The organism is Bradyrhizobium cosmicum, from assembly GCF_032290525.1.
Lineage (GTDB): Bacteria > Pseudomonadota > Alphaproteobacteria > Rhizobiales > Xanthobacteraceae > Bradyrhizobium > Bradyrhizobium cosmicum_A.
Map to the genome: position 1 here is coordinate 173015 of NZ_JASXTA010000011.1, position 92792 is coordinate 265806.

A 92792-nucleotide genomic window follows, 5' to 3' on the forward strand; every position below is an offset into this window, starting at 1 on the left:
TCGGCCGTTTCTTCACCGAGCTGGCGACAACCGTTGAGAGCTTGCGTGCTGCCAACGCACAGCAGAATTCCCTCGTTCTCTCATGCGAGCCTTCAGTCGCTATGCGCTGGCTTATTCCACGGCTTGCAAACTTTCAGGCCGTCCATCCCGACATCGCTCTACATCTCTCAGTCGCCGGCGGCCCCGTCGAGTTTCGCCGCGATCGGATCGACCTTGCTATACGTCGGCTCGACTTTGCGCTCCCAGAGGCGTGGCACGTCCGGCGCCTTTTTCCTGAAAGGGTAGGACCGGTCATGAGCCCTCAGCTCGCGCCGGTGTTTGCCTCAGGAAACTACATCGCCCTAGGTTCGAAGACTCGGGCGGACGCTTGGTCGCGGTGGCTTTCCACCCACCCGTCGGTGCGGCGCCCCACGGAGATACGCTTCTACGATCACCACTTCCTCATCGTTGAAGCAGCATTGGCCGGATTGGGCGTTGCCCTCAGCCCGCGGGTCCTTGCAACGGACGACGTAGATAGAGGGCGGCTCATCGCACCTGCCGGTTTCGATCCTGACGAAAGCCATTATGGCCTTATCTGGGCGGGAGAAACTGAACTGTCTGGGAAAGCGAACTATCTTGCTTTATGGCTGCAGGAGCAGTGCAATCTGATCTAATGATTCAACTTCGCTCCTCGAGGGTTCGGCGCTACCTTGCATGCAGCATCTTAGTTTTGAACGGCTCGCCCTAGAGGTAGCGTTTCATCGATAAAATCCGAGAACGGCCTTGGTCTCGAGATATTCTTCCATGCCTTCCCGGCCGTATTCCCTGCCGTTCCCTGAACGCTTGTATCCGCCAAAAGGTGCGTTCGGGTCCCAGTCGGGATAGTTGAGATGGACCTGACCGGACTGGATCTGCCCAGCTACTTTCCGCGCGGTGTCCATATCAGTGCCCTGCACATGCGCGCCAAGGCCGTAGACCGTGTCGTTGGCGATCTCGATCGCCCCGTCGACCGAATCGTATGGAATGATCGACAACACCGGGCCGAAGATCTCCTCCTGAGCTATCCTCATGTCGCGACGGACGTTAGAGAAGATCGTCGGCCGCGCATAGAAGCCGAACTGAAGATTGCCGGGCCGCCCCGTCCCGCCAATGACAAGCTTGGCGCCTTCCTCCAGGCCGACGTCGATCATGGTCTGGACACGCTCGAACTGCGGCCGGTTGGCGATCGGACCATGGGTCGTGCTTTCCGCAAGCGGATCGCCGACTACTATTTCGGAAGCAGCCGCCGCAGCGAGAGCCTCGACCTCCGCCATCTGCGAGCGGGACACAAGCATGCGCGTCGGCGCGCTGCAGGATTGGCCGAGATTGCGGAAAGCGGCGCCGACGCCGAGTGAAACGGCCCGGCTCAGCTCGGCATCCGGCAGAATGATATTCGGCGACTTGCCACCGAGTTCCTGGGCGACGCGCTTGACGGTGGGCGCAGCCGCCTGCGCAACGAGAACTCCGGCACGGGTCGAGCCCGTGATCGAGACCATGTCGACCTGCGGATGCGACGCCAGACCGGTCCCCACGACCGGGCCGGTCCCGTTGACGAGGTTGAATACGCCGGGCGGACAACCGGCATCGTCCATCACCTCAGCGAACAGCAAGGCGCTCAGGGGCGACAATTCGCTTGGCTTCAACACCACCGTGCAGCCCGCCGCGAGCGCCGGACCGACCTTGGCTGTGATCTGGTAGAGAGGCCAATTCCAAGGGGTGATGAGACCACAGACGCCGATTGCCTCGCGCATGAGGGCGGTGCTGCCGCAGCGGGTGAGGAAAGAATAGGTCGCGAGATTGTCACGTGCGACGCGGATATGTTCGGCGGCCAGCGGCACCTGGGCGCGTCGCGCATAGGTGATCGCGGCCCCCATCTCGCTCGTGACTGCCTGCGCGAACCATTCTAGCCGCTTGAGGATCAAGCCATGGATCCTGTCGAGCAGCGCTGCACGCTCGGCAGCCGGCTTGCAGGACCAGCCCGCGAAGGCTCGTCTGGCCGCGGCGACGGCGTATCCTGCGTCCTCGTCATTTCCGAGCGCGACTTCGGCGATTGGCTGCTCGGTCGCCGGATTGACGACGATCGCCGTGATCGATCTGGTCGGCTTGCGCCATCCTCCGTCGATGTACAATTTGCCGAGGAAGCCGGCTTCCGTCAGGTGTCGAACGGCCGAGGTCATTGAAAGCGATCCTTGATCCGGTAATAGGCGCCGATCAGCGGAAGGAACCAGGGAGGACCGAGATGGCCCGGAATGGCGGGCCAGGCGAAGTCCTTCCAGGGATTGAGTTCGGTGCGCCCGTCCATCACTTCCGCCATGATCGTCCCCATCCGTGGCCGCTGTAGCCCATGGAATAGCGCTGGACATGCGCAAATCGCCGCCCGATTCTGTTTCAGGTCTACCAGCCGCGCATTCGCGGCCACTGAGCTTTGATTGCGTCACTTCCCTCCGAGACGACATTGTACAGTTCGTGGTGTGATGCCATCGCGCAGGCATGATTGGGCAGAATCCTGACCTTCGCGCCAATCGGGATATGCGGGAGGGCTGCAGCCGATCCGGACCTGATGGCGAGGATGCCGTGCTCCTGGCTCGCCTGCGCGACGATCAGGTTCGGATAGAGTTGGCCGGACAGATCGCAGACGAGACCGTAACCTTGATCAACCCGCTGCGCCGCGGTGCCGCGATCGCGTGACAGGGCCATCCAGCCCGCATCGACCAAAATCCATCCCTTCTCCGGCTTCGTGCCGATCACGGTGGCGAGAACCGAGATCGCGATGTCTTCGGTCGTGCAGACACCGACGCCGTGCATCATCAGATCGAAGAACATGTAGACGCCGGCCCGCATCTCCGTAACGCCGGTCAGGTCTTCGGCGAAATGGGCGGTCGGCGTCGAACCGACGCTCACGACCGGGCATTCATGCCCCGCCGTCCGCAATGTCTCCGCGGCCGCCACGGCCACGGCCCGTTCGTTCTCTGCGGCCGCGACGAGGGCATCGGACGTGCAAAGGCTGTAGGATTCGCCGGCATGGGTGAGAATGCCGACGAGCGTGACGCCGGCCTCGGCCAGGGCTGCCGCGACGGCGATGAGCTTGGGATCAGTGGCGGTCAGCCCGCCGCGATGACCGTCGCAGTCGATCTCGATGAAGGCGGAGGGCGCCACGGCAGCGGCGCGGCCAGCCTCACCCAACATCGCCGCCTGTTCGGGCGAATCGAGCAGCATCTTGAGGTCGATGCCGGCTTTACGGAGACGCATCGCCCTCTCAGCGGTGTGCGGTGCCACACCCACGGCATAAGTCATGTCGCGGAAACCGTACTGAGCGAAGTACTCCGCCTCGGCCAAGGTGGAAACGGTGATCGGCCCCAACCCGGACGGGTAGGCACGCCGCGCGACGTCAATGGATTTCGCGGTCTTCATATGGGGACGCAGCGCAACCCCCCTCGCGCCCATGCGAGAGGACAGACGGGCGAGGTTGCGATCCAGTCGATGTTTGTCGAGCAGGAGGGCCGGCGTTGCCAACGTGCCAACCGTTGCGGCGGTCTCGCTGTTCTGGATATCCGTTCCGCGCACATCCGAGCGTTGCATCTCAAGGTCTCCTAGCCGAACGACTGGTTGGCGACCGCGAACCTGCGCGCTGGCCCGTTCGATGGCGTCTGCGCCCCCAGGACCATGGTGGTGGCGTCGCTGACCTGCTGCAGCCCGATGCTTTCGAGCCAGTCCCCGAGCTGCGAGGAGGCAGAGGTGTCGATCCGGACGAAGACACTCCCGAGGGGCGCGAGCGCGGCCTCGATCAATGCGCGCGCATCGGTCGGGCTCTCGGCGACCACAGGGCCGATGACATGCCCGCGGCCGAAGAGACGGGAAATGGAGTAGCCGCGGGGCACGCCGTCACGCAAGAGGACGTAGCCGTCGCCGAGCTCGATCAGCCGGTTCAGCATCTCGCGCCTCAGCCAGCCGGTGGCCTCGTGATCGAGACCGACTATGGCCTCAAAGTCCGACGGAACCATCGCTCGGACGTTTCCGACAGGCGGCATGTCGCGGCCCTGGCGAGGAACGCCATGATGCTGGTGCAGCATGCCGATGCTGGCGAAGCCGCGGCGTGCGTAAAGTGCAAGGCCTTCGGCCGTCGAATTCAGCGTGACGATTCGTGGTCGTGCCGCCGCGAGCAGCGCGTCCATCAGCCGGGCCCCGTAACCCCGTCCCTGAACGGCTTTCGAGACGATGATCATTCCGGCGGAAGCATGGGTGTCGCCGTAAGGCCAACACAGCGCGGTCCCCACCACAGCACCCGCACTCGTCACCACGAAACCGCGGCCAAGCTGCAGCGCAAATTCCCAATCCTTGAGCAGATACGGCCACGACATTTCCAGCGAGAGCTTCAGCGCACCTTTCAGATGCGCTCTCGCGAAAGGGATCAGGGCCACGTCTTCGTTCGCGCGATCTCCGGCCTGGGTAGCTGCGGTTGCCATGATGCGTCGACGTCTCTTGCTTGGGTTTCCGGACTAATCGTCAGTGCCTGACACGGCGAGGTTCGTCTGACGATGTTCACACGAATTGCAGCGTATCTTGGCTCCGACAGCATTACGCGATCAGACTGACGCAAAGTTCGGCAGGGTATTGCATTGATGGTACGGTAGAAGGGACGATGTGCTGTCAGCGTCTCGCGACGCCGCAGCGCGATCCGGTCCGGCATCCGATGGCCCTGAATGACGGCGGGCATGGACCACGGATCGCTTCGATAGAGCGGAATGGAGGCCGGCGGACGGAAGTCACAGCGGTGCCCGCCCCGCTCTCCAGTCCAGGACAATCTTGCCACAATTGCCGATCCGCATGGCCTCAAATCCGGTCTTGAACTCTGCGACCGGCAGACGGTGCGTTATGATTTTCCGGATGTCGAGACCGCTCTCGAGCATTGCAAGCATCTTGTGCCAGGTCTCGAACATCTCCCGACCGCAGACGCCCTTAACCGTGAGCATCTTGAACACGACCTTGGTCCAATCGACCGTGGCCGGCCGTGCGGGGATACCAAGCATCGCTATCTTGCCACCCATCACGAGGTTTTCCACCAGTTGGTCGAATGCCGCGGGAGCGCCACTCATCTCCAGCCCGACGTCGAACCCTTCCTTCATTCGTAGACGCTGCGTCACAGATCGAAGATCCTGCTTGGACACGTCGACCGGAACAACGTCGGCGACATCGGACGCCAAGGCCAAGCGGTAAGGGTTAACATCAGTGATCACGACGTGCCGCGCACCGACATGCCGGGCAACTGCTGCGCTCATGATGCCAATAGGGCCTGCTCCGGTGATGAGCACATCCTCGCCCACGAGGTCGAACGACAACGCGGTGTGGACGGCGTTGCCTAGTGGATCAAGGATGGCCCCGATCTCGTCGTCAATCGCATCAGGTAGCGGCACGACATTGAAGGCCGGCAAACGCAGATATTCGGCAAATGCCCCCGGCATGTTGACACCGATCCCCTTGGTTTCAGGATCCAAGTGAAACCGGCCTCCACGCGCGGCCCGACTGCTCGTGCCAACAACATGGCCTTCGCCCGAAACACGCTGTCCAATCACGAAGCTCTTGACGTTCGCGCCGACCTCCGCGATTTCGCCTGCATACTCGTGACCGACGACCATCGGGACAGGCACGGTACGCTGCGCCCAATCGTCCCAAGCGTAGATGTGAATATCCGTGCCGCAGATCCCGGTCTTGTTGACCTTTATGAGAACGTCATCCGGCCCGATCTGCGGGATTACGCGTTCGCCCAGCCAGAGGCCGGGTTCGGATGCTGCTTTGATGATAGCTTTCATGAGAACACCCTAACTCTCAAATCACGCCAAGCGCTTTGCCGGCGTCCGCGAACGCGTCGATGGCCAATTCAACGTCTTTCTTCGTCAGAGCGGCGGACATCTGTGTCCTGATCCGCGCCCTTCCTTTCGGCACTACGGGATAGAAGAAAGGGGCGACGTAGATGCCGCGTTCATCGAGCGCGGCCGCCATGTCCTGCGCCAGCCGCGCCTCATGCAGCATAACCGGAATGATTGGCGTCTCTCCCGCGAGCAGTTCGAATCCCGCCTTTTCCAGCCCGGAACGAAAGCGCCGAGCATGCGCAGCAAGGAGCTGCCGCCGGTCGTCGGCCGTTTCTGCGATCGCGATAGCCTTGATCGAACCCGCTGCCACGGCGGGGGCGAGACTGTTGGAGAAGAGATAGGGACGCGCTCGCTGTCGAAGCAGATCGATAATGGATTGCGGCGCCGCAACAAAACCGCCCATCGCTCCGCCCAAGCCCTTGCCGAATGTTCCTGTGACAATTTCGACCTTCCCGCTGGTGCCTGTCAGCGTGGGAGTGCCGCGTCCGGCTTCGCCCAGGTGGCCGGTCGCATGGCAGTCGTCGACCATGACGACGGCGCCGTATCTCTCGGCCAGGTTGCAGATGGCGGCGAGGTTGGCGACATACCCATCCATGGAGAACACGCCGTCCGTGGCGATCAATTTGAAACGGGCCCCCTCCCCATCCGCTTCCTTGAGCCTATCCTCGAGTTCGTTCATGTCGCCGTTGGTGAACCGGTAGCGCCTTGCCTTGCAAAGACGCACACCATCGATGATGGAGGCGTGATTGAGGGAATCGGAAATGATGGCGTCATCGGCGTCCAGGAGCGGTTCGAATACGCCGCCGTTGGCGTCGAAGCAGGCCGCGAACAGGATTGCGTCGTTCTTGCCCAAGTAACCAGCGATGGTTCGCTCGAGTTCACGGTGGAGGGCTTGCGTACCGCAGATGAATCGCACTGACGCCATCCCAAAGCCGAACTCATCCAGGCCTCGCTTGGCGGCAGTGATCACTTCCGGATGATCGGCCAAGCCGAGGTAGTTGTTAGCGCAAAGATTGATAAATTCGCGCTCCGAGGCTCGGGAAAAGACACGGATCCTGCCGGCCTGGGCGCTATTGATGACTCGCTCGCGCTTATACAGACCCTCCGCCTCGATCTGCGAAAGAAGCCCGCGTGCCCGCTGCTCTAGGGTCGGCGCCATAATACCCTCATCTTCGCTACCGCAATCTGGATGTTCATGATGACCCGATCTCTCCCCGAAGCACACGCAACATGCGCTCGAAGTGGCTGGGATCGTGGGGTTTGAGGAGCGCAGCTTGGCGAGGCAAATCCCAGAGGCGCGATAGCCAAAACCGAAATGCTCCTGCCCGCCGCATCGCAGGAAGCAGCACGTGTTCGGAGGGAATTAGCGCGCGGACGCTCTCATAAGCGCCCAGGAAAACGGCAGCTCGCGTGCCGTCTTGGCGGCCGGTTCGACTATCGACGCACCAGTCGTTGAGGCACACAGCAACGTCAAACAGAAAGGCGTCACATCCGGCGAAGTAGAAGTCGAAGACGCCTGACAGGAGACCTTTCTCAAACAACACGTTGTCGCGAAAGAGATCAGCGTGCACCGGCCCCCGGGGGAGTTGCCTGTAGGCCCAGGACAACGCGATTTGGTTCTGAAAGGCCAGTTCACTAGCGAGCAGCAAGCGCTGTCCATCAGATGCGCAGCGGCCGACCACCGGCACGACCTCGTTCCACCATTCGAGGCCCCGCGGATTGGCTTGTCGCCGTGGGTAATCGAGCCCCGTTAGGTGCAGCCGCGCCAGGAACTCTCCAAGAGAGCTACAATGTGCCGCCGTAGGTTCTGTCTCGCTTTTACCCGGAAGCCTGTTGACGACCACCGCGGGTCGCTCCTTCAGCGAGTGAAGGATTGCACCATCGGCGTTGGCAACCGGATCCGGAACGGGCATTCCCTGCGCCGCGAGATGCTTCATGAAGTGGAGGTAAAACGGCAGTTGCTCGAATGTGAGGCGCTCAAACAAGGTGAGCACATACTCTCCCCCGTCCGTATCTACGAAGTAGTTCGTGTTCTCAATTCCGGTGACGATACCACGAACGGAGCGAGGCTGGCTTAGCCCCAGCGTTAGAAAGAAGGCTGCGACCTCGTCGCATGACAACTCTGTAAATACAGCCACGGCTGAAACAGTCCTCGATCCGAAATCGGCCCTTCAGCAGGTTGCACCCTGCACGATGTCCGCAATGTAGTTCTTTACAGCTTGTGCATCCGGGGGAAGGACTTTGACTCGCCTCGGCAGCCCTTCTAGTCCATCGAACCGTTGCGGACGATCTGGCTGTCGGCCTAACGCTTCCTTGATCGTCGCAGCGAATTTGATTGGCTGTGCAGTTTCGAGCACAAGCATCGGCGTCTCGGGGCTCGCATGCATGCGCCCGACCGTCACACCATCCGCAGTGTGAGGATCGATCATTGTGTTGTAGCGGTCCCACGTGTCACGGATCGTCGCCAGTCGATCGACATGGGTGCTCCTGCCGCTGCGGAATCCAAAACGCGCCGCCGCCGTTACGAAGCTGGGATCACCGCTGAGGTCAAACGAACCGCATTCTCGAAGTTGATTCTCAAACAGCGATTTCGTCCGACTGGCGTTGCGACCGAGTAAATCGAAGATGAACCGCTCGAGATTTGATGCCTTGGAAATATCCATGGAAGGGCTCGATGTTTCAAGCGTGTCAGCTCGGCTTCTGACGCGATAAACGCCGCTGCGGAAAAACTCGTCGAGCACGTCGTTTTCGTTGGTCGCAAGGACAAGACGAGATATTGGAAGTCCCATCATGCGCGCAACATGGCCAGCGCAGATGTTTCCGAAGTTTCCTGAAGGCACGGAAAAGTCAACGCCTGCTGACCTCCCTTCGGAGACTTGAAAATAGCCGGAGAAGTAATAGACGACCTGCGCTACCAGCCTCGCCCAATTGATCGAATTCACTGCGCCGATCTTGCATCGTCGTTTGAATTCCAGATCGCTGGACACTCGTTTGACGATGTCTTGGCAGTCGTCGAACACGCCATCTATAGCTATGTTGTGGATGTTGTCGTCCTGCAGGCTGAACATCTGAGCTTGCTGGAAGGAGCTCATCCGCCCGAGGGGCGACATCATGAAGACCCGCACCCCTTTCTTCCCGCGCATTGCGTATTCTGCCGCGCTCCCGGTGTCGCCACTGGTCGCCCCAAGAATGTTCAATTCCTCATGCCGGCGCCCCAGTTCGTACTCGAGCAGATTGCCGAGCAACTGCATGGCGATGTCCTTGAACGCCAGCGTAGGACCGTTCGACAATTGCTGGACATAAAGCCCCGTCTCCAGCTTTCGAAGCGGAACGATGTTCGGGGTTCCAAAGATCTCGGGCGTGTAGGTCTTTTCGCAGATTGCCTTGAGGTCAGCGGGCGGAATATCGCTGACATAGAGCGACAGGACTTCGAAGGACAGGCTGGGGTAGGACAAGGCACGCCACGCGTCCAGCGTAGCCTCATTCACACGCGGGTAGGTCTCAGGAACGTACAGCCCGCCATCCTCAGCGAGGCCTTCAAGCAATGTCTCGCAGAACTGTCTGCCACCTGAATGTCCGCGCGTGGATACGTAGTGCATCGATGCTCTTCTTTCGAGAGGCGGCAGTGCCGCCAGGTCCATGACCTGAGTTGTACCTTTGAGAATGCCCGATGGAGCTTCCAGCCGTCAGCGGCGGTCGCGCCACAGCGCGAAACGATCCTGCATCCGATACCCCCAGATCATGGCCGGCATGAACCAGGGATCGCCACGATAGAGCGGGATGGAGTCCGGCGGACGGAAGTCAAAGGCGGTGCGCGCCCGTTCGTGATTTCCCATCAGCTTGTGGGCAGCGTGCATCCCGATCCAAGGCGCCCAGACGACGCCTGAACCGCAGAAGCCAGTGGCATAAACCACACCGTCCTCTTCGAAGATGCGCGGGAGCATGTCGCGATTCATCGCCACATTGCCGAACCAGCTGTGCGAAAGGCGAACATTCTCGAGTTCGGGGAAAAGGTTCACCAGCCCCTTGCGCAGCAGGAGCTTTGGAGCCACCGGCTTACCGACACGGGAGCTGTCGCGCCCCCCTAACAGGATACGTTTGCCGTCGGGCGATGGGCGGTAATAGAACCCGACCTGGCGGTTCTCGGTCATCATCATGCGTTTGGGCATCAGCCGCGCCATGACATCAGGTGCGAGCTCCTCGGTTGCAATGATCCGGCTGCGAACCGGGACCAGCCTACGGCGCAGGAAGGGAACGGCGCTATCGGTATAGCCATTCGTGCAAACCAGCACCTGACGCGCCTGCACCGAACCGGCCGAGGTCACGATGCGGAATCCGGAGCCGTCCCTCTCAATTGAGATAATGGGCGTGTCCGCATGAACCGCGACGCCCGAAGCGAGCGCCACGCGAAGCAGTTCAGCGTGAAATTTCGCCGGTTGTAGTCCACCGATATCCATCCGGAATGTTCCACCCCGGTAGACATCGGTGCCGATGTAACTGCGCTGCTCGGCATAGGGTACGGCGTGAGACTCGATCCGCAGCCTCTTCGCTAATACTTCCGCGCTACGCGCCATCGTGTCGTACTGCTCATATCCGAACGCGCCCTTGAACTGCCCGACCAGCTGGAAATCACAGGCGAGCCCTTCAGTCTTGATGAAATCATAAAGGAATTCGCGGGCGATCTTGCCTTCCGCCTCAATTGCCAACGCCTTGTCTTCGCCGAAGCGTCGGGAGATCGCCGCGTAATCCGGCCGTATGCTCGCGCTGGTTATTCCACCGTTGCGCGTCGAGGCTCCCTCGCCCGGAGTCATCGCGTCAAAGGCCGCAACCGAGCGTCCCTCGCGCGCCAGCACCAGCCCGGCCGAAAGAGAGGCATAGCCAGCGCCCACGATCAGCACGTCAAGTTTCTTGGGAAGGGTCTGTTGAGGCAGCGACCTAAGTGGTGCGGCCTCCCACCAATAGGGCGTGTCCTTCTCTGCGGCTCTGGGCTCGTGCATATAGCTGACTTCTCGTGTGTTAAAGGTGTCCTGGGATTACTGACGAGACGGATTGTGATCAGCCAACGCGATGCTTGCGACGTCTACGCTATCAAGAGGTTCTGCTGGATAGCCTTCAACGCTGTCCGCTGCCTGCCACCTGCGCTCAAGCCGTCAAATGTGGTCATCTCTAACGTCAAGCGCATCGCGCAGCCCGTCGCCGATGAAGTTGAAGCTGGTCACTGCGATCGTAATCGCAGCGCCTGGAATGATGGCAAGCCAGGGAGCGCTGGCCAGATATTGCTGGGCGCCGTTCAGCAGATTGCCCCAGCTGGGCAGCGGTGGTTGGATGCCGTAACCGAGGAAACTGATATAGGCTTCCAGGAGAATCGCACGGGCGACGGTCAGGCTAGCGGCAACGATGATCGGACCCGTGGCGTTGGGCAGAATCTCACGGAACATGATATGCCTGCCGCTCAGACCGACCATGCGCGCAGCCTGGACAAACTCGCGCTCGCGCAACGAGCGGACCTCGGCCTCGACGATTCTGGCAACCTCCATCCAGCTCGTGACAGCGATGATAACAGTGATCATCATCGGGCTAGGCCGGAGCGTCGCGGCCAACGCCAGCACGAGGAAAATCGAGGGAAAGGAAAGAAAGCCATCCACCGTGCGCATCAGCGCCGCTCCCATCCAGCCGCCGCGATAGCCTGCGGTCACGCCGACAAGCGTTCCGATCAGTGTCGACAACAACATCGCGGAGAATCCCACCAGCAGTGAGACGCGCCCAGCCATCAACAGCCGTACAGCCAAGTCTCGCCCCAACGGGTCGGTGCCGAAATAATGATGACCGCTCAACGGAGGAGCAAAACGGGCGCGCATATCTATGTGGAGCGAGTCGTAAGGCAAGGCATAGGGGCCGAAGCCGCACGCCAACACGAGCAAGGCGATCATCGCGAATCCGAGCAGCGCCAGATGGTGGCGCATGAAGCGGCGCACCCCGCGGCTTTGCCACCAGCGAATTGGAGGGAGGTGGGCGGCGATGTCGGTCATAACTGGGACTCCTGTTAACGGCACGAACCTGCGTCTTCAGCTGAGACGAATGCGCGGATCGACGAGTGCGACAAGGATGTCTGCGACCAGATTGCCCAACACGACCAGGATGGCTGAGAATATCAACAGCCCCATGACCATCGGATAGTCACTGTAGCCGAGGCTGTCGAGGAACAGCCGCCCCATGCCCGGCCAGGTAAAGATGGTCTCAGTGACCAACGCGCCGGTCAGAATGCTGGGCAGTTGCACCCCAGCCAGGGTAATCATCGGCAAAAGTGCATTGCCGACGACATGCTTGAGCAGGATGCGGCGCTCACTTAGACCCTTGGCGCGAGCTGTCTTGACGAAATCCTGGCTCAGCGCATCGAGTGTCGCGGTGCGCATATATCGGCTCCAGACCGCGACATGGACCAGTGACAGCACCAAGCTTGGTAGGATCAGATGATGCAAGTAGTCCAGCACCGATCCGTCGCCGATCGTGTACATGTTGCCTGCAGGCACCCAACCGAGCTTCAGCGTGAAGATATAGATGCCGATGAGGCCGAACCAGAAGGTCGGGACTGACAGCGCGACCATGGCGCCGACCGTCGCGCAATAGTCGAAGAGCGAATAGCGGTGGGTGGCGCCGCGGATTCCAATCCAGGAACCAATGGCGATGGCGAGTGCCGTGGAGGTACCCATGAGCAACAACGTAGCGAAGAGATGGCGCCCAATCACCGCCAGCACCGGCGCGCTGTCGCGGAAAGAGTGTCCCCAGTCACCCCGAACCAGCCGCCAAGCCCAGTCAAAATACTGAATCCACAGCGGCCGGTTCAGCCCTAGCTGCTCTGCTAGTCGCTCAATGTCCTTCTGGGTCATGCCAGGATCGAGCCCGAACTGCGCGAGAGGACCGCCCGGCATGAAGTTCAGGACCGTGAAGCCGATGATCGAGACGATCACCAGCAGCACGATGCTCTGCGCAAAGCGATTAAGCAGGAACCCGGACATTCGAGTCTCCAGTTGAGCTTGATAGTGCTAGTTCAACGCCGTCCACTGGCCATGGAAGCCTCGTGCGGCACTACATCAGCTCGCCCAATACCAAGCCAGCGCGTTCCAGGACTCCGTGCGTGTGTTGCCGTTCGGCACGACGCCCGAGATGCCTTTCTTGTTACCCTGGACCGCATTGCTCTGGTACAGCGGAAGGAAGGGCAGGTCGCGACGGACGAGCTCTTGCACCCGCTGGTAGATCGAGCGGCGCGCTTCGGGATCGAAAGTGCGAGCCCCCTTGTCGAGCAAGGCGTCGACCTCTGGATTTGAATACTGCGCATTGTTCGAACCACGGCCGCCCTTGGCTGCGATCGAACGCGAGTGCAGGCGATTGGTAACATCCGGGTCGGCGCCGATCAGATACGTGCTTCCGACTATCACCGAATCGAATTGCGATTGCTGCCAGAACTCGCCCCACATCACGGCGGCGGGCAAGTTCGATATCTTCATCTCGACGCCCAGCTGAGCAAAAGTCTGCTGCAAGAACTGCTGCGCTTGCTCGCGAAGTGGATCGCCTGACGTGGTCGAGTTGGCGAAGGACAGACGGACGCCGCCTTTGGCACGAATGCCATCCCGTCCGGGCAACCAGCTGGCCTGATCGAGGATCTTGCGCGCTCGATCCAGATTGTATTCGTGTGCCGGCAGATTGGCGTTATGGTACAAGGACTGCTTCGGCATGAAGGTCTCTGTCGGGGTCGGTACTCCGTAATAGAGCCCCTGGATGATCGCCTCCTTGTCGATCGCCGCATAGAGCGCTTCGCGAACAACAACTTCCTTGAATTGCGGACGTTCGAGGTTCAGGTAAAAGGACTCGAATGCGGTCCTTGGGACCAGTGTCACCACGCGGTTCGGCAGCGTCTTGGCTTCCCCGTAGTGGTCGGGGGTGATGTACGGCTGACCCACGAGATCGATGTCGCCGCTCTTGAACTGGGTGTAGAGAACGGTGAGATCGGGAATGTATTTGAAGATTAGTCTCTCGATCTGAGGGCCTTCTCCGAAATAATCGGGATTAGCCACGAGCACGAGATGATCGCCGGCGACTCGCTGGCCCCACTTGAAGGGGCCGGTGCCGACCGGCGCCTGGTTGAAGGCGGCGTTGTTCGGATTGGCCTCCTTCTCCAGAATATGCTTGGGCACGATGAAGGTTTCGGTCAGGAACGACAGATATGGCGCAAAGGCCTCCTCCATTCGCCACGTGATCTCGGTGGGCGAGACCACCGTGATGTCGCGCACAAGCGCATGGCCGGCCGTGCGCCAGCTGCGGAAGCTGGGGTTCGTGATCAGTTCGAGAGTGAACTTCACGTCCTCGGCGCTAAAGGGTTTGCCGTCGTGCCAGCGGACATTGTCACGCAGACGGATGCGCCATTTGAGACCGTCCTCCGAAATGCCGCCGTTCTTTTGGTTTGGCACTTCGATGGCAAGGTTGGGCTTAATTACGCCTTGAGGATCGATGCGGAAGAGCGCATCGAAAACCGAAAAATGCACACCGTCATCGACCTCAATGTGCACCATCAGCGGATTGAAGACGGTCGGCTCCTGTCCAAGTCCGACGATGACGCGACCTGTCGGTTTGGCGGGAGCCTTCTGAGCGAAGGCGGGCTTACCGAACAGACCTGGTGCAGCGAGGCCGGCAGCCCCGGCCACCATCAATCGAAGTGCATTGCGCCGCGAATAGCTCGATCCACAATAAGCTTCCGTCATAGCCGCTCCTCGTTCTCGGGTACGTCCCGCCAGTATTCATTGACTCCCGCGAGCGCGCGCGCACCTTTTGGCTGCTCGCCGGGGATGGCAGCGACGAGTTCGCGCGTGTAGGCGGATTTCGGGTCCAGGAAGATCTGCGACGGCGGTCCGCGCTCGACGATCTTTCCTCGATGCATGACGGCGATCTCATCGCAGATCTGGCTGGCAACGCGCAGGTCATGCGTGATGAAGATCATCGATACGCCGGTCTCCCGCTGAATCTGATCCAGCAGCTTCAGGATTTGGGCCTGGATCGAGACATCAAGCGCGGACACGGCTTCGTCGGCGATCAGCAGTTGTGGTTTGAACATCAGCGCCCGGGCGATGCCGACGCGCTGGCGCTGCCCACCGGAGAATTCGTGCGGATAGCGGTCAAAGGCGCCTGAATCCAGGCCAACATGGGACAGAAGCTCCCGCGCCCGCTCACCAGCCTCTCTGTGCGGCACGCCATGCGCGACCGGCCCGACTGTGAGAATTTGCCCGACCGTCGAGCGCGGGTTGAGCGACGCAAAAGGATCCTGGAAGATCATCTGGATTTTTGGCCGCAGCGGCCGAAACTCGGCCTCGGTAAGCCGGGCGACGTCACGGCCTTCGAAGAGAATCGAGCCACCGTCGCTCTCCATGAGCTTGATCAGCAGCCGGCCGAGCGACGATTTGCCCGAACCGCTTTCTCCGACAACACCTAGCGTGCGGCCCTGCGTGAGATCGAACGAGACACCATTGACCGCAGGCACGATGCGCTGCGTACGGAAAAGCGAACTACCGCTGCGATAGGTCTTGACCAGACACTCGACCTTCAGGATTGACGCCCTGTCGGCGGCTTCCAGGGGATTGCGGTCCTTGCCGGTCAAGTGCGGCACGGCCGCGATCAGGCGGCGCGTATAGAGGTGACTGGGCGACTTGAGCACCTGCTCGGCACTGCCTTGCTCCACGCAATGACCCTTCTCCATCACCACAACGGAATCGGCAATCTCCGCCACGACTCCAAAGTCATGGGTGATGAACATCACGCTCATGCCCTTGCGGCGCTGAATGTCGCGGATCAGTTTGAGGATCTGCGCCTGCGTCGTCACGTCGAGTGCGGTCGTCGGCTCATCCGCAATCAGGATCGCGGGCTCAAGAGCCAGAGCCATGGCGATCATCACCCGCTGCCGCTGCCCGCCCGAAAGCCGGAATGGATACTGAAGATACATGAGTTGCGGGTCGGGAAGGCCGACCTCAACCAACAAGTCTATGGCGCGGCTGCGACGGGATTTCGGCGTCCCAACGTCGTGCGCCGCCATGACCTCCTCGATCTGCGCGCCCACGGTCATCAGCGGATTGAGCGCTGAGAGCGGGTCTTGAAAGATCATGGACACGACGCGGCCGCGAAGGCTGCGGAGCTTATCGGGCGAAATGGCTACGATGTTGGTCCCATTCAGTTCGATCGAACCCGAGGCAACACGTATCGCCTTGGGCAGAAGCCCCATGATCGCATTGGCTGTGACCGACTTGCCCGATCCGGACTCTCCAATGATGCACAGGATCTGACCGCGCTTCAAATCAAAGGAGACGTTCTCGACGGCATGCGCCCGCTCCATCCCGGCCGGCAAGCTCACGGTCAGGTCGCGCACCGAGAGTGCCACATCTTCCGAAGCTACAGCCTGAGAGGCAGAGGCCATTTGAACAGTCTCCCCTTTCAACAGCATTGGGTCGTTCTGCTGCGGATTGGCTCTTCGGCCATTGTTGCCGCCGCGACGCTCGGACGGGTCGAAAATTCGCCGCTCATTTTGCCATTCCCTGATCGGAGACTGCGACTGATTTTGAGCTTTGTGCTCAACGGGAAAAGCGGTCACGGCCAAAGCATCGGACGAGTGGCCAACTCGATCACTGAATCGAAGTTCGTGGAGCTATCAGTGCCGTTCAGCTTGATTGCTCTTGTGAAGGTCTGCTCACGGACAAGGCTCATCCAGCTTCCCTTAGAACTTCTGCCATTGATCGGCATTGATCCGGCATGTAACGAGTTTGACTGCTTCAATGGCCCCGGAGTCGCCGAAACGCGCCTTGCGGGCAGCACGAAGTTCTGAAAACGAAGTGCCATTTGGCATTTCAGTCTGCGCCGCCAACGTCGGAGATCAATTGCCCGAACTGGACCAGATTGAGATTGCCGCCGCGACGAGAGAACTCTCAGGCGGCCTGCCTTTTACGCACAAGAGCACTGTCGTTGTGCACGGCACGTCTAACACACGCGCTCGAAGCGCTTGTGAACTTTGTACATTGGCGAGTGAGGTGGGCGCGCGCAACGTGCTCTCGCAATAATAGCTTGAACAGAAGTCGGCAAACCGCAGAATATTCCGTCCAATCACAAATTCCCGCAGAGCACCTGCCGCGAATGCTCAGCTACGATAGGTCAAACGCCGGGAGTCCTCGCCCCATGAGTGCGCCGCTCATCCATATTGAATCAAGCCCGTCTCTGCCTCAAGAGGCCGACGTCGTCGTGATTGGCGGCGGCGTGGTGGGCGTGTTCACGGCTTACTATCTCGCCCGCCGCGGCGTTAAGGTCGCCTTGCTCGAAAAGGGGGCGTGTCGCCGCCGAGCAGTCCAGTCGCAATTGGGGATGGTGTCGTCAACAGAATCGCGACGCGCGCGAGCTGCCGATCGCCACCAAGAGTCTCGATCTTTGGGAGAGAGTAACACAGGAGACCGGGGAAGACACGGGTTTCCGCCGCTGCGGGCTTCTCTATCTCTCGAACGACGAGAGCGAGCTGACCGGCTGGGCGAGGTGGCGCGATTTTGCAAAGACGGTCGGCGTTACGACACACATGTTGAGCACGAACGAAGCGAGCGAGAGAGGCAAAGCGACCGGCCGCAAATGGAAAGGCGGCGTATTCTCTCCAACCGACGGAACGGCAGACCCTTCGAAGGCTGTGCCCGTGATCGCGCGTGCGATGATGGCGACGGGCGGCACGGTGCACCAGCACTGCGCCGCTCGCGGCATAGAGCTCTGTGCCGGCCGGGTGAGCGGCGTCGTGACCGAAACGGGCACAATCCGGACCAACACGGTGGTCATGGCAGGAGGGGCCTGGGCCTCCTCGTTCTGCAACCAACTCGGCATTCGCTTCCCGCAGGCGTCCGTGCGCCAGTCCATTTTCGCCGTGGCTCCTGGCGCGGCGGGTCTGCCCGACGCCCTGCACACTGCAGCCGTGTCGCTCACGCGGCGTAGCAGCGGCGGGTACACGCTGGCAATAAGCGGGCGCGCGCGAGTCGATCCAACGCCGCAGCAATTCAGGTTCGCCCGTGAATTCGTGCCGATGTTTGCTCGCCGCTGGCGCAGTCTCGCCCCTGGAGCCTTCGAGGGCATGCGCCAAGGTCATGAATCCTTTGTAAAGTGGGCGCTCGATGAGACGACCCCGATGGAGCTGAACCGGACACTCAATCCCCGTCCCGACATGCGGCAGATTCGGTTGACACATCAACGAGCTTGCGAATTGCTGCCTGAACTCCGTCGCGTCGCAATCTCCAATGTCTGGGCCGGCTATATTGACAGCACACCGGATGGCGTTCCCGCAATCGGTGAGGTGGGGGCGATTCCGGGCTTTATCCTTGCGGCCGGTTTCAGCGGCCACGGTTTCGGGATTGGCCCCGGCGCGGGGCACCTGATCGCCGACATCATTGCTGGTACCGCGCCGATCGTCGACCCGCATCCATACAGGCCGGAGCGGCTGAAAACGGGTGCCTGGGGCAAGGTCGCCGAGTTCTGAAGAGCAATCTTTCCGCCCGGTGGGAAAGGATGCTGGTTGGTGCTATGACAGTACGTATGACTCTGAAGCCTCCAAGCCTTGACGCCGCTATGGCTCCCATCTCATGGCATTGCCTATGAAGCTCGATAAGATCGACATCAGGATTTTATGCGAACTGCAGAAGAACGGGCGGACTTCCAACGTCGAGCTCGCGGAGCTGATAAACCTTTCCCCGAGCCCGTGCCTGATGCGCGTCAAGAGGCTCCAGACGGAGGGCTTCATCACCGGCTATTCCGCCCAGATCGACGTTTCCAAGCTCGGACAAACTCTGACTGTGTTCGCCGAGATCACGCTCAAAAATCATCGCCAGATCGATTTCGCGCGCTTTCTCACGACTATCGAAAAGATAGATTCGGTCGTCGAATGCCATCTGGTTTCGGGCGGATATGACTACCTGGTGAAGTTTATCACAGCGGGAATCAGCGAATATCAGGCACTGATGGAACGTCTCGTCGAGATGGATATCGGAATCGACAAATACTTCAGCTTTGTCGTGCTGAAGTCCCCGATCGTGAAATCCCATCTGCCTCTCGAAAGCATATTCAATAGCTGAAGAACAATCCTCTACCTCGGTGGGCACGGGCAGATCGCCGGGCCGCGCTGCGGCTCAGGCTTTTTGCTGGTCTCGGAACGACAGGCGCAGTGATCATCCTTTCATCGCCGCGCGGACGAGCGTCATGCGAGTCCGTTCGATGATGCCGTCGATGTCCGCATCCGTGCAGCAGAGCGGCGGCGCAAAACCCAGCACGCCCTGGGCAAAGGCGCGGATGACGAGACCGTTGTCCCATGCGCGGTCGAAGATGCGGCGCGCGGCGTCAGCTTCCGCCGGCAGGGGCGTCTTGCGCTCCTTGTCCGTGACGAGCTCGATTGCGGCCAGCATGCCGCGACCACGGACATCGCCGACAAGTGGATGATCGGCAAGCGCGCGAAGGCCCTCCATCAGGCGGTGCCCGGCCTTCCGGCCGTTTGCCAACAACCCATTTTCGTAAAGATCCAGGCACGCGAGCCCGACCGCTGCACTGACGGGATGTGCGGAATAGGTGTAGCCGTGGCCGACGGCCGTCTTGCCGGCTCCGTCCGCAATCGTGTTGTAGACGCGGTCGGACATGAAAACGGCTCCCATCGGCACATAGCCCGACGTCAACCCTTTTGCGGTGGTCATGAAATCCGGCACGACGTCGTCTTCTTCGCAGGCGAAAAATGGGCCGACACGACCAAACCCAGTGATGACCTCATCGGCAACGAACAAAATATCGTTCTCCTTGCAAACAGCGTGCATGGCTTTCAACCAAGACGGCGGTGGCACGAGGACGCCCCCTGATCCCTGAATTGGCTCGACGTAAAAAGCCGCAATGCGATCTGCGCCAAGTTCGGCGATCTTGGCTCGCAGGGCCGCGACCGACGCAGCAATTATAGCCTGAGGATGGGAACCGACAGGATTCCGATAGGCATAGTGCGACGGAATCTTGTGCTGCCAGCTATAAGGTACCCCAAAGCCCGCATGAAAGGCGGGGATCGCGGTCAAGCCGGACCCTGCGGTCGACGATCCATGGTAGCCATGCTCGACGGAAATGAACTGATCCTTCTGCGGCGTACCCTTGGCATGATAATAGTACCGAATAAATCGGATCGTGCTGTCGACGGCGTCGGAGCCACCTAGCGTGAAGTAAACATGGTTCAGATCGCCAGGCGCCAATTCGGCCAACCTGGCGGCCAGCCGGATGGCCGGATCGGAGCCCAACCCGAAATAGCCCGTCGCGTAAGGCAGCTCGCGCAACTGCCTCGTGGCAGCTTCAACGATGCTGTCTTGTCCGTACCCGACGTTGACACACCACAGACCAGCAAACCCGTCGAGCAATTGATGTCCCGATGCATCGGTCAGGGTTGCGCCCTTCGCTGATCTTAACACCCGCACACCCAGGGCCTCGTGACCGCGATAGGATGAGACCGGGTGAACCAGATGTGCGCGGTCCAGCTCGATCAGCGAATTGCTCAACATTTCGTCCTCCATCTCAACCCGCAGGCAGATTAGGATATCCTGGACGGCAGTTCCTCCCAAGCCGCGGCTGGATCGGAGGAGTTTTGACTTACGTTGGTGATCGATGCCGCAGCTTATGCCGGAGCAGATCCGGCGCTTGACGATGCTGCTCAACGCGAGAGGTTGCTTGGCGCAACTCTCTGCCAAAGCTTCGATCCGATACAACACAATCTGCTTCGGCTGCAGCGAAAGCGGCGCTTTATCTTACGAGATGCTCATTATGATGCTTGTCGTACCGGCGCGCGGTGCCGAGAAGATTGGAGGATTCCACGTCATGACCAAGTTCCGACCGAAATATATCACTTTCGATTGCTACGGCACGCTGACGAATTTCGACATGGCCGGTGCGGCAAGGCGAGTCTACGGCGCCCAGCTTTCCCCCACGGCGATGGCAAGCTTCATCAAGGATTTTGCCGCCTATCGCCTGGACGAAGTTCTTGGCGCGTGGAAGCCATACGTCGAGGTCGTGCACAATTCGGTAGAGCGCGCGTGCAAGCGCAACGGTGTCGTATTTCGGCCGGAGGATGCCCAGCGCATCAATGAAGAGATCCACACATGGGGTCCGCACCCCGACGTCCCAGCGGGTCTGGCCAAAGTTGCCAGGGAGATTCCGCTGGTCATCCTGTCGAATTCCATGAAGAACCTCATCATGTCAAACGTCGAGAAGCTTGGCGCGCCCTTCCACACGGTCATCACGGCCGAGGAAACCGGCGCCTACAAGCCGCACATGAAAGGCTTTGAATACATGCTGGACAAGCTTGGCTGCGGTCCGGAAGATATCACCCACGTCTCATCCTCCTTCCGCTACGACCTGATGACAGCCTACGACCTGGGCATCAAGAGCAAGGTGTGGGTGAACCGCGGTCATGAGCCCGCGAATCCCTTCTATGAATACACTGAGGTCGCTGACATCGGCGGGCTCGCCGCCGCAGTCGGCTTGGAGCCCCTTCGAAGAAGTGCGTGAAGGCGTATGCTTTTCGGGCTGTTTCGCGGCGCGTAGACCTTCGAAAATTTCAGTAGAGACTGCTGCGTGATGAATAAAGGGGGCGATTCAACCGTCCCCTTTTCTGTGTTCGAACTATTGATCCGGCAGAATTGCGTTACTTCGCTGTTGAAGCATCATGCTGTTTATCGCGCGGACGCGGTCCGCCGCAAAATCGAAGAACTCTTCGATTCCTCTCCTGAAACCAGAAATCGTCCCCTTATTCCAACCCGCCGACATGAAGCGTTTTGATCTCGAGATATTCATCTATCCCGAGCTGGGATCCTTCGCGCCCCAGCCCCGACTGCTTTACGCCGCCGAACGGCGCGACCTCGGTCGAGATCAGGCCGGTGTTCAGGCCTACCATGCCGAATTCCAGCGCCTCGGCAACGCGCCATGAGCGCTTGAGGTTTTCCGTGTAGAAATAGGCAGCAAGACCGAACGGCGTGCCGTTTGCGATCGCGACCGCTTCGTCCTCGGTCTCGAAGCGGAAAAGCGGCGCGACTGGTCCGAACGTCTCTTCTGAGGCCAAGAGCATTTCAGTCGTTGCCTCGCCGAGCACGACGGGGCGGGCATACTGCCTACCTTCCGGCATACGTTCGCTCTGCGAGATGATCCTCGCGCCTTTGTCCAAGGCGTCTGTGATGTGCCGCTTGATCTTTTCTATCGCCGGACCATTGATCATCGGTCCGATGTCGACGCCTTCTTCAGTGCCGGCCCCGACCTTCATTTTCGCAACCCGTCTGGCCAGCTTTTCTGCAAAGGCATCGTAAATGCCTGATTGTACCAGAATGCGATTGCAGCAAACGCAGGTCTGTCCACCATTACGAAACTTCGACGCAATCGCGCCCTCGACGGCCCGGTCGACATCGGCATCATCAAAGACGATGAACGGCGCGTTGCCGCCGAGCTCGAGGCTGAGCTTCTTGATGTTGTCGGCGGCGCCTTTCATCAGCAATGCGCCGACGCGAGTCGACCCGGTAAACGAGATTTTGCGGACCGTTTCATTCGCCATCAGCTCCGTGCCGATTTCCGCGGGCATGCCCGTCACGATATTAATGACGCCCGCCGGGATCCCTGCCCGCTCCGCCAGAACGCCGATCGCGAGCGCCGAAAACGGCGTAAATTCAGATGGCTTGATGACCACAGTGCAGCCCGCAGCAAGCGCAGGTGCCACCTTGCGCGTGATCATGGCGTTAGGAAAGTTCCAGGGAGTGATGATCCCACAGACGCCTACCGGCTCTTTCAGCACCAGAATGCGGCGATCGGCAGTGGGTGAAGGGATGGTCGATCCGTTGACCCGGCGCGCCTCTTCCGCAAACCATTTTACGAAGGATGCCCCATAACGGATTTCTCCGAGCGATTCAGCAAACGGTTTGCCCTGTTCCAAAGTCAGCAAGAGCGCCAGATCCTGCTTATGCTGCCGCATGAGCTCATACCAACGCTCTAAGAGTGCCGCGCGTTCTGCATGAGTAGTCTTCTTCCAACGTTTGAACGCATCAGCTGCAGCGTTGATTGCAGCGGCAGTCTCGTCACGCCCCATGTCGGGGATAGTGCCAAGGACGTTCTGGCTGGCAGGATCGATGACATCAACGGTGGCTTTCCCAATCGCATCTCGCCAATCGCCGCCGATCAGCGCTTGCTGGCGAAGCAGATCCCTGTCCTTCAATGCAATCATCTACTTGCTCCTTTGCCTTCAGGCCAAACTTCGCCATTGCTGCTTGTGGAATCGCTTTGTGTACCTTGCCCACGAGCGCGCCTGCTCGAGGAGAGTTCAGCGAGCCTGTTCTTGGATTTGCGATCCGTAAGATAAAAGCCGTCTCATCCGAGCGATATAGGACCGCACACCGCATTTTTCATCGAAAATGAATCGCGTTACGGCGTTGAATCGGCTCAGATGCGGCCTGGAAAGTCGATTGTTCGGGCGGGTCGCATATTGGGGCAGCCTAACCATCGTGCTCAGTCATAAGCGCAGACGTAGATCTTTCGCACGGTCTCGATGGTGCGCCAGATGCCGACAAAGCCGGGTTTCATTACAAAGCTGTCCCCGGCGCGGTACGTCTTCGTCTCGCCACCCTTTTCCTCAATTTCGATAAGACCCGAAATGATGTGGCAGAACTCGTAGGTGGTGCCCTTGATGGAATGGGTTTCGCCGGGCGTTGCCTCCCAGACACCGGTTAGCAACTTCTCGCCTTTCGAAGCGTCCTGCGTCCAGGTCTTGAATGACGGATTGCCGGAAATGAGCCGTTCTGGGGCAGGCAAGGCGTTCTTTGGTGCGAAGTCCGGATTGGGATCGATAGAAATCAGAAGCGACATGACATTATCCCTGGTTAGTAGCCGAGTTTTCGATCGACAAGGCCGATCGGATTTTTCCCGGCGCGGTGGCGCCGGATGTTTTCTATGACGGATAGTGCTGCCGTATGCGGTTGCGTCACGGAGGCGATATGCGGCGTTATCATCACCTTCGGGTGCGACCAGAGTGCATGGCCTTCCGGCAGCGGCTCGGGGTCAGTGACGTCGAGCATAGCTGCCGCGAGGCGGCCGCCGTCGAGCGCCTCGATGAGTGCGGCCTGGTCGAGCTGCGGGCCGCGGCCGACATGCAGCAGTCGCGCTCCCATCGGCAAAAACGAGAAGAGTTTTGCGTTCAGGAGGCCGCGGGTTTGTTCCGTCAGGGGCAGAAGACAGACGAGAATATCCGTTCCTCTCAGGAAACTGCCCAGCTGATCGTCGCCATGAAAGCAGGTGACACCCTCGACCACCTTTTTGCTGCGGCCCCATGCGGCAAGGGGAAATCCAAAGGGCTTGAGGCGATCGATTGCCGCTTGCGCCAGCATCCCAACGCCCAGGAAACCCACGCGGCGTTCGGTCGCCAGTGGGGTGACAAGACCTTGCCACCCGCCCCTTCTCTGCTGCTCCCGATATGCGAGCATCTCGCGATGGAGCGCCAGCACGCCAAGCAGGACGTATTCCTGCATCATGCGTATGATGCCATCCTCGACCATACGCACCAGCATCACATGGTCGGGTATGATCTCGGGCACGAACTGATCGACTCCGGCCCCAATGGAAAAGAGCACCTCCAAATTGCGATAACGCGAGACGTCGTCCGACACGTTCCAGGTCAGCAGATACCGCACCTTTTCCGGGTCGATGCTTTCCCTACCCTGGTAGAATTCCAGATCGGGGAGCTCGCGCGCAAATATCTGGCGGAAAATTGCGCCCCGAGCGGCATCGGAATTGAAAAGAAACCCCATCCAGGGACCCTTCGTGTCACGCGGCGAGATGCTCGATGACTTGTTGGCGCGCAGCGAACTCGCCGGACATCTACAGCCTAGCGGCAAGCAGAAGCTTTCTCTGCCGAATATCGGTGCGCCATATGCCGAACATTTCGAACACTTGTACCAAAACAGGTGAAACCTGCTGGCTTTCCGTGCAATGCTGCGGCAAACACGTCTGCTGTCGCAACTGGGCAGCAGGTTCATAAAGCACGACAAGCCATAGACTTTGGCATTCCGCGAAGGAATGAACTGAGATGGGACGATCCGTACGCCTGAAGTCCTTCGAATTGGTCGCGCGCGACATTCGAGACGTTGATGTGAAGCTGCTCCACGCTCTATCGATTGCGGTTGGCTGGTCACATCGGCCCAAGGACTGGGATTTCTTGCGCCGCGCCGGTCAGGGCATCGTCGCTGTCGACGGCATCGGACGCGTTTTCGGAAGCGCGATGTGGTTCCCACACGGGCGCGAATTCGCCACCGTCGGCCTGGTAATCACATCGCCCCGCACCCAAGCACAAGGTACCGGCCGTTGGCTTATGGAACAGATATTCGAAAGGTGTGGGGATCGGAATCTTGCCCTGAACTCGACCGATGCTGCCTATCATCTTTATCTGTCGCTGGGCTTCACCAAGGAAGCGGTCGTGTATCAGTGGCAGGGAGAGGTCGTATCACCCCTTCCACCGATATCAATTCTGGATGGCGAATTGAGTTCGGTGTCAGCCGAAACTCTCAATGAGATTGCAGCGCTGGATGAGCGCGCGTTCGGCACGAGCCGCCGGGAGCTGCTTGCTCTGCTTTCGGAAGGTGCGTCAATCTGTGTACTGCGCCGCGACGGCAAGACCGTCGGCTACTCCATGAAGCGCGAATTCGGGCGTGGTCACGTGATCGGTCCCATTGTCGCCAGCAATGATTATGACGCGATCCATCTCACGGCCGTGCATCTTAAGGATCTCACCGGCCGTTTCGCCCGCGTCGATACCCGGGAACAGACGGGCCTGTTTGCTGATTATCTTCAGCAGAGCCGCCTCGCCATAAGCGAGACGGTCACAACCATGTCCAAGGGGCGGCGATTCCTCAACCGAAAGGAAAACGAGCCGTGGGTCTACGGATTGGCCGCTCACGCATTGAGCTGAGCTGTGAAGCAAATCGTCGATCGCGCTGGGTCCCGACGCCGGTGCGCGCCCTTATTCTACGGGGCAACGGCTTGGCGCCGATTCACAGAAATGGTTGAGGTCACTAATATGCTCTCGCCAATTTGGCCATATGAGCTCAACAAAATAGCCGTCGTGTTTGCCGATGTCGCCTCGACCTGAAGAAGCTGACGAGGGTCTCCGCCGGAAAGAGACTCGCTGGCAACGGCCTTAAGCGCGCGAACGTACAAAATTGTAGCTTTGCCCTCAATAATGGATATGGCATTTTCGGGCTTCGTAAGTAGAGCAAAACCCACTGTTTGAGCTACGGCAGGAAATAGGCCAAAGCCTCGGCGGACCACCGGACCGTGGAGAGTCGCGAAGCGCCGCGATAGATTCAAATCGGGGAAGCGCAACAACCGATACCGACCTTTGCTTCAGGTGACGATCTGAGGAGAGCCACCACTGCGTCTCGAACGCAGTGAATATCTTCTAAGTTGTTGATTTTTCTTGTGGTGCCAGATGTTTTCGTCGCGTTTTGTTCACGGTCGTTTCACCCAATTCGTTGCGATTTCGTTGCGGAGCTCTGAGAGAGAACGGCCGTCACTGTTGCATTCCGCGTCTCGTGGAGGCTGGCGTTCTCTCGATGCCTGCGGATCCAACGGCAAAGATTGACAAGTGGCGTCCGAAACCTGTCCGACGGTGCATCAGCGAAGGCGCGTTCGGCGAACATGGCAAAACTCTTCAGACGTCTTCCGTCCAACTTGCGAACGATCGCTTTGCGGCCATAAGCAGCCGTTCACGAGCAACTACACGACGGATCTGGGCTTGGACTTCGATTGGCGGATGACGGTACAGATTTGCGTTTGATATTCACTAAAGTAAGCATTTCGCCCATTCCGCTTCGCTTCCAAATGCTCGGGATGGACTCCCCACGCGTGCAGGGCCTCTTCACTTTCGAATTCGATATGCGTGAGATATTCCCCGTCCTCGGCTACGAACACCTTGTGCGCAATATACCCGGGCATGCGGGAGGCGAGTTCGTTCATTCGCTTAGTCGCCTGGAAAAATTCGCTTCTTGCGTCGCTTGCAACGCGAAACCGGAACACCGTGACAATTATAATTCAGAACTCTCCAACCTGTGAGAATAGGGAAACCATCCGCCGTTGCGCGAACCGACGTTTAAGTCCAATGGAGCGGATCCCGATCGGCGGTAGCCAAAGCTCCGGTAAAAAAGGGCCTGGCGAGTTACTGCCAGGCCCGAGTTTGGGCGCCCCAATCAACAGGACCGTCCAGGGAGACATTAGAAACAACGCTACATCGCTCTTGTTGGAACGCTATTCATTTTGGCGCCATGCGGATGCCAGTTTTTCGCTCGTTTATCGCGGACGCTTACTTCAGCAAGTGCGCTCGTTCAACCTGACGAGCACGCAGGGCTGACGAGCGTACTTGGCAAAACCCCGCTGACAAACAATACTGCATGCCCGTGTTTCGTTGTCTCTACGTGCTCGCAAGATGCGTACGCCAGGTTACTAATGCGTCCTCCGACGCAAAGCGGAAACAGCTATTTATTCACCGTCATCTGATCTGAACGATTTAATGGATGAGAAGCCCGGGCGGTTGGCTCGCAATAGCATACATGCGCTCCCGAGCCGGTTATGCTCGTCGATAGACGCATCATGGCGCAGTTTCAGATCGCCAATCACTATCACCTCGACGTCTTCGTTTCCTGAGAACGAAAACGACTGCTCTTCTAACAGAAGGGGGGATCTAGAAACCCGCTAATTGGAGACGATGCCAGTTGGCGATTGGCGCCTGCGAAGGTTGCGTGTTACAGTTCCTGATAAGCCATCGATTTCGGCGCCAATTCAGCCGATCACCATGCACCAGTGCTGGCGGCGTCTCCTCGATTTGATTCCGTGTGGTGGCACGTCCGAGAGCTGCGTGTTAGTTACGAATGAAATACCGGGCGTGGCAGCGACTCGACTGCCGGCTCCGGTGCACGCGCAGACCCGGTCTCGCCTGCTCGCGGCAGCTGGATTCGAACTGTCAAGCCAACCGGAAGCCGCTGGAGCAGGCTGATCTCACCGCGGTGCCCGCTTACAACGTCGCGCGCGATAGAAAGCCCAAGGCCGAAACCATCACCCGCGAGCGCGCGCGCGTCATCGCCCTTGAAAAAGGGTTCGAAGACCTTGGTTCGGAGAGCATCTGGGATGCCAGGGCCGTCGTCAGATATGTCGATCTGTGCCGTCGCGTCGCCATCAGTTTTCAAACTCACAGCGACGAACGAGCCGTGCTTCACGCCATTTGCGACGACATTGCTGATCGCGCGCGTGAGAGCGGTCGGCCTGCACGTCCAAGTGAGGCGCCCCGGCCCCTCATAGGAAACATTTTGGCCGACATCGGCAAAATCGGCACAGACCGTTTGCAGAATACTGGGCAGATCGACGCGCGACATCCCCTCGGATCTTGCGTCATGGCGGAGATAATCCAACGTTTCGTTCAGCATGTGACTGATCTGCTCGATCTCATGCTGCATGTTTTCGCGCAAGCTTTGATCGGCAACCTTCTCTGCTCGCAACCTCAGACGCGTGAGAGGCGTTCTGAGGTCATGACTGATGGCGGCGAGCATGCGCGTTCGATCATCAAGAAGGCTACGAATGCGTATCCGCATTTCATTGAGCGCGTCCGCGACCTGGGCGATCTCACGAGGAGCGCGGCGGTTGACCGCATGATTATTGTCAGGGGAGCGCCCAAATGAATTCGCTGCCGCAGCGACGGCGGAGAGCGGCGCAATGATCCAACGGACTGCATAGATTGATAGGAGCAGGACGAAGACTAGAACAGTTGTTAGCGTCAAAGTGGTCGGCGCCAGAAGGAAGCGCCACATCAAGCTGGATACGCTTGTCCCCGCGGATGCTTCAAAGATCAGGGCGGCGCGGTCATCCATTTTTACGATCAGTTGATGAACGGGACCGGCCGGATATCGAGCGTCGTCGATGACCTCTATGTTCTGACTGAATTCCAATTGGTGTACGACCAGTCCGGACAGAAGAGGCAGCCTGGCGTTGCGAGGCGATGCTTCCAGATCGGTTAAGGCCACGTATCTCACGTCGATGCCAGAACGCTGGGCGGCGGCTATGATGACGCCTACCTCTGCTGGACTGGCCGCTGAGCGCACAAGCCGGGTAATGTTGGCAATCCGTTCGGCCACAGCAGACGCGCCGTCTCTGTTAACCACGCCAAAGGACAGCAACATTGTGACGGTGAGCACGAGCCCGAGCACCACGGAAACCGCGACGATGCTGGTGATCTGTGTCGTGATGCTGCGAGGGATCAGGCGATCCGGAAGCCGCATCAGGTTTCCCCTATGTCAGGGGTGAACAAATAGCCCCCCAGGCGCACCGTCTTGATCAGCGTCGGATCGCGCGGATCGATCTCAATCTTCTGGCGGATGCGGCTGACGTGAACATCGATGCTGCGCTCGACCGGTCCTGCCAAGCCACCATGGACCAGTTCCAGCAGTTGCTCGCGCGAGAGAACGCGGCCCGGATTTCTACAGAAGGCCAGGAGCAGGTCGAACTCCACGCTCGTCATCGCGACCCTAACCCCTTCAGGGTCTTGTAACTGCCGCGTCGTGGGATTGATCTGCCATCCCGCGAACGTCAACTGCCGCGCTCGAATGCGCCCTGTCTCCTGCCCGCCTTGCGCGCGGCGCAGGAGCGCACGGATGCGCGCCACCAACTCTCGCGAATTAAACGGCTTGGCGACATAGTCGTCAGCACCGATTTCAAGGCCGACGATTCGATCGACATCCTCGCCGCGCGCGGTCAACATGATGATGGGAATCGCGGACGCCGCCCTGAGCCTGCGGCAGATGCTGAGACCGTCCTCACCCGGCAGCATTATATCCAGTACGACTAGATCGACCGTTTCCCGCGCAAGGAGCGCATCCATGTCCACGGCCGAACCGACGGACGAGGCGACGAACCCACTCTCCGATAGCACGTCCGTCAGCATCCGTGAGATCTCCGGATCATCCTCGACGAGCAGGATATGGGGTCTTGTATAGGGGTGAGCGGTATAGACCGGTGACACGACTTCGCCGCGCTCCAAGACCGACATTTCAGCAGGCTCCACATTCTGCCCAGTATCCCAGCGACAATGTACGACGTCACGGGCTCAAATATTTAGTTTTGTTGCGGTATCCGCACAAAGGACCTCCGTGGGCAAACATCTATTAACATAACTTAAGCCTGGATGCCTCCGATGAAGCCTATGTACGCGTCGTAACGTCACGCTTGGAGGCTCCTGATCATGAGACGAATTCCGCTCTTCCTTATTATTGCTGTCCTTATTCCCAATGCGGCTCGGGCTCAACCGAAGCAGAGTCCGCAGGCCGCGATGAGCGAAGAAGTCAGACAAATGTGTCGGCAGGAAATCAAAAAACTCTGCCGACCGGGATTCGCGCCGAACCGGGATGCGATCCAACGTTGCGTGGCCGAAAACACCGACAGGTTCCCAAAGCAATGCCTGCCCATGTTCCAGAACAATTGATGCCGACCGCGGGATTACAGCCTACTCGACCGATTGAGCGGAAGGCTATGGTCTTCCTTGCCCTCAAGATGCTCACCGGCGATCGGGGTAAGTATCTGGGCATGGTACTGGGGCTTGTCTTCACGACCTTCATTATGACTCAGCAGCCGGCAATGTTCTTCGGGCTCGTGAAGAGAAGTTACGGCTTCGTGTCCGACGCCGCACTCGCCGACATCTGGGTGATGGACCCGATGGTGCGGTATATTGATGATGTTAAACCTCTGTCGGACACCGCCGTCTCGCGTGTTCGCGGCGTCGAAGGCGTTGGCTGGGCCGTGCCGATCTACAAGGGTACAACAAGGGTACGACTTTCCGACGGCAATTTCCAGAATTCCGTCCTGATTGGTCTCGACGATACGACATTGATCGGTGGGCCGCCCATCATACTGTCCGGCAAACTCGCCGACCTTCGGCGAGCGGACGGAGTGATCGTGAGCGCTGACGGGGCGAACAACCGCTTTGCCCGCCCCAATCCACGCTCCGGTGAACCACCAGTTCCACTCATGATCGGCGATGTCATTGAGATGAACGAGCGTCGTGCGGTGGTCGTCGGCATCAGCGAAGCCACCACGACCAACACCGGCGTGCCGACTATCTACACGACGTACTCTCGCGCCAAGTCCTACGTACCGAGCGAGAGGAAAACACTGTCCTTCGTGTTGGTGAAGGCGAAGACCGGAACTGAAGTGGGCTCGGTGATCTCGAACATCCGCGGTTGGACGGGACTTGCTGCCGTTACCCGGGAGCAATTCGAGCAAATGACGCTCTGGTATCTCATCCAGAACACGCCGGCGTTCACTCTGTTCGGACTCTCCGCCATCATCGGCTTTGCTGTCGGCGGGCTCATTGCCGGGCAGACCTTCTACAACTTCACGCTCGAGAATCTACGCTATTTCGGTGTCATGAAGGCGATGGGCGCGACGAACCGAATACTCCTCACGATGATCATGGCGCAGGCGCTCGTTGCGGGGGCGATCGGTTACGGTCTCGGTGTGGGTCTCATTTCGCTGTTCAGCCTTGTGATCGGACCCCGATTTCCGTTCGAGCTGAGTTGGTCGCTGTTTCTCGTCAGTGCCTGCGGAATCGTTCTTCTATGCGTCATCGCTTCGGGCCTGAGCATGCACAAGGCCATCCGTCTGGATCCGGCCTCCGTGTTCAAGACATGACCGCCGCAGCCGCAAAACAACATCTCGATGCTGGAACAAGCGTCATCTGCAGCAGCCTCACCAAAGTTTATGGGCAAGGCGCGCAGCAAGTGACCGCGCTACGCGGTGTCGATCTGGAGGTCGCCCGAGGCGAACTCATCATGCTCGTCGGCCCCTCCGGCTGCGGAAAGACCTCGTTGATCTCGATTATTGCCGGCCTTCTCGCTCATGACAGTGGGCGATGTGTTGTGCTCGGCGAGGATATTGAGCGCATGGATCAAACGACCAAGGCTGCATTCAGGCGGCGATCGCTTGGCTTTGTATTCCAGGCTTTCAACCTGATTCCTCAACTGACGACTGCTGAGAACGTCATGATTCCGCTCCTTCTGAACGGGATGAGTGAGAGGGAGGGCATCGTCAAAGCGCGTCAGGCATTGGAGCGAGTCGGGCTTGCAGAACGTTCCGAGCATTTCCCTTCCCACCTGTCTGGCGGCCAGCAGCAAAGGGTCGCAATCGCTCGCGCGCTTGTCCACGAGCCGGAGCTGGTCGTTTGTGACGAGCCGACAAGCGCGCTCGATCATGCGACCGGGCAACACGTGCTCGATATCCTGCGCGGCATCGCCACGGGCGACGGCCGCACCCTCATCGTCGTCACTCACGATCAGCGCATCCTCCGCTTTGCCGATCGGATCGCGCACATGGATGACGGCCGCATTACCCATTTCGAGGAGCCAAGGAACGCAGCGGGAGTGACTTCTTGATGAAAAGTCGGCTTACCTTACCGGTTCTAGCTGTGCTTGGCATTCTGGGCGGTCTCTGGCTCGTCCTCCAGGCAGGTACACCGCGCCCCGTCGCTCAGCCGATCGGGCAGCCGGCAGCAGCACCGTATCAAAGCTATGTTGCCGGAGGCGGCATGATCGAGGCCAGCACCCGCAACGTCTCCATCAGCACACCAACCAGCGGGGTGGTTGGGAAAGTTAACGAGAAGGTTGGCGACCGGGTGAAGCAGGGCCAGGCGCTATTCCACATCAATGGGTGTGATCTCGAGACCCAGCTTGCCACGCGCCAAGCGGCTACAACGCTCGCGAAGCTGCAGATTCGCGAGGCCGAATTGTCGCTCGCAAATGCGCGTCGCCGGCTGGATCAAGCGAAGCCTCTGCACGACAGGAACGTGATTAGCCCCGATGAGTTCGCCGGCCGCGGATACGACGCGGCGCTTTCGGATGCCAGAGCCGCCTCTGCTCGGGCCAATGCAGATTTGGCGGCCGCTCAATTGCAGGAAGCTGAAGCCGCGGTCGAACGCCTCACGGTCCGTGCTCCCATTGCCGGAGATATCCTTCAGGTAAACGTCGCACCGGGCGAATATGCCCAGACTGGAGCGCTCTCCAAACCTCTCATCTTGATGGGTGACACGCAGACCCTTCATGTCAGAATTGATATCGATGAAAATGATGCATGGCGTTTCACTCCGGGCACGCCAGCCAAGGGCTTTCTTCGGGGCAACAGCGCGATCAGCTTCGATCTACGCTTCGCCTATGTCGAGCCCTTTGTCGTACCAAAAAGTTCGTTAACGGGTCTCAGTGCCGAGCGCGTCGACACGCGCGTACTCCAAGTCATCTACAGCGTCAGTAAAGGCAATCTGCCGCTCTATGTCGGTCAGCAGGTCGATGTCTATGTGAAGGCGGATGACAGTGCCGTGGCGCCCCGGCGGTCGGATCTACAAGCGGTCGAAAGTCACGATCGGCCGGCCGTCACGGTTCGATGACCTGGCCAAAGGAGAACGCCTCTCGGAGGCGAAGTGATTCAGCGGGCGCATCGAACGTCGAAGCGAGTTCATCAACGAATGGCGCCGTCCGGCTTTGAGTGCCGGCCATGTTGGCTTTATGGGAACAAGCGGCGACTCGCGTCGATATCGCGAATTCAGATCAGAGACCGTGTATACAATATTTCCAGCGGAGAAGCACACGACGCGAAGAGCGATTTCGAGTGGTGCGAGATATTTGCCCCACATAAACCAGTCGAGCCAGCCATCCTTGGTCCAAGCGGACCTCGTGCGCGCGGCGGAGGAAATCAACAAACGAATTTCTTGGGACCGGCAATTGGATAGTCTTGCTCTGTCGGATGGCGTTTGAAGACCCTTGTTCCGATAAGCCTGCTATTGAGCGCCCGCTCGACGATGCCCCTCCGATGCGAATTCACGGAGCGAGAGCAACAATTCTTGCCATACCGGGCGTGTGTGCGGATGTGAGCCAGCATTACGCGCTCGTTCCGCCAGTCATGGTCGACGTCGAGGCAATTAAGCGACATTTCAAATTGAGATGCATTTCGATGGAGGCATAACCGTGCAGCTGTTCACGGTCCCTGACGCGGTTCTCCTTGGCGCCCTCCCCGATCCCCGGGTCCTCATCATCTAGAACTCCGAGTCCTACTCAACAGCCGCCTCGTTCGAGATTTCAAGGTAGGTCAGTTTTGGCGCACCTCGCGAAATGCGATCAGGTGCCCCGCTTCCCTGCGGAAACATCCCAAAGCTCACTGCCCTGAACCGATCGCGGGAGGAGCAACAGCACGAGAATCGCGGCCAGGATCGGCACGGCCGCCGCCAAGACGATGGATTTCGGAGACCAGCCAAGCGAGAACAGCAGACCAACGAAAGCAGGCCCGACGATCGAACCGATCCGCCCCGCTGCCGCAGAGAAGCCGACGCCGTTGGTTCGCAACGGCGCGGGATAGATTGAGACGGCCAGCGCCGACTGGCCGACCGAACAGGCGATAAGCCCGGCGCCGGCACCTAGAATCAGCGCCCAGACCCACGACGTCGTCGCCCAAAGCGCGATTCCAGTCACGCATAGCCCAGCCGTCGACGCGGCAATCCTCATCACGCTGGTGACGGCGAAGCGGCCCACCAGCGGCACGACAATCAAATTGGCGATCAGGCCGCCGGCGCTGAAGAAGCCGACCGCGAACTGGCCGTCCGCGGCCGGAAAGCCGAACCCGATCAGCAGCGGGGGCAGCCAGAAGATGAGTGCATAGGCGTCGGCGAAGATGAGAAATGAAAAGACCCAGAGACCTGCGGTTCGACCGCCGAGCGAACCGGCAAATATGCTTGAGATGAGCTTCAGATTTCCCGCCATACGCTTGTCGCCCGCCGCCGTTGCCGCAGCATCGGCTTCATCTGACGCAGGCAGCCAGCGCAACAGTACAAGTGACAGCAACAATGGAAGCGCGCCTCCGAAGTAGAACAGTGACTCCCAGCCATACTTTCTGGTCAGAAGGCCGCCAAGCGCACCGCCTAGGGCCCCACCCGCAGCAAGTCCCGTTCCGACCACGATCGTGGCGGCAGCTCGCAGCGTGACGGGCGCCTGCAAGACCGCGATCGCCACGGCCGAGGGAAGTGCAGCGCCAAGTCCTATGGCCGTGACAAGGCGGAGGATGGACAGGACAATAATCGAACTCGCAAAGGGTGTTGCCAAGGTGAGCACCCCGAATCCAATCACGCTGAAAATCAACACACGTCGGGCCCGCCATCGGGCCACCAGATAGCCGGAAGCCAGATATCCTAACACGGCTCCGATGCTTGTCATGATAAATGGCAGTGTCAAGGACGCTGTCGACACGCCGAAGTGAGCCGCGATTGCCGGACCGGCGACTCCGATGGAGCCCGTATCAAGGCCGTCGAGCAATATCGCTAGGAAACACAACAGCAAGGTTTTGAGAAGGGACGGCTGAAGACTTTCGGAAACAGCAGGAGAGGCGCTTGCGACGCTTGCCGCATCGCCCCTTCCAATCACATTTATCTTGTTCGTCAAGCTCATCCCCCGATGACTACGTTGTCTCGCGCATTCGTTTGTTAAAAGATTTCGTTCGGGGCTTGTCGAGACCCAGGAATGGGACCGTGCATTCCGAATCCGGGACAGGCGGCTCTCAGCGGGATGGAGGACGCAACGGGCAGCTCGCATAGCCGCGGGAGTTCCCAACCCCTTGTCCGTTCATCGCCAGCCGAAGCAATAAGCGACACGTTGCAAGCCGCGTTCCCAGGATGATTGCGGATCAGGTCTCGTTGGCCGCGGGCTGTTCGCCACGACTCGGTTAGGCTGCCGGCATCCTGTCCTGCAAATGACGAGCCAATCCGGCCACAAACAGGCGGCCGGCAAGCGTTAATGACCGCCGCGAAGGGTAAAGAGCATAAACGGTAACAGAAGGCGGCGCCCAATCGGACAGCGGAAGCACCAGACGTCCTTCCACGAGGTCGGCTTCGCACATCGTTAGCGGCAACCGTGCCAAGCCGGCGCCGCTCAACGCCGCCTGCCTGATCACGTTGAGGTTGTTCGCGCTGAACTTCAGATTGACGTTCAATTCGGTCGTGTTTGCGTTTCGGTTGACGAGCGTCCAGCGTGCCAGATGGCCGTCTGCCGCCCAGCCAATTCCGTTCCGGTCCTGAAGCTCCGATGGATCGTTGATCATTCCGAGTGGCTTCATGAAGCCAGGCGAGGCAACGAGCCGGTAGCTTGCGGCGGCAAGCTTTTGCCGGACCAGCTCGGAGTCGGCCATGGTGTCCCCGCGCGCCGGGTGAATCATCAGGTCATAGTCGCCGATCGCGGTATCGAAAGCACCGACCGCGCTATCCAGGGTGATGCGAACGTCGGTATGCACGATCGAGAATCCGATCGCGAATTCGGAAACCAGACTTTCGGCCAGCACGGCCGGGCAAGAGATGCGGAGCTTGCCTGACGGGTGATTTGAAAAGCTCTCCGCCAGCGCCTTAATGGCATCTAACTCCTCCTTGATCCGCTCACTCCGTTCATAGATCGAAATTCCGACTTCGGTTGCGGAGAAATTTCTCGGCCCTCGGTAGAGCAGGTGCACGCCAAGCTGGCTCTCGAGATCGCCGATACGACGGCTCAGGCTGGACTTCGGAATGCCGGTCTTACGGCTTGCGGCAGAAAGGCTGCCGGCCCTGACCGTCTCCACGAAAAGCGTAAGGTCGTCGACGATCCCCATTTTGATCACCTCGGCCGCCATGGCGTCTGGTCAGCGTGCCTTGCCGGCGGCGGCCTTGACCATATTCCCAGCCGAAGGCAGGCGCCAGCAGTCCTATTGTCGAGCAAGGGGAAGCGAAGGCTCATTTCACCAAGGGACACCCACCGGCTTCCAAAGGACGAAATGCCCGTTCCGAAGGGATGGTCGAGAGATGCTTGTAATAGTCGTACGGATATCTCGATTCTTCCGGACGCTTCACCTCGAACAAGTGCATCGGATGGCCGTCATAGATCAAGTCGCCAACTGCCAACCTACGCCAAGCGCACCGGCAAGCAATTGATCGCGGCCACACAAAAGCGTCGCGGGGAGCGAACAAGATCACTCCTGATTCGACTAAATGCCGATGGCCCAGCGGAATAGGGGTACGTCACTGAGCTGCAGCACCCAACATATGCGCTGGAACGATCGCTATCTTCCTGACCAGACCGGCTTCCGCTTCTCGCCAAACGCCTTCAGGCCTTCCCTGGCGTCCTGGTCATCGCGAGCAGCGCGATCTGGCTTTCGTAGTAGGCGATGCTTCGTCGAACGACATCGAGGCGATGGCGCGCACGGCGTATTTGCCGCGGCGGATCGCTGTCGGGGATTTGTCGACGATGCGGCCGATCAGCCAGTCGACCTTAGCATCGAGCTCGGCGGCGGGCACGACGTAGTGAGCAGGCCGGCGCCCAGCGCCACCTTGGCGTCGAACGGCTCGCCCGTGAGCGCCCATTCGTTGACGAGGCGCGGCGGCGCGATGTTCTGCAACAGGCTGAGGACCTGCATCGGGAGTATGCCGAGCTTCATCTCCGGAAGGCCGAAGATGACGTGATCGGCAGCAACCGCCATGTCGGTCTTGCAGAGCAGGCCTATGCCCCCGGCCATGCAGACGCCACCGGGGCACGCAATCGCCGGCTTGGTCGCGACAAGAGAAGCAGAAAGGCCAACGCGGGGTAAGTCCCGCAGCCCCGATGGAGGTCCCGTAGGGTATAGGGTGGTTAGTTAGCCCGGCGGCTGCGCGAAGCGCAGTCCGCTAGGCCTAACCCACCTCTTCTGCATCCGCGGCAAAACACAGCGGTGGGTTACGCTTCGCTACCCACCCTACGAAACCGCGGGCTACAAGAGCTTGTGTTGCCCGACGGGCAAAACACCCAACGGCTCGGTCAACTAGGCACGGGCGGAGCGCTGCACCCGCCGTGCGACAACCCCGCATCCCGCCATATCGTCTCAGCTTGCCCGTTTTTCGTTGATTTCCGCGAGCGTCTGGCTGAGCATCGGTCGAGGTTCTTGCAAAGGGGCAATGGCGTCTGTGACCAACCATTCGACAAGCCGTGCCGGTCCGGACGCCTTGCTGACGACGGCCAGACCTCTTGTCACGATTATCGTCGTTAATTGCAATTACGGCAGGTTCATCGAACAGTGTCTGGTCTCGGTCGCACAGCAGGATTACCCGAACATCGAATGCATCGTCGTCGATTGCGCATCTAGCGACGACTCGCGCGCGGTGATCGAGGCGACGCTTTCCCGTATGCCCTCGTCGCGGTTTCGCGTGCGCCATCGCGACGTCAATTACGGCCATCTACCCAATACGCTCTCGGCCCTGCCCGAGGTCAATGGCACGTTCCTCACTTGTCTCGATTCCGACGACTTGTTGTTTCCCTCGTTTGTTTCGGCGCACGTCGCCGCCCATCTGGCGAGCCCCATTCCGGCGGCACTGAGTGTTACAGACCAAATACAGATCGATGCCGAAGGTCACGTCCTGGCGGGAACCTGCCACTGGCATCAGAAATGGCACGAGTTCGCAAGCCGGGGCGCAGCTTCTGGTGCTGTCCGACACATCGCTCCCGACTGGAACGGCTGGACGATCGCGCATTGGATCTGGGGCAGCACGAGCGCGATCATGTTTCCCACACACGTCGTCAAAACCTTGGCGCCGACGATGAGGGCGGGCGAGGTTTTTCCGGCGCATGTCGGCATCGATTCCTACTATGCGCGCCTTGCCCATTGCCTCGGCGGCACGCTGCTGATCGACGCTGCGCACGGCGCGTATCGGCGGCATGGCGGCAATACCTGGAGCAACAATGCCGTGCTCGGCGGACAGGCCGCAAGCGGACGATTCGATAGAGCCGATCTCTTCAAGGCGACGCTGTCCGCCGCGCGCAAGACTCTGGCCGAGAGAGGCGACGACATCGCGCGAGACTTTGGCGCCCCGCGCTGCACAGCCGCCGAGCGACAGCTTGACGACGCCCTTGTTCTCCTCGCCGCCTCGCCATGCTCAGCCCGATTGGAATTGCAGGAATGAACGAGCTTGTCCCGACGACCGTGCTCCAGCACGCCACGACAGCCGTCAAATCGCCGCTGGTTTCGGTCGTGATCATCAATCACAATTACGGTAATTTCATCGAGCAATGCATTCGCTCGGTGGCCGAACAGAATTATAACAGCATTGACTGCGTTATCGTCGACTGTGCGTCGACCGACGATTCACGTGCCATTATCGAAGCGACGCTGGCACGCCAACACCGCGGATCGTTCCGGTTGGTTTGCCGGAGCACAAATCGCGGCCAGGTGCTGAACGCGCTCGACGTTCTCGACGAGATCAAGGGCGCGTTCGTCACCTATCTCGATGCCGACGACTTTCTCTTTCCGCAATTTATATCCACTCATGTCAAAGCCCATCTCAACGACCTGAATTCGGCCGCGTTGAGCGTCAGCGATCAGGTCCAGATCGATGCGGCGGGCCAGCTGCTGGCCGGGACCTGTCACTGGCATCAGAAGTGGCGCGAATCCGAAGCGGAGACCAACTGGACTGACGTGTCCCGCGCACGAAGCTGGGATCCCGGCACACCGTTGCAGATGGGCACCCTGGACTTTCGGCTGCATTACGTTCCTGCATGGTGGAGTAGCTGGCTGCTCGATCGCTGGATTTGGAGCGCGACAAGCGGTATCATGTTCCGCACCAGCATTATCCACGCGCTCGCGCCGACGATGGCGCCGATCGACGACTTGCGCCTTCAGAGCATCGACAGCTACTACGGCCGCCTCGCCCATTCGGTCGGCGGCACCCTCGTGATCGACGGGTCCCACGGCGCACACCGCCGCCACGGCAAGAACAATTTCAGCAATCGCGCGATCCTCGGCGGTCAGACGCCGAATGCAGTGCGCGATCAGGCCGAGCGTTTCCGGATCCTGCGCGGGATCGCAGGGCAGGTGCTGACCAGCAGACGCGACGAACTTGCCGGCATGTTCGGCCTCGAGCTGTATTATTCGATCGCCTGGCAGTTGATGTCCAACGACCAATTCTTCGCGTTTGCCAAGCATCGCGAGACGGACCGGACGGCCTGGGAAGCAACCATTCGATCGGCCAATGTGGTGCTGCCACCAAGCTTGGCGCAGGCCCACAGCAGCGGCAGTCCGGCGCGGCTAGGAGGGATCCGGCATCGCCTCCGCCGCGCCGCGCAGCGGATTTGGCAATAAGAAATTTCGAGGTTCGGACGAGCACATCGCGCACACCGACTCGTCTTCCTGCGCGAGGAATTGATCCAGCTCCCCATTCGTCGCAGACGGATCGAGCGGCGCATAGTTGAGATAGGGATTCCACTTTGCCGAGATGTCGTATTTCGCTTTCTGCAGCCCGAGATAAGCCAGCGGTGCGCACTTCCAGATCTTGCCGTCGTGCAGCTGCTTGCAGTGCCTCGCCGGACAGATCTCCCAGCTTCGGCGCGGATTTCCGTCCTCGAACGGCAGCATGTCGACGCCCGATCCTGTATAGCGGCGGGTCCACACGCCGTGCGACAGCCAGGTGTGCACGACCGTGCCATACTCGCTTTGCCAATGGTCGAGCAGATCCATGCTCGGCTGCAGGCGCTCCCGGTAGGAGCTCGCGTCATGATGAACCGAAAGCGCGATGTCGCAATTGCCGGCGGCCATCATTTTGATCGGAAGTTCGGGGTGGCGGCGCAGCAAAAAGCCATTGGTGACGATGCGGATTCGCGTCTTGGGCCAATGCCGCCTGACCAGCGGCACGAAGTCGGCGAGGAGCGGATGAACGGTCGGCTCGCCGCCGAGCAAGCAGAATTCCTCCATCTCGAGGCGGTTGCTCCATCCCGTCATCCAGCGGTCCGCGGCCGCGAGATCCAGATTGCCGGCATGCCCATGATTGGAATAGTGGGAGCAGCTCTCGCAGGTCAGATTGCAGGCATGGGTGACATGCAACTCGAGCCGATTGATGCAGCGGAGCTTTTCGGGCGGCGAGCGTGGACCGTTCAGCCTCCGAAATATTTGCGCAAGGAAGCTCATGGCGTCGGCCTCTCACCGTCCCGTCCAGACCGGTTTGCGCTTCTCGCCGAACGCCTTCAGGCCCTCCTTGGCGTCCTCGGTCATCGCGAGCAGCGCGATCTGGCTTTCGGTATAGGCGATGCTCTCGTCGAACGACATCGAGGCGATGGCGCGCATGGCGTATTTGCCGCGGCGGATCGCTGTCGGGGATTTGTCGACGATGCGGCCGATCAGCCAGTCGACCTTGGCATCGAGCTCGGCGGCGGGCACGACGTAGTTGAGCAGGTCGGCGCCCAGCGCCACCTTGGCGTCGAACGGCTCGCCCGTGAGCGCCCATTCGTTGACGAGGCGCGGCGGCGCGATGTTCTGCAACAGGCTCAGGACCTGCATCGGGAATACGCCGACCTTCACCTCCGGCAGGCCGAAGACGACGTGATCGGCAGCAACCGCCATGTCGGTCATGCAGAGCAGGCCCATGCCGCCGGCCATGCAGACGCCGCCGACGCGCGCAATCGCCGGCTTGGTCGCGTTCTGCGACAAACGCAGGAGATCGGCATAGTCGACATTCGGCCTGGAATAGTCCATCGCGAACGCCGCGCCGGAATTCTGCAGATCGGCGCCGGCGCAGAACGCCTTGTCGCCCGCGCCCGTCAGCACGATGACGCGGACGTCCTTATCGTCATGTGCGTCGCGATAACCCTTGGTGATGCCGGCGATGACGTCGCCGTTCAGCGCGTTGCGCTTCTCCGGCCGGTTGATGGTGATCCAGAACGCCTGCCCGCGCTTTTCGGTGATGACGGCCGTGGTGTCGGTCATGGTACGCTCGCTTCCTTGCTCCCGTTTGGCAGCCATTAGCGGCAGCCCGGGCGGCAGGCGCAAGGGCAATCTGCGACGATCTTCGCTTTAGCGCCTCGACACAAATTGGGACTAGCGAAGCGCGCACGCTTCAATCCGAAACCGCTTTCCTGATCCAGACCTTGTTATCGTGGAATGCAGCCCCGCCGATCGGCGCGATCGCATCCGCGCCGGTCAGCACGTTGATGCCGCGGCCACCGATATGATTCTTGTTCGGGTGAACGGATTCCGCGATCAGCACGCCGCGCCGCACGCCGTCGAACAGCGTCGCGACCAGGGTGGTCTCGCCGCGGGTGTTGCCGAGCGTCACGGCGTCACCGTCGGCGATGTCGAGTGCAGCTGCATCTGAGGGGTGAATCATCACGCTCGCCTTGCCTTCGCGGGCCTGCGAGGACGGCGTCTCGTTGAAGGTGGTGTTAAGGAAGCTGCGCGAGGGACTGGTCGCGAGCCGGAACGGATGAACCTGATCGCTATGCTCGATCACCGCCCAGTGGTCCGGCAGCGACGGCATGTTGTCGACATCGCCCATCGTCTGGCCGAACGGCGGATGCGCCCAATCGGCCTTGAAATGGAATTTCTTGTCGGCATGGGCAAAGCCGTCGAGATAATGCGACGTGCGGAAGTCCGGCTGCAGGTCGCGCCAGAGGTCGGCTTCGAGGCCGGCAATGTCGCCGTGGTTGCTGAGCTTCAGCGTCGCGTCGATCAATTCGCGCGGCGTCAGCTCGAACCCCGGATGCCTGGCGTCGAGCCGCGGCGCCAGCGCCTGCAAGACCTCATGGTTGGAGCGGCATTCGCCGGGCGGGTCGATCAGCTTGGGCCCGACCGAGATGTGCTGGTGGCCGCCGCCGTAATAGAGATCGTCATGCTCCATGAACATGGTCGCCGGCAGCACGATATCGGCCATCAGCGCCGTCTCGGTCATGAACTGCTCGTGCACCGCGACGAACAGGTCCTCGCGCGCAAAGCCCTGACGGACCAGCGCCTGCTCCGGGGCCACCGTCATCGGGTTGGTGTTCTGGATCAGCATCGCCTTGACCGGTCCCTTGCCGAGCAGGGCCTCGGCATCGCCGGTGAGGATGCGGCCGATCTGCGACTGGTCGAGCGCGCGCGTGGTCGCGTCGATCGCGTCGTGGCCCTCGATGACGGATTCATTGAAGTGCCACAGCGCGTAATTGTTGAAGAAGGCACCGCCGCCTTCATATTGCCAGGCACCGGTCACCGCGGGGATGCAAAGTGCCGCGTGCATCTGTGTCGCGCCGTTGCGCGAACGGGTGAAGCCGTAACCGAGGCGGAAGAAGGTCCGCTGGGTCTCGCCAACGGCCTTGGCAAAGGCCTCGATCTCGGGGACCGGCACGCCGCAGATTGCGGAGGCCCATTCAGGCGTGCGCGTCTTCAGATGCGCCTCGAGCTCGGCGGGGCAATCGGTGTATTTGTCCATGTAGGCGCGGTCGGCATGACCGTCGCGGAACAGGACATGCATGACGCCGCAGGCAAAGGCGCCGTCCGTGCCGGGCCGCAGGAGGATCTTGATGTCAGCCTGCTTCATGGTCTCGTTGTCGTAGATGTCGACCGCCGCGATCCTGGCGCCGCGCTCCTTGCGGGCACGGGCGGCGTGCGTCATCACGTTGACCTGGGTGTTGACGGGATTGGTGCCCCAGATCACCACGAGGTCGGACAGCGCCATCTCGCGCGGATCGACGCCGGCGATCTTGCCGGTGCCGATCGCGAAGCCGATGCGCCCGACATTGGCGCAGATGGTCTGATAGAAGCGCGAATATTTCTTCACATGCGTGAGACGGTTGAGACCGTCGCGCATCACCAGCCCCATCGTGCCGGCGTAGTAATAGGGCCAGATCGATTCCGCACCGAACTCGCGCTCGGCCTGATTGAAGCGATGCCCGATCTCGTCCAGCGCCTCGTCCCAGGAGATCCGCGCGAACTGCCCGGAGCCCTTCGGCCCGGTGCGGCGCATCGGATACATCAGCCGCTCAGGGTGATGGATTCGCTCGGCATAGCGCGCGACCTTGGCGCAGACGACGCCGGCCGTATAGGTCTGCTTTTTCGAACCACGGACGCGGCCAATGCTGCGGCCTTCGACCACCTCGATATCAAGCGCGCAGGCCGACGGGCAATCGTGCGGACAGGTCGAGTGGCGGATTTCGATCTTGGCGTGCTGGTTCATGTCCCGGTTGGTAACACCAAAACACCGGCCAGCCGAGGGCATTTATCCGGCAACGCCCATGCGATTTGCTCAAACCACGTGCGCCGACGGTTCCTGCCGCGGCTGCGAAATGCGGCACGGTCACACCGGAAATGACACGATATTCCCGGCACGATCGGCTTTGTGAGGCGTCGACAGTCCGCATCCCCTGCCGCTACAGTGCCGGCCAATAAAAACGACATCAGGGAGATGGGCGTGATGGCCCGACGACTTATGCCGGCGCTAGCCGCCGGCCTGCTCACCACGTTCTCCGCAGCCCCGTCCCTCGCGCAAGAATATCCCACCCATGCGGTGCGGATCGTCGTGCCCTTCGGCGCCGGCGGGCCGGCTGATGTCGCGGCCCGGCTGATCGGGAACGTGCTCCAGGAGAGTCTTGGCCAGCCCTTCGTGATCGAGAACCGCACCGGCGCGGGCGGCGTCATCGGCACGGTGGAAGCGGCGAAGTCGCCCGCAGACGGCTACACACTGCTCATGATGTCCAACACCCAGACCGCGAACGAATCGCTGCTGGCGCCGGACAAGCGCAAATACGAGCTGATGCGCGACCTCGCGCCGATCGCGCCGGTGAACTATTCCGACCTCGTCATCGTGGTGAACCCGCAAGTCCCAGCGAAGACGCTGCAGGAACTCGTTGCGCTCGCCAAATCGCAGCCAGGCAAGCTGAACTACGCCTCCTCCGGCCAGGGCACGCCCTACCACATGGCCGGCGAGCTGTTCAAGGCGATGGCCGGCGTCGACCTCGTCCACGTACCTTATCGCAATAGCGGCGAGGCGCGTAGCGGCGTGATCGGCGGGCAGGTGCAGATGATGATCGATGCGGTGCCGGCGATGGCGCCGAACATCGGTGAGAACCAGGTCCGCGCCCTCGCGACCACCGGCAAGCAGCGGTCCGCCGTGCTGCCGACCGTTCCGACCGCCGGCGAAGCTGGCGTAGCAGGCTATGAGGCCACGATCTGGCTCGGTCTGATGGCTCCGGTGGGCACGCCGAAGCCGATCATCGACAAGCTCAATGCGGCCGTGAACGCAATGGTGAAGCGCGCCGACATCATCAAGCTCTGGACCGAACAAGGCGCCGTGCCCATGTCGATGACGCCGGAGGAGTTCGACAGGTTCCTGCGCGGCGACATCGCCAAATGGGCCGACGTCGTCAAGAAATTCGACAAATCCTGAGGCCGCAGAGTGACAATGTCCGCCATTCAATTCCAGCTCAACGGCACTGCAACAACCGTCGATGCCGACCCGGATCAGACGCTGCTCGACGTGCTGCGCGGCCGGCTCGGCGTCACAGGTGCGCATTTCGGCTGCGGCGCCGGTGAGTGCGGTGCCTGCCATGTCATGATCGACGATCGCGCGATGGCGTCCTGCGACATGCCAATGTGGTCGGTCGCCGGCAAGGACGTCGTCACGGTCGAGGGCCTCGGCACGGCGGAACAGCCGCATCCGCTGCAACGGGCCTTCATTTCCGAACAGGCGATGCAATGCGGCTATTGCGTATCGGGAATCCTGATCAGCGCGGCGGCGCTGCTGAAGCGCAATCCGTCGCCGACGGAGGCGGAGGTCAGAACGGCGCTTGACCGCAATCTGTGCCGCTGCGGATCACATAACCGCATGGTCCGCGCCGTATTGCGAGCGGCTTCGGAGATGGCGACCTCATGAGTGTGCCCTCCCCTGCCCCGAAGCTGCCAGTCAGCCTGGCGGCCAATCCAAGACTGTCGTCCTGGGTGACATTCACCGCCGACGGCCGCATCGCGATCTCGCCCGGCAAGGTCGAGATCGGCCAGGGCATCGTCACGGCACTGGCGCAGATCGCCGCCGACGAGCTCGACGTCGATATCCTCAGGATCGAGATGGTCCGCGCCTCGACGGCGACCAGCCCGAACGAAGGCGTCACCTCGGGCAGCCTTTCAATCCAGCAATCCGGCCGCGCGCTGCGCCACGCCTGTGCCGAGGTGCGCCAGCGCTTCCTCGCCGCGGCCTCGGAACGCTTCGGCGTCGATCCGCCTTTGCTCAGCATCGAAGACGGCACGATCTCGGGTCCCGGCAATGTCAGGACCAGCTATTGGGAGCTGGCCGCCGAGGTCTCGCTCGACCACGATGCCACCACCGGCGCGACGGCCAAGAGCGCCGCCGAGCGCGCCGTCGCCGGCCATTCCGTCCAGCGCGTCGACATTCCCGACAAGGTGTTCGCGCGGCCGCGCTTCATACATGACTACGCGCTGCCGAACCTGCTGCATGGCCGCATGCTGCGGCCGGACCGCTCGGGCGCAAAGTTGATCGCGCTCGACGAAACGATGGGGCGAAGTGTTCCCGGCTCCGTTGCGATCGTCCGCGACGGCGGATTTGCCGGCGTGGTCGCCGACAGCGAGGCAGCGGCGGAAGCCGCATTGAAGACCTTGCGCAAGGGTGCAACGTGGTCGGCGGGCGAGCCGTTGCCTGATGAGGATGATCTAGCTGGCTTTCTGAAGAGCCAACCGGTCGAGACGACCGTCATCGACACCAGGACGGTGGTATCGACGAGGAAAACCGTGCGCACGCTCCGCCGGCAATACACCCGCCCCTACATCGCACACGCCTCGATCGCGCCGTCCTGCGCCATGGCGCGATGGGACGGCGATCGTGTCCATGTCTGGACGCACAGCCAGGGTGTCTATTTGCTGCGCGCCGATCTCGCCATCGTGCTCAAGCTGCCCGCCGAAAACATCGTCGTCGAGCATATGGAGGGCGCGGGCTGCTACGGGCACAATGCGGCCGACGACGTCGCGCTCGATGCCGTGCTGCTGGCGAAAGCCGCAGGTGGCCGCCCGGTCCGGGTGCAGTGGTCACGCCACGACGAGATGTCCCACGCGCCGTTCGGCGCCGCGATGGCCATCGAGATCCAGGCCGACCTCGACGCGGACAACGAGATCGTGGGCTGGCGCCATGCGATTTGGAGTAACGGTCATGCAGCGCGGCCCGGACGTGCGGCGCAGCCAGCTCTGCTCGCCGCATCCGAGATTGCGAACCCTTATCCCCGCATCATCTCGACGAATCCGCCGCCCGTCAATGGCGGCGGCGGCGATCGTAACTCAGTTCCGCTCTATGATCTCCCGGCCTGGACGATCACGAGCCACCGGCTGCTGACCATGCCGGTGCGGACTTCGGCGCTGCGGACGCTGGGCGGACAAGGCAATGTATTCGCCATCGAGTCCCTGCTCGACGAGATCGCCGCCCTGCGCGGCGAGGATCCTGTCGAGTTCCGCTTGCGTCACCTTCGCGACGAGCGGGCGAAAGACGTTATCCGCGCCATAGCGCGACGCGCGCAATGGAAGCCGCAGAAGCGATCCGGCATCGGTCATGGCGTCGGGTTCGCGCGCTACAAGAACACGGGGGCCTATTGCGCCGCGATCGCCGAGATCGAAGGCACTGATGACATTCGCGTGAGACGGCTGACGCTCGCGGTCGATGTCGGCGAGGCCATCAATCCCGACGGCGTCGTCAACCAGATCGAGGGCGGTGCGATCCAGGCGACGAGCTGGGTGCTGAAGGAACGCGTTCGCTTCGACCGGACGCGTATCACCTCGACCTCCTGGGCGGACTACTCGATCCTGACCTTCAGCGAAGTGCCGGCGGTGGATGTCGAGATCGTCCAGCGGCCGGAGATCGAGCCGGCCGGCGCCGGTGAGGCCGCGCACGGGCCGGTGACGGCGGCGATCGCGAATGCGGTTTTCGATTGCCTTGGCGTGCGCGTGCGCGACCTGCCGATCACGCGTGACAGGATCATTGCGGCCATGGAGCTTGCCTCGTGACGACTTTGAACATCCTCAGCGGCGGCGCCGCGCAAGGCCTGGTGCGCGGCCTCGCCGATGCCTTCAAGGCCCGGACCGGCTTCGGCATCGACGGCGAATTCGGCGCGGTCGGTGTAATGGCAGACAAGCTGCGCGCCGGTACGCCCGCCGATCTCGTCGTCCTGACGCAGGCGCTCCTCGCAAGGCTTGCCGAGGAGAAGCTCGTCATCCCCTCCTCGATCGCGGATGTCGGCCGCGTCGAAACCGCGCTGGCGGTCCGCGATCGCGATCCCAAGGTCGCGGCGAAGACTGAAGCCGAGTTGCGCGAGGTGTTGCGAGGGGCCAGCGCGATCTACGTCCCGGACATGAAAGCTTCGACCGCGGGACAGCACGTCGCAAAGGTGCTGGACCAGCTCGGCATCGCCTATAAGGTCGCTGCGCGCCTGAAGATATTCCCGAATGGTGCGACTGCCATGCGCGAGCTCGCGGCCTCCACCGCCACGAGGCCAATCGGCTGCACCCAGGCGACCGAGATCATTGCGACCGATGGCATCGCGCTATCAGGGTCGCTGCCGCCGGGATGCGAGCTCGTGACGATGTACACGGCCGGCGTGGCCGCGCGGACCGCACATCCGAACGAGGCGGCCGCGCTGATCGCGGTGCTCACCGACGCAGATCACAAGGAACTGCGCCGGCGTGTAGGCTTTGCCTAGATGCGGACGGCCGTTCTATCTGTGCAGCTGGGTGAGGCCGGTCTGCGGGCCATCGACGGCGGTCCAGCCGCCATCGACGAACAGCGTGCTGCCGCTGACATAGCTCGCGGCATCTGAGGCAAGATAGGCCACGGCTGTTGCGACCTCGTCGGCGCTGCTCCAGCGGTTGAACACGGTGTGGCCGGCGTAGAGATTGTAGATGTCGGGGCGCTGCTTGAACGGACCGGTCAGCGCCGTCTCGGCGATGCTCGGCGCGATCGCGTTGACGCGCACGCCGGCATGGCCGACCTCGGAGGCAAAACCCTTCACCAGCAGGCCGATCGCCGCCTTGGTCGAGCCGTAGACGCCAAGGCCGGGCTCGATGGTCACCGCGCGCACCGAAGAGCAGGCGATGATGCTGCCGCCCTTCTGCTCGACCATGATGCGGCCGAAGGCCTGGAAGAACCACACCGTGCCCTTGACGTTGAGGTCGAGGACGCGGTCGAGGTCCTCCTCGGTGTAGTCGAGGATGGTCTTGCGGATGTTGAGCCCGGGCGTCGTCACCGCGATGTCGAGCCGTGGAAATTTGTGCATCACGGTCTTGGCGAGCGCGTTGACGTCCGCAGCGCTTGCAGCATCGCAGCTAGCTGCTTCCGCCCAGCCGCCCTTGTCGCGAATGCCGGCGGCGGTCGCTTCCGCCGCATCAAGCGCGCGATCGGCGCAGACGACACGGGCGCCGAGCCCGGCCAGCGCCTCGGCCGACGACTTGCCGATGCCCGAGGCAGCGCCGAGCACCACAGCCGTCTTGCCGGTGAGATCGAAGAGCTTGCGATAGTCAGTCACGAACAGATTCTCCCTGTGTTGCCGCTATCCCTTGTAGCCCATCAGCAGGCGGGGCAGCCACAGCGAGAATGCGGGCACGTAGGTCACGAACATCAGAGCTGCGATCAGGGCAGCGTAGAACGGCAGGATCGTGCGCATCACCGCGCCTACCGAGATGCCGCCGATGGCGCAGCCGACGAATTGCGTCGTTCCGACCGGCGGGGTGTTGAGTCCGAGCGCGCAGTTGATCAGCATCAGCATGCCGAACTGCACCGGATCCATGCCCACCTTCATCGCGATCGGCAGGAAAATCGGCGTGCAGATCAGGATGGTCGCCGCCATGTCCATGAACGTGCCGAGCACGAACAGAATGACGTTGATGAGCAGGAAGATGACCCAGGGCTGCGATGACACCTTGCTCATCATCTCGCCGGCAAGGTCGGCGACCTCGTACAGCCCCATCAGGTACTGGAACATGGTGGAGACGCCGATCAGCAGCAGCACCACGCCTGTCGTCTTCACCGCCTTCGCCGCCGCTCGCAGAAAGTTTGGCCACGTCATGGTGCGGTAGATGAAGAAGGTCAGCAGGATGGTGTAGGTGACCGCAACCGCGGCGGATTCAGTTGCCGTGAAGACGCCGGACAGGATGCCTGTCAGGATGATCCCAACGATGAGAAGGCCGGGCAGTGCGGCCGCGAACGAGCGAAACACCTCGGCCCAGCCCGGGAACTTGCCGGCCGGATAGCCTCGCTTCACCGCGACCGCGTAAGCGGCGACCAGCATGCACACCATCAGCACGAGCGCCGGCAGGAGGCCGGCGGCGATCAGCGCGCCGATCGAGACCTTGCCGCCGGCGGCGAGCGCATAGATGATCATGTTGTGACTGGTCGGCATCAGCGCGCCCACCAGCGAAGCGTGGGTGGTGACGTTGACGGCGTAGTCGGTGTCGAACCCTTCTTTTTTCATCATCGGGATCATCACTGCGCCCATCGCCGACACGTCGGCCACGGGCGAACCGGAGACGCCGCCGAACAGCGTGCAGGCGACCACGTTCGACATGCCGAGCCCGCCGCGGATGTGGCCGACGAGATTCTTGGCGAGCTGCACGATCTTGTCGGCGACGCCGCCATGCAGCATCAGCTCACCGCTGAAGACGAAGAACGGGATGGCGAGGAACGAGAAGATGTTCATCCCCGACATCATCTGCTGGAAGATGACGGCGACCGGCAGACCTTCGTAGAGGATGGTGCAGATCGCCGAAAGGCCGATCGCGAAGGCAACCGGTACGCCGAGGATCAGGAAGCCGAAAAAGGTGGCGCCGAGGATGATCAGTTCCATGAGGGGACGACCTCTTCGCCGCGCAGGAGAGCAATGATGTGCTCGATCGAAAAGGAGACGATCAGAACGCCGGAGGCGATCAGCGGCACGTAGCGGATCACCTCAGGGAGGCCGAGATTGGGGATTTTCACGGTCCCGACCGACGCGCCGAGAATCCAGCCATTGTAGGCCATCGCAATGCCGAACATGGCCACGAGAACGTGGATCACCAGTTCGATCTTCTCGCGCATATGGTCCGACAGCATCACCAGCAAACTGTCCATGCCGATGTGCCCGGCGTCGCGCACGCCGACCGCGGCGCCGATCAGGGTGACATAGAGGATCAGGACCAGTGCGAGGTTTTCGGTCCAGGTGGGGCTGGAATTGAGCACGTAACGTCCGAACACCTGGTAGAACACGATGGTGACGATGACGAGCAGGCCGGTCACGGACAGATACATGCCCACGCGGGCGACGGGCGCATTGATCCGCGACAGCAAGCCGGTCGAGGGCCGTCCGGCGACCTCTTGCTCGTGGCTTGCGACATGTGGGTCTGTCATTCCATCGTCTCCTTGCGAGGGTCTGGCGCCGCCTCGCGGCGACGCCGGTCCGACGCTGTGGCCTTACTTCGTGTCCTGGATGCGCTTGACGAGGCCCTTCAGCTTCTCGTCGCCGGCGAACTTGTCGTAGACCGGCTTCATCGCGTCGACGAATTCCGCCTTGTTGGCGATCGTGATCACCTGAACGCCGGCCGCCTCGACGGTCTTGCGGGAGGCCTGCTCGCGCTCGTCCCAGAGCTTGCGCATGACGGGCACCGATTCCTTGGCCGCCTTGCGGACCATCGCCTGATCCTCCTTGCTCAGGGTGTCCCAGACCTTCTTGGACATCACGAGAACTTCAGGCGCCAGCGAGTGTTCGGTGATGTTGTAGAACTTGGCGGCCTCGAAGTGGCGCGAGGACTCGTAGGAAGGCCAATTGTTCTCGGCAGCGTCCACCAGACCGGTCTTGAGAGCGGTATAGACCTCGCCATAGGGCATCGGCGTCGGATTGGCCCCGAGACTCTGGATCATGCCGACCCACAGGTCGGATTGCTGGACGCGGATCTTCAGGCCCTTGAGGTCGGCGAGCGACTTGATCGGAGCCTTGACGGTGTAAATGGACCGGGCGCCGCTGTCGTAATAGGCAAGGCCGACCAGGCCTGCGGGCTCCATGGCCGCCAGGATCTCGTCGCCGATCGGCCCGTCAAGCACCGTGCGCATGTGCTGCGTGTCCCGGAAGACGAAGGGCAGGCACAACCCGATGGTTTCCGGCACGAAGTTGTTCAGCGGCGATGCGTTGATCCGCATCATGTCGAGCGCACCGATCTTGAGCTGCTCGATGGTGTCCTTTTCCGAGCCCAGGGCTCCATTGGGAAACACCTTGACGCCGAGTTTGCCGCCGCTCGCCGTCGCGAGCTGCTTGCCCATGAACTTGACGGCCTCGACGGTCGGATAATCGGCGGGGTGGATGTCGGCCGAGCGGAAGTCGCGTGCGGTTGCGAGCGGCGCTGAGACCGCCAGTGCAGCGGCTGCGATGATACCGATCAGTGTCTTCATCTGGGCTTTCCTCCTGAGTTGATTATGTCGTTGTCGGCAGGTGCTGCGGGCCGCCTTGGGTCGCTCCACTTCAGGTGTGAAGTCAAGCGTCACAACCGCACCACCTTGGTAGGATTGCGCGGCGAAGTCGAGCGGATTTGGCTGGGTGATGACGGAGCGCAGGCCGATGCTGTGGCCCGGATGACAAATGCCGGCCCCTGCATTCCCGCCTCGCCGCCGGTCAATGCCGGACGCAAGGTAACGACGCTCGTCGTATCCATGGACGTTCCTCTGGTGTTGTGCTCGACCGCTATTGGTTGCGGCTTGGAGATTTGGGCGAGACCGTCGCCCCGTTCCCGTGCGATGCGCGCTGCTTCAGCACGATGTCGCCAGTATCGTGCCTAGGGCGGGCGGAATTCTGAGTCCAAGCCAAATTTGGCATCGATCAATGCTGGAGTTGCATCGATCAATCAAGTGGACCCTGAGGCAAAGCGATCGACGGACGGCTCCGTTTTTCCGAAAGCATCCGCACCGAGGCGTTACTTGACGCGGTCAATGCAGCCCCATCAAGATACACCGAAACAGAACCGGCCATCTCGAGGGAATGCCATGCCGCGGAAGTTGATCGATATTTCCGTCCCGCTCGGAAACGATGTGACGGCCGATCCGCCGGGCAACCATCCCACGATCCAGTATATCGACCACCAGCAAGGCCTGCCGCGCATGCTGCATTTTTTTGAAGGCCTCAAGGCGCAGGATTTGCCGGACGGCCAGGGCTGGGCCGTCGAACAGGTCTCACTATCCACCCACAACGGCACGCATCTCGACGCGCCCTGGCATTTCCACCCGACCATGAACCGCGGCGAGCGGTCATGGACCATCGACGAGGTGCCGCTGGAGTGGTGCCTCCAGCCCGGCGTGAAGCTCGACTTCCGGCACCTGCCCGACGGCTATGTGGCGGGTGCCGACGATGTCGAGAAGGAGCTGAAACGCATCGGACACACGCTGTCACCGCTGGAGATCGTCGTCGTCAACACCAGCGCCGGCGCCAAATTTGGCGGCGCGGATTACGTCAATTCCGGTTGCGGCATGGGCTACGAGGCCACCATGTATCTGCTCGAACGCGGCGTGCGGCTGACCGGCACCGACGGCTGGAGCTGGGACGCGCCGTTCGTCTACACCGCGAAGAAATATGCCGAAACAAAAGATGCCGGCCTGGTCTGGGAAGGCCACAAGGCCGGGCGGCACATCGGCTACTGTCATCTCGAGAAGCTGCACAATCTCGACAAGCTGCCTTCGACCGGGTTCACGGTCTCATGTTTTCCGGTGAAGATCGCACGCGCCTCCGCGGGCTGGACCCGGGCGGTCGCCATCATCGACGATTAGGCGTGAGGCGTCACGCGCCGCCGAGGCCGCTCTCGGCGAGCTCGCGCAGCGCATCGATGTCGAGCACGACGATGGCGCCGTGCTCGAGACGAACCCAGTTGCGTCCGGCCCAAGCGCGCAATTGCTTGTTGATGCTCTCGCGCGTCATCCCCACCATCTCGCTGATCTCCTGCTGCGTGATGGCGAGCGTGCCGCTGCCGGAGTCGAACTTGCGCTCTTCGGTGAGACCGAGCAGCGCGCTTGCGAGCCGGCCGGGAAGATTTTGCAGGATCACCTGCTCGACCTGCTGGCTGGTCCAGCGCAGGCGCGCGCAGAGCAGTTCGATGAATTTCATCGCCAGCGCCGGCTGGCTCTTCACGAACGGCAGGAAGTCGCGGCGGTCGATGATGTAGAGCTCGCAATTGGTGTTGGCGGTCGCGTCGGCCGAACGCGGTGCGCCGTCGAGGACCGCGATCTCGCCAAAGATTTCTCCCGGACCGATCAGATTGAGAATGGCATTCCGGCCGTCAGGCGACGAAGAGGATATCTTTACTGTCCCCGCGATCACCGCGAATAAATTGTTGCCGGGATCGCCCTTGGCCGCAATCGTCGCACCGCGCTTCACACTGGTGTGCTTGGCATAGCGACAGAGCTGATCGAGCGCCTCGGGGTCCAGATCCGCAAAGATCGGATGCTTGCGCAGGACCGATAATTTGTTGCCCGCAGCTTGTCGGGGGTCGCCGGTCTTGTCCTGAGGCACGCCGCTGGGCTCCTAAGACTGCGAGGCAGGAGTTCCTGCGTAGTCAACGTTGCCGGCCTTTTCAACCAGAAAGCACGCGTGCGGTTTGAGGCAAATATGGCGAAAATGCTCGCACCAGTGGTGTGGTCTGCATCCGAAGGATGCGCCAATGCGCCCGGGTTGATGCAGAGTTGCGGCCACCGCACACCACATTGCGTTGAGACGCTGCCTGGCAGCCACGAGCTCACCAGGAAAGTCACCTGCGGGAACGCCGTGTCTGGCATCAGGCCGCGGCCAAGGCCTCCACCCTGGCCGGATCGAGCAGGCTGATGCCGCCATGAATGATCTCGATCACGCCGTGGCGCTCCAGCTTGGTGAAGGTGCGACTGACGGTTTCGATGGCAGGCCGAGATAATCGGCGATGTCCTGGCTGCTCATCGGCAGCGGAACCGTCTCGGATGGCCCATTGAGCGCGAACAGCGGCTCGCGCCAGCCGAGCAGAAAGGTCGCGGCCTTCTCGTCGGCCGAGCGGCGCCCCGAGCAAGATGCACACGGTCGCCCCCGGCTCAACTTGTGAATCGTTCGTAGCCGACCGCTCAGAGCTTGAGTCGGACGTCGCAGATATCGGGCTCGGTCGGATCCGCCTTGACCTCGAAGCCGAGCTGCCGACACATCTCGAGCATCACGGTGTTCTCCTGGAGCACGTCACCCGAGATAGCTTTCAGCCCTTCCGACTTCGCGTAGTCGATGATCAACTGCATCAGGGCCCATCCGAGCCCCCTGCCCTTGAGATCGGAACGCAGCAGGATCGCGTATTCGCCACTCTCGTACACCGAGTCCGAATGAAGCCGGACCACGCCCACCATCTCGCCGGTGGCCTCGTCGAACGCAATGAAGGCCATCGCGCGCGCATAGTCGAGCTGGGTCAGGCGCGCGATGAATTCGTGCGTGAACTCCTTCATCGGTGCGAAGAAGCGCAGGCGGAGGTCGTGCGCCGTGACGTGACGGAGGAACTCATGGATGGTCGGCTCGTCTTCGGGACGCAGAGGCCGAACGAAAATGCGCCAGTCGTCCTTGAGCGCCAAGCGGCGCTCCCAGTGCGACGGATAGGCGCGGACGGCGAAGTTGGCCGGGCCGGAACCTGCGAATCCGTTGCGGAGGCCCCACCGCGACACGGGCATCGACCGCGGTCACGCCGGTCTCGTCCGCCAGCAGCGGGTTGATGTCGAATTCGCGGATCTCAGGGATGTCGGCCGCCATCTGGGCGAGCTTGACCAGCACCATCGCGACGGCATCCGGCTTCACCGCGGCTACGTCCCGATAGGCCTTCAGCAGCCGTGACACGCGCGTGCGATCGATCAGGTCACGCGCCAGTTGCAGATCGAGCGGCGGCAGCGCCAGCGCCTTGTCGTTGATGATCTCGACCGCGGTCCCGCCGCGGCCGAACACGACGACAGTGCCGAAGGTGGGATCGTCGGCGAGTCCCAGAATCAGTTCGCGCGCCTTCGCCTTGACGACCATCGCCTGCACGATCACGCCCTCGATGCGGGCTTCGGGACGCAATTTTCTCGCCCGGGCGAGAATCTCGGTGGCCGCCGCACGCACGGCTTCCGGCGTGGTCAGGTTGAGAACGACGCCGCCGACGTCCGATTTGTGGACAATGTCGCGCGACATGATCTTCAGCACGACGGTGGCGCCCTGCGCGAACATTTCGTTCGCGCAGGCCATCGCCTGCTCGACATCGGTCGCAGCGCAAGTCGGCACCATCGCGATGTCATAGGCTCCGAGCAAATGCTTGATCTCGACGGGCTCGAGCCATTTGCGGCCATCCGCGATCGCAGCGGCGACGATCTGCCTTGCGGTCCGGGCGTCCGGCGCGAAGGTGTCGGGCATTGCGGGCGGAACCTGGCTCAGCTCCTCCACCACTTCGCGGTGCCTCACCAGATGCATGAAGCCGCGCACCGCGTCACCTTCGGTCGGATAGTTCGGAATGCCGGCGCTGGAGAGCGCCTGAATAATATTCTGGTCGGCTCCGACCCAGGCTGCCAGCACGGGCTTCGCCCATCGGCGCTGCTGCTCGCGGTATTTGCCGACGAGCTCCGTCACGGTTGCCGCGATGTCGGCAGCCGGGGCGATCGCGGTCTGCACGTTGAGGACCAGGACTGCGTCATTGTCGGGGTCGGCAAGCAGCACCTCCAGGGCCGCCGCGTAGCGCGATGCATCGGCATCACCGACGATGTCGACGGGATTTGCGCCGGACCAGGTCGGTGGCAGCACGTCGTCGAGCTTCTTGTGCGTTTCAGCGGAGATGGACGCTGGAATACCGCCAAGCTCGACCAATCGATCGACGGCGAGAACGCCGATGCCGCCGCCATTGGTCAGGATAGCGAGACGCTTGCCCGTCGGCGATTCGACGCGGCCGAGGGTTTCGGCGCAGTCGAACAGCTCGCGCAGATCGGAAACCCGCAGGACGCCAGCGCGGCGGAACGCCGCGTCATAGACGGAGTCGGCGCCGGCGAGCGCGCCGGTATGCGTGGCGGCAGCCTTCGCACCCTGCGCCATGCGTCCGGACTTCACGACGACGACCGGCTTCACGCGCGCTGCGGCACGTGCGGCCGACATGAATTTGCGCGCGTCCTTGATCGCCTCGATGTAGAGCAGGATCGCGCGGGTCTTGTGATCCATCGCGAAATGGTCGAGCAGATCGGCTATGTCGACATCGATCTGATCGCCGATCGTGACAATACCGGAGAAGCCGACGCCGCGCTGCGCGGCCCAATCGACCATACCGGCGGCAATCGCGCCCGACTGCGAGATCAGCGCGAGGTTGCCCGCGCCCGGCATGTGCGCGGCGAAGCTGGCGTTGAGGCTGGCGCCGGGCATCATAATGCCGAGGCAGTTCGGACCAATCAGCCGCATGCCGTATTTGCGCGCCGCAACGATGGCGGCCTCGTGCAGGGATCCCGATCCATGACCGAGCCCGGCCGAGACGATCAGCGCTCCCGCCGAGCCGCGACGCCCAGCCTGGTCGATAATGCCGGGAACCTCACGCCCGGGCGCGGTGATGACCACCAGTTCGGGCACGAACTCCAGCTTGTCCAGGCTCTTGACCGCTGCGATGCCGCCGATCTCTGCATGGCGCGGATTGACGAGGCCGAACTGTCCCTTGAATTCGGCCTTGCGGATGTTCTCCAGCACCGCACGCCCCACGGAGGCCTGACGCGCGCTGGCCCCGACGAGCGCGACCGACCGTGGCGACAGTAGGTTCTTCAGACGATAGGTGGACATGACAGAAAATGCGTCCGATCGGTCGCGGTTCCGATGGTTCAAGATCGGCCCGGAAGCTCGAGATGCGCCTAGTGCGAGATCATAACCCAGCACGGTGGCTGGCCGATGACGGTCTTTGTCACACCGCCCCAGACGATCTCGTTCAGGCGCGAATGATGGTAGGCGCCCATCACCATCGCGTCGATTGCATGGGAATTCGCCCAGCTTCCGAGCACCTTGCCGATCGAGCTGCCGCTGCCCTTCACCGTCTCGAACGAGGCGTGGACACCGTGTTCCCTGAGGTGATGGACGAGACTCATGCCCGATTGCGTGATCACGTCGGTCTTGTCCTCCGCCACCGTCACCACGCGGACAGATGTGGCAGCCTGAAGAATCGGCAACGCGTCGCCGACCGCGCGCGCGGCGCGGGCGGAGTGATCCCAGGCGATCATGACGTTATCGAACTCGGGCCGCAGCTCCTCTGCGCGATGTTCCGGACAAAGCAGCAGCGGCCGGCCAGATTCGAACAGGAGCGTTTCGACAATGTGCTCCGCCCGGCTGTCATGCGGCTTCACGGGGACCAGCGCGAGATCGCTGAAACGCGCATGATCGGCCAGGATTGCCGCGATCTGATCCGCAGGCACCTTGGCCGATTGGCTTTGGGCGCGAACGTTGGCTCGCGAAGCTGCACGGGTGAAGGCATTCAAGAACTGCTGCGCGTCGCCGGGCTCGTGCAAACCGCCGACCTCTGCAGAATCCGGATCGTCAGGGAGCATGACCTTCGGCCGCAGGAAAACGTCGTCATCGAGCGCGAGCGCGGTGATCCTGGCGCCGAGATCCGCAGCGACAGCCACGCATTTCTCAATCGCCATTAGGGCCGGCTCGCGCGGCTGGCCGACAAGCGGCAGAAAGACGTCCTTGATGGCCATCGGGATTCTCCTTGCCGGTCAAGATAGACCGCCTTCCGTCTGGATGCTTGATCCTGCTCAAGGCGGGACCACCGCGCAGCCGCCTCGACGACAGGCTTTGACTGATGTCAAGGACTGGCCGCGATCCAGCCCCAAGGGTTAACCTAATGTCTCACCGCCGACGCGTCTGGAGATGCTCGCAGAGATGATGGACGATCGTGCCACCCAGGAGCGGGTCCTCCACGCGCTGAGCGAGCAGCCCGGCGTGAAGCGGATCGACACGCACGCAGCTTCGGTGTTTCTCGACGGCACACGCGCGTTGAAGATCAAGCGGGCGGTCAGGTTTGCATTCCTCGACTATTCGGCGCTCGAAAAGCGCAAGGCGGCCTGCGAGGAGGAAATCAGGATCAACCGGCCGCTCGCGCCGCAAATCTATCGCCGTGTCGTAGCGATCACGGAGGAGTCGGATGGATCGATCGAGATCGACGGCCGCGGCCGGCCGGTCGACTATGCGATCGAGATGTCCCGCTTCGACGAAAGCCGCACGCTGGACCGTCTGGCCAAGGCCGGTCCGCTGGACGTGGAGCTGGCCGCAGCCATCGCGGATGCGATCACAGCCTCGCACGAAAAGGCGCCGATCTCGGATGGTGCTGCGTGGGTCAATTCCATTCCCGCCCTGATCGACGGTAACAGCGCCGGCCTGTGCAATGGCGACCGTCTCGCCGCGGCGGCGGTCGAGCAGCTTGGCGAAGCCTCCCACCAGGCTTTCCTGCGCGTCCGCCTCGCTCTGGAGGAACGTGCCCGCCGGGGCCTCGTGCGGCGCTGCCACGGCGATCTGCACCTTGCCAATATCGCGCTGATCGACCGGCATCCCGTCCTGTTCGACGCGATCGAGTTCGACCCGCAGATGGCGACGGTGGACGTGCTCTATGATCTTGCGTTCACGCCGATGGACCTGCTGCACTACGACCAGTCGGTTGCAGCCAACATCGTCCTGAACCGGTATCTGATCGCGGCGCCGGTCGAGACCCTCGACGCGCTGGCAGCGCTGCCGTTGTTCATGTCCATTCGCGCGGCTATCCGTGCACAGGTGGTGCTGGCGCGATTGTCGCGGCACGATGCCGACGGCCCCGGCATGCTCGACGAGGCGCGCCGCTATTTCGACCTCTCCCGGGCCCTGATCCATCCGCCGGCTCCCCGCCTGATCGCAGTCGGCGGGCTGTCGGGCACCGGCAAATCCGTGCTCGCCCGCGCACTGGCGCCCAGTGTGGCGCCGCAACCGGGCGCTGTCGTGCTGCGCAGCGACGTTATTCGCAAGCAGCTGTTTCAGGCGGGACACACCGAGCGGCTGCCGCCATCCACGTATCGGCCGGAGGTTACGGCGCAGGTCTACGACGTGCTGATGCAGCGCGCCCGGCAGGTCCTGGCGCAAGGCCATTCCGTGATCGTCGACGCCATCTTTGCACGCGAGTCCGAACGGGACGATCTGGCTGTCCTAGCGCGCGCGTGCGGCGTGCCACTCCACGGATTGTTTCTCGTTGCCGACCTCGCGACCCGGCAGGCGCGAATCGGCGGCCGCCAGGGAGATGCGTCCGACGCCACGCAAGAGGTTGCCGCGCTGCAAGAGCACTATAATATCGGCCGTGTCGGCTGGACGACCATCGATGCATCCGGCACACAAGCGCAGACGCTCCAGAGCGGCCGGGACGCGATCGCTGAGGGCAAATAAGGCAATCTGATTGGCGCGGGCTAGGATGGCGCGATCCACCACGAGTTCGACGGCGGCTGCTCGCGCCCAGCCCGCGCCGCGGCGCAATGCCCTGCCCGGCCGCCTCAGCCCCGGCATGGCCTGCGACACCGCATTTCGGATCATCGCCCGCCGTCATCTCGATGCCGTGCTCGGCCAACATGACGGCACATGCCGCGGCGACCCCGAGGCGCTGCATCAGATCCGGATCGCCCTGACGCATCTGCGTACCGCCATCCGCTTCTTCTCGCCCATGGTCGATGACGCGCGACGGCCGGAGGTCTGGACCGAACTGAAATGGCTGAACAGCCAGCTCGGCATGGTCAGGGACCTCGACGTGGCGATCGACCGGGTCATCGCCGAGAGCGGCGGCGAGCTTGACGTGATAGCGGAGCTCCAGCATTGGGACGAGAAGCGCGCCGAGAGCCATCGGCTGCTGGCGCGCGCGCTGCAATCGGCGCGGTACCGCCGTCTCGTCGAGCAGACCTCCGGTTGGATCGAGAGCGGCCCCTGGTCGACGAGACGCAGCAAGGAGGCCATCAGGTTGCGCCGCTGCTCGCTTGCCGATCATGCGACGGCGCAGCTCACCGAATGGGAAACGACGCTGCTCAAGAAGGCGCGGAAGCTCCGCAAGCTCGACGTCGAGAAGCGGCACAAGCTGCGGCTGCTCAACAAGCGGCTGACCTATTCGGTCGAGTCGCTTCAGGACCTATTTGCCGATGAATCGCTGACGAAGCAGAAGGCCATCCTCAGGCAGTTGCGCAAGGCGCAAAAGTCGCTCGGACAGTTGAACGACGATGCGCGAGGGCAGACGCTGGCGGCGTCATTGAACGAGACAGTGCCGGAGGCGGGCATTCGCTTCCTCAACCGCAAACGGGAGAAGGAGCTGCTGCGAACCGCTTCGAAAGCCTACCGAAAACTGGACAAGGCCAAGCCGTTCCGATCCTCCGACCTCGCGCCGGACGCGGAGCCCGAGGACTAGGTGCTAAGCTGCTTGACCTCGGTCAAATCACGCCCTGAGCGGAGTCTATCTGAACTCGCCCGAGGACGACGATCTCGTCAAAGCGAGCTGAGCGCTGACACAGCCGGACTTAGCGGGGAATGACGGCGGTAGCCTCGATCTCGACGCGCGCCGCCTTCTCCACGAGGCGAACGACCTGAACCAGCGCCATCGCGGGATAGTGCGCACCGAAGATGGCGCGGTAAACCTTCCCCAGTTCCTTCAGGTTCGCCAGGTATTCGTCCATATCGACGACGTACCAGGTCAGGCGCACGAGATGCTCGGGCCGGGCACCCGCCTCGGCGATGATGGCCGCGATGTTGCTCAGGGTCTGGCGCACCTGCGCCACAAAGCCGTCCGCGAGACGCTCCTCGGAATCCCAGCCGATCACGCCACCGGTCACGACGATCCGTCCCTCGGCGGCGATGCCGTTGGCATAGCCTTTCGGCACCGGCCAATTCGGCGGCTGGAGTACCTGCACCCCGGACTGGGTTTCGTCCCCGGCTGTGGTCGGCAGCACCGCAAGCTGCGGGCCTTTCGGCGTCGTCACGGACAATTCCTTATCCCTCTCTCATTCCGCCGCGACGCCCGAGGACGTCGCTGCGGCCTGGGCCAGTTGCCGCAGGGCAAAGCGCTTCAACTTGCCGGTCTCTGTCTTCGGCAGTTGCGTCACGAACTCGATTGCGCGCGGATATTTGTAAGGCGCTATCTCGCGTTTGACATGCTCCTGCAACTCGGCCGCGAGCTGAGCGTCAGGCGTCACGCCGGATGCAACGATGACATAGGCCTTCACGATCATCCCGCGCGCCTCATCCGGCGCACCGACGACACCACACTCGGCGACGGACGGATGCGTGAGCAGCGCCGCCTCCACATCCGTGCCCGCGATGTTGTAACCCGCCGACACGATCATGTCGTCGGAGCGCGACTGGTACCAGAAATAGCCGTCGCTATCCATCAGATAGGTATCGCCGGTGATGTTCCAACCGTTCTGGACGTATTTGCCCTGCCGCTCGTCGGCGAGATAGCGGCAGCCGGTCGGGCCGCGCACCGCGAGCCGTCCCATCGTGCCCGGCGGCAAATCATTGCCGGAATCATCGACGATCTTTGCCTGATAGCCCGGAACGGGCTTGCCGGTGGCCCCTGGGCGGATCTCGTCTTCGGTCGCGCTGATGAAGATGTGCAGCATCTCGGTCGCGCCGATGCCGTCCATCAGCTTGATGCCGGTGGCCTTCAGCCAGGCATCGAATGTCGGCTTGGGAAGGGTCTCGCCGGCCGAGACGCACTTTCGCAGCGAGGAAATGTCGCGGCCTGCGAGCTTGCCGATCATGGCGCGATAGGCGGTCGGCGCAGTGAAGCAGACCGTGGTCTTGTGTTGCTCGATGGCCGACAAGATGTCGTCCGGCGTCGTCTTCTCCAGGACGACGAAGGACGCGCCGATATGCATCGGGAACAGCACGCCGCCGAAACCGAAGGTGAAGGCCAGCGGCGCCGAACCGACGAAGCGATCCTTCTGCTCGGCCCGCAAGATGTTGTGCGCATAGCCGTCGCAGACCGCCAGCATATCCCGGTGGAAATGCATGGTGCCCTTGGGATCGCCGGTCGTGCCCGACGTGAAGGCGATCAGGCAGATGTCATCGGAGGCGGTATCGACCGCCCTGAACTCCGGGCTTGCGTCCGCAATCAGTGCCTCGAGCGCATCCGCTGCGCCGTTGCCCCAATAGATCACGCGCTCGAGACCCGGCGCAGCCGCTTTCGCCTTCTCCATCTCCTCGGAGAGCTTTCCGTCGCAAAGGGCCAGCGTGATCTCTGCCTTCTGGATCGGATAGGACAGCTCCTTGGCGCGCAGGAGCGGCATGGTCGCCACGACGATGCCGCCGGCCTTGATCACCGCCAGATAAGTCGCGACCATCATCGGATTGTTGGCCGAGCGCAACAGCACGCGCCCGCCGGTCACAAGGCCCAGCTTGCCGACCAGCACATTGGCAATGCGGTTCACGAGCGCTTGCAGTTCGCGATAGGTGTAGCTGGCGGCGGGGCTGATGACGCAGGGGGCGTCGCCGTGGCCCTGCTCGACCCAGCGGTCGAGGAAATAGCTGACGCAGTTCAATCGTGGTGGATACTGCAGCTCCGGCCGCGTGAAGATGAATTCGGGCCACAGCTCTCGCGGCGGCAGATGCTGCCGCGCGAACGTATCGATATGGGCCGTCGCGGCGTTGCCGTCATGCGAGCCCGAGACTTGAATCTTGGCGGCGTTGGCCATCGCACGCTCCTTTCAGCATGGAAAGCACCCGGCAGCACTGTCTGGGAAACATTTTAGGCTTAAAGCAATTCGGCGCAATAGCGGATTTTGGGCATCCCATGCATTTTCCTGCGGCAAAATGGGATTAGGCGGGCGCATCGGCCCGCGGGACTCAAGGCCGGCGGCGACCGGCCGACTTCTGCGCCGACGCTTTGGTCTTGGCGAGCAGCCGCATCAATTCGCGCACCTCCTTCGGCGTCAGGTCGGCGAAGAGATCGGCGATCCAGGTCTCGTGCTCCGCCGCCATCTTCCGGAACTCGGCCCGACCGAGCTTTGTGAGTCGGATCACCTGAACGCGGCGGTCTGTCTCCGAGGTGCGCCGGTCGAGATGGCCGGATTCCACCAGGCGCTCGACGAGCCCGGTGACGTTGCCGTTCGACACCATCATACGCTTGGAGACGTCGGACAGCGTCATTCCGTCGGGCGCCTTGTCGAGCTGCGCCATCAGGTCAAAACGCGGCAGCGTGACGTCGAAGCGCTGCCGCAGCCGGCCACGGACTTCGCCTTCAATCAAGGTGGTGCAGGTGAGCAGACGCAGCCACAACCGAAGCTCTTCGGCGTGGTCCTCCGGAGTCTCAACGGCCTTGGTCTCGGAATCGAGCATCTCGATGCAGTCACTCACGGCGGCATTGGCGCCGGCACGGATTCCCCAACGTTTTGAGCTTCAAATAAATCCGTGCCGGCTGCAAGCCCAAAGCTGCAACAATCGACCGCACCGCGAATTTGTTTAGGCTTCAAATAATTGGCGTGCCGCTTGCATGCGCGCTGCCATCGCAAGATGGCGACGCCTTGAGCTTTGCTTGCCGCGGCGGCCGTCATCGGCATAAGCTTGGATTTGAGTACGCAGCTTGCAGCGCAAGCCCGATCGACACGAGGGACAGATCATGAAGTCGCAATTGACCTTGGCCGCAGCCGCCTTGCTGCTCGGCACCGCGGTGAGCCCCGTCCTTGCCCAGGAGAAGATCAAGCTGGGCGTGATCGTGACGCTGTCGGGGCCCGCCGCCGCGCTCGGCCAGCAAGTCCGCGACGGCTTTGCGCTCGCGGTAAAGGACCTCGGCAGCAAGATGGGGAGCCGCGATGTCGAGATCGTCGTGGTCGACGACGAGCTCAAGCCGGATGCAGCGGTGACCAAGGTCAAGGGTCTGCTTGAGCGCGACAAGGTCGATTTCGTGGTCGGCCCGATCTTCTCCAACATCCTCCAGGCAATCCACCGGCCCGTGACGGAATCGAAGACCTTCCTGATCAGCCCCAATGCAGGCCCGTCGACTTTTGCCGGCAAGGACTGCAACCCGTTCTTCTATGTGACCTCATATCAGAACGACCAGGTGCACGAAATCCTCGGCAAGGTCGCGCAGGACCGCGGTTACAAGCGCATGTACCTGATGGTGCCGAACTATCAGGCCGGCAAGGATTCGGTCGCCGGCTTCAAGCTCGACTACAAGGGCGAGATCGTCGAGGAATCCTATATGCCGCTGAACACGCTGGACTTCCAGCCGGAGCTTTCCAAGATCTCCTCGCAGAAGCCTGATGCGCTGTTCACGTTCATGCCGGGTGGTCTCGGCGTCAATCTCGTCAAGCAGTACCGGCAGGCCGGTCTCGCCGACAGCATTCCGGTGCTCTCGGCTTTCACTGTGGATGAATCGACTTTGCCGGCGCAGCAGGATGCGGCCGTCGGCATGTTTGGTGGCGCGAACTGGGCGCCCAATCTCGACAATCCCCAGAACAAGAAGTTCGTCGCCGCCTACGAGGCCGCCTATAACGGCGTACCAGGCACCTACGCCTTCCAGGCGTACGATGCAGCGATGCTGATCGACAGTGCCGTCAAGGCCGTGAAGGGCGACCTCACGAACAAGGATGCAGTCGGCGCCGCGCTGAAGAAGGCCGAGTTCACCTCGCTGCGCGGCGCCTTCAAGTTCAACGCCAACGGCTATCCCATCCAGGATTTCTACCTGACCAAGGTCGCCAAGCGTCCCGACGGCAAGTTCCAGACAGAGATCGTCCAGAAGGTCTTTGAGAACTACGGCGACCGTTATGCCAAGGACTGCAAGGCGGCGAACTAAAGCCGCACGTCGAGCTATGGGAGGACATCAATGAAAAGCGAAATCACCGGCATTACGCGGGCCAATGAAGGCATCCAGGGCATTTCCTGGAACATCCTCGGCCAGACCTATGTGCCGAAGAGCTACGCCGAGCATAGCTTCTCCTGGCACGCGACGCTGCCGCCGGGGACGTTCGTGCCGCCGCACATTCATCCCGACCAGGATGAGTATCTCTACATGCTGGAGGGCAAGCTCGATTTCATGCTCGGCAATTCGGAGTCGCAGGCGACCGCGGGCGATCTGATCCGTCTCGGCATGGGCGTGCCGCACGGCATATTCAACAAGTCGGAGCAGACCGCCAAGGTGCTGTTCTGGGTCTCGCCGACCCGCAAGCTGTTCGACCTGTTCTGGGGCCTTCACAACATGAAGGAACAAAAGCCGGAGGACGTTGTGGCGATGGCCGCAGAGTTCAACATCCACTTCCTGCCGCCGCCTCCCGGCGGCTAGCTTCACGCGCGTACCGCCGCAAGGCCCGGCACTGCGGCGAAGCCGGCCTTGGTGGCATAGCCGCGCACGATCGCCTCGCGCTGCGAATAGCTCAGCACGTTGTCGACATTGTCGAAGCCATCCGGCGCAAGCTGCTCGACCGCGTCGATGACCCCCTCGGGGCCGCCACGCCGGTTGGCGCGGACGATGTCCGCGGTCAGCGGCAGGCGCTTCCTCTCATACTCGAGCAGCGCCTGACGCGGATGCTCGGCGCGTACCAGCGCGTCGGCAAGGCAGCGCGCGTCGAGGATCGCCTGCGAGGCACCATTGGAGCCGACCGGATACATCGGGTGCGCGGCATCGCCAAGCAGCGTGACGCGCCCGGACGACCAGTAAGGCAAGGGATCACGGTCGCAGGTCGGATATTCATAGAATTCGGGCGTTGCCGAGATCAGGCTCTTCACGTCGATATAGGGCACGGAGAAGCGCGCAACGTGCGGCATCAGTTCCTCGCGCCGACCGGGCCGCGACCAGTCTTCCTTTCGTGGCGGCGGCACATTGCCCTCGCCAACCTTCACCAGCACCGCCCAGTTGGTAAGCCGGCTCGCCGGGCTCGAGCCCTCGGCGATCGGATAGATCACCACCTTGGCGTTGAGGCCGCCGGCCACGATCATCGACTTGCCGGTGAGAAATAGCGGCCAGTCGCGCGCACCGCGCCACAGCATCAGGCCGTTCCAGCACGGCGGTCCCTCGTTCGGAAAAAGCGTGTCGCGAACGCGCGAATGGATGCCGTCAGCGCCGATCAGGATATCGCCGCGCGCCGTGTGGATGTGGGCGCCCGAGCGGTCGAAGAAATAAGCGGTGACCCCACCTTCGTCCTGGGTGAAGGCGCCGAGACGGCAGCCGGTGTGAATTGCCTCCGGCCCGAGCCGCTCCTCGACGGCACGATGGATGACGCCCTGAAGGCGGCCACGATGAATCGAGAATTGCGGCACATCATGGCCAGCGTCGATTCCGCGGGCTTCGCGCCAGACCTCCTGGCCGTGGCGATTGAGGTAATAGAGCTGGTCGGTACGGATCGCGACGCCGTCAAGCTGCTGGAGGAGGCCGAGGCCGGCAAGCTCCCGCATCGCATGCGGCAGCGTGTTGATACCCACGCCGAGCTCGCGGATGGTATCGGCCTGCTCGAAGATCTCGCAAGCAATGCCGCGCGAGCGCAGCATCAACGCCGTGGTGAGACCACCAATACCGCCACCGACGATAATCGCCTTCATCGCCCTCAACTCCGCTCAGAACACGCCAGGCAACGGGTTAAGTTCGCACGGGCGGTCACTCCGCCGCAAGCGGCTTTGTCGCCTCCGCCTTGAGCTCGGCCCGGGTCTTGGGCTTAGCCTTAATTCTCAGCTCCTCGAGATCCTGCCGGTCGCGGACGCTGTTGCGGAAGATCTGATCCTTTCCGGGCAGGTATTGCGGCGGGCAGAAGGCGTCGTTTGCCCCGTACCAGGCGGCTGCCCTCATCGTGAAGGACGGATCGACAAGATGCGGACGGCCGAGCGCGACGAGGTCCGCCCGGCCGGCGGCCAAAATGGTGTTGGCTTGGTCCGCCGTCGTGATATTGCCGACGCACATGGTAGCGACGCGCGCCTCGTTGCGGACCTGATCGGAAAACGGCGTCTGGAACATCCGCCCGTAGACCGGCTGCGCATCGCGCACGGTCTGACCGGTGGAGACGTCGACGAGATCGACGCCGGCCTCCGCGAAGGCGCGTGCAACGGCCACCGCGTCGTCGCCGGTGACCCCACCTTCGACCCAGTCGGTTGCGGAAATGCGCACCGACATCGGCTTGTGCGACGGCCATACCGCCCGCAGCGCCTCGAAGATTTCGAGCGGGAAACGCAGACGATTGGCGAGTGAGCCGCCATATTCGTCCGTACGGGTATTGGTCAGCGGCGAGATGAAGCTCGCGAGCAGATAGCCGTGGGCGCAGTGCAATTCGAGCATGTCGAAGCCGCAGCGCTCTCCGCGCTCGGCCGCCGCGACGAAAGCGTCCCTTACAGCGTTCATGCCGGCGCGATCGAGCTCGCGCGGCACCTGGCTGTCGGGAAAATAGGGCAGCGGCGATGCCGAACACACCTCCCAGCCGCCCTGCTCCAACGGCCGGTCCATGCCGTCCCACATCAGCTTGGTCGCGCCCTTGCGGCCGGCGTGGCCCAGCTGCAGGCAAATCTTCGCCGCCGAGTTGCCGTGGACGAAATCCACGATGCGCCGCCACGCGGTTTCCTGCTCGTCGTTCCACAATCCGGCACAGCCGGGCGTGATCCGGGCCTCGCGGCTGACGCAGATCATTTCCGTGAAGATCAGACCGGCACCACCGATCGCGCGCGATCCGTAGTGCACCAGATGGAAGTCGCTCGGCACGCCCTCCTCAGCCGAATACATGCACATCGGCGACACCACCGCACGATTGGATATCTTCATCTCGCGCAGCCGGAATGGCTGGAACAGCGGCACCATCGGCCGGTCGATATCGACATCGAAGCCGCTGCTGCGCACCTGCCTGGCGAACGACTTGTCGACCTCCGCCACGAAATCCGGGGCGCGGAGCTTCAGATTGTCATAGGTGATCGCCTTCGAGCGCGTCATCACGCCGAAGGCAAACTGCACGGGGTCAAAATCCCAGAAGCGGTCGACATGCTCGAACCAGACCAGCGAGACGTCGGCCGCGTGCTGCGTCTTCTCGACCTCCTCGCGGCGGCCATGCTCATAAAGATCGAGCGCCGCCTTGGTGCTCGGCGCGTTCTGCATGGCGTCGACCAACGCAATCGCGTCTTCCATCGCAAGCTTGGTGCCGGAGCCGATCGAGAAATGTGCGCTCGCCTTGGCATCGCCGAGCAGCACCATGTTGTCCTTGACCCAGCGCTTGCTGCGGATCATCGGGAAGTTGCGCCACATCGATCGGTTGGTGACCAGCTTATGTCCATCGAGAAACCAGCCGAAAATTTCGGCCATCCGCGCGGCGGACTGGGTCTCGTTCAGACCCGTCAGCCCTGCGCGCTCGAATGTCTCCGAATCGGTCTCAAAGATCCAGGTCGAGTGCCCGGCCTCATACTGATAAGCATGAGCAATAAACGGCCCCCAATCCGTCTCCTGGAAGATGAAGGTGAACGCATCGAGCGGCTTGGTCGAGCCCATCCAGGCGAACTTATTGGAGCGAACATCGACCTCGGGCTGGAAGTAGTCGACATATTTCTCGCGGAAACGGCTGTTGATACCGTCCGCGAGCAGGATGAGGTCTGCATCGGCGAAGCGGGACTCATCGTCGATGTCCACCTCGAAATGCAGGACGACGCCGAGCTCCCGCGCCCGCTCTTGCAGGATCAGCAGCAACTTCTGCCGCGAGCAGCCGCAGAAACCGTTGCCTCCAACCCGATGCGTCGTGCCACGGAAATGGACCGCGATGTCGTCCCAGTAGGCGAATTCCTGGGTGATGCGGCGGTAGCTCGGAAGGTCGTGCTTTTCAAAATTGTCCAGCGTGGCATCGGAGAACACCACGCCGAAGCCGAACGTATCGTCGGCCCGGTTGCGCTCGTATACGGCGATGTCGGCGCTCGGCCGCTGCTTCCTAAGCAGAATGGCTGCGTAGAGACCCGCAGGTCCGCCACCGATGATCGCAACTTTCATGGGAGCCTCGCCAATTGACCCGGCGGAAATTATTTTAACCCTAAAATAATTTCGCGCAAGTCCCGTTGGTGGGAAGGCCGCGGGAAAGTGGCCGGCTCAGTCGCCCCTGAAGACCGGCTTGACCTTGTTGGCAAACGCTTCAAAGGCGCGCTCGAAATCCGCCGTCGTCATGCACAAGGCCTGGGCAACGGCTTCCGCTTCGATCGCCTCTTCCACCGACATCGCCCATTCCATGGCCAGCATCCGCTTGGTCATGGTGTTGCCGAAGGTCGGCCCTTCCGCGACCTGCTTGGCCAATAGCTGCGCCTGGGACAGCACGTGTTCCGGCGCGACGATGCGGCTGAAGAAACCCCAGCGCTCGCCCTCCTCCGCGGTCATGAACCTGCCGGTGTAGAGCAACTCGGAGGCGCGGGACTGCCCGATGATCCGCGGCAGGATCGCGCAGGCACCCATGTCGCAGCCGCCAAGGCCGACCTTGTTGAACAGGAACGCCACCTTGGCGCCGCTCGCCGCGAACCGCATGTCAGATGCCATGGCGATGATCGCGCCGGCGCCGGCGCAGATGCCCTCGACCGCGGCTACGATTGGCTGCGGGCAGGACCGCATCGCCTTGACGAGATCGCCGGTCATCCGCGTGAAGGCGGTCAGCCCCTTGGTATTCATCTTCACGAGCGGGCCGATGATCTCGAACACGTCGCCGCCAGATGAGAAATTGCCACCGGCACCGGTGACGACGATCGCTTTCACTGCATCATCGAAAGCACAGGCGCGGAAGAAATCGGTCAATTCCCGATAACTCTCGAACGTCAGCGGATTCTTCCGCTCGGGACGGTTGAGCGTCACGGTTGCAACACCGTCGACAGCAGTCAGCAGAAAGTGTTGCGGCGAATAGTCCGCGAGCGGCACGGTCACGGGATTGGCTGGCCTGCTCATGCGATCTCCTTAAATTTTCTGTTCCACGGCTGCACTGCGCACGCTAGATCTCGCCGCCGGCCACGGCAATCGCCTGACCCGTGATCGCGCCGGCGCCCTCACCGCACAACCAAAGCACGGCGTCCGCCACCTCCTGCGGCGTGATCAGCCGTCCCTGCGGATTGTGCTTTGCGAGCTCGGCGATCGCCTGCTCCCGGCTCCGGCCGGTCTTCTTCATGATATTTTCGATGCTGCCTGCAACGAGCTCGGTATCGGTGAAGCCCGGACACACCGCATTCACCGTCACATTGCTTCCGGCCAACTCCAGAGCAAGTGAACGCACGAGACCAACCACGGCGTGTTTGGCAGCCGCATAGGCACTGACATAAGCATAACCCTTGAGCCCGGCGGTCGAGGCAATCGCGACGATGCGGCCGCGGGGACAATCCTTCATGCCGGGCAGTACGCCGCTGATGGCATGGACCACGCCCATGAAATTGACGTCCATCATGCGCGCAAACAGGGCGCTGTCGGACTTCGAGAACGGCGCGGATTCGGCGCTGCCTGCGTTGGCGATCAAAATATCGATCGGCTTTCGTGCATGGGCCTCAGCGATGGCAACCTTCAGACCAGCCTCGTCCGAGACGTCGGCGACGGCAACAAAATGCGCGGCGCCCGCGCCGACGGTCTCTTCGAGACTCGCGACGTTCCGGCCGAGGACGGTCACCGTCGCACCGGCCCCGACGAGAGCTGCTGCGATGGCGCGGCCGATGCCGCGGCCGCCGCCGGTCACGAGCGCGTGGGACGAATGCGGCAACCCGGACATGCGCTGGCTCCCTTGCGTTCGGCTGATCGCTCTCTCGATATATTTTAGCCTTCAAACTTTTGCAAACAAAGGGCGGCGCAGCATCAAGCGATTGCACGCTGAAGGCCGGCCCGAAAATTGCTTTAAGTATAAAATTATCGCTTCCCATCCCCCACAGGCCTGTTAGCATCCCCGGGCCAAGCAAAAGGATGTCGCGTGCCGCAGCCTGCGCCGATGATAACGAAGGACAGACGCTTCGCCTATGAAGCCGCGGGCGATCCCGACGCGATACCCCTGATTTTCCTGCATGGCATCGGTGGCGCAGCGCGGGCCTGGCGGCAGCAGATCACCAGATTCGGCAGCCAGTTCCGCGCCATTGCATGGGACATGCCGGGCTACGGCGGATCGGCGCCGCTCGCCAGCGTCAGCATCATCGCGCTGGCCGACGCGCTCCAGCAGTTCATCGAACAGATCGGTGCAAGCCGGCCTATTCTGGTCGGCCATTCCATCGGCGGCATGATCGTCCAGAAATGGCTGGTGCAATCTCCGAAGCTGGCGCGCGCGGTCGTGCTCGCGCAGACAAGCCCGGCCTTCGGCAAGGCCGACGGTGACTGGCAGAAATCGTTCATCGCCGCGCGGCTTGGACCGCTCGATCGCGGCGAGACGATGAAGTCGCTGGCGCCCTCCCTGGTGAAGGAGCTCGTCGGCGACGATCCTGATCCGATGGGAATGGAGGTTGCGCGCGAGTGCATGGGCAGCGTACCGGAGGCGAGCTATCGCGCCATGATGCTGGCTTTGATCGGCTTCGATCAGCGCAGCACTCTGAAGGACATTTCTGTGCCGGCGCTGCTGCTGTCCGGCTCCAAGGACAACAATGCGCCTGCGCCAATGATGGCGAAGACGGCAACCTTCATTCCCTCAGCTGAGTATGTCGAACTCGCCGGCGTCGGCCATCTCGCCAATCTTGAACGTCCTGACGCCTTCGACGAGGCCTTGGGCCGTTTCCTGAACTTCGTCGCGGCCAAAAACCTGAGGTGACTGCGCAATGACCATGCAAGTCAGCAAGACCATCGGCGCGATAGGCAAGGTCGCGCTTGACGCGCCGATCTTCGATCCCGTGGCCTTCCGCCTGGGCGACGAGCAGGCCGGCATCATCGCACGGGCACGGGAGATCGGCCAGAGCGTGTTCGCCGGCCGCGCTGCGACCTACGATCGCGAGGCGATCTTCCCAACCGAGAATTATCGTGATCTGCATCGCGTCGGCCTGCTCGGCATTGCCGTTCCCAAGAAGCATGGCGGGCTCGGCGCGAATTATCAGACCTATGCGCTGGCGGCCGCTGAGATCGGGCGCTATTGCGGCGCGACCGCGCTGACCTGGAACATGCATGTTTGCTCGACCCTGTGGTCGGGCCCCCTCGCAGACGATCTCGACATGGATGTGGAAACCCGCGCCGAGCACGAACGGCGGCGTGCGGTCCATTACCGACGAATCGTCGAGGACGGCGCGATCTATTCGCAACCCTTTTCCGAGGGCGGCGCCGCAGCCGCAGGCGGCGTCGCCTTCGGCACGGAGGCAAAGCCCGTGGAGGGCGGTTGGATCGTCAACGGCAAGAAGATCTTTGCATCGCTCTCCGGCCACGCCGACTATTACGGCGTGCTCTGCACCGAGATCGAGGAAGGCGAAAAGGCTTCCCGCCGCAACACCCTCTATCTCGCCATCTCCGCGAAATCGGAGGGCGTCTCGGTGGTCGGCGACTGGGATCCACTCGGCATGCGCGGGACGGTCTCGCGCACGCTGCTGTTCAAGGACGTATTCGTCCCCGAGGACTCGGCGCTGATGCCGCGCGGCGTCTATTTCCAGGCCGCGATGCGATGGCCGCACATGTTCCTGACGCTGTCGCCGACCTATATGGGCCTGGCACAAGCCGCCTATGACTTCACCGTGCGCTATCTGCGCGGCGAATTGCCGGGCATGCCGCCGGTCAAACGCAGGATGTATCCGACCAAGCAGATCGCAGTCGCCCAGATGCAGATCAAGCTCGAGCAGATCAAGGCAATCTGGTTCCAGGCCGTCACGGAGGCGCGTGCCAATCCAAGCAAGGAGCAGGTGCTCCGCGCCTATGCGGCGCAGTATTCGATCATGGAAGGCGCCAACGAACTCGCAGCTCTCGCGATCCGCACCTGCGGCGGTCAGGCCATGCTCCGCTCGCTGCCGCTGGAGCGCATCTATCGCGACAGCCGCTGCGGCTCGCTGATGCTGCCCTGGACCGCCGAGCTTTGCCTCGACCGGATCGGGCGCGAGGCGCTGTACGAGGCCGGCGAAACGGACGACTGACCGTGGACCTCTGTAGTCTGATCGATCGCAACGCGGCGTTCTCGCCAGACAAAATAGCCATCGCCTTCGAAGGAGAGCGGCTGAGCTACGCCGCATTCGCCGCGCGCATCGAGCGGGCCGCTACGGCGTTGAAGCAGGAACTCGGCATCGGCCGCGGCGACCGCGTCGCGATCCTGAGCCTAAACCGTCCGGACTATTTGGTTTTGCTGTACGCATGCGCGCGTCTAGGCGCGATGCTGGTGCCGCTGAACTGGCGGCTGGCTGTCGCCGAGCAAGTCTTCATTCTCGCCGATTCGGGTGCCAAGGTCCTCGTGCTCGAACGGGCGTTCGAGGCAATTCTTCCCGCGCTTGCACCGGGAACTGCGGTGGTCGGCCTCGACTTCGTGCCGCCGCTCGGCACGAGATTCAAAAGCCTGCTGGCTCGCAGCGAAGGCAATGGCCGCAACGTGCACACCGATCTCTCCTGCCCGCTGTTGATCGTTTACACGTCGGGAACGACGGGGCGGCCGAAAGGCGCAGTACTGCGGCAAGAAGCATTGCTCTGGAACGGCGTCATGAGCCAGCACATGCACGACTTGACGTCCGACGATCATGTGCTGACGGTGCTCCCGTTCTTCCATGTCGGCGGCCTCAACATCCAGACCACACCTGCGCTTCAGCTTGGCGCGACCGTCACGATCCACGCCCGCTTTACGCCGGATACCACACTTGCCGCCATCGAGCAGGAACGGCCAACGTTGACGGTGATGGTGCCGGCGATCATCCAGGCTGTCAGCGAGCATTCTGCCTGGGCCACGACCGATCTCTCGTCGCTGAAGGCGATCGCCACCGGCTCGACCATCGTACCGCCGCACCTGATCGACCGCTTCGTCACGCGCGGCGTTCCCGTTCTTCAGGTCTACGGCTCGACGGAAACCTGCCCTATCGCGATCTACACCCGGCTACGAGGCGATCTCTCGCGCGCGGGGTCGACCGGACTTGCTGGCTTGCTCTGCGAGGCGAAGGTGATCGATCAGGCCGGCCACGAGGTGCCGGCAGGAACACCAGGCGAGATCGCAGTGCGCGGCCCCAACGTGTTTTTCGAGTATTGGGGTAATGCCGCCGCCACGCGCGACGCCCTGCGCGACGGCTGGTATCGTACCGGCGATATCGGCCTGTGCGACGCCGACGGCTATTTCTGGGTTCAGGACCGCAAGAAGAATATGATCATTTCTGGCGGCGAGAATATCTACCCGGCAGAGGTCGAACGCGTCCTGCTCGAACATCCCAAAGTCAGCGAATGCGCGGTGATCGGACGGCCCGACCCGCGCTGGGACGAGGTGCCTATCGCCTATGTGATCCCGCGGTCCGGTTGCCGGCTCGAAGCGGAGGAGCTGAGAGCGCATCTTCAGGCGCAACTCGCGCGCTACAAGGTGCCGCGCGACATTGTCTTCGTCACCGACCTGCCGCGTACGGCACTGGGCAAGGTCCAGCATTTCCTGCTGAAGCAGCTTGATGCGCAATCGCGCGCGCAAGGAGACGCATCTTGAGGATTGCAGTACTGGGAGGGGGAAACGGCTCTTTCGCGGCCGCTGGCGATTTTGTGCTGTCGGGACACGAGGTCCGGCTCTGGCGCCGCGACGCAGATCAGGTCGCGGCGCATCGCGCCGCCGGCTCGTCCATCCTGGTGAAGGATCATGATGGCACTCACGACGTGAAGCTTGCGCTCGTCACGTCCGCCATCGCCGAAGCCGTCGACGGCACGGAGCTGATCCTGTGCCCGGCCCCTGCCTTCGCACAGCCGGACATCGCGCGACTGCTTGCCCCGCACTTGCGGGACGGGCAAGTCGTCTTTCTGCCGCCGGCGACATTCGGCTCGATGATCTTCGCCCAGGCTGCAAGGGACGCCGGCAACCATGCGAAAGCGAGTTTTGCCGAAACCGGCACACTGCCTTGGCTCACCCGCAAGCACGGTCCTTTCGAGGTCGCTATCACCATCCGCGCCAAGCGACTGCCGGTCGGTGTGTTCCCGCTCGACCAAGCATCGCATGCGCTCGCGGTGATCGGGCGCGCCTTCCCCGATGCGATCGAGCCGTGCGGAGACGCATTGTCCGGCGCACTGATGAATGCAGGCCCGATCATCCATCCGCCGCTGATCGTGATGAACGCGGGCCCGATCGAGCATTTCGAGCGATGGGACATCCACAAGGAGGGAACGCAAGCCGCGATCCGACGGGTCACCGACGCGCTCGACGCGGAACGGATCGCCGTGCGCGAGGCGCTTGGCTATGGCGCGCCGCATTTCCCTCTCGCCCATCATTACGCGAGGGAGGGTGAGGTCTGGATGTATGGCCGCGGCTCGCATGACCGGCTGACCGATTCCGGCGACTGGCGCGAGCAGATCGTGCTGACCAGCCACCGCTACATGCGTGAGGACCTGCGGCTTGGGCTGTCGCTGCTGGTCTCCGTCGCCGCCCTGGCGGGCGTGCCCACGCCGCTGGCCAAAGCCTTCCTGGCCATCGGTGGCGCAGTCTGCGGCGAGGATTTCAGGCAGGACGGCCGAACGCTCGAAACCTTGGGACTTGGCAATCTCGGCAAGGCCGAGCTGCAGACGCTTCTCCGCAACGGATTTTGACCGATGACCAGCCGCGCCAGTATCGTGTGCCTCGGGGCCGGCCGCATGGGCCGCGGCATCGCCGTTGCGTTCGCCTATGCGGGGCACATGGTCACGATGGTCGATATCAAGTCGCGCTCTACCGACGATTTCGCCAGGCTCGAGACGGACGCGGTCGGCGAAGTCAGGACAACCTTTGCCAGCCTGGCGAAGCTGGGGCTACTGACCGAAGCAGATGTTGATCCGCTCATAGCGCGGGTTTCGGTGGTGCCGGCGAGCCAGAGTGGCGCGGCACTGTCCGAAGCGGGAATGGTCTTCGAGGGCGTTCCTGAGGTCGTCGAACTCAAGCGCGAAGTGCTGGGAGCGGTCTCAAAGCAGACCGGCCCCGATACGATCATTGCCTCGACGACATCGACAATCCTCGTCGACGATCTCTCAGGCGCGATCGAAAACCCCCGCCGCTTTCTCAACGTGCACTGGCTCAATCCGGCCTATCTGATCCCGCTGGTCGAAGTCTCGCCCGGCAAAGCCACCGATCCCGCCATTATCGACGAGGTCAAGGCGCTGCTTGAAGGCATCGGCAAGGTGCCGGTGGTCTGCGCGGCGACACCAGGCTTCATCGTTCCACGCATCCAGGCGCTGGCGATGAACGAAGCAGCCCGCATGGTCGAGGAAGGCGTCGCCAGCGCCGAGGAAATCGACAAGGCGATCCGCTACGGCTTTGGCTTCCGCTATGCCGTCCTTGGGCTGCTCGAGTTCATCGACTGGGGCGGCGGCGACATTTTGTACTACGCGAGCCGTTATCTCGAAGGCGCACTCGGGAGCGACCGCTATCGCGCACCCGATATCATTTCCCGCAACATGCATGAAGGCCGGATTGGTCTGCGCACGGGCGCCGGTTTCCTCGATTATTCCGGTCTCAATGTCGATGCTTATCGCGTGGAGCGGCTCCGCGCCATGGTGGACCTGCTCCGACACTTCGACCTGGCGCGGCCACCCGTGCTCGACCGCAACTAGCCGAAGACGTCCTGAAGCACGCCTTCGCGAACGACCGCAACGCCGTCGAGCTCGATCGTCGTTCCCATCATCGGCAGATCGAAATGGCCCGCCGTGTAACGGCCGGCGAATTCGTTGGCCCCGGTCGAGAACAGGAAATTGCCGGAGACGGCGCGAATTTCCGTGCCGTTGGTATCGCGCTGGTCGTACATCGACAGCGCCTCGTATCGCGCGCCCGGGTTCATACCGAAGCCGACATGCGACACGGCGTAGGCTTCCTGATCGCCCCAGGCGGCAAGGTAGGCGCGCATCATCGCGGCATCCGTGCCCTCGCCTTCGAGCTCGACGACATAGTCGTCCTTCAAGGTCATCTTCACTGGCGACGTCAGGTAACGCTTGAACGTGAGATTGATGTCGCCGGGCGCCATCACCAGCGTGCCATTGATGGTTCCGCTCTTGGGGAAGCTGACGACGATGCCGCCGGGCCAATGCGCCAGCGTGCCCGGCTTGTCGGTCCAGCCCCACACGCCGACAGTAGAAGCACCGACCATGTCCACGTCGAGCGCCGTGCCGGCTTTTGAAGTTACCCGCATCCGCTTGGTCCCGCGGAGCATCTTTGCCGCTGCGCGGACGCGCTTCTCAAGCGCGGAATCCGGCACCATCCGCTCTAGTGCCTCGGGATGCTCGTTGGAAACTACAAGGATCCGTGCGCCGGCCTTTAGGATCTCGGGCGTCTCCACGGCATGCATCAGGCCCTCGATGGTGCAATCCACCACAAAGCCCGCCTGCTGAAGCGCAGAGATGACCGGACCGAGCTTTTGGATCGCCTCGCTTGCCCCAGTTGAACGAACCGGAACGATATTCCGGTTGCGCGGTGTCGGCATCACGACGTGAAACGGCCGCGCGCCTATCCGAAGCAGGGCTAGCTCTGCGAGATGAACGTTCAACGCGCGCGACTGGGTTTCCGAGAAAATTGCCGCGGTATCGCCGGGCTTGACCGCGCATCGCTCAAAAATCTCACAAAATGCGTCGATCCACTTCGCCTCGATGCGATCCGCCAGCATGGTTCACTCTCCCGGTGTTCTGGTTTCTTGTTAGTCAGATCACGCTTCGGGGAACCCCCGTAGCAGGTACGATCGCACGGCACCCAGCAATCCGTTCAGAATCAACCCCAACAGGGAAATCGTGATCAGCGGCACGAACATGTCGACGGCCTGGAAGGTTCGGGCCGCCGTGACGAGTGCGTGCCCCAATCCATCGGTCGACGTGATCATCTCGGCCAGAAACACCACGATGCAGGAAATGACAAGGCCGATCCGGCAGCCGGTCAGGATCGACGGCATCGCGGCCGGCAACACGACCTTGAAGAGGACCGCATAGCGCGGCGTCCCCGCCGCTATGGCCGACCAGATCAGCTTCTGCTCGACGGTCGACGCACCATAGTAGGTCGAGAGCAGAATGGGAAAGAGCGCGTCCGCCGCCACCAGCGTGATCTTCGATCCGTGACCGAAACCGAGCAGGAGCAACAGCGCCGGGTAGAGCGCAACTTTGGGCAACGGCGCCAGTACCCGAACGATCGGCCGAACCACGGCATTGATCGCGGGACTGGCCGCGGCTGCGATGCCGATACTGATGCCCAGCACGACCGCAATCCCAAAGCCCGCAAATAGCCGGAACAGGGTTGCCGCGATCTCCTGCTGGTATGTCCACGTCACGAGCTGTTGGAGCAGCCGGCCGAAGACGGATCCTGGCGGCGGCAGCAGGACCGCGGGCGCAAAGCCGAATGACACGAGCCCCTGCCACACCGCGATCACAAGCACGATCGGCGCAAGCCCAAGAATGACGTTTGCTGGGAGAAGGCGCGATGTCATGAGAAGCTCAGCGGCATGTCGAACTGAGGCTCTGACCAGCGCACCAGCCGTGCGCGGACCCGCTCGAAGATCGCGTCGAGGCAGATACCCATCGCTCCCACGATGATGATCATCGCAAAGACGGTGTCGTATTGGCCCATGTCGAGCGCATTGAACAGGATGTTTCCGGCGCCGGACTGCCGGGCGATCATCTCGCTGGTAATCATGGTAATGAGAGCCAGCACGAGCCCCGTACGGCAGCCGGTCAGAATTTCGGGAAGCGCCGCCGGCAGCACAATCCGGACCAACCGTTGCGCAGGCGAAAGCCCCATCGCGGCGCCCGACCATAGCATCTTCTCTTCCACCGCCTTGGCACCTTCGAAGCTGTGATAGATCACAGGGAGGCTGACGCCGAGGAAGATCACCAGCGTCTTCGTGATGTCGCCGACGCCGAGCCACAGCATGATGATCGGCATCAAGGCTGCCTTAGGCACCGGGTAGATCACCATCAGGAGGGGGTTGAAGAAAGCGGCCACCGCACGGCTGCGCCCCATCAACAAACCGAGTGGAATCGAAACCAGCACCGCCACACCAAATCCGATCGTCATGCGGCGAAGCGAGGCAAAAATATTGATCAGCGCTTCCTTGTCTCCGAGGATGTCCGGGATTGCACCGATCGCCTCGATCGCCGTCGGGAAGCTATCGTTCTTCAGCGCGAGCGACGCGACCTGCCATACCGCCAGCAGCCCGATGCAGGCGAACACCGGCGCGGCGCGCTTGGCCAGGGCCGCCAGCGATGTCATGACCGCGATCCCGTCTCTTCGACCTCGTCGAACATGCGCTCGATGTCGACGACGTATTTCTGGTACCGCGAATCGAGCAACAGCTCGTTGCGACGCCGCGGTCGCGGCAGATCGATGTCGATCACCTGCCGGATGCGGCCGGGCGATTTCGACATCATCACGACCTTGTCCGAGAGGAACACGGCTTCGTCGACCGAATGGGTGACGAACAATACGGTCTTGCGATCGCGCTCCCAGATATTCAGGAGATCGTTCTGCAGGCGCGTCCGGGTGTGGGCGTCCAGCGCGCCGAACGGCTCGTCCATCAACAGCACTTCGGGATGGTAGGCCAACGTCCGAGCCAGCGCGACGCGCTGCTTCATGCCGCCCGACAGTTCCTTGGGATAAAAGTTCTCATAGCCCTTGAGGCCGACCATTTCGATCAGAGCGCGGCTCTGTGCTTCGGCCTCGATGGTACCCACACCTTGCTGGCGCGGGCCGTACGACACATTGCCCAGCACCGTCTTCCAGGGAAATAGAGCGAATTCCTGAAACACCGGGCCGCGATCGGGCCCGGGCCCCGTGATAGGGCGACCTTTTATCTTCGCTGAGCCGCTGGTCGGAGTGACGAAGCCGCCGACGATGTAAAGCAGTGTCGACTTGCCACAGCCGGACGGACCAAGGATCGAAACGAAGGCTCCGTCGTCGATCGTCAGCGAGATGTCGGACAGCGCCACATGATCCTTGCGAGCCGAGGTCTGGAAGACCTGCGACACGCGGTCTATCTCGATGATCACGGAAGCCGGCTCGTGTGACGTCACCGGTCTCACCCATTCGCTCGATCTCGAAGGCACTACCTTCATCCCGTCTCCCGCCTCACTCGTACGCGAACATGGCGCAACCGACCTGCTGAACGAGCTCCGTCAGCGGTTCGAGCTTAGCAAGAAACTTGCCAGAGAGGCGGTCATTCTCGCACGGGTGCGGCGCGTCATTCGAACCAGGGCCATTCCGCGGGGCCCTCATGTGTGACGGCTCCGCCCGGCGCCTGTCCGACCAGCCGCGCATATTTTGCAAGCGCACCTGCACGGTGACGCGGCGGACGTTGCTTCCAATCGCGTCGGCGCGCCGTGAGTTCCTCCTCGTCGACGAGCATATCCATTCGGCGGTTTGCGGCATCGATCCGGATCCTGTCGCCCTCGCGAACAAGCGCAAGCGGACCGCCAACAAATGCCTCGGGAGACACGTAACCGATACACATCCCGCGGGTCGCACCGGAGAAGCGCCCATCCGTGATCAGGGCCACCTTCTCGCCCATGCCCTGCCCGTAGATCAGCGCGGTGACGCCGAGCATCTCGCGCATGCCGGGGCCGCCGACCGGCCCTTCATTGCGGATGACGAGAACCTCGCCCGCCCTGTAGCTGCGGTCACGAACGGCCTTGACACAAGCTTCCTCGTCCTCGAACACGCGCGCAATGCCCTCGAAGAACTGGCTCTTCAAACCTGCCACCTTGATCACCGCACCGTCTGGACAGAGGTTACCCTTCAGGACCGCCACGCCACCATCGGGCATGATCGGGGCGCGGCTTGCGTAGACGACCTCGCCGTCGGGCGCATTGGCTGCGCCGTATTCTTCTGCAAGCGTGCGGCCCGTGACGGTGATGCAGCTACCATCGATATGTCCGCTCTCGATCAATTCGCGGATCACGACAGCCGCGCCGCCGATATCGTAGACATCTTTCGCGGTGTATTTGCCGCCTGGACGCAGGTTGCCGATCAGGGGTGTCCTGGCAAAGACTTCGCCGACATCATCGAGCGTGAACGCAATGCCGGCCTCGTTGGCAATCGCGGGCAGATGCAGCGCGGCGTTGGTCGAGCCGCCTGTCGCCGCAACGATGGCCGCGCCGTTCTCGAGGGATTTCCGCGTCACGATGTCGCGCGGCAGCGGCCCTCCGCGCTCCAGCATCTCCATGATCAGCCGACCGGCGCGGCGCGATATCTGGGCGCGCTCAGCGTAGATGCCTGGCACCATCGACACATTGGGGATGGTGAGGCCCATTGCCTCCGACACCATACCCATCGTGTTCGCGGTGAACTGGCCGGCGCACGCACCGATGGTCGGTAGGCAGGCCCGCTCGATCCGCTCGAGCGTGGCGCCGTCGATCTCTCCGGTCATAAAGCTGCCGACAGCCTCATAGGAATCGAGAACCGTCAGGGTTCGCCCGTTCACGCGCCCCGGCAGCGAGCTGCCGCCATAGATGAAGATGGACGGCACGTTGCAACGAACCATACCCATCATCACACCGGGAAGCGTCTTGTCGCATCCGCCATACCCGATCAGCGCATCGTAGGCGAGGCCATGGACGACGGCTTCGATCGAGTCGGCGATCAGCTCGCGCGAAAACAGGGAAAATTTCATTCCCTCGTGATTCATGCTGATGCCGTCGGAGACCGACACGGTCGAGAATTCGCGCGGCGTGCCGCCGGCCTCCTCGATGCCCGTCTTGGCTGCCGCCACCTGGAAGTCGTGGGTCATGTTACAGGGCGTCTGCTCGCCCTTCATGCTGACGACGCCCACCATCGGCTTGGCAATCGCAGCGTCATCAAGACCCATTGCGCGCATGAAAGCGCGATGTGGAGCCCGGTCGAGGCCATCGGTCGTGACCCGTGATCGCAACTTCTTCATACGTGCATCTTCTTCATGCAGCGTCCCGAGCTATCCGTGGCGCTGCGATCTCTTGTGCGGAAATTGGCCCGATCGCTTATTCCAGCGGCGCAACGATCGTTGGATGTTTGAACTGCGCAGCGTCCAGCTTCGGCAACATTCCCGTCTCCGCATAGATGTCCAGCATCTTCTGAATCGCGGGGAAGTTCGGCGCCGCGCCGGGATCGCGACCAAAATCGTTATCTTTGAGCAAATAGGTCTCAAGCACCGGAATAGGCGCCTTCAGAACTTCATTGACGACCTTCAGCGTCTCTTCGCGGTTGGCCAGCGCCTTCTTCATCCCGGACGTGATGTCGCGGACATAGGCCTTGACCAGTTCTGGGTTCTTGTCGACGAAATCGGCACGGCAGGCTTCCAGAATGTGGACGATGTTCGGCATGGCCTGCGACAGCGAGAACAGCTTGCGGGTGCCCCCCTTTGCCTCCGCGCGCGCGGCAAACGGCTGGTTCATGTTGACCGCATCGACGCGTCCCTGGCGCAACGCATCTTCGGAGACGGCGAAGCCGACCTCGACCAGCTTGATATCCTTGGCCGGATCCACGCCATTCTTCTTCAGAAGCAGGTTGAACGGACCCTGCGTGCCGCCGCCGATCACGGAAATGCCGACCGTCTTGCCCTTGAGATCGGCGATCGTCTTGATCGGAGAATCATCCATGACCGCCCAATAGACCGAGAAGCCGCCGGGCTTCTCGAAAACATGCTGCGCCACGATATAGGCCTTGAGATTGCCGCCCACCACGCCGTTGGCGAGCGACAGCGGCGCCTGCGTTGCGCAATCCAGAGCGCCGGCGGCCAACGCCTGCGTCATCGGCGCGGTGCCCTGAAATTGGGTCCATTCGATGTTGTACGCCTTGCCGAGACTGGGAAATTCGGCTGGGCGGCGCATCATCCAGTATTTGGATTCCTCAGCCGGGATCGTCCAGCCGACGCGGATCGTCTGCTGCGCCCATGACGGGCCTGCGCCCGCACTCACGGCCGCTGCCGCGCCCAAAGCCAGGATCCACTTCGAAACGGTTCGCATCGTGCCCACTCCGCTGCTCGGGCGCCGACCGGCGCCCCCAACCCGACCACCCCAAATGTTTCATGGTTCAAACAATCAGGCAAGCCATGCGAGCCGGATGGTGTCGCTCTCCGCCCTGCCATGTATGGTAGGCGGCGCTGCGACAGATGGAGGCAACCTATGGCTGATGCGAGCAAGACCAACCCGCAGGGCGTCGAAAGGCTCGGCTATCTCGGCCTGGGACTGATGGGGACGCCGATGACCCGGCGCCTGCTCGAGGCCGGCTATCAGGTCAGCATCTGGAATCGCTCGGAGGGCAAGGTCGTTCCACTCCTTGCGGCCGGCGCCAAGCGCGCAGTCACGCCTCGTGATCTGTTGGCGAATTCTGACATCGTTTTCATGTGCGTGACCGATGCAGCCGCTGTCGAAGAGGTTGTCTTCGGGCCCGAGGGTCTTGCCGCGGCCTCCGGCGCAGGCAAGCTCGTGGTCGACTTCTCATCGATCCATCCCGCGGCTGCGCGCGACCTCGCAACGCGACTGAAAGCCGCGAACGGCGCCAATTGGATCGACGCACCGGTATCCGGCGGCACCAAGGGCGCCGAGGACGGCACGCTGGCCATCATGGCCGGCGGAGAAGCTGCGGACGTCGAGAGGGTGCGGCCGTACGTCCTGGCGATGGCCCGCAGGCTGACCCACATGGGACCGACCGGCGCGGGACAGACCACAAAGCTCTGCAATCAGGTGATCGTCGGATGCGCGATGGCCGTGCTTGCGGAAGCAACACGTCTTGCCGTGAACGCCGGCATTGACGCCAGCCGATTGCCGGAAGCGCTCGCCGGCGGCTTCGCGGATTCCATTCCACTTCAGCTGTTCGTGCCGCGGATGGTTCAGGGCATTCACTCGCCGCCACTGGGCCACATCGCCACCATGCTCAAGGACCTCGATACGGTCGCCGATGTCGCGCAGACGACGTCGACGCCCGTGCCAATGGCCTCGCTTGCGGGACAACTTTTCAGGCTGGCCAAAGCCGCGCGGGGCGCCGACGCAGACGCGCTGGAGATCTACAAGCTCTCGGCAACACAGCGCTAAGGCGTCGAACACGGCCTGAAGTACACTACGGTGACGTCTTGCGCTCATCATCGACCAGGAACCGGCCATAGGTCCCACGCGCGAACAGCAGTGGTTCCCCGGTAGTGTAGGCATAGGCCTCGACCGCGCCGAGAAAGATCACGTGGTCGCCGCCATAGTAGCGATTGACGGACCGGCATTGAAAATTGGCGACGCTCTCGGCGAGCACCGGGGCGTTGCCCAGACCCGGTGTCCAGTCGATTCCGGCGAACTTGTCCTCGGACGGTTTTGCAAACTTGTTTGCAAGCGCCTGCTGCGAAGTGCCAAGCACGTGGACGGTAAAATGGCTGGCGTTTTGAAACACAGTCAGGCTCGATGAATAGATCCCGAGGCTCCAGAGGATCAGAGGAGGATTCAAGGAGACCGATGCGAACGAGTTGCAGGTGATGCCGTAAGGCTTTCCATCAGCAGCCGTCGCGGTGATGATCGTTACACCCGTTCCGTATGCCCCGAGCGCATTGCGAAAATCGCGGGGATCAATCAGCGAGTTGTCGCTCGCAAGTTCGTTGGCTGGATCGGGAACGCCAGGCTGCTTCGGGTCATTCATCATCCGGCCTCACAATGTGAGGTTCTCGGACGGCAGGCCCAGAGCCACACGTCCATAATTCGTTCCAGCCGCATCGAAATTGAACGCAAGGTGCGAGTTGATGGCGTGAGCGTCGCGGAATTGCCGCTGCAGTACGCCCGTCGTGAACAGACCGCGCGCCCCACTTGCGGCAAACAGCATTGAGACCGCCTCGGTGCAAAGATTGACCGAGAAAGCTCCATCGCGCCGATACTTGGTCTTTCGGGCCATGCTTGGAACATGACCGCGGCACGCATCCGCCATGGCATCGATGCAGGCCGAACGCATGATCAGACGCGCAGCATCGATCTTGGCCGAAGCCTCCGCGATCTTGATCTGCGTGCTTTGAAAGTCGCTGAGCTTGGCGTGGTTATAGGTCGATATGCGATGACGCGCCACGTCCGCGTAATCGTCGAGGCACGCTTGCGCATTCCCGAGCGCGACGCCGGACAAGACGTATGGAAACAAAGAAAACACGGGCAGCGTGTACGACGGATTGGGATTAATTTTGCTGCCAGGGGTCAGGCCACCGGCAAGATCACCGACGGCGATGGTCATATAGTCGGGCACAAAGGCATTCCTGACCTCGACGTCGCACGAACCGGTACCGCGAAGGCCTGCGACATTCCAGGTATCGAGCACCCCGTAATCGTCTTTCGGCAGCAGAAAGATTCGATATTCGATACCGTCCGCCTCATCGTCGGAGGAGACAACGCTCGCCAGCATATTCCATTGGCAGGAAGCAACGCCGGAAGAAAACGGCCAGCTTCCTTGCAACCGATATCCGCCGCCGACCCTCGTGGCGCGACCGGCCGGAAAAATAAACGAGGACGCAATCAGCACATCCGGATCGCGGTCCCAGACCAGATCCTGCGCCTTCTGCTCGAACATGCCCAGCATCCAGTGATGGCTCGCCAGATTGGCGAAATTCCACGCTACCGACGCGTCCGCCCGGCCGAGCAGCTCGGCGCAGTCGACAAGGGCGACGTACTCAAGCTCGGCGCCGCCAATGCGCTTTGGCTGGAGCATCCGGAACAGGCCCGCGTCGTGCAGATCCTTCTCGGTTTCCGGAGGAAGATGCCGCAGCTCCTCCGTGCGCGCTGCTCGCTCTCGCAGCCGCGGCAGGAGCGCCCGGGCGTTCTCGATCATGGCTACATAGGCGCGCTCGCCGGCTTCCTGCCCCGTCGGCTGGCCCATGCTCGGCTCTTGACCAGGCGCCATTCGTGTCCCTCGCTTTCATATAGTTATGCGGCGGGAACTTCACCAAATCAAGCGGATGCGGCGCCGATCGCGCAATGCCAGATCCCTTGGGATCGACCGAACAGGTTTAAACCGACGCCGCCGGCTTGCCTGATCCAAAGACACCCTTTTGGGTAAGCTCCGAGATCCGAGGCGCCTCGTAGCCGAGCGTATCACGCAGGACGTCTTCGGTGTGCTCGCCTAGCAAGGGGGCGGCAACAGGATCAACCGCGCCGGTCAGGCTCATATTGATCGGCGGCTCGATATTGGGGACCCACTCTGCTATACGATGCGGAATACGGCTCAGGCGATTGCGCTCGCGGGCCTCGGGCGCGTTGAATCCCTCCTCGACCGTCCGGAGATAGCCGACCGGGATATTGGCCAGCTTCATCTTCGTCATCCAGTTCTCGAGGGTATCGCTTGCAAAGACCTCGGCGATGGCTGCCCGCAGCAGTTCCTTGTTCTCTGAACGCGCCTTGCGCGATGCGAATTGCGGATCGGTGATCAGATCGGGCCGGTCCAGCACCTCGAGCACCAGCCGACGATAGAGTCGATCGTTCGCGCAAGCCATGTAGAACGGTCCATCGGAGGCTTCGTAAACGCCGACGGTGGGGGACCCGCTCGGTGAATTGCCGAATCGGCCGGGATTCTCACCGTTGATCAGATAGGCCATGCCGTAAAAGCCGGTCATCCCCATGGCGACGTCGAACAGGGCGACCTCGACGTGCTGCCCACGGCCGAGCCGATCCCGCGCCAATAGCGCCAGCAGGATGGCATTGCAGGCAGACATCCCCGCCGCCATGTCGACTATGGGCGGGCCGGTGCGGACCGCCGGGCCATCGGCAAACCCGTTGAGCGACATGAAGCCGCTTTCCGCTTGCGTGATGGGATCGAAGCCGGGCCGCGAGGCGAACGGTCCGGTGCGTCCGTAAGCCGAGATCGAGCAATAGACCAGCCTTGGATTGAGCGGCGCGACCACCTCGTAGTCGAGGCCGAACTTTTTCATGACTCCGCTGGAAAAATTCTCCACGACCACATCCGCTTTGCGGATCAAATCCAGTGCGATCTCGCGCGCCTCCGGGACGGTCAGGTCGAGCGCGATGCCGCGCTTGTTGCGGTTCAGACTGAGATAGGCGGCGCTCTCGCCGCCGATTTCGGCGTGCTCATAGGCGCGCGTGTCGTCGCCGCCGTCGGGATTTTCGATCTTGATGACGCGCGCGCCAAAATCTGCAAGCGTCTGGGTGCAGGCTGGCCCGGCTACTACGCGGGTGAAATCGATCACCAACATACCATCGAGCGCCGTTGGTCCGCCCCTCGCCTGCGGCGAACGTTCTGGAAGTTGAGGTTTGGTGGGCATCGACGGCGCTCCCTTACATCGGCTTATGATCGCCGAATTTCCTGCATAGCAAACTTAAAGCCCGGCGCCGCGGACTTCGCAAGTGCCTCACCCGCATCGCTTCAATACGCAAAAAGGCCCGGCAGCCGTCAAGCTGCCGGGCCTCTGGACATTCCGGTTGTACGAAGCCCTGCCAAGCGCAGGCGATCCTGTGTTGCGAAAGGGCACCTTCCGAACCACCGCAAACCGTGCTTAACGCAGCCACTTTCGCCAATAAAGCGTATGTGACCAGGCCCAGGACGCCTGGGGCTCAAAGAGCCGATAGTCCGCCTCGATGAAGTTATTGGCAGATATCGCATTGTCGGTCGTATCGGAGACGATGCTGTCCCATCCGAGACGACTTCCTCTTGCTTCGACGGCTCGCATCAACCTGCGCTGAAGTCCTCGCCCCCGATGCAGATGCAACACACCGACCCTGGAGAAGTAGCCGCCATTTCGAACATGCGTCGAGCGCATGACACCGGCAAACGCGACAGCGTCATCACCGTGATGGACGAGCCACTACGCCCCAAGTCGAATTGCGGCATGGCAGCTGCATCGAAGAACGTGAGCTGATGCAGATCGGCCAAGGTATCGGCAACATCGTCATCGGATGCATCGACGACACGAATTCTGTACATGAGACGGCCCGTCGATGAGGATTGACACATGCAATACGGCGATGCCGCCGCAGCGAAGGCTCAATTGCCCAGCACGACCTTGACGCCCAGCCAAACGGCTCCCATCAGGCCGGTGGCAAGGACGGTAATCACGGCCTTGAATGTGTAGCTTTGCGCCTGCTCCACGCTTTTTCGCCAGCGCCGCAGATGCTGAAAGTCGGCCCTGACCTCTTTCCGATCATCGTCTTCGATTCCAAAAGAAGCCAGCACCGAGGCGACCGTCTTCAATACGATCGCATCGATGCTCTCCTGCTGAAGTTTGTGCTGCCCGGCCAGCGTCTCGGCAACAATCGCTCTGATGTCGTCATCTGGCATTTTCACCGCTTGATGATCCTTGCAACGTTCTCGAAGCCGCGCTTGGCGAAGTAGAATGAGACCACGAGATTGGCGGTGATCGCCGCAAATCCCGCCAGAGCGTCTGTGGAGCCGATGCCAAGGACCTTGTCCCAGACCAGGAGCTTTGCGAAATAGAGCGCCACGCAATAGCCCATCAGCTTGTCCGATCATACCAGTGCCCAATTTCGGCGATCGCAGACCGCAGCGGCGCGAGCAAATGGCCCGGCGCCACGGGCCGGCACGTTGGCGCGTGCAACGGCCAGCAAGTGTACGGAGGGCGGCGCGCCGATCGGCGCTCCAGGTTTGACGAGTGCGTGGCCGGATGCACGGCCACCGCCCGATCTTGACATCGAGACGAAAAAACCCGCGGCGGAAATCTCCGCGCGGGTGAACCAAACTCGTCTCGACGATGGCATTATGCCGGTGTTTTGCCCGACGCGTCAAACGAACGAATTCGCTCAGGCCACGTTAGGCGATCAGGAGGACCGCCCTATGACACTCAAGACGACATCACGAAACACGTCGCGAAATCTCCCGGGACGAACGCCGCGCATCGACAAGGAGCGCGACACGCAAGAAGCCATCGTTGAAGACGCCGGCGAGACGGAGGACAACAACCGCGACCTCGTTCACGGCGACGGCGGCACCATCGACCTTCCCACCAGGCCCGGCGATTTGTCGAAGGACGACTAGGCGCCTGAGGCGGGCGGGCATCTCGATGATGCCATTCAGCCGGTGTTTTGCCAGATGTGTCAAACATCGTTCGTTCAATCACCAGATGCGGGAACCAGCGCGGCGCGCGGCGCGTTGTTTTTCATCAGGAGGATCGTGCGAGCGATGAGCCATACTGTACTGGTTGTTGACGACGATCCCGGCGTCCTCGACGTCCTCGTGGGGATGCTGGAAGAGCTCGGCTGCACCGTCGTCAGCGCCCAAAGCGGTCCGGCTGCGCTCGATCAGCTCAGGCAAAATCAGGAGATCTCCATCCTCATCACGGACATCAACATGCCCGGCATGGACGGTCATGACTGGCCGAGCTGGCCAGGCGAGACCACCCGGAGCTGAAGATCCTGCAATTGTCCGGTCGTGAACCTCGGCGAGGCGGTCTTCCGATGATCCGGAAACCGTTTTCATTCGAGGAACTCGCCAGAACGATGCAGCGGACCACCGGCGTTTGTTGAGCGCCGGGCGCCCAAAAGAAAACCCGCTGCGGGTAGCTCCCGCGCGGGTTGAACCAAACACTTTTCGATGATGCCATTATGCCGGTGTTTTGCCCGACGTGTCAAACGTCAGCGAAAGCAAATGGCGACGTCCCTCCTCCCAGCTCAATATGTGGTGCGCAACGGACTTGCTTCAAGTCCCCGGCGATCGCGTAGAACCCCCGACCCAGCAATAAGTCGAGGGGGCACGACATGCCTGCATTGCTTCCGACGTCCCGTTCGCGCGGCCGGACGAGCGCACAACTCGCGGCATCCAACGACCACGCAGTGATCATCGCCGGCGCTGGCCCGACTGGGCTGATGCTGGCCGCGGAGCTCGCGCTCGCGAATGTCGACGTCGCTGTGGTCGAGCGGCGCGCGAGCCAGGAGCTGGCCGAAACGCGCGCCGGCGGATTGCACGCCCGCACCATCGAGATCCTCGATCAGCGCGGCGTCGCCGATCGTTTCCTGCGCGAGGGACAAATCACCCAGCTCGCGGGCTTCGCCTGGACCAGGCTCGACATCAGCGACCTCCCCACGCGACACAATTACGGGCTCGCACTTCGGCAGGGCCACATCGAACGCATTCTGGCCAACTGGGCCAGCGAGCTCGCCGTGAAAATCTATCGAGCATCCGAGGTGACGGGCTTCGCGCAGGATGAGACCGGCGTCGAGATCATGCTGTCCAGCGGCGCAACATTGCGGGCAAACTATCTTGTCGGCTGCGACGGTGGACGCAGCCTGGTGCGCAAGGCCGCCGGCATCGAGTTCGCCGGCTCCGATCCGACGCTCAGCAACCTCATGGCCGAGGTCGAGATGCGGGAGGAGCCGGCATGGGGGCTGCGTCACGACGCGCTCGGCTTTCACGGCCTCAGCAGAACTGAGAGCGGACGCGTGCTGGTCGTCGTGTCCGAAGCGACGCTCGCGCGTACCGGTGAGCCCGGCCTCCGCGATCTCAGCGAAGCCCTCGTCGCCGTGTACGGCACCGACTTCGGACTGCAAAACCCCTTCTGGATCTCCCGCTTCACCGACGCGGCGCGGCAGGCCGTGTGTTACCGCAACGGCCGCGTGCTGCTCGCCGGCGATGCCGCGCATATTCATCACTCCGTCGGTGGTCAGGGCCTCAACACTGGCGTGCAGGACGCGGTCAATCTCGGCTGGAAGCTGGCGCAGGTGGTCAAGGGCATGTCGCCCGAAAACCTGCTCGACACCTACCACGCCGAGCGCCATCCCGTCGCCGCGCGCGTCTTGCGCAACACCATGGCGCAGATCGCCCTGCTCCGCCGTGGCGATGACGGCCTCAAGGCCGCGCGCGAGGTGGTGTCCGAGTTGCTCGGCATGGACGAGCCGCGAAAACGCTTCGGCGCGATGATGAGCGGGCTCGACGTTCACTACGATCTCGGCGAAGGACACGCGCTGCTCGGGCGCCGCATGCCGGATCTCGATTTGACGGTCGAAGGGCGCTCACTGAGATTATTCACTCTGCTGCACCAGGCGCGCGGCCTGCTGCTCGATTTTGGCAAGGCAGGCGGCATCGACATTGTGCCGTGGGCCGATCGCGTCGATCTCATCGGCACCGATTACGACGGTCCGTTGCAGCTTCCGGCCATCGGACAGGTCGCGGCGCCAGGTGCCGTGCTGGTGCGGCCCGACGGCCATGTGGCCTGGGTGAGTGATGAGAGCCAGCGCGGACTTCCGGACGCGCTGGCGAAGTGGTTCGGACCGCCTGCGGCGTAACGCTCGAACGCACGGCGCGCCGTCGAAACAAGAAAGCCCGCGGTATGCCGCGGGCTTTCGGGTTGAGACTAAGCCCTAGGAACGCGTCTCAACACGCGCCTACCCGCTAGGCCCTCACCCGCGCGGACAGGAGCCTTTGGCGAGGCAATCGGTGTCTCGCTCTCAGGTTTGTAAGTAAGCGCGTCGGCGATCCATTTCGGCCATGCGGCCTCTGGACCTGGCTCAACGCGCGCGAGACGCAGCTTCTGCGAGTCTTCGCTCATGCTTCCTCCTGCGAATTCAACCAAAGTTCTTCGTGAGAAACGTCGAAATCATTGGTCGCGCCGAAGCTTCCGAGAACGCTGAGCGGTGCTCGCTGAACGGTCTCCTCAATCTCCCGCATCGATCGTTACGTTATCGCCGGGATGGACAATAACCCGCTCAATGCCGTGAATAAACTTAAGGGCTTGCCGTCCTCGCTCGCAATCGGCTGCAGCGGCTTGCCCCATCCGCGATCGAGAATCGCATTTGCGGCCGAGACACGCGCGTGGGCGGGAGCGTTCTTGTCGCGCATGATCTGCACGAGCGTGTTGACGGCATGCACGGTGTGCGTTCGCGCCAAGGACTTGATTGCGGCCATCGTCCGCTGCTTCAAAATTCGACGACCAAGCACCAGTTTGGATGATTAACATGGGCCCTGGTTTCGCACCGGAATTTTCCGAAATAGCGGCTCGCCTCGCGGGTCCGTTTAGTTTGAAAATCAGGGTGGCCCGATTTACCGGAACTAGGTCAGCGTTTTCTTGGTTCGAATCATATCAGGCGGCGTCGGCGAGTTTGTAGGACCAGGTATGGACGACGGGA

The 92792-nt window shown here is 61.9% G+C and carries 82 protein-coding genes and 5 pseudogenes (1 of these 87 cut by a window edge); 31 read left to right on the forward strand and 56 right to left on the reverse strand.

Annotated features, from left to right (window positions below; translation table 11 throughout):
• Positions 1-653, forward strand: the 3' portion of a protein-coding gene (locus QSV46_RS20945; RefSeq protein WP_314955691.1) for a LysR family transcriptional regulator. The gene continues 196 nt to the left of window position 1, outside the view; only the last 653 of its 849 coding nucleotides appear in the window; the start codon falls outside the window, past its left edge; the stop codon is at positions 651-653.
• Between the two features lie 84 nt (positions 654-737).
• On the opposite strand, the gene QSV46_RS20950 is transcribed toward QSV46_RS20945, so the two are convergent.
• The 13 genes from QSV46_RS20950 to QSV46_RS21010 all read right to left on the reverse strand — a co-directional run bounded on the left by QSV46_RS20950 (position 738) and on the right by QSV46_RS21010 (position 16341).
• Complete coding sequence (locus tag QSV46_RS20950; protein ID WP_314955693.1) at positions 738-2195, reverse strand: aldehyde dehydrogenase family protein; 1458 nt, start codon at positions 2193-2195, stop codon at positions 738-740.
• A complete protein-coding gene (locus tag QSV46_RS20955) occupies positions 2192-2332 on the reverse strand; it encodes a hypothetical protein (RefSeq protein WP_409997189.1) in 141 nt (46 codons plus the stop codon). Before QSV46_RS20955 ends, QSV46_RS20950 begins: the two co-directional genes overlap by 4 nt.
• A gap of 80 nt (positions 2333-2412) precedes the next feature.
• Positions 2413-3597, reverse strand: coding sequence for an alanine racemase (locus QSV46_RS20960; protein ID WP_314955695.1), 1185 nt, complete (start codon positions 3595-3597; stop codon positions 2413-2415).
• 11 nt (positions 3598-3608) lie between these two features.
• Complete coding sequence (locus QSV46_RS20965) at positions 3609-4481, reverse strand: GNAT family N-acetyltransferase (RefSeq protein WP_314955697.1); 873 nt, start codon at positions 4479-4481, stop codon at positions 3609-3611.
• Positions 4482-4781: 300 nt separating this feature from the next.
• Entirely contained in the window at positions 4782-5825 is a 1044-nt protein-coding gene (gene tdh, locus QSV46_RS20970; protein WP_314955699.1) for an L-threonine 3-dehydrogenase, read from the reverse strand.
• Positions 5826-5841: 16 nt separating this feature from the next.
• Positions 5842-7044 (reverse strand): glycine C-acetyltransferase, encoded by a 1203-nt coding sequence (locus QSV46_RS20975; protein ID WP_314955702.1) that lies wholly within the window; start codon positions 7042-7044, stop codon positions 5842-5844.
• Positions 7045-7078: 34 nt separating this feature from the next.
• Positions 7079-8023, reverse strand: a complete 945-nt coding sequence (locus QSV46_RS20980; RefSeq protein ID WP_314955704.1) for a homoserine kinase — start codon at positions 8021-8023, stop codon at positions 7079-7081.
• A 33-nt stretch (positions 8024-8056) separates the two neighbouring features.
• Positions 8057-9484 (reverse strand): threonine synthase, encoded by a 1428-nt coding sequence (gene thrC, locus QSV46_RS20985; protein WP_314955707.1) that lies wholly within the window; start codon positions 9482-9484, stop codon positions 8057-8059.
• A gap of 87 nt (positions 9485-9571) precedes the next feature.
• Positions 9572-10882, reverse strand: coding sequence for an FAD-binding oxidoreductase (locus tag QSV46_RS20990; RefSeq protein WP_314955709.1), 1311 nt, complete (start codon positions 10880-10882; stop codon positions 9572-9574).
• A 153-nt stretch (positions 10883-11035) separates the two neighbouring features.
• On the reverse strand, positions 11036-11914 hold the full coding sequence (locus QSV46_RS20995; protein ID WP_314955711.1) for an ABC transporter permease: 879 nt from the start codon (positions 11912-11914) through the stop codon (positions 11036-11038).
• A 36-nt stretch (positions 11915-11950) separates the two neighbouring features.
• On the reverse strand, positions 11951-12901 hold the full coding sequence (locus tag QSV46_RS21000; RefSeq protein WP_314955714.1) for an ABC transporter permease: 951 nt from the start codon (positions 12899-12901) through the stop codon (positions 11951-11953).
• 75 nt (positions 12902-12976) lie between these two features.
• Positions 12977-14641 (reverse strand): peptide ABC transporter substrate-binding protein, encoded by a 1665-nt coding sequence (locus QSV46_RS21005; RefSeq protein WP_314955716.1) that lies wholly within the window; start codon positions 14639-14641, stop codon positions 12977-12979.
• Complete coding sequence (locus QSV46_RS21010) at positions 14638-16341, reverse strand: ABC transporter ATP-binding protein (protein WP_314955718.1); 1704 nt, start codon at positions 16339-16341, stop codon at positions 14638-14640. Before QSV46_RS21010 ends, QSV46_RS21005 begins: the two co-directional genes overlap by 4 nt.
• On the opposite strand from QSV46_RS21010, the gene QSV46_RS21015 reads away from it, so the two are divergent.
• The 4 genes from QSV46_RS21015 (at position 16342) to QSV46_RS21025 (ending at position 19012) form a co-directional block, all read left to right on the forward strand.
• Positions 16342-16746, forward strand: coding sequence for a hypothetical protein (locus QSV46_RS21015; RefSeq protein WP_314955721.1), 405 nt, complete (start codon positions 16342-16344; stop codon positions 16744-16746).
• A gap of 347 nt (positions 16747-17093) precedes the next feature.
• Positions 17094-17882, forward strand: coding sequence for an FAD-dependent oxidoreductase (locus QSV46_RS41425; protein ID WP_409997190.1), 789 nt, complete (start codon positions 17094-17096; stop codon positions 17880-17882).
• 136 nt (positions 17883-18018) lie between these two features.
• Positions 18019-18420, forward strand: coding sequence for an NAD(P)/FAD-dependent oxidoreductase (locus QSV46_RS41430; RefSeq protein WP_409997191.1), 402 nt, complete (start codon positions 18019-18021; stop codon positions 18418-18420).
• Positions 18421-18535: 115 nt separating this feature from the next.
• Positions 18536-19012 carry an Lrp/AsnC family transcriptional regulator gene (locus QSV46_RS21025; RefSeq protein WP_018453188.1) on the forward strand — a complete coding sequence of 159 codons (477 nt, stop codon included), beginning with the start codon at positions 18536-18538 and terminating at the stop codon, positions 19010-19012.
• 93 nt (positions 19013-19105) lie between these two features.
• Here the strand turns inward: QSV46_RS21025 and QSV46_RS21030 are convergent, their stop codons facing one another.
• Positions 19106-20458, reverse strand: a complete 1353-nt coding sequence (locus QSV46_RS21030) for an aspartate aminotransferase family protein (RefSeq protein ID WP_314955740.1) — start codon at positions 20456-20458, stop codon at positions 19106-19108.
• A gap of 313 nt (positions 20459-20771) precedes the next feature.
• Between QSV46_RS21030 and QSV46_RS21035 the strand changes: the two genes are divergently transcribed.
• Positions 20772-21461, forward strand: a complete 690-nt coding sequence (locus tag QSV46_RS21035) for a haloacid dehalogenase type II (RefSeq protein WP_314955916.1) — start codon at positions 20772-20774, stop codon at positions 21459-21461.
• Positions 21462-21699: 238 nt separating this feature from the next.
• On the opposite strand, the gene QSV46_RS21040 is transcribed toward QSV46_RS21035, so the two are convergent.
• The 3 genes from QSV46_RS21040 to QSV46_RS21050 form a co-directional block, all read right to left on the reverse strand.
• The gene (locus tag QSV46_RS21040) at positions 21700-23157 is read right to left on the reverse strand and encodes an NAD-dependent succinate-semialdehyde dehydrogenase (RefSeq protein WP_314955742.1); all 1458 of its coding nucleotides are present in this window, start codon (positions 23155-23157) and stop codon (positions 21700-21702) included.
• 281 nt (positions 23158-23438) lie between these two features.
• Complete coding sequence (locus QSV46_RS21045; protein WP_314955745.1) at positions 23439-23795, reverse strand: cupin domain-containing protein; 357 nt, start codon at positions 23793-23795, stop codon at positions 23439-23441.
• A gap of 14 nt (positions 23796-23809) precedes the next feature.
• Positions 23810-24733, reverse strand: coding sequence for a glyoxylate/hydroxypyruvate reductase A (locus QSV46_RS21050; protein WP_314955748.1), 924 nt, complete (start codon positions 24731-24733; stop codon positions 23810-23812).
• Between the two features lie 278 nt (positions 24734-25011).
• Here QSV46_RS21050 and QSV46_RS21055 point away from each other — a divergent pair, with 278 nt between their 5' ends.
• On the forward strand, positions 25012-25890 hold the full coding sequence (locus tag QSV46_RS21055) for a GNAT family N-acetyltransferase (RefSeq protein WP_314955751.1): 879 nt from the start codon (positions 25012-25014) through the stop codon (positions 25888-25890).
• A gap of 806 nt (positions 25891-26696) precedes the next feature.
• On the opposite strand, the gene QSV46_RS21060 is transcribed toward QSV46_RS21055, so the two are convergent.
• From QSV46_RS21060 to QSV46_RS21070, 3 genes are all read right to left on the reverse strand, one after another.
• Positions 26697-26996, reverse strand: a complete 300-nt coding sequence (locus QSV46_RS21060) for an antibiotic biosynthesis monooxygenase (RefSeq protein ID WP_314955754.1) — start codon at positions 26994-26996, stop codon at positions 26697-26699.
• 842 nt (positions 26997-27838) lie between these two features.
• A complete protein-coding gene (locus QSV46_RS21065) occupies positions 27839-29245 on the reverse strand; it encodes an ATP-binding protein (protein ID WP_314955758.1) in 1407 nt (468 codons plus the stop codon).
• A complete protein-coding gene (locus QSV46_RS21070) occupies positions 29245-30012 on the reverse strand; it encodes a response regulator (protein ID WP_314955761.1) in 768 nt (255 codons plus the stop codon). The genes QSV46_RS21065 and QSV46_RS21070 overlap by 1 nt, the downstream gene beginning before the upstream one ends.
• A gap of 192 nt (positions 30013-30204) precedes the next feature.
• Between QSV46_RS21070 and QSV46_RS21075 the strand changes: the two genes are divergently transcribed.
• The 4 genes from QSV46_RS21075 to QSV46_RS21090 all read left to right on the forward strand — a co-directional run bounded on the left by QSV46_RS21075 (position 30205) and on the right by QSV46_RS21090 (position 33393).
• Positions 30205-30444, forward strand: a complete 240-nt coding sequence (locus tag QSV46_RS21075) for a hypothetical protein (RefSeq protein WP_314955763.1) — start codon at positions 30205-30207, stop codon at positions 30442-30444.
• Between the two features lie 47 nt (positions 30445-30491).
• Positions 30492-31649, forward strand: a complete 1158-nt coding sequence (locus QSV46_RS21080) for an ABC transporter permease (protein ID WP_314955766.1) — start codon at positions 30492-30494, stop codon at positions 31647-31649.
• Entirely contained in the window at positions 31646-32389 is a 744-nt protein-coding gene (locus QSV46_RS21085) for an ABC transporter ATP-binding protein (protein WP_314955768.1), read from the forward strand. Before QSV46_RS21080 ends, QSV46_RS21085 begins: the two co-directional genes overlap by 4 nt.
• Before the next feature lie 152 nt (positions 32390-32541).
• Complete coding sequence (locus QSV46_RS21090) at positions 32542-33393, forward strand: efflux RND transporter periplasmic adaptor subunit (protein ID WP_314955771.1); 852 nt, start codon at positions 32542-32544, stop codon at positions 33391-33393.
• A gap of 727 nt (positions 33394-34120) precedes the next feature.
• Here the strand turns inward: QSV46_RS21090 and QSV46_RS21095 are convergent.
• From QSV46_RS21095 to QSV46_RS21110, 4 genes and pseudogenes are all read right to left on the reverse strand, one after another.
• Positions 34121-35434, reverse strand: a complete 1314-nt coding sequence (locus tag QSV46_RS21095) for an MFS transporter (RefSeq protein WP_314955773.1) — start codon at positions 35432-35434, stop codon at positions 34121-34123.
• A 280-nt stretch (positions 35435-35714) separates the two neighbouring features.
• Positions 35715-36647, reverse strand: coding sequence for a LysR substrate-binding domain-containing protein (locus QSV46_RS21100; protein ID WP_314955775.1), 933 nt, complete (start codon positions 36645-36647; stop codon positions 35715-35717).
• A gap of 100 nt (positions 36648-36747) precedes the next feature.
• A pseudogene (locus QSV46_RS21105) lies at positions 36748-36885 on the reverse strand (ABC transporter permease); the annotation flags it as partial.
• 383 nt (positions 36886-37268) lie between these two features.
• On the reverse strand, positions 37269-37607 hold the full coding sequence (locus QSV46_RS21110; protein ID WP_314955919.1) for an enoyl-CoA hydratase-related protein: 339 nt from the start codon (positions 37605-37607) through the stop codon (positions 37269-37271).
• Positions 37608-37950: 343 nt separating this feature from the next.
• Here QSV46_RS21110 and QSV46_RS21115 point away from each other — a divergent pair, with 343 nt between their 5' ends.
• Complete coding sequence (locus tag QSV46_RS21115) at positions 37951-38943, forward strand: glycosyltransferase family 2 protein (protein WP_314955778.1); 993 nt, start codon at positions 37951-37953, stop codon at positions 38941-38943.
• Entirely contained in the window at positions 38940-40118 is a 1179-nt protein-coding gene (locus QSV46_RS21120) for a glycosyltransferase family A protein (protein WP_314955781.1), read from the forward strand. The genes QSV46_RS21115 and QSV46_RS21120 overlap by 4 nt, the downstream gene beginning before the upstream one ends.
• Here QSV46_RS21120 and QSV46_RS21125 read toward each other — a convergent pair.
• The 3 genes from QSV46_RS21125 to QSV46_RS21135 all read right to left on the reverse strand — a co-directional run bounded on the left by QSV46_RS21125 (position 40065) and on the right by QSV46_RS21135 (position 43956).
• On the reverse strand, positions 40065-40940 hold the full coding sequence (locus QSV46_RS21125; protein ID WP_314955784.1) for a radical SAM protein: 876 nt from the start codon (positions 40938-40940) through the stop codon (positions 40065-40067). The genes QSV46_RS21120 and QSV46_RS21125 overlap by 54 nt on opposite strands.
• A gap of 12 nt (positions 40941-40952) precedes the next feature.
• Positions 40953-41735: an enoyl-CoA hydratase/isomerase family protein gene (locus tag QSV46_RS21130; RefSeq protein ID WP_314955787.1), complete on the reverse strand. Its 783-nt coding sequence runs from the start codon at positions 41733-41735 to the stop codon at positions 40953-40955.
• Between the two features lie 130 nt (positions 41736-41865).
• Complete coding sequence (locus QSV46_RS21135) at positions 41866-43956, reverse strand: molybdopterin oxidoreductase family protein (RefSeq protein ID WP_314955791.1); 2091 nt, start codon at positions 43954-43956, stop codon at positions 41866-41868.
• A gap of 228 nt (positions 43957-44184) precedes the next feature.
• On the opposite strand from QSV46_RS21135, the gene QSV46_RS21140 reads away from it, so the two are divergent.
• Genes QSV46_RS21140 through QSV46_RS21155 form a run of 4 tightly spaced genes read left to right on the forward strand, consistent with a single transcriptional unit; the run spans position 44185 to position 48472 of the window.
• Positions 44185-45165, forward strand: a complete 981-nt coding sequence (locus QSV46_RS21140) for a tripartite tricarboxylate transporter substrate binding protein (protein WP_314955922.1) — start codon at positions 44185-44187, stop codon at positions 45163-45165.
• A 15-nt stretch (positions 45166-45180) separates the two neighbouring features.
• Positions 45181-45651: a (2Fe-2S)-binding protein gene (locus QSV46_RS21145; protein ID WP_314955794.1), complete on the forward strand. Its 471-nt coding sequence runs from the start codon at positions 45181-45183 to the stop codon at positions 45649-45651.
• Complete coding sequence (locus QSV46_RS21150) at positions 45648-47780, forward strand: xanthine dehydrogenase family protein molybdopterin-binding subunit (RefSeq protein ID WP_314955797.1); 2133 nt, start codon at positions 45648-45650, stop codon at positions 47778-47780. The genes QSV46_RS21145 and QSV46_RS21150 overlap by 4 nt, the downstream gene beginning before the upstream one ends.
• Positions 47777-48472: a substrate-binding domain-containing protein gene (locus tag QSV46_RS21155; RefSeq protein ID WP_314955800.1), complete on the forward strand. Its 696-nt coding sequence runs from the start codon at positions 47777-47779 to the stop codon at positions 48470-48472. The genes QSV46_RS21150 and QSV46_RS21155 overlap by 4 nt, the downstream gene beginning before the upstream one ends.
• A 15-nt stretch (positions 48473-48487) precedes the next feature.
• Here QSV46_RS21155 and QSV46_RS21160 read toward each other — a convergent pair whose 3' ends face one another.
• The 5 genes from QSV46_RS21160 to QSV46_RS21180 form a co-directional block, all read right to left on the reverse strand.
• Positions 48488-49294 (reverse strand): SDR family oxidoreductase, encoded by an 807-nt coding sequence (locus QSV46_RS21160; RefSeq protein ID WP_314955803.1) that lies wholly within the window; start codon positions 49292-49294, stop codon positions 48488-48490.
• Positions 49295-49318: 24 nt separating this feature from the next.
• On the reverse strand, positions 49319-50611 hold the full coding sequence (locus QSV46_RS21165; protein ID WP_314955806.1) for a TRAP transporter large permease: 1293 nt from the start codon (positions 50609-50611) through the stop codon (positions 49319-49321).
• Complete coding sequence (locus tag QSV46_RS21170; RefSeq protein ID WP_314955809.1) at positions 50602-51150, reverse strand: TRAP transporter small permease; 549 nt, start codon at positions 51148-51150, stop codon at positions 50602-50604. The genes QSV46_RS21165 and QSV46_RS21170 overlap by 10 nt, the downstream gene beginning before the upstream one ends.
• A gap of 63 nt (positions 51151-51213) precedes the next feature.
• Positions 51214-52185: a TRAP transporter substrate-binding protein gene (locus QSV46_RS21175; RefSeq protein ID WP_314955812.1), complete on the reverse strand. Its 972-nt coding sequence runs from the start codon at positions 52183-52185 to the stop codon at positions 51214-51216.
• Between the two features lie 89 nt (positions 52186-52274).
• A complete protein-coding gene (locus tag QSV46_RS21180; protein ID WP_314955815.1) occupies positions 52275-52445 on the reverse strand; it encodes a hypothetical protein in 171 nt (56 codons plus the stop codon).
• Positions 52446-52773: 328 nt separating this feature from the next.
• On the opposite strand from QSV46_RS21180, the gene QSV46_RS21185 reads away from it, so the two are divergent.
• Positions 52774-53550: a cyclase family protein gene (locus QSV46_RS21185; RefSeq protein ID WP_314955818.1), complete on the forward strand. Its 777-nt coding sequence runs from the start codon at positions 52774-52776 to the stop codon at positions 53548-53550.
• Between the two features lie 10 nt (positions 53551-53560).
• Here QSV46_RS21185 and QSV46_RS21190 read toward each other — a convergent pair whose 3' ends face one another.
• The 4 genes and pseudogenes from QSV46_RS21190 to QSV46_RS21205 all read right to left on the reverse strand — a co-directional run bounded on the left by QSV46_RS21190 (position 53561) and on the right by QSV46_RS21205 (position 58464).
• Positions 53561-54289: a Crp/Fnr family transcriptional regulator gene (locus tag QSV46_RS21190; RefSeq protein WP_314955821.1), complete on the reverse strand. Its 729-nt coding sequence runs from the start codon at positions 54287-54289 to the stop codon at positions 53561-53563.
• A gap of 262 nt (positions 54290-54551) precedes the next feature.
• A pseudogene (locus QSV46_RS21195) lies at positions 54552-54808 on the reverse strand (helix-turn-helix domain-containing protein); the annotation flags it as partial.
• A gap of 56 nt (positions 54809-54864) precedes the next feature.
• A pseudogene (locus QSV46_RS21200) lies at positions 54865-57556 on the reverse strand (GNAT family N-acetyltransferase).
• 68 nt (positions 57557-57624) lie between these two features.
• The gene (locus QSV46_RS21205; RefSeq protein ID WP_314955823.1) at positions 57625-58464 is read right to left on the reverse strand and encodes a universal stress protein; all 840 of its coding nucleotides are present in this window, start codon (positions 58462-58464) and stop codon (positions 57625-57627) included.
• 184 nt (positions 58465-58648) lie between these two features.
• Between QSV46_RS21205 and QSV46_RS21210 the strand changes: the two genes are divergently transcribed.
• Both QSV46_RS21210 and QSV46_RS21215 read left to right on the forward strand, forming a co-directional pair.
• Positions 58649-60172 carry an AAA family ATPase gene (locus tag QSV46_RS21210; RefSeq protein WP_314955825.1) on the forward strand — a complete coding sequence of 508 codons (1524 nt, stop codon included), beginning with the start codon at positions 58649-58651 and terminating at the stop codon, positions 60170-60172.
• 25 nt (positions 60173-60197) lie between these two features.
• On the forward strand, positions 60198-61172 hold the full coding sequence (locus QSV46_RS21215) for a CHAD domain-containing protein (RefSeq protein WP_314955827.1): 975 nt from the start codon (positions 60198-60200) through the stop codon (positions 61170-61172).
• A 109-nt stretch (positions 61173-61281) separates the two neighbouring features.
• Here the strand turns inward: QSV46_RS21215 and QSV46_RS21220 are convergent, their stop codons facing one another.
• From QSV46_RS21220 to QSV46_RS21230, 3 genes are all read right to left on the reverse strand, one after another.
• Complete coding sequence (locus tag QSV46_RS21220; protein WP_409997192.1) at positions 61282-61740, reverse strand: RidA family protein; 459 nt, start codon at positions 61738-61740, stop codon at positions 61282-61284.
• 21 nt (positions 61741-61761) lie between these two features.
• Entirely contained in the window at positions 61762-63453 is a 1692-nt protein-coding gene (locus QSV46_RS21225; RefSeq protein ID WP_314955833.1) for a benzoate-CoA ligase family protein, read from the reverse strand.
• Positions 63454-63604: 151 nt separating this feature from the next.
• On the reverse strand, positions 63605-64096 hold the full coding sequence (locus tag QSV46_RS21230) for a MarR family transcriptional regulator (protein ID WP_314955925.1): 492 nt from the start codon (positions 64094-64096) through the stop codon (positions 63605-63607).
• Positions 64097-64376: 280 nt separating this feature from the next.
• Here QSV46_RS21230 and QSV46_RS21235 point away from each other — a divergent pair, with 280 nt between their 5' ends.
• Together QSV46_RS21235 and QSV46_RS21240 are read left to right on the forward strand one after the other, a co-directional pair.
• Positions 64377-65552 (forward strand): ABC transporter substrate-binding protein, encoded by a 1176-nt coding sequence (locus tag QSV46_RS21235; RefSeq protein ID WP_314955837.1) that lies wholly within the window; start codon positions 64377-64379, stop codon positions 65550-65552.
• A gap of 30 nt (positions 65553-65582) precedes the next feature.
• Entirely contained in the window at positions 65583-66038 is a 456-nt protein-coding gene (locus tag QSV46_RS21240; protein ID WP_275197320.1) for a cupin domain-containing protein, read from the forward strand.
• A gap of 2 nt (positions 66039-66040) precedes the next feature.
• Here the strand turns inward: QSV46_RS21240 and QSV46_RS21245 are convergent, their stop codons facing one another.
• From QSV46_RS21245 to QSV46_RS21260, 4 genes are all read right to left on the reverse strand, one after another.
• Positions 66041-67291, reverse strand: a complete 1251-nt coding sequence (locus tag QSV46_RS21245) for a flavin-dependent oxidoreductase (protein WP_314955842.1) — start codon at positions 67289-67291, stop codon at positions 66041-66043.
• Between the two features lie 55 nt (positions 67292-67346).
• Entirely contained in the window at positions 67347-69698 is a 2352-nt protein-coding gene (locus QSV46_RS21250) for a bifunctional salicylyl-CoA 5-hydroxylase/oxidoreductase (RefSeq protein ID WP_314955845.1), read from the reverse strand.
• 96 nt (positions 69699-69794) lie between these two features.
• Entirely contained in the window at positions 69795-70631 is an 837-nt protein-coding gene (locus QSV46_RS21255) for an enoyl-CoA hydratase family protein (protein WP_314955848.1), read from the reverse strand.
• 43 nt (positions 70632-70674) lie between these two features.
• Entirely contained in the window at positions 70675-71436 is a 762-nt protein-coding gene (locus QSV46_RS21260; RefSeq protein WP_314955851.1) for an SDR family oxidoreductase, read from the reverse strand.
• Positions 71437-71631: 195 nt separating this feature from the next.
• Here QSV46_RS21260 and QSV46_RS21265 point away from each other — a divergent pair, with 195 nt between their 5' ends.
• Genes QSV46_RS21265 through QSV46_RS21285 form a run of 5 tightly spaced genes read left to right on the forward strand, consistent with a single transcriptional unit; the run spans position 71632 to position 77360 of the window.
• Entirely contained in the window at positions 71632-72453 is an 822-nt protein-coding gene (locus QSV46_RS21265) for an alpha/beta hydrolase (protein WP_314955853.1), read from the forward strand.
• 7 nt (positions 72454-72460) lie between these two features.
• Entirely contained in the window at positions 72461-73750 is a 1290-nt protein-coding gene (locus QSV46_RS21270) for an acyl-CoA dehydrogenase family protein (RefSeq protein ID WP_314955856.1), read from the forward strand.
• Between the two features lie 2 nt (positions 73751-73752).
• Positions 73753-75279 (forward strand): long-chain fatty acid--CoA ligase, encoded by a 1527-nt coding sequence (locus tag QSV46_RS21275; protein ID WP_314955928.1) that lies wholly within the window; start codon positions 73753-73755, stop codon positions 75277-75279.
• Positions 75276-76364 carry an NAD/NADP-dependent octopine/nopaline dehydrogenase family protein gene (locus QSV46_RS21280; RefSeq protein WP_314955859.1) on the forward strand — a complete coding sequence of 363 codons (1089 nt, stop codon included), beginning with the start codon at positions 75276-75278 and terminating at the stop codon, positions 76362-76364. Before QSV46_RS21275 ends, QSV46_RS21280 begins: the two co-directional genes overlap by 4 nt.
• Positions 76365-76367: 3 nt before the next feature.
• On the forward strand, positions 76368-77360 hold the full coding sequence (locus QSV46_RS21285; protein ID WP_314955860.1) for a 3-hydroxybutyryl-CoA dehydrogenase: 993 nt from the start codon (positions 76368-76370) through the stop codon (positions 77358-77360).
• Here QSV46_RS21285 and QSV46_RS21290 read toward each other — a convergent pair.
• The 6 genes from QSV46_RS21290 to QSV46_RS21315 form a co-directional block, all read right to left on the reverse strand.
• Positions 77357-78403, reverse strand: a complete 1047-nt coding sequence (locus tag QSV46_RS21290; protein ID WP_314955863.1) for a peptidase M29 — start codon at positions 78401-78403, stop codon at positions 77357-77359. The two genes, QSV46_RS21285 and QSV46_RS21290, sit on opposite strands and share 4 nt — an antisense overlap.
• A gap of 39 nt (positions 78404-78442) precedes the next feature.
• Entirely contained in the window at positions 78443-79210 is a 768-nt protein-coding gene (locus tag QSV46_RS21295; RefSeq protein ID WP_314955866.1) for an ABC transporter permease, read from the reverse strand.
• Positions 79207-79992, reverse strand: coding sequence for an ABC transporter permease (locus tag QSV46_RS21300; RefSeq protein WP_314955869.1), 786 nt, complete (start codon positions 79990-79992; stop codon positions 79207-79209). The genes QSV46_RS21295 and QSV46_RS21300 overlap by 4 nt, the downstream gene beginning before the upstream one ends.
• Complete coding sequence (locus QSV46_RS21305) at positions 79989-80834, reverse strand: ABC transporter ATP-binding protein (RefSeq protein ID WP_314955872.1); 846 nt, start codon at positions 80832-80834, stop codon at positions 79989-79991. Before QSV46_RS21305 ends, QSV46_RS21300 begins: the two co-directional genes overlap by 4 nt.
• Before the next feature lie 125 nt (positions 80835-80959).
• The gene (ilvD, locus tag QSV46_RS21310) at positions 80960-82654 is read right to left on the reverse strand and encodes a dihydroxy-acid dehydratase (RefSeq protein ID WP_314955875.1); all 1695 of its coding nucleotides are present in this window, start codon (positions 82652-82654) and stop codon (positions 80960-80962) included.
• Positions 82655-82730: 76 nt separating this feature from the next.
• Positions 82731-83714, reverse strand: a complete 984-nt coding sequence (locus QSV46_RS21315) for an ABC transporter substrate-binding protein (RefSeq protein ID WP_314955878.1) — start codon at positions 83712-83714, stop codon at positions 82731-82733.
• Positions 83715-83873: 159 nt separating this feature from the next.
• On the opposite strand from QSV46_RS21315, the gene QSV46_RS21320 reads away from it, so the two are divergent.
• A complete protein-coding gene (locus tag QSV46_RS21320) occupies positions 83874-84782 on the forward strand; it encodes an NAD(P)-dependent oxidoreductase (protein WP_314955881.1) in 909 nt (302 codons plus the stop codon).
• Positions 84783-84807: 25 nt separating this feature from the next.
• Here QSV46_RS21320 and QSV46_RS21325 read toward each other — a convergent pair whose 3' ends face one another.
• The 6 genes and pseudogenes from QSV46_RS21325 to QSV46_RS21350 all read right to left on the reverse strand — a co-directional run.
• Positions 84808-85368 carry a flavin reductase family protein gene (locus QSV46_RS21325; protein WP_314955884.1) on the reverse strand — a complete coding sequence of 187 codons (561 nt, stop codon included), beginning with the start codon at positions 85366-85368 and terminating at the stop codon, positions 84808-84810.
• Between the two features lie 9 nt (positions 85369-85377).
• The gene (locus QSV46_RS21330; protein WP_314955887.1) at positions 85378-86583 is read right to left on the reverse strand and encodes an acyl-CoA dehydrogenase family protein; all 1206 of its coding nucleotides are present in this window, start codon (positions 86581-86583) and stop codon (positions 85378-85380) included.
• 130 nt (positions 86584-86713) lie between these two features.
• On the reverse strand, positions 86714-87982 hold the full coding sequence (locus QSV46_RS21335) for a CoA transferase (RefSeq protein ID WP_314955890.1): 1269 nt from the start codon (positions 87980-87982) through the stop codon (positions 86714-86716).
• Between the two features lie 231 nt (positions 87983-88213).
• Positions 88214-88641 (reverse strand): annotated as a pseudogene (locus tag QSV46_RS21340) (GNAT family N-acetyltransferase).
• 60 nt (positions 88642-88701) lie between these two features.
• A complete protein-coding gene (locus tag QSV46_RS21345; RefSeq protein WP_314955893.1) occupies positions 88702-89001 on the reverse strand; it encodes a hypothetical protein in 300 nt (99 codons plus the stop codon).
• A pseudogene (locus QSV46_RS21350) lies at positions 88998-89212 on the reverse strand (hypothetical protein); the annotation flags it as partial. The pseudogene QSV46_RS21350 and the gene QSV46_RS21345, both read right to left, overlap by 4 nt.
• A gap of 47 nt (positions 89213-89259) precedes the next feature.
• On the opposite strand from QSV46_RS21350, the gene QSV46_RS21355 reads away from it, so the two are divergent.
• The 3 genes from QSV46_RS21355 to QSV46_RS21365 all read left to right on the forward strand — a co-directional run bounded on the left by QSV46_RS21355 (position 89260) and on the right by QSV46_RS21365 (position 91952).
• Positions 89260-89709: a hypothetical protein gene (locus QSV46_RS21355; RefSeq protein WP_314955895.1), complete on the forward strand. Its 450-nt coding sequence runs from the start codon at positions 89260-89262 to the stop codon at positions 89707-89709.
• Positions 89710-89853: 144 nt separating this feature from the next.
• Complete coding sequence (locus QSV46_RS21360; RefSeq protein WP_314955898.1) at positions 89854-90081, forward strand: response regulator; 228 nt, start codon at positions 89854-89856, stop codon at positions 90079-90081.
• 347 nt (positions 90082-90428) lie between these two features.
• On the forward strand, positions 90429-91952 hold the full coding sequence (locus tag QSV46_RS21365) for an FAD-dependent monooxygenase (protein WP_314955900.1): 1524 nt from the start codon (positions 90429-90431) through the stop codon (positions 91950-91952).
• A gap of 388 nt (positions 91953-92340) precedes the next feature.
• Here QSV46_RS21365 and QSV46_RS21370 read toward each other — a convergent pair whose 3' ends face one another.
• Positions 92341-92571, reverse strand: a complete 231-nt coding sequence (locus QSV46_RS21370; protein ID WP_314955902.1) for a hypothetical protein — start codon at positions 92569-92571, stop codon at positions 92341-92343.
• Positions 92572-92792: the final 221 nt, after the last annotated feature.

Excerpts from the sequence above, each read along its gene's own strand:
- QSV46_RS21305 (WP_314955872.1), bottom strand. The coding sequence starts at position 80,834 with ATGAAGGTAGTGCCTTCGAGATCGAGCGAATGGGTGAGACCGGTGACG.
- QSV46_RS21005 (WP_314955716.1), bottom strand. The coding sequence starts at position 14,641 with ATGACGGAAGCTTATTGTGGATCGAGCTATTCGCGGCGCAATGCACTT.
- QSV46_RS21000 (WP_314955714.1), bottom strand. The coding sequence starts at position 12,901 with ATGTCCGGGTTCCTGCTTAATCGCTTTGCGCAGAGCATCGTGCTGCTG.
- QSV46_RS41425 (WP_409997190.1), top strand. The coding sequence starts at position 17,094 with ATGAGTGCGCCGCTCATCCATATTGAATCAAGCCCGTCTCTGCCTCAA.
- QSV46_RS21205 (WP_314955823.1), bottom strand. The coding sequence starts at position 58,464 with ATGGCCATCAAGGACGTCTTTCTGCCGCTTGTCGGCCAGCCGCGCGAG.
- QSV46_RS21085 (WP_314955768.1), top strand. The coding sequence starts at position 31,646 with ATGACCGCCGCAGCCGCAAAACAACATCTCGATGCTGGAACAAGCGTC.
- QSV46_RS21245 (WP_314955842.1), bottom strand. The coding sequence starts at position 67,291 with ATGAAGGCGATTATCGTCGGTGGCGGTATTGGTGGTCTCACCACGGCG.
- QSV46_RS21370 (WP_314955902.1), bottom strand. The coding sequence starts at position 92,571 with ATGGCCGCAATCAAGTCCTTGGCGCGAACGCACACCGTGCATGCCGTC.
- QSV46_RS20975 (WP_314955702.1), bottom strand. The coding sequence starts at position 7,044 with ATGGCGCCGACCCTAGAGCAGCGGGCACGCGGGCTTCTTTCGCAGATC.
- QSV46_RS21250 (WP_314955845.1), bottom strand. The coding sequence starts at position 69,698 with ATGAAAGTTGCGATCATCGGTGGCGGACCTGCGGGTCTCTACGCAGCC.
- QSV46_RS21295 (WP_314955866.1), bottom strand. The coding sequence starts at position 79,210 with ATGACATCGCGCCTTCTCCCAGCAAACGTCATTCTTGGGCTTGCGCCG.
- QSV46_RS21010 (WP_314955718.1), bottom strand. The coding sequence starts at position 16,341 with ATGGCCTCTGCCTCTCAGGCTGTAGCTTCGGAAGATGTGGCACTCTCG.
- QSV46_RS20950 (WP_314955693.1), bottom strand. The coding sequence starts at position 2,195 with ATGACCTCGGCCGTTCGACACCTGACGGAAGCCGGCTTCCTCGGCAAA.
- QSV46_RS21140 (WP_314955922.1), top strand. The coding sequence starts at position 44,185 with ATGGGCGTGATGGCCCGACGACTTATGCCGGCGCTAGCCGCCGGCCTG.
- QSV46_RS21255 (WP_314955848.1), bottom strand. The coding sequence starts at position 70,631 with ATGAGCAGGCCAGCCAATCCCGTGACCGTGCCGCTCGCGGACTATTCG.
- QSV46_RS21335 (WP_314955890.1), bottom strand. The coding sequence starts at position 87,982 with ATGCCCACCAAACCTCAACTTCCAGAACGTTCGCCGCAGGCGAGGGGC.
- QSV46_RS21360 (WP_314955898.1), top strand. The coding sequence starts at position 89,854 with ATGAGCCATACTGTACTGGTTGTTGACGACGATCCCGGCGTCCTCGAC.
- QSV46_RS21120 (WP_314955781.1), top strand. The coding sequence starts at position 38,940 with ATGAACGAGCTTGTCCCGACGACCGTGCTCCAGCACGCCACGACAGCC.
- QSV46_RS20990 (WP_314955709.1), bottom strand. The coding sequence starts at position 10,882 with ATGCACGAGCCCAGAGCCGCAGAGAAGGACACGCCCTATTGGTGGGAG.
- QSV46_RS21165 (WP_314955806.1), bottom strand. The coding sequence starts at position 50,611 with ATGGAACTGATCATCCTCGGCGCCACCTTTTTCGGCTTCCTGATCCTC.
- QSV46_RS21365 (WP_314955900.1), top strand. The coding sequence starts at position 90,429 with ATGCCTGCATTGCTTCCGACGTCCCGTTCGCGCGGCCGGACGAGCGCA.
- QSV46_RS21270 (WP_314955856.1), top strand. The coding sequence starts at position 72,461 with ATGACCATGCAAGTCAGCAAGACCATCGGCGCGATAGGCAAGGTCGCG.
- QSV46_RS21300 (WP_314955869.1), bottom strand. The coding sequence starts at position 79,992 with ATGACATCGCTGGCGGCCCTGGCCAAGCGCGCCGCGCCGGTGTTCGCC.
- thrC (WP_314955707.1), bottom strand. The coding sequence starts at position 9,484 with ATGCACTACGTATCCACGCGCGGACATTCAGGTGGCAGACAGTTCTGC.
- QSV46_RS21090 (WP_314955771.1), top strand. The coding sequence starts at position 32,542 with ATGATCGAGGCCAGCACCCGCAACGTCTCCATCAGCACACCAACCAGC.
- QSV46_RS20955 (WP_409997189.1), bottom strand. The coding sequence starts at position 2,332 with ATGGCGGAAGTGATGGACGGGCGCACCGAACTCAATCCCTGGAAGGAC.
- QSV46_RS20995 (WP_314955711.1), bottom strand. The coding sequence starts at position 11,914 with ATGACCGACATCGCCGCCCACCTCCCTCCAATTCGCTGGTGGCAAAGC.
- ilvD (WP_314955875.1), bottom strand. The coding sequence starts at position 82,654 with ATGAAGAAGTTGCGATCACGGGTCACGACCGATGGCCTCGACCGGGCT.
- QSV46_RS21180 (WP_314955815.1), bottom strand. The coding sequence starts at position 52,445 with ATGGATACGACGAGCGTCGTTACCTTGCGTCCGGCATTGACCGGCGGC.
- QSV46_RS21030 (WP_314955740.1), bottom strand. The coding sequence starts at position 20,458 with ATGTTGAGCAATTCGCTGATCGAGCTGGACCGCGCACATCTGGTTCAC.
- QSV46_RS21325 (WP_314955884.1), bottom strand. The coding sequence starts at position 85,368 with ATGAATGACCCGAAGCAGCCTGGCGTTCCCGATCCAGCCAACGAACTT.
- QSV46_RS21315 (WP_314955878.1), bottom strand. The coding sequence starts at position 83,714 with ATGCGAACCGTTTCGAAGTGGATCCTGGCTTTGGGCGCGGCAGCGGCC.
- QSV46_RS21130 (WP_314955787.1), bottom strand. The coding sequence starts at position 41,735 with ATGACCGACACCACGGCCGTCATCACCGAAAAGCGCGGGCAGGCGTTC.
- QSV46_RS21225 (WP_314955833.1), bottom strand. The coding sequence starts at position 63,453 with ATGGCCAACGCCGCCAAGATTCAAGTCTCGGGCTCGCATGACGGCAAC.
- tdh (WP_314955699.1), bottom strand. The coding sequence starts at position 5,825 with ATGAAAGCTATCATCAAAGCAGCATCCGAACCCGGCCTCTGGCTGGGC.
- QSV46_RS21040 (WP_314955742.1), bottom strand. The coding sequence starts at position 23,157 with ATGATTGCATTGAAGGACAGGGATCTGCTTCGCCAGCAAGCGCTGATC.
- QSV46_RS21210 (WP_314955825.1), top strand. The coding sequence starts at position 58,649 with ATGATGGACGATCGTGCCACCCAGGAGCGGGTCCTCCACGCGCTGAGC.
- QSV46_RS21145 (WP_314955794.1), top strand. The coding sequence starts at position 45,181 with ATGTCCGCCATTCAATTCCAGCTCAACGGCACTGCAACAACCGTCGAT.
- QSV46_RS21230 (WP_314955925.1), bottom strand. The coding sequence starts at position 64,096 with ATGCTCGATTCCGAGACCAAGGCCGTTGAGACTCCGGAGGACCACGCC.
- QSV46_RS21065 (WP_314955758.1), bottom strand. The coding sequence starts at position 29,245 with ATGCGGCTTCCGGATCGCCTGATCCCTCGCAGCATCACGACACAGATC.
- QSV46_RS41430 (WP_409997191.1), top strand. The coding sequence starts at position 18,019 with ATGCGCCAAGGTCATGAATCCTTTGTAAAGTGGGCGCTCGATGAGACG.
- QSV46_RS21285 (WP_314955860.1), top strand. The coding sequence starts at position 76,368 with ATGACCAGCCGCGCCAGTATCGTGTGCCTCGGGGCCGGCCGCATGGGC.
- QSV46_RS21235 (WP_314955837.1), top strand. The coding sequence starts at position 64,377 with ATGAAGTCGCAATTGACCTTGGCCGCAGCCGCCTTGCTGCTCGGCACC.
- QSV46_RS21080 (WP_314955766.1), top strand. The coding sequence starts at position 30,492 with ATGGTCTTCCTTGCCCTCAAGATGCTCACCGGCGATCGGGGTAAGTAT.
- QSV46_RS21185 (WP_314955818.1), top strand. The coding sequence starts at position 52,774 with ATGCCGCGGAAGTTGATCGATATTTCCGTCCCGCTCGGAAACGATGTG.
- QSV46_RS21075 (WP_314955763.1), top strand. The coding sequence starts at position 30,205 with ATGAGACGAATTCCGCTCTTCCTTATTATTGCTGTCCTTATTCCCAAT.
- QSV46_RS21320 (WP_314955881.1), top strand. The coding sequence starts at position 83,874 with ATGGCTGATGCGAGCAAGACCAACCCGCAGGGCGTCGAAAGGCTCGGC.
- QSV46_RS21330 (WP_314955887.1), bottom strand. The coding sequence starts at position 86,583 with ATGGGCCAGCCGACGGGGCAGGAAGCCGGCGAGCGCGCCTATGTAGCC.
- QSV46_RS21240 (WP_275197320.1), top strand. The coding sequence starts at position 65,583 with ATGAAAAGCGAAATCACCGGCATTACGCGGGCCAATGAAGGCATCCAG.
- QSV46_RS21025 (WP_018453188.1), top strand. The coding sequence starts at position 18,536 with ATGAAGCTCGATAAGATCGACATCAGGATTTTATGCGAACTGCAGAAG.
- QSV46_RS21260 (WP_314955851.1), bottom strand. The coding sequence starts at position 71,436 with ATGTCCGGGTTGCCGCATTCGTCCCACGCGCTCGTGACCGGCGGCGGC.
- QSV46_RS21055 (WP_314955751.1), top strand. The coding sequence starts at position 25,012 with ATGGGACGATCCGTACGCCTGAAGTCCTTCGAATTGGTCGCGCGCGAC.
- QSV46_RS21150 (WP_314955797.1), top strand. The coding sequence starts at position 45,648 with ATGAGTGTGCCCTCCCCTGCCCCGAAGCTGCCAGTCAGCCTGGCGGCC.
- QSV46_RS21175 (WP_314955812.1), bottom strand. The coding sequence starts at position 52,185 with ATGAAGACACTGATCGGTATCATCGCAGCCGCTGCACTGGCGGTCTCA.
- QSV46_RS21215 (WP_314955827.1), top strand. The coding sequence starts at position 60,198 with ATGGCGCGATCCACCACGAGTTCGACGGCGGCTGCTCGCGCCCAGCCC.
- QSV46_RS21125 (WP_314955784.1), bottom strand. The coding sequence starts at position 40,940 with ATGAGCTTCCTTGCGCAAATATTTCGGAGGCTGAACGGTCCACGCTCG.
- QSV46_RS21290 (WP_314955863.1), bottom strand. The coding sequence starts at position 78,403 with ATGCTGGCGGATCGCATCGAGGCGAAGTGGATCGACGCATTTTGTGAG.
- QSV46_RS21135 (WP_314955791.1), bottom strand. The coding sequence starts at position 43,956 with ATGAACCAGCACGCCAAGATCGAAATCCGCCACTCGACCTGTCCGCAC.
- QSV46_RS21170 (WP_314955809.1), bottom strand. The coding sequence starts at position 51,150 with ATGACAGACCCACATGTCGCAAGCCACGAGCAAGAGGTCGCCGGACGG.
- QSV46_RS21100 (WP_314955775.1), bottom strand. The coding sequence starts at position 36,647 with ATGGCGGCCGAGGTGATCAAAATGGGGATCGTCGACGACCTTACGCTT.
- QSV46_RS21070 (WP_314955761.1), bottom strand. The coding sequence starts at position 30,012 with ATGTCGGTCTTGGAGCGCGGCGAAGTCGTGTCACCGGTCTATACCGCT.
- QSV46_RS20960 (WP_314955695.1), bottom strand. The coding sequence starts at position 3,597 with ATGCAACGCTCGGATGTGCGCGGAACGGATATCCAGAACAGCGAGACC.
- QSV46_RS21050 (WP_314955748.1), bottom strand. The coding sequence starts at position 24,733 with ATGGGGTTTCTTTTCAATTCCGATGCCGCTCGGGGCGCAATTTTCCGC.
- QSV46_RS21035 (WP_314955916.1), top strand. The coding sequence starts at position 20,772 with ATGACCAAGTTCCGACCGAAATATATCACTTTCGATTGCTACGGCACG.
- QSV46_RS21045 (WP_314955745.1), bottom strand. The coding sequence starts at position 23,795 with ATGTCGCTTCTGATTTCTATCGATCCCAATCCGGACTTCGCACCAAAG.
- QSV46_RS20965 (WP_314955697.1), bottom strand. The coding sequence starts at position 4,481 with ATGGCAACCGCAGCTACCCAGGCCGGAGATCGCGCGAACGAAGACGTG.